Origin of the sequence: Mesorhizobium delmotii, from assembly GCF_900149755.1 — a bacterium.
GTDB classification, from domain to species: Bacteria; Pseudomonadota; Alphaproteobacteria; order Rhizobiales; family Rhizobiaceae; genus Mesorhizobium; species Mesorhizobium delmotii.
In genome coordinates this window covers 1-87,792 of the sequence record NZ_FUIG01000018.1, presented here as the reverse complement: position 1 = coordinate 87,792, position 87,792 = coordinate 1, and the positions used below count along the sequence as shown (strand labels likewise).

The 87,792-nt window shown below is 61.8% G+C and carries 85 protein-coding genes, 1 tRNA gene and 2 pseudogenes; 52 read left to right on the top strand and 36 right to left on the bottom strand.

The window, feature by feature from the left end; translation table 11 throughout:
• Positions 1-179: 179 nt before the first annotated feature.
• A pseudogene (locus tag BQ8482_RS10605) lies at positions 180-570 on the bottom strand (MFS transporter); the annotation flags it as partial.
• A gap of 844 nt (positions 571-1,414) precedes the next feature.
• On the opposite strand from BQ8482_RS10605, the gene guaB reads away from it, so the two are divergent.
• Both guaB and BQ8482_RS10590 read left to right on the top strand, forming a co-directional pair.
• On the top strand, positions 1,415-2,917 hold the full coding sequence (gene guaB / locus BQ8482_RS10595; RefSeq protein WP_123147581.1) for an IMP dehydrogenase: 1,503 nt from the start codon (positions 1,415-1,417) through the stop codon (positions 2,915-2,917).
• A gap of 25 nt (positions 2,918-2,942) precedes the next feature.
• Positions 2,943-3,485, top strand: coding sequence for a hypothetical protein (locus BQ8482_RS10590; RefSeq protein ID WP_165848506.1), 543 nt, complete (start codon positions 2,943-2,945; stop codon positions 3,483-3,485).
• Between the two features lie 41 nt (positions 3,486-3,526).
• Here the strand turns inward: BQ8482_RS10590 and rnd are convergent, their stop codons facing one another.
• The 7 genes from rnd to BQ8482_RS10555 all read right to left on the bottom strand — a co-directional run bounded on the left by rnd (position 3,527) and on the right by BQ8482_RS10555 (position 8,358).
• On the bottom strand, positions 3,527-4,678 hold the full coding sequence (rnd, locus tag BQ8482_RS10585) for a ribonuclease D (protein WP_123147579.1): 1,152 nt from the start codon (positions 4,676-4,678) through the stop codon (positions 3,527-3,529).
• A gap of 75 nt (positions 4,679-4,753) precedes the next feature.
• Positions 4,754-6,016, bottom strand: coding sequence for an MFS transporter (locus tag BQ8482_RS10580; protein ID WP_123147578.1), 1,263 nt, complete (start codon positions 6,014-6,016; stop codon positions 4,754-4,756).
• Between the two features lie 166 nt (positions 6,017-6,182).
• The gene (locus BQ8482_RS10575) at positions 6,183-6,686 is read right to left on the bottom strand and encodes a DUF3280 domain-containing protein (protein ID WP_123147633.1); all 504 of its coding nucleotides are present in this window, start codon (positions 6,684-6,686) and stop codon (positions 6,183-6,185) included.
• A gap of 87 nt (positions 6,687-6,773) precedes the next feature.
• The gene (locus BQ8482_RS10570) at positions 6,774-7,226 is read right to left on the bottom strand and encodes a hypothetical protein (protein ID WP_123147577.1); all 453 of its coding nucleotides are present in this window, start codon (positions 7,224-7,226) and stop codon (positions 6,774-6,776) included.
• On the bottom strand, positions 7,223-7,582 hold the full coding sequence (locus tag BQ8482_RS10565; protein ID WP_123147576.1) for a TfoX/Sxy family protein: 360 nt from the start codon (positions 7,580-7,582) through the stop codon (positions 7,223-7,225). Before BQ8482_RS10565 ends, BQ8482_RS10570 begins: the two co-directional genes overlap by 4 nt.
• The gene (locus BQ8482_RS10560) at positions 7,572-8,039 is read right to left on the bottom strand and encodes an SRPBCC family protein (protein ID WP_165848505.1); all 468 of its coding nucleotides are present in this window, start codon (positions 8,037-8,039) and stop codon (positions 7,572-7,574) included. The genes BQ8482_RS10565 and BQ8482_RS10560 overlap by 11 nt, the downstream gene beginning before the upstream one ends.
• A complete protein-coding gene (locus tag BQ8482_RS10555) occupies positions 8,026-8,358 on the bottom strand; it encodes an ArsR/SmtB family transcription factor (RefSeq protein WP_244602724.1) in 333 nt (110 codons plus the stop codon). The genes BQ8482_RS10560 and BQ8482_RS10555 overlap by 14 nt, the downstream gene beginning before the upstream one ends.
• Positions 8,359-8,872: 514 nt before the next feature.
• On the opposite strand from BQ8482_RS10555, the gene BQ8482_RS10550 reads away from it, so the two are divergent.
• Both BQ8482_RS10550 and aspS read left to right on the top strand, forming a co-directional pair.
• Complete coding sequence (locus BQ8482_RS10550) at positions 8,873-9,343, top strand: GNAT family N-acetyltransferase (protein WP_133254739.1); 471 nt, start codon at positions 8,873-8,875, stop codon at positions 9,341-9,343.
• Between the two features lie 199 nt (positions 9,344-9,542).
• Positions 9,543-11,333: an aspartate--tRNA ligase gene (gene aspS, locus BQ8482_RS10545; RefSeq protein ID WP_165848511.1), complete on the top strand. Its 1,791-nt coding sequence runs from the start codon at positions 9,543-9,545 to the stop codon at positions 11,331-11,333.
• Between the two features lie 236 nt (positions 11,334-11,569).
• Here aspS and BQ8482_RS10540 read toward each other — a convergent pair whose 3' ends face one another.
• Positions 11,570-12,760 carry a hypothetical protein gene (locus tag BQ8482_RS10540; protein ID WP_123147572.1) on the bottom strand — a complete coding sequence of 397 codons (1,191 nt, stop codon included), beginning with the start codon at positions 12,758-12,760 and terminating at the stop codon, positions 11,570-11,572.
• Positions 12,761-13,015: 255 nt separating this feature from the next.
• Between BQ8482_RS10540 and parC the strand changes: the two genes are divergently transcribed.
• Positions 13,016-15,268 carry a DNA topoisomerase IV subunit A gene (gene parC, locus BQ8482_RS10535; RefSeq protein ID WP_123147571.1) on the top strand — a complete coding sequence of 751 codons (2,253 nt, stop codon included), beginning with the start codon at positions 13,016-13,018 and terminating at the stop codon, positions 15,266-15,268.
• Positions 15,269-15,527: 259 nt separating this feature from the next.
• Positions 15,528-16,736, top strand: a complete 1,209-nt coding sequence (locus BQ8482_RS10530) for an AI-2E family transporter (RefSeq protein WP_123147570.1) — start codon at positions 15,528-15,530, stop codon at positions 16,734-16,736.
• Here the strand turns inward: BQ8482_RS10530 and BQ8482_RS10525 are convergent.
• The 3 genes from BQ8482_RS10525 to BQ8482_RS10515 all read right to left on the bottom strand — a co-directional run bounded on the left by BQ8482_RS10525 (position 16,724) and on the right by BQ8482_RS10515 (position 19,112).
• A complete protein-coding gene (locus BQ8482_RS10525; RefSeq protein WP_123147569.1) occupies positions 16,724-17,620 on the bottom strand; it encodes a DMT family transporter in 897 nt (298 codons plus the stop codon). The genes BQ8482_RS10530 and BQ8482_RS10525 overlap by 13 nt on opposite strands.
• 120 nt (positions 17,621-17,740) lie before the next feature.
• Positions 17,741-18,505 (bottom strand): arginyltransferase, encoded by a 765-nt coding sequence (locus tag BQ8482_RS10520; protein ID WP_095491336.1) that lies wholly within the window; start codon positions 18,503-18,505, stop codon positions 17,741-17,743.
• Between the two features lie 136 nt (positions 18,506-18,641).
• The gene (locus BQ8482_RS10515) at positions 18,642-19,112 is read right to left on the bottom strand and encodes an RDD family protein (RefSeq protein WP_123147568.1); all 471 of its coding nucleotides are present in this window, start codon (positions 19,110-19,112) and stop codon (positions 18,642-18,644) included.
• Between the two features lie 308 nt (positions 19,113-19,420).
• Here BQ8482_RS10515 and sthA point away from each other — a divergent pair, with 308 nt between their 5' ends.
• A complete protein-coding gene (sthA, locus tag BQ8482_RS10510) occupies positions 19,421-20,809 on the top strand; it encodes a Si-specific NAD(P)(+) transhydrogenase (RefSeq protein ID WP_123147631.1) in 1,389 nt (462 codons plus the stop codon).
• 13 nt (positions 20,810-20,822) lie between these two features.
• Here the strand turns inward: sthA and BQ8482_RS10505 are convergent, their stop codons facing one another.
• The gene (locus BQ8482_RS10505; RefSeq protein ID WP_123147630.1) at positions 20,823-21,494 is read right to left on the bottom strand and encodes an alpha/beta hydrolase; all 672 of its coding nucleotides are present in this window, start codon (positions 21,492-21,494) and stop codon (positions 20,823-20,825) included.
• Between the two features lie 203 nt (positions 21,495-21,697).
• Here BQ8482_RS10505 and BQ8482_RS10500 point away from each other — a divergent pair, with 203 nt between their 5' ends.
• On the top strand, positions 21,698-22,942 hold the full coding sequence (locus tag BQ8482_RS10500; protein ID WP_123147567.1) for an OpgC family protein: 1,245 nt from the start codon (positions 21,698-21,700) through the stop codon (positions 22,940-22,942).
• Positions 22,943-22,958: 16 nt separating this feature from the next.
• Here the strand turns inward: BQ8482_RS10500 and BQ8482_RS10495 are convergent, their stop codons facing one another.
• Entirely contained in the window at positions 22,959-24,041 is a 1,083-nt protein-coding gene (locus BQ8482_RS10495; RefSeq protein WP_123147566.1) for a LacI family DNA-binding transcriptional regulator, read from the bottom strand.
• Between the two features lie 147 nt (positions 24,042-24,188).
• Here BQ8482_RS10495 and BQ8482_RS38070 point away from each other — a divergent pair, with 147 nt between their 5' ends.
• Together BQ8482_RS38070 and BQ8482_RS38065 are read left to right on the top strand one after the other, a co-directional pair.
• Positions 24,189-24,332: a hypothetical protein gene (locus BQ8482_RS38070; RefSeq protein ID WP_165848504.1), complete on the top strand. Its 144-nt coding sequence runs from the start codon at positions 24,189-24,191 to the stop codon at positions 24,330-24,332.
• Positions 24,333-24,394: 62 nt separating this feature from the next.
• Complete coding sequence (locus BQ8482_RS38065; RefSeq protein WP_164783660.1) at positions 24,395-24,559, top strand: hypothetical protein; 165 nt, start codon at positions 24,395-24,397, stop codon at positions 24,557-24,559.
• A 108-nt stretch (positions 24,560-24,667) separates the two neighbouring features.
• Here BQ8482_RS38065 and BQ8482_RS10490 read toward each other — a convergent pair whose 3' ends face one another.
• Both BQ8482_RS10490 and BQ8482_RS10485 read right to left on the bottom strand, forming a co-directional pair.
• Positions 24,668-25,042 (bottom strand): DUF423 domain-containing protein, encoded by a 375-nt coding sequence (locus BQ8482_RS10490; RefSeq protein ID WP_123147565.1) that lies wholly within the window; start codon positions 25,040-25,042, stop codon positions 24,668-24,670.
• The gene (locus BQ8482_RS10485) at positions 25,039-26,343 is read right to left on the bottom strand and encodes a multidrug efflux MFS transporter (protein WP_123147564.1); all 1,305 of its coding nucleotides are present in this window, start codon (positions 26,341-26,343) and stop codon (positions 25,039-25,041) included. The genes BQ8482_RS10490 and BQ8482_RS10485 overlap by 4 nt, the downstream gene beginning before the upstream one ends.
• 180 nt (positions 26,344-26,523) lie before the next feature.
• Here BQ8482_RS10485 and BQ8482_RS10480 point away from each other — a divergent pair, with 180 nt between their 5' ends.
• Positions 26,524-27,189, top strand: a complete 666-nt coding sequence (locus BQ8482_RS10480; protein ID WP_123147563.1) for a GntR family transcriptional regulator — start codon at positions 26,524-26,526, stop codon at positions 27,187-27,189.
• Between the two features lie 58 nt (positions 27,190-27,247).
• On the top strand, positions 27,248-27,505 hold the full coding sequence (locus tag BQ8482_RS10475; RefSeq protein WP_123147562.1) for a DUF982 domain-containing protein: 258 nt from the start codon (positions 27,248-27,250) through the stop codon (positions 27,503-27,505).
• Between the two features lie 55 nt (positions 27,506-27,560).
• On the opposite strand, the gene BQ8482_RS10470 is transcribed toward BQ8482_RS10475, so the two are convergent.
• Entirely contained in the window at positions 27,561-27,719 is a 159-nt protein-coding gene (locus tag BQ8482_RS10470; protein WP_123147561.1) for a hypothetical protein, read from the bottom strand.
• 204 nt (positions 27,720-27,923) lie between these two features.
• Between BQ8482_RS10470 and BQ8482_RS10465 the strand changes: the two genes are divergently transcribed.
• Positions 27,924-28,895, top strand: coding sequence for a glycosyl transferase family 90 (locus tag BQ8482_RS10465; RefSeq protein ID WP_123147560.1), 972 nt, complete (start codon positions 27,924-27,926; stop codon positions 28,893-28,895).
• A 34-nt stretch (positions 28,896-28,929) separates the two neighbouring features.
• Here the strand turns inward: BQ8482_RS10465 and BQ8482_RS10460 are convergent, their stop codons facing one another.
• Positions 28,930-29,973 (bottom strand): aldo/keto reductase, encoded by a 1,044-nt coding sequence (locus BQ8482_RS10460; protein ID WP_123147559.1) that lies wholly within the window; start codon positions 29,971-29,973, stop codon positions 28,930-28,932.
• A gap of 259 nt (positions 29,974-30,232) precedes the next feature.
• On the opposite strand from BQ8482_RS10460, the gene ppk2 reads away from it, so the two are divergent.
• Positions 30,233-31,153: a polyphosphate kinase 2 gene (gene ppk2 / locus BQ8482_RS10450; protein WP_123147557.1), complete on the top strand. Its 921-nt coding sequence runs from the start codon at positions 30,233-30,235 to the stop codon at positions 31,151-31,153.
• A gap of 208 nt (positions 31,154-31,361) precedes the next feature.
• Here the strand turns inward: ppk2 and BQ8482_RS10445 are convergent, their stop codons facing one another.
• The 5 genes from BQ8482_RS10445 to BQ8482_RS10425 all read right to left on the bottom strand — a co-directional run bounded on the left by BQ8482_RS10445 (position 31,362) and on the right by BQ8482_RS10425 (position 34,942).
• Positions 31,362-32,006, bottom strand: coding sequence for a dihydrofolate reductase family protein (locus BQ8482_RS10445; RefSeq protein ID WP_123147556.1), 645 nt, complete (start codon positions 32,004-32,006; stop codon positions 31,362-31,364).
• 158 nt (positions 32,007-32,164) lie between these two features.
• A complete protein-coding gene (locus BQ8482_RS10440; RefSeq protein ID WP_244602722.1) occupies positions 32,165-32,467 on the bottom strand; it encodes a HepT-like ribonuclease domain-containing protein in 303 nt (100 codons plus the stop codon).
• Between the two features lie 37 nt (positions 32,468-32,504).
• Complete coding sequence (locus BQ8482_RS10435; RefSeq protein ID WP_123147554.1) at positions 32,505-32,801, bottom strand: nucleotidyltransferase family protein; 297 nt, start codon at positions 32,799-32,801, stop codon at positions 32,505-32,507.
• Between the two features lie 42 nt (positions 32,802-32,843).
• Positions 32,844-33,875, bottom strand: a complete 1,032-nt coding sequence (hemB, locus tag BQ8482_RS10430; protein WP_123147553.1) for a porphobilinogen synthase — start codon at positions 33,873-33,875, stop codon at positions 32,844-32,846.
• A 248-nt stretch (positions 33,876-34,123) separates the two neighbouring features.
• Positions 34,124-34,942 (bottom strand): DUF2066 domain-containing protein, encoded by an 819-nt coding sequence (locus BQ8482_RS10425; protein ID WP_123147552.1) that lies wholly within the window; start codon positions 34,940-34,942, stop codon positions 34,124-34,126.
• Between the two features lie 162 nt (positions 34,943-35,104).
• Here BQ8482_RS10425 and BQ8482_RS10420 point away from each other — a divergent pair, with 162 nt between their 5' ends.
• The 15 genes from BQ8482_RS10420 (at position 35,105) to BQ8482_RS10345 (ending at position 48,525) form a co-directional block, all read left to right on the top strand.
• Positions 35,105-36,148: an enoyl-CoA hydratase/isomerase family protein gene (locus BQ8482_RS10420; protein ID WP_123147551.1), complete on the top strand. Its 1,044-nt coding sequence runs from the start codon at positions 35,105-35,107 to the stop codon at positions 36,146-36,148.
• Positions 36,145-36,567 (top strand): DUF6163 family protein, encoded by a 423-nt coding sequence (locus BQ8482_RS10415; RefSeq protein WP_123147550.1) that lies wholly within the window; start codon positions 36,145-36,147, stop codon positions 36,565-36,567. Before BQ8482_RS10420 ends, BQ8482_RS10415 begins: the two co-directional genes overlap by 4 nt.
• Before the next feature lie 275 nt (positions 36,568-36,842).
• Entirely contained in the window at positions 36,843-37,358 is a 516-nt protein-coding gene (gene ldtR / locus BQ8482_RS10410; RefSeq protein ID WP_027154640.1) for a transcriptional regulator LdtR, read from the top strand.
• Positions 37,359-37,708: 350 nt separating this feature from the next.
• On the top strand, positions 37,709-38,962 hold the full coding sequence (locus BQ8482_RS10405; RefSeq protein ID WP_123147549.1) for a L,D-transpeptidase family protein: 1,254 nt from the start codon (positions 37,709-37,711) through the stop codon (positions 38,960-38,962).
• 108 nt (positions 38,963-39,070) lie between these two features.
• On the top strand, positions 39,071-40,717 hold the full coding sequence (locus BQ8482_RS10400) for a Na+/H+ antiporter (protein WP_123147548.1): 1,647 nt from the start codon (positions 39,071-39,073) through the stop codon (positions 40,715-40,717).
• A gap of 118 nt (positions 40,718-40,835) precedes the next feature.
• Entirely contained in the window at positions 40,836-42,149 is a 1,314-nt protein-coding gene (glyA, locus tag BQ8482_RS10395; RefSeq protein ID WP_123147547.1) for a serine hydroxymethyltransferase, read from the top strand.
• 85 nt (positions 42,150-42,234) lie between these two features.
• The gene (locus tag BQ8482_RS10390; RefSeq protein WP_425294090.1) at positions 42,235-42,822 is read left to right on the top strand and encodes a hypothetical protein; all 588 of its coding nucleotides are present in this window, start codon (positions 42,235-42,237) and stop codon (positions 42,820-42,822) included.
• A gap of 149 nt (positions 42,823-42,971) precedes the next feature.
• Positions 42,972-43,448, top strand: a complete 477-nt coding sequence (nrdR, locus tag BQ8482_RS10385) for a transcriptional regulator NrdR (protein WP_023798407.1) — start codon at positions 42,972-42,974, stop codon at positions 43,446-43,448.
• Between the two features lie 2 nt (positions 43,449-43,450).
• Positions 43,451-44,575, top strand: a complete 1,125-nt coding sequence (ribD, locus tag BQ8482_RS10380; protein ID WP_123147545.1) for a bifunctional diaminohydroxyphosphoribosylaminopyrimidine deaminase/5-amino-6-(5-phosphoribosylamino)uracil reductase RibD — start codon at positions 43,451-43,453, stop codon at positions 44,573-44,575.
• Positions 44,575-45,192 carry a riboflavin synthase gene (locus tag BQ8482_RS10375; protein ID WP_123147544.1) on the top strand — a complete coding sequence of 206 codons (618 nt, stop codon included), beginning with the start codon at positions 44,575-44,577 and terminating at the stop codon, positions 45,190-45,192. The genes ribD and BQ8482_RS10375 overlap by 1 nt, the downstream gene beginning before the upstream one ends.
• Before the next feature lie 51 nt (positions 45,193-45,243).
• Positions 45,244-45,549 carry a type II toxin-antitoxin system TacA family antitoxin gene (locus tag BQ8482_RS10370; RefSeq protein WP_374120279.1) on the top strand — a complete coding sequence of 102 codons (306 nt, stop codon included), beginning with the start codon at positions 45,244-45,246 and terminating at the stop codon, positions 45,547-45,549.
• A 3-nt stretch (positions 45,550-45,552) separates the two neighbouring features.
• Positions 45,553-46,065 (top strand): GNAT family N-acetyltransferase, encoded by a 513-nt coding sequence (locus BQ8482_RS10365; protein ID WP_123147543.1) that lies wholly within the window; start codon positions 45,553-45,555, stop codon positions 46,063-46,065.
• Between the two features lie 251 nt (positions 46,066-46,316).
• Positions 46,317-46,811, top strand: coding sequence for a 6,7-dimethyl-8-ribityllumazine synthase (gene ribH / locus BQ8482_RS10355; protein WP_123147542.1), 495 nt, complete (start codon positions 46,317-46,319; stop codon positions 46,809-46,811).
• A complete protein-coding gene (nusB, locus tag BQ8482_RS10350; protein ID WP_123147541.1) occupies positions 46,808-47,308 on the top strand; it encodes a transcription antitermination factor NusB in 501 nt (166 codons plus the stop codon). The genes ribH and nusB overlap by 4 nt, the downstream gene beginning before the upstream one ends.
• Positions 47,305-48,525, top strand: coding sequence for an MFS transporter (locus BQ8482_RS10345; protein WP_123147540.1), 1,221 nt, complete (start codon positions 47,305-47,307; stop codon positions 48,523-48,525). Before nusB ends, BQ8482_RS10345 begins: the two co-directional genes overlap by 4 nt.
• A gap of 217 nt (positions 48,526-48,742) precedes the next feature.
• Here the strand turns inward: BQ8482_RS10345 and BQ8482_RS10340 are convergent, their stop codons facing one another.
• The gene (locus tag BQ8482_RS10340) at positions 48,743-48,943 is read right to left on the bottom strand and encodes a type II toxin-antitoxin system HicB family antitoxin (RefSeq protein ID WP_123147539.1); all 201 of its coding nucleotides are present in this window, start codon (positions 48,941-48,943) and stop codon (positions 48,743-48,745) included.
• Between the two features lie 58 nt (positions 48,944-49,001).
• On the opposite strand from BQ8482_RS10340, the gene BQ8482_RS40040 reads away from it, so the two are divergent.
• Both BQ8482_RS40040 and BQ8482_RS10335 read left to right on the top strand, forming a co-directional pair.
• Positions 49,002-49,136: a hypothetical protein gene (locus BQ8482_RS40040; protein WP_280178810.1), complete on the top strand. Its 135-nt coding sequence runs from the start codon at positions 49,002-49,004 to the stop codon at positions 49,134-49,136.
• Between the two features lie 253 nt (positions 49,137-49,389).
• Positions 49,390-51,531 carry a sodium-translocating pyrophosphatase gene (locus BQ8482_RS10335; protein ID WP_123147538.1) on the top strand — a complete coding sequence of 714 codons (2,142 nt, stop codon included), beginning with the start codon at positions 49,390-49,392 and terminating at the stop codon, positions 51,529-51,531.
• 257 nt (positions 51,532-51,788) lie between these two features.
• On the opposite strand, the gene BQ8482_RS10330 is transcribed toward BQ8482_RS10335, so the two are convergent.
• Entirely contained in the window at positions 51,789-52,331 is a 543-nt protein-coding gene (locus tag BQ8482_RS10330; protein WP_123147537.1) for an outer membrane protein assembly factor BamE, read from the bottom strand.
• Between the two features lie 114 nt (positions 52,332-52,445).
• On the opposite strand from BQ8482_RS10330, the gene BQ8482_RS10325 reads away from it, so the two are divergent.
• The 7 genes from BQ8482_RS10325 to BQ8482_RS10295 all read left to right on the top strand — a co-directional run bounded on the left by BQ8482_RS10325 (position 52,446) and on the right by BQ8482_RS10295 (position 57,572).
• Positions 52,446-52,988 carry a ubiquinol-cytochrome C chaperone family protein gene (locus BQ8482_RS10325; RefSeq protein ID WP_123147536.1) on the top strand — a complete coding sequence of 181 codons (543 nt, stop codon included), beginning with the start codon at positions 52,446-52,448 and terminating at the stop codon, positions 52,986-52,988.
• Positions 52,989-53,015: 27 nt separating this feature from the next.
• Positions 53,016-53,564 carry a YceD family protein gene (locus BQ8482_RS10320; protein WP_123147535.1) on the top strand — a complete coding sequence of 183 codons (549 nt, stop codon included), beginning with the start codon at positions 53,016-53,018 and terminating at the stop codon, positions 53,562-53,564.
• A 131-nt stretch (positions 53,565-53,695) separates the two neighbouring features.
• Positions 53,696-54,766, top strand: coding sequence for a phosphate acyltransferase PlsX (plsX, locus tag BQ8482_RS10315; RefSeq protein WP_095491041.1), 1,071 nt, complete (start codon positions 53,696-53,698; stop codon positions 54,764-54,766).
• A gap of 9 nt (positions 54,767-54,775) precedes the next feature.
• Entirely contained in the window at positions 54,776-55,747 is a 972-nt protein-coding gene (locus BQ8482_RS10310; RefSeq protein ID WP_123147534.1) for a beta-ketoacyl-ACP synthase III, read from the top strand.
• A 104-nt stretch (positions 55,748-55,851) separates the two neighbouring features.
• Positions 55,852-56,175, top strand: coding sequence for an integration host factor subunit alpha (locus tag BQ8482_RS10305; RefSeq protein WP_095485783.1), 324 nt, complete (start codon positions 55,852-55,854; stop codon positions 56,173-56,175).
• 195 nt (positions 56,176-56,370) lie between these two features.
• Positions 56,371-56,913 carry a MerR family transcriptional regulator gene (locus tag BQ8482_RS10300; RefSeq protein ID WP_123147533.1) on the top strand — a complete coding sequence of 181 codons (543 nt, stop codon included), beginning with the start codon at positions 56,371-56,373 and terminating at the stop codon, positions 56,911-56,913.
• Between the two features lie 320 nt (positions 56,914-57,233).
• On the top strand, positions 57,234-57,572 hold the full coding sequence (locus tag BQ8482_RS10295; protein ID WP_123147532.1) for a hypothetical protein: 339 nt from the start codon (positions 57,234-57,236) through the stop codon (positions 57,570-57,572).
• A gap of 54 nt (positions 57,573-57,626) precedes the next feature.
• On the opposite strand, the gene BQ8482_RS10290 is transcribed toward BQ8482_RS10295, so the two are convergent.
• A complete protein-coding gene (locus BQ8482_RS10290) occupies positions 57,627-57,902 on the bottom strand; it encodes a hypothetical protein (protein ID WP_123147531.1) in 276 nt (91 codons plus the stop codon).
• Between the two features lie 456 nt (positions 57,903-58,358).
• On the opposite strand from BQ8482_RS10290, the gene BQ8482_RS10285 reads away from it, so the two are divergent.
• The 3 genes from BQ8482_RS10285 (at position 58,359) to BQ8482_RS10275 (ending at position 59,710) form a co-directional block, all read left to right on the top strand.
• A complete protein-coding gene (locus BQ8482_RS10285; protein ID WP_123147530.1) occupies positions 58,359-58,646 on the top strand; it encodes a helix-turn-helix domain-containing protein in 288 nt (95 codons plus the stop codon).
• A 177-nt stretch (positions 58,647-58,823) separates the two neighbouring features.
• A tRNA-Pro gene (locus BQ8482_RS10280) sits at positions 58,824-58,900 on the top strand.
• Between the two features lie 84 nt (positions 58,901-58,984).
• The gene (locus BQ8482_RS10275; protein WP_123147529.1) at positions 58,985-59,710 is read left to right on the top strand and encodes a phospholipase D-like domain-containing protein; all 726 of its coding nucleotides are present in this window, start codon (positions 58,985-58,987) and stop codon (positions 59,708-59,710) included.
• Between the two features lie 63 nt (positions 59,711-59,773).
• Here BQ8482_RS10275 and BQ8482_RS37655 read toward each other — a convergent pair whose 3' ends face one another.
• Positions 59,774-60,037 carry a hypothetical protein gene (locus BQ8482_RS37655; protein ID WP_133254738.1) on the bottom strand — a complete coding sequence of 88 codons (264 nt, stop codon included), beginning with the start codon at positions 60,035-60,037 and terminating at the stop codon, positions 59,774-59,776.
• 662 nt (positions 60,038-60,699) lie between these two features.
• On the opposite strand from BQ8482_RS37655, the gene BQ8482_RS10265 reads away from it, so the two are divergent.
• Positions 60,700-61,008, top strand: a complete 309-nt coding sequence (locus tag BQ8482_RS10265) for a hypothetical protein (protein WP_123147527.1) — start codon at positions 60,700-60,702, stop codon at positions 61,006-61,008.
• Here BQ8482_RS10265 and BQ8482_RS10260 read toward each other — a convergent pair.
• Together BQ8482_RS10260 and BQ8482_RS10255 are read right to left on the bottom strand one after the other, a co-directional pair.
• Complete coding sequence (locus tag BQ8482_RS10260) at positions 60,999-61,616, bottom strand: class I SAM-dependent methyltransferase (RefSeq protein ID WP_123147526.1); 618 nt, start codon at positions 61,614-61,616, stop codon at positions 60,999-61,001. The genes BQ8482_RS10265 and BQ8482_RS10260 overlap by 10 nt on opposite strands.
• Before the next feature lie 91 nt (positions 61,617-61,707).
• Entirely contained in the window at positions 61,708-63,288 is a 1,581-nt protein-coding gene (locus BQ8482_RS10255) for a hypothetical protein (RefSeq protein ID WP_123147525.1), read from the bottom strand.
• Positions 63,289-63,587: 299 nt separating this feature from the next.
• Between BQ8482_RS10255 and BQ8482_RS37650 the strand changes: the two genes are divergently transcribed.
• Entirely contained in the window at positions 63,588-63,809 is a 222-nt protein-coding gene (locus BQ8482_RS37650) for a hypothetical protein (RefSeq protein ID WP_133254737.1), read from the top strand.
• Between the two features lie 15 nt (positions 63,810-63,824).
• Here the strand turns inward: BQ8482_RS37650 and BQ8482_RS38060 are convergent, their stop codons facing one another.
• Positions 63,825-63,983 carry a hypothetical protein gene (locus BQ8482_RS38060; protein WP_165848503.1) on the bottom strand — a complete coding sequence of 53 codons (159 nt, stop codon included), beginning with the start codon at positions 63,981-63,983 and terminating at the stop codon, positions 63,825-63,827.
• Positions 63,984-64,095: 112 nt separating this feature from the next.
• Here BQ8482_RS38060 and BQ8482_RS10250 point away from each other — a divergent pair, with 112 nt between their 5' ends.
• Positions 64,096-64,275, top strand: coding sequence for a DUF3606 domain-containing protein (locus tag BQ8482_RS10250; RefSeq protein WP_123147628.1), 180 nt, complete (start codon positions 64,096-64,098; stop codon positions 64,273-64,275).
• 286 nt (positions 64,276-64,561) lie between these two features.
• Here BQ8482_RS10250 and BQ8482_RS10245 read toward each other — a convergent pair whose 3' ends face one another.
• A complete protein-coding gene (locus tag BQ8482_RS10245) occupies positions 64,562-65,146 on the bottom strand; it encodes a HEPN domain-containing protein (protein ID WP_123147524.1) in 585 nt (194 codons plus the stop codon).
• Between the two features lie 483 nt (positions 65,147-65,629).
• On the opposite strand from BQ8482_RS10245, the gene BQ8482_RS39095 reads away from it, so the two are divergent.
• Together BQ8482_RS39095 and BQ8482_RS40035 are read left to right on the top strand one after the other, a co-directional pair.
• A complete protein-coding gene (locus tag BQ8482_RS39095) occupies positions 65,630-65,875 on the top strand; it encodes a DNA ligase-like domain-containing protein (RefSeq protein ID WP_244602721.1) in 246 nt (81 codons plus the stop codon).
• Positions 65,876-65,885: 10 nt separating this feature from the next.
• A complete protein-coding gene (locus BQ8482_RS40035; RefSeq protein ID WP_280178809.1) occupies positions 65,886-66,008 on the top strand; it encodes a hypothetical protein in 123 nt (40 codons plus the stop codon).
• Positions 66,009-66,661: 653 nt separating this feature from the next.
• On the opposite strand, the gene BQ8482_RS10230 is transcribed toward BQ8482_RS40035, so the two are convergent.
• The 4 genes from BQ8482_RS10230 to BQ8482_RS10215 all read right to left on the bottom strand — a co-directional run bounded on the left by BQ8482_RS10230 (position 66,662) and on the right by BQ8482_RS10215 (position 71,261).
• Positions 66,662-67,921, bottom strand: coding sequence for an O-antigen ligase family protein (locus BQ8482_RS10230; protein WP_123147522.1), 1,260 nt, complete (start codon positions 67,919-67,921; stop codon positions 66,662-66,664).
• Positions 67,918-69,453, bottom strand: a complete 1,536-nt coding sequence (locus BQ8482_RS10225; protein ID WP_123147521.1) for an undecaprenyl-phosphate glucose phosphotransferase — start codon at positions 69,451-69,453, stop codon at positions 67,918-67,920. The genes BQ8482_RS10230 and BQ8482_RS10225 overlap by 4 nt, the downstream gene beginning before the upstream one ends.
• Before the next feature lie 108 nt (positions 69,454-69,561).
• Positions 69,562-70,692, bottom strand: a complete 1,131-nt coding sequence (locus tag BQ8482_RS10220) for a glycosyltransferase family 4 protein (protein WP_123147520.1) — start codon at positions 70,690-70,692, stop codon at positions 69,562-69,564.
• A 5-nt stretch (positions 70,693-70,697) separates the two neighbouring features.
• Positions 70,698-71,261: a polysaccharide biosynthesis/export family protein gene (locus BQ8482_RS10215; RefSeq protein ID WP_123147519.1), complete on the bottom strand. Its 564-nt coding sequence runs from the start codon at positions 71,259-71,261 to the stop codon at positions 70,698-70,700.
• Between the two features lie 360 nt (positions 71,262-71,621).
• Between BQ8482_RS10215 and BQ8482_RS10210 the strand changes: the two genes are divergently transcribed.
• Entirely contained in the window at positions 71,622-73,811 is a 2,190-nt protein-coding gene (locus BQ8482_RS10210) for a GumC family protein (RefSeq protein WP_123147518.1), read from the top strand.
• Positions 73,812-73,857: 46 nt separating this feature from the next.
• Here BQ8482_RS10210 and BQ8482_RS10205 read toward each other — a convergent pair whose 3' ends face one another.
• On the bottom strand, positions 73,858-75,087 hold the full coding sequence (locus BQ8482_RS10205) for a GNAT family N-acetyltransferase (protein WP_123147517.1): 1,230 nt from the start codon (positions 75,085-75,087) through the stop codon (positions 73,858-73,860).
• Between the two features lie 91 nt (positions 75,088-75,178).
• Here BQ8482_RS10205 and BQ8482_RS10200 point away from each other — a divergent pair, with 91 nt between their 5' ends.
• The 5 genes and pseudogenes from BQ8482_RS10200 (at position 75,179) to BQ8482_RS10165 (ending at position 87,628) form a co-directional block, all read left to right on the top strand.
• Positions 75,179-76,234 (top strand): polysaccharide deacetylase family protein, encoded by a 1,056-nt coding sequence (locus tag BQ8482_RS10200; RefSeq protein ID WP_123147516.1) that lies wholly within the window; start codon positions 75,179-75,181, stop codon positions 76,232-76,234.
• 867 nt (positions 76,235-77,101) lie between these two features.
• Positions 77,102-78,220, top strand: a complete 1,119-nt coding sequence (locus BQ8482_RS10185) for a branched-chain amino acid ABC transporter substrate-binding protein (RefSeq protein WP_374120276.1) — start codon at positions 77,102-77,104, stop codon at positions 78,218-78,220.
• Positions 78,221-78,279: 59 nt separating this feature from the next.
• Positions 78,280-80,769 carry an adenylate/guanylate cyclase domain-containing protein gene (locus BQ8482_RS10180; protein ID WP_244602720.1) on the top strand — a complete coding sequence of 830 codons (2,490 nt, stop codon included), beginning with the start codon at positions 78,280-78,282 and terminating at the stop codon, positions 80,767-80,769.
• Between the two features lie 112 nt (positions 80,770-80,881).
• A pseudogene (locus tag BQ8482_RS40305) lies at positions 80,882-81,063 on the top strand (GNAT family N-acetyltransferase); the annotation flags it as partial.
• A gap of 1,954 nt (positions 81,064-83,017) precedes the next feature.
• Positions 83,018-87,628: an nSTAND1 domain-containing NTPase gene (locus tag BQ8482_RS10165; RefSeq protein WP_123147513.1), complete on the top strand. Its 4,611-nt coding sequence runs from the start codon at positions 83,018-83,020 to the stop codon at positions 87,626-87,628.
• Positions 87,629-87,792: the final 164 nt, after the last annotated feature.

The following is an 87,792-nucleotide window of genomic DNA, read 5'->3' as shown; positions in this document are numbered from 1 at the left end:
AGGGGGAGATGGCCGGCAGGCCAGAGGGGGGTGCTGTCCCGCCAGCGCTGGACCGCCACTCCTCAACCGCCCTGCGGACCAGACACCTCCAGCGTCCTGGGCGTAGTCAGCCCGCCATATCCCGATACGGCGTTGCCGGCGTCCGGCGCCGGCCGCATGAATGACAGCGATGCGGCCGCCGACATGGCGGCGACAAGCTCGCTTTTCGGCGTGGCGCGCACCAGCACAAGCCGTCCCACCGGCGTCATCATGGCGCCGCCAATCCCTTGCAGGAAGCGCGACAGCACGAAAGCCGGCAGCGAATTGGACACCGCGCAAGCGACCGAACCGACGATGAACACGGCGATCGCCGCCCGAAACACGGTCTTGGCGCCGAAGCGGTTGACCATCCAGCCGCTGATCGGAATGAACACCGCCAGCGATACCAGATAGGCTCAGCGCCAGCTTGAGCGCGACCGGGCTGGTCTGGAGGTCGATGGCGATCGCCGGCAGCGACGTCGCGATAACGGTCGAATCCATGTTTTCCATGAAAACGGCGACCGCCAGGATGAGCGGAATGGTGCGGTTCATGGAGCGCGTCCGGATTCGATTGTTGACCGCCGATTGCCGGTCCAGGGGGCAAGCCGGCAGGCAGGGCGGTTACCACGGGTTGCGTTGGATGTCGCCTTAACTTGCTGTCATATTTGTGCGACCTTGGCAGCCGTGCCAGTTCGGAGCCGGCGAAGAATGGCGCCCAAATAAAAAACCCGCGTCGGCGGCGGGTCGCTGGCGCAAATCAGCACCATGAATAAATTCCTAGCATAGTTGCCGTCACAAAGCAAGAAGTTCGCGAGCCCGCGTCCGGGATGATCGCTTCGGGCTGCTCCTCGGGGGAGACAAGGACGGCTGATGTCTATGGACATCTCTTGCCCACGGGCGATGATGGCAGCGGCAGTGCGCGCGCTATCGAATCTAGGGAGCACCAGATGTGGAAAAGAAAGCCAACTGAGTTGAGCCCGCAAAAGAGAACTGAACTCGAATTCCAAGAGGACTTCCGCGTCGATCCACAGCAGGCGTACGAGAAATACGGGCTCACTCCAATTCTAAAACGTGGGGTAGCTGTTATGTTTGTTCTGATACTCGGGTCAATTATTTGGGAAGCCTTCCGTCACTGAGCGCGAAACGGGCGGCGCAATCCTGAAGCGATTGCCCTGAGCCCGCGTCTCTACCGCGCCGAGCAGCGGTAATGCCGGTCACCAGTCCGTCACCGCGAAAAGGCGTCAAGCTGAGTTCGTCGCCCTGTCGTGTGCACAAGCAATCGGCTTTTCATCGGCGACAGGACGTGTTACGAGCCAGCGCCAATCCTGAAAGGGAAGAAGACGAGTCGGCGCTGTCCATCCGGTCCAGCGCTTTTCATGCATTCCGAGGGCTGGCCATGGCAAAGATTATCGAAACGTCCACGGGCGCATTGGCGCTGACCTTTGACGACGTGCTGCTGCAGCCGGGTCATTCCGAGGTCATGCCCGGCGAGACCGATATCCGCACCCGCATCGCCGGCGACATCGACCTCAACGTGCCGATCCTGTCCGCCGCCATGGATACGGTCACCGAGGCGCGTCTGGCCATCGCCATGGCCCAGGCCGGCGGCATCGGCGTCATCCATCGCAATTTCTCGCCGGCCGAACAGGCCGAGCAGGTGCGGCAAGTCAAGAAATTCGAATCCGGCATGGTGGTCAACCCCGTCACCATCGGCCCCGACGCGACGCTCGCCGACGCCCTGGGGTTGATGCGCACCTACAGCATCTCGGGCATTCCCGTAGTCGAGAATGGCGGCGCCGGCGGGCACACGGTCGGCCGGCTGGTCGGCATCCTGACCAACCGCGACGTGCGCTTCGCCTCCGACCCGGCGCAGAAGGTCTACGAGCTGATGACCCGCGAGAACCTGATCACGGTCAAGGAGAACGTCGATCAGGACGAGGCCAAGCGGCTCCTGCATCAGCACCGCATCGAAAAGCTGGTCGTGGTCGATAGCGACGGCAATTGCGTCGGGCTGATCACCGTCAAGGACATCGAGAAGTCGCAGCTCAATCCGCACGCCACTAAGGACGTGCAGGGGCGCTTGCGCGCGGCGGCCGCCACCAGCGTCGGCGATGACGGTTTTGAGCGCGCCGAGCGGCTCATCGATGCCGGCGTCGACCTTCTGGTGATCGACACCGCGCATGGTCACTCGCAACGTGTGCTCGATGCGGTGACGCGGGCCAAGAAACTCTCCAATTCGGTCCGCATCCTGGCCGGCAACGTCGCCACATCAGAAGGCACGCTGGCGCTGATCGATGCCGGCGCCGACGCCGTCAAGGTCGGCATCGGACCGGGTTCCATCTGCACCACCCGCATCGTCGCCGGCGTCGGCATGCCGCAGCTTTCGGCGATCATGTCGGCGGTCGAGACGGCGCAGAAGTCGGGCGTCTCGGTCATTGCCGACGGCGGCATCAAATATTCCGGCGATCTCGCCAAGGCGCTCGCCGCCGGCGCCAGTGCCGCCATGATCGGCTCGCTGCTGGCCGGCACCGACGAAAGCCCGGGCGAAGTCTATCTGCACCAGGGCCGCTCGTTCAAAGCCTATCGCGGCATGGGCTCGGTCGGCGCCATGGCGCGCGGCTCCGCCGACCGTTATTTCCAGGCCGAGGTGCGCGACACGCTGAAACTGGTGCCGGAAGGCATCGAAGGACAGGTGCCCTACAAAGGACCTGTGTCCGGCGTGCTGCACCAGCTTGCCGGCGGCCTGAAAGCCGCTATGGGCTATGTCGGCGGGCGCGACCTTGCCGATTTCCGCGATCGCGCCACCTTTGTACGCATATCCAACGCCGGACTTCGTGAAAGCCACGCCCATGACGTCACGATCACCCGCGAAAGCCCGAATTACCCCGGCGGAGCCTAACCAGCTCGCACGAAGCCTGACAGCAATGATGCTGCGGCTGTCACGCCACGCTGCAGCACTTTGTTTTGTCTGCGTGGCGGTTTTCGTCGCCATGACGGCGATGGAGTTCCTCTATTTCCGCCAGCTGAGCGGCGGCTTGCCGTCGCTCGATTTGCGCTTGACCGGTTTCACCCCGGACGAGGGCATGGCCTGGCTGACGGCGCTCGGCCGGCGCGGCAGCGAGATCATCCTGGTCTGGCACTACCTGACCTTCGACCTGCTGTTCCCGGCGCTGCTGTCACTGACATTGGTCAGCCTGATCCTGGCCACCGGGCGGCGGCTGAAGACCTTCCGGGCTCTGTCCGCGCAGTTCCAGTCGCTGCTCGCGCTTGTCCTGGTGCTGCCCTACACGCTTGCCGATTATGCGCAGAACATCGCGGTGGCCCGCCTGCTCTCCGATTTCCTGTCGGCCAATCCGGATTCGCTGTCGTTTGCCTCGGCACTGATCGTCAACAAATTCGCGCTTCTGGCGATACCGGTGATCGTCATTGCGGTTTTCCACCTGGCCGGTCGGCCGCGCCAGCGTTGACTCCCTTCTTCACCAACAAGGGGAGAAGGAATGGGCGAACGCTACAAATCGAACAGAGCGATCTTGCGCTTGTCGAACTTGATCGCGATCTCGCCGCGCACCAGTTTGAGCGCGGCCTCGCCGAACACGGCGCGTCGCCAGCCTTGCAAAGCCGGCACGTCGGCGGCCTCGCCCTCCGAGGCGATGCGGTCGATGTCGTCGCTGGAGGCCAGCACCTTCGAAGCGACGCCCTCCTTTTCGGCAACGATCCGCAACAGCACTTTCAGCAATTCCGCGGCGGCATTGGAGCCTTCGGGCGGCTGAAAACTCTTCGGCAGCTTCGGCATCTCTTCCCTGGGCAAGGCAAGCGCGGTGTTGATCGCGCCCAGCAGCGCCGTTGCCGTCGCCGACCGTTCCCAGCCTTTCGGCGTGGTGCGCAGCTTGCCGAGTGCAGCCGCATCGCGCGGCGCCTGCTGCGCCACCTCGTAGATGGCGTCGTCCTTGAGCACCCGGCCGCGCGGCACGTCACGTTCGCGCGCCTCGCGCTCGCGCCATGCGGCCACCGCTTGCACGATCGCCAGCTCCTGCGGCTTGCGCAGCCGCATCTTCAGCCGCTTCCAGGCGTCCTCCGGATGCGGGTCGTAGGTTTCGCGCGCGGTCAGCACGTCCATCTCCTCGTTCAGCCAGTGCGCGCGGTTTTCCCGCACCAGCTCGGCGCTGAGGTGCTGGTAGACCTCGATCAGATGGGTGACGTCGGCAAGCGCGTAGTCGAGCTGCTTCTCGGAAAGCGGCCGGTGGCGCCAGTCGGTGAAACGTGAGGACTTGTCGAGCCGAGCGCCGGTGATCTTCTGGACGAGCTGGTCATAGGAGACACTGTCGCCGAAGCCGCAGACCATCGCCGCCACCTGGGTGTCGAACACCGGATGCGGAACCAGATCGCCGAGATGAACGATGATTTCGATATCCTGGCGCGCCGCATGGAAGACTTTGACGATGGCTTCGTTGGCCATCAGCCTGAAGAACGGCTTCAGGTCGATGTCGGGTGACAGCGGATCGATCAGCGCCGTCACCCCGGGCGCCGCCATCTGGATCAGGCAGAGGATTGGCCAAAAGGTCGTCTCGCGAATGAATTCGGTGTCGACGGTGACGAAATCCGACTTTTCGAACGCGGCGAGAGCGGTCTCAAGTTCTTCTTGGGTGGTGATGACGTGCATCAAATCGCTTTTGGCAAAGGGTAAGGTCTCCTTCAATTTCAGCCGCGCGGGCTTTCGTCAAGCCGCAGCCCCGGTTCAAGACATTATCGGGCCGTCATCATTCGCAGGCCCGTCGGTATCATCGTTGCGCTTGGCCAGCCGGGCGAACACCGTCGATGTGCGCAAAAGGCCGATGAAACGACTGCGATGGCCGGCCGGCACGCCGGATCGCACTTGCATCCGGTACAGGATGACCACGACGAAGACGGCGTAGACGGTGGCGGTGAACACGAACAGTGCGCTTGGCCCGAAATACTGCATCGCCGTCGACGCGGCGAACGGCCCTCCAATGGCGCCGAAGGAATAGAACAGCATCAGCGCCGCGTTGATCAGCACAAACTCGCCCTTGTCGGCGCGGTCGTTGGAGTGCGCCGCCGATAGCGAGTAGAGCGGCATGGCGAAGCAGCCGAAGATGAAGACGATCACGAAGTTCAGGGACGGGTCGCTGCGCGCCCAGAATACCAGCGCCAGCGATGCAAGCAGCGCGCAGCACGTCGTTATCAGCAGCACGGAACGCCGGTCCCAGCGGTCGGACAGGTAGCCGAGCGGATACTGAATGATGGCGCCGCCGAAGATGCCGACGCTGACGAAGGTGACGACGTCGGTGACCGACATGCCGATCTGTTCAGCGTAAACCGGCGACAATGTGCGGAAGGCGCTGTTGGTGACACCGACGGCAATGCAGCCGAAGCAGCCGAGCGGCGAAATCCGCCAGACGCGGGCCAGGTCGAGCTTGACGTCTTCCGGCGAGGTCGGGTTGGAGCGGTCGCCGAGCGACACCGGCACCAGCGACAGCGTGATCATGATCGACATGACGGCGAAGATGGCGAAACCGCCGGCGCCGACGATCGGGATCAGGAACTGTGCGCCCGTGACCGAACCGATGTCGACCATCCGGTAGATGGCCAGCACCCGGGCGCGGTCCTTGTTAGCGGCCCCGGAATTGAGCCAGGCTTCCATGATGGTGAACAGGCCAGCGAAGCAGAACCCGCCGGCGAGGCGCAACGCGCACCACATGACCGGGTCGACGACCAGCACCAAAAGCAATGTTCCCGCCGAAGCGATCGCCGCCAGCGCGGAAAAGGCGCGGACATGGCCGACGGCCTTCATGATGCGGGGGACGGCGAGGCAGCCGAGCAGGAAGCCGGCGAAATAGAACGTGCCCATCAGGCCGATGGTCGAGGCCGAAAACCCCTCCTGCGCGCCGCGCAGCGCGATCAGGGTGCTTTGCAGGCCGTTGCCGCCGAGCAGGATGCCGGCGGCGATAAGGAGCGGGATCAGCGGGCGCATGGAGGACATGAAGGAAGGCCTGTCGTTGACCCTTCTTGAACCATCGCCCGCGCCAATGCCAGCGGCAATTCCCGGCGGTTAGCAGGCCAGCACCGACAATCAGTTTCTCATTTTGATTTTTAGCTGAGGGGCGATCTTTCGCGCTGCCGATGGCGCACTCGGGTGGCTGTCCGCCCTACCGCAGAATTCTGTTTGTCATCAGCCATTTCACGGAGCGGGGCCACGCGTAATTCGCACCCATGCGAAGATCGGTAAAGCCTTGGGAAACAGGTTTCCTGGTTTCAGCGTCGAGGATGCGAATGAACATGGTATGCTCTGTTCGGTTGATGCGCGTTACGACGCCTAGCAAGGCAAGAGACGCGCCGTGCTCTTTGGCAATTTTGCCCTCACAACCCCCGCAGTTGCGCAACCCATGCGGAGCAGCCGCCTGCATATCACTCGCGGGCACTTCAACGACTGTAAAGCGCCCGGACTGGGAGAGCATGTCCTTCGCCATTTGTGCCGACTCGGACAGATAGCGCCTATCGTGTTCATCCGGCGGAATTATTCCGGCGCCAGCGCTCTTGTCTTCCAATTCGAAAGGAAACACCTCGATTGACATCGGCTTTGTCTGAGCGTGTGCAAATGCGCAGGTGCCAACAAGCAGCGTCATCAGGACAGTCAATGTGCGAACGCGCATGGTCATCCTCCCGTCAATGTGACAGCCATTGTACACGGCTTGACCAGCCTAATCACGATCAAGGCAGAAGATAGCAGTCGCGTTCCGTCAGTCGGTCAGGCCTTGAGCTTCCGACACCCCGACTTGCTCGTCCCGTGAGGAGGATCGACCGAGGGCATAGGCGGTCAGCGGCCCGACGAGCAACCACTGCACGACCGTGAATGCCGTCTCGATCGTGAGGTAGTCTGGGACCGACGCCATCACGTTCTTTGCGGCGACGGCGAGCGTGGTGAAGCTCCACGACAGAACGGCGCCGAAGGCTGCGTAGACCAGTCCGCGCGACAGAAATGTACCGCTCCGCCGCGCAAACGCCTGTTCGTAGACCCAGGCGAAAAGGACTGCCTGGATCAGCATCGACAAGAAACCAAACGGGATGATGATGTTGCTGCGATAGATCGCAAGCTCCGCGTAGGTGCGCTCGAAAAGGATCAGATGCCAGACAAATCCGAGCGCGAATGTCGGCACGACATAGGCAAGAACACCAAGGAAGAAGCGTGTCATTCCCGTTTTCCTTTCGTCCGAGGCGGCTTTTGGCCGGGCAGCTTTGGCGGCAGGGTCTGCACGAAGGCGATCGCCGGTCGGAGCCACCTGCCGACTGCTTCACCGGTCAGCGCCGGGGGGTCGACGTAGATGTAGCCTTCCATCACCCGGCCTCTCATCTCCATCGCTCCGGGCTCGGCTAGCGCTTCGTGCTGGCGGTCCTTGCCGACGCGAACCAGCAGACCGCGCCGGGACGCAGCCGCGATCATGTTGCCGTTCAGCATGAAACCTAGCCCGCCGAACATCTTGACTTCGCGAATATCACCGACGCCCGCGAGATCGGCACGCACGCTTGCGGCAAGCTCGTCAGCGGTCATGCTGCAAATCCTGTGCTTCGAGCAACGCGGTCAACTGATCCAGAGCACCACGCCAGCCGACGGCGTGACGCACGATCGCGTCGCTGCGCGTAAGCTTTTCATGGCGGATGACGAGTTCGCTGCCGGCGCCGTCCGGCGTGATGATCACCGTCACCTCGGACTCGATGCCTGCATGCTCGTCCGGCGGCTCGATTATCCACGAAAAGACGATCTTCGCAGGCTGCTCGATCGATAGAAAAGCGCCACCGACGATGACGATTTCTCCTTGCTGCCGCTGGTAGGCGAAGCGATAGGCGCCATTGACGTGGAACTCGAACTGCAGGACGGCGAGTGTGATCTCCGGTGCCGGCTTCAGCCATCTTCCGACCAGCTCGGCCTCGGCAAAGGCGGCAAAAACTTCCTCGGGCGCGGCGCTGAAACGTCTGCGCACTTCGGCGACGGTCTTATCGATGGTCATCGTTTGCGCCCTCCGACAAAAGGCGATCGAGCTGCTCGACCGCACCCGTCCAGAATGCCTGATGGCGCGCGATCCATGCCTGCGCATCCTGCAGAGGCTCTCGGCGCAACCGGAACTGATGAACACGCCCCTCAATGGCGCGTTCAATAAGCCCGGCCTGCTCCAGCACCTTCAGGTGCTTGGAGATCGTCGGCTGGGTAGAGCGAAATTGGCGGCCGAGTTCGCCGGCGCTTCTGGCCTCGCCTCGAGCGAGCGTATGAATCATTGAGCGACGGGTCCCGTCCGCCAAAGCGTGAAACGTTCGATCGAGACTGGCCACCCTTTGCATAGCCATATGGCTATACGTCATTCGAGCGGCAAATGCAAGGACGTGCAAGGCCGAAAATCCCCTCTGCGCGCTGCGTCATACCCTGAAGGGGGCCCGGCTGGTTCCAGCAGGAAGCAGCCTGGCTGTATATTCCACCGTGCTTGCTATACTCCACCGGGCACGTCACGCAGGGGGGCTTCCCATGTCAGGCTATTTCGGCACAGAGGTTCAGCAGCGTCTGCAAGCTCAAGCTGAGGCGAGTTTCGACTTCATCAATGCAACCCCCGGCGCGTGCCAGACCGGGCGCACTATGGGGGTGCGACGATCCCGACCGGTTCGGGTGGGAAATGATCGACAAGATACTCAATCGCGACGGCATCTGCGGCTTTCGTATGATACCTGCAAGCAAGGCGGATGAGCTCAAGTCGCGATTGGCCAAGGGGGCTTCCGTTTCGATTCCTGGGACGTATTCTCCGCCGACCAGGCAAGTGCCCTGGCGGCATCGGAGGCGATTATCGGCCGGGGATTGCCCGATGGACTTCTCGATCAAGACATGGCGGCCGAGCCGGATGGTGAGTATACGATCCGCATCCAGGCCTTCATGGCGGCGTTGGGCGTGGTTCCGTTTTCGGGGTCGCTGCTTGCCGGAACCCTGGGGCCGGCGACGACGGTAGTGGTGGGTGACGAGACGGGGACCGTCGTGGCAACCGCGCATGGCTACCTGGCTCACAATTCCCATAGCGCCTATCACCGATATGCATGGGGCGGGCTGGTTGCGGTCGCGCAATCGCAGAGGGGTCGAGGGCTTGGCAACTACATCAACGCTCGCATGATCGTCAGTGTGGTTCGCGATTTGCATGCGACGCACATTTATGAGCTCGTATCGGCCTCGAATCTACCGTCCCGACGAATGGTGGAATCATGTGGACTTCGTCGCGATCCCGCTGTTGTGTGCGGGGTTGCCACGCTTGGCGATGGTGCGCGCTTCACCCGCTAACCACCATTGGCGGTTGATGCTGGACCAGGGCTCATTCCGAGCGATGACCGCTTAGGCTCGAAGCCGAACTTCGAACCGAGATGCTGCCCGTGCGCCGCCTGCCTTGACAAAGGCGGCCTCTCATGTGCTTTTCGCGCAAATTTTCGGGCCGGGCTATCATGCCTTGGCCGCAATCAAACATCCGGACCTACCAATGACAATGCATCGTTACCGCAGCCATACCTGTGCCCAGTTGAGGAAGAGCGACGTCGGCTCTTCCGTTCGCCTGTCGGGCTGGGTGCATCGCGTACGCGACCATGGCGGCCTGCTGTTCATCGATTTGCGCGACCACTATGGCCTGACCCAGATCGTCGCCGATCCGGATTCGCCGGCCTTCAAGATTGCCGAGACCGTGCGCGGCGAATGGGTCATCCGGGTCGACGGCGAGGTCAAGGCGCGCCTGGCCGAGACCGCCAACGCCAACCTGCCGACCGGCGAGATCGAGGTTTTCGCGCGCGAGATCGAAGTGCTGTCGGCGGCCAAGGAATTGCCGCTGCCGGTCTTCGGCGAGCCGGACTATCCCGAGGATATCCGCCTCAAATACCGCTTCCTCGACCTGCGCCGCGACACGCTCCACAAGAACATCATGGCGCGCACGAAAATCATCGCCGAGATGCGCAAGCGCATGGGCGAGGTCGGCTTCACCGAATTCTCGACGCCGATCCTGACCGCGTCGTCGCCTGAGGGCGCGCGCGACTTCCTGGTGCCGTCGCGCATCCATCCTGGCACCTTCTACGCGCTGCCGCAGGCACCGCAGATATACAAGCAATTGATCATGGTTTCGGGCTTCGACCGTTACTTCCAGATCGCGCCTTGCTTCCGCGACGAGGACCCGCGCGCCGACCGATTGCCGGGCGAATTCTACCAGCTTGACGTGGAAATGAGCTTCGTCGAGCAGGACGACGTTCTGGCGACAATGGAGCCGGTGATGCGGGGCGTGTTCGAGACCTTTGCCGCCGGCAAGCCGGTGACGCAGGAGTTCCCGCGCATCGCCTATGACGTCGCCATGCGCAAATATGGCACCGACAAGCCGGACCTGCGCAACCCGATCGAGATGCAGGCGGTCTCCGATCATTTCCGCGATTCCGGCTTCAAGGTGTTCGCCAACATCCTTGCCAGCGACCCGAAGGCCGAAGTCTGGGCCATTCCGGCCAAGACCGGTGGTTCACGCGCCTTCTGCGACCGCATGAATTCGTGGGCGCAGGGCGAGGGCCAGCCGGGCCTCGGCTACATCTTCTGGCGCAAGGAAGGCGAAAAGCTCGAAGGCGCCGGTCCGCTCGCCAAGAACATCGGCGAGGAGCGCACCGAAGCGATTCGCCTCCAGCTTGGCCTTGCGGATGGCGACGCCGCCTTCTTCGTCGCCGGCGACCCGAAGAAATTCGTCTCGTTCGCGGGAGCGGCGCGCACCCGCGCCGGCGAGGAGCTGAACCTCGTCGACCGCGACCGTTTCGAATTGTGCTGGATCGTCGACTTCCCCTTCTACGAATGGAACGAGGACGAGAAGCTCGTTGATTTCGGCCACAACCCGTTCTCGATGCCGCAGGGTGGCATCGAGGCGCTCAACGGCGAGGATTTGCTTGGGATCAAGGCATTCCAGTACGACATGGTCTGCAATGGTTTCGAGATCGCCTCGGGCGGCATCCGCAACCATCTGCCCGAAACGATGGTCAAGGCATTCGAGATCGTCGGCCTGGATCGCGAGACGGTTGAGGCGCGCTACGGTGGCCTCTACCGCGCCTTCCAGTATGGCGCGCCGCCGCATGGCGGCATGGCGGCCGGCATCGACCGCGTCGTCATGCTGCTGGTCGGCGCCAGGAACCTGCGCGAAGTGACCATGTTCCCGATGAACCAGCAGGCCTACGACCTGCTGATGAGCGCGCCGTCGGAAGCGAGCCCACAGCAGCTTCGCGAATTGTCGCTGCGCGTCGCGGTGACCAAGAAAGAGGGTTAAAAACCTCCCGCAACCGACTCTAAACGCTGTCGGTTTGCGCTGCCCCTCATTGCCATGCCGGGCATTTCTCCCCGTATAGTGACGGGGAGAAAGACGCTGTCACGAATGATTTCGCCAGCTGCCAGCGTCGCAAAAATGGGCGCCAAGGTCGCGGCCATTTCCCTTCTCCCCGTCACTATACGGGGAGAAGGTGCCGGCAGGCGGATGAGGGGCGGCGCTGACGCCCCCCGCTCCGGTCAGTCCTCGTTCGCCTTGACCGTCACGCCAAGCGTCTTCGGCAGGTCGAGCGGGTTGGACATAGCGCCCGCCATGATCATGGCGAACGGCACCGCTGCCGGCGGCTCGGCCAGGATTTCGAGGCTTTGCGGATCGTCGAGAAATTTGCCGACCGCCGCCGACACCTGCGTCGTCAATTCGGGATTGTTGAGCTGCGCCATGCCGAAAGGCACGATCGCCTTGGCCTGGTTGGCGATGTCCTTGCCGGACATGCCTTGCTGCTTGCCGACATAGTCCAGCACCTTGTTGGTCAAGGAATCGTCGTCGAAGCGGATCGAAGCGCTGTTGAACGAAAGCTGCTGCAGGACACCGAGCATGGCCATGCCTTGCGCCGAATTGTCGGCGCCTTCGGGCTGAGCCGCCATTTTCTTCTGCATCTCCTGCAGCGACTTGATGACGTCAAGCGTGTAGCCGCCGAGTCCGAAGGTCATGCCGAGCGTTCCGGCATTGTCGACGGAGATGTCGTATTTCGACAGCTCCATCTTGCCGTCCGCAGGCTGCCAGGTGCCCTCCATTTTAAGGTTCCCGGTGATGTTCTGGTAACCGAGCGCGTTGATCACGTCCTTGGACTTCGGGTCCTCGACCAGCGTCAGGTCGGCGTTGAACTTTTCCGTGGTCCCGGAAAATTCCATCGCCTTGCCGTCGGCCGGTGGGGTGATTTCGATGGCGAGCCCGTCCATCGAGAATGCGGTCTTGTCGGCAACCTTGACCGTCATGTTGTCGAGTTCGGCCGATTTATACATCATCATTGAACCCAGCGGGCCTGTGGCGCCGTCGGCCGGAACCGTCATGTCGTGGATGACGAAGGGGCTGAGGTCGAGCGTGACGCCGTCTTCGCTGTGCTGGAATGCCGAAGTCGAGACGGTTTCGATTTCATAACCGCCATTGGCTTCGGTCACGCCTTCGAGTTTGATGTCGCCGATCTTGAACGCTTCCTTTTCGGCCGCCGGTTTGAACGCCACGCCTTGCAACACCATGCTGGAGGCATCGCCCGTCACCCCGGTCCAGGAGATGTCGACGCCCTGGGCGGCGAGAGCCGCCTTCAGCCGGTCGGCGACCGCCGCATCCTGCGCCAACGCCGCGTTCAGCGGCAGCGTCAGCAAAAACGTCGAAAAAGCAAGTTTGTTGAGTGTCGAGCGTCTGATCGTCATCGCGAGTCCCCTGAGCGTGTCCTGAAGATTGTCTTTTCAATTCGTTGCGCCGTCACCCTTCCGTGACGAACTGGACGGGAAAAAGGCGTTCTCCCGCACAATGGTCGAAAATCACTGCGAAAGGCAAATCCGATCCATTGCCTTAGAGCCGGGATGTAACCGATTGATGTTGGTCGGCATCCAGTTCGTGTTGCGGAAGGGGCGGCGCATTCAGCGCCTCTTGCCGCGAATCACCCGCTCGGCTAGTTCCAGCCCATGGGAAAAAGGCTTTTACCGCCTGGCGATGGCGGTGGCGACAACATCGAGCCGGTCGATCTGAAGAAAGCGCTGGAAGAGCGCTATCTCGCCTATGCGCTGTCGACCATCATGCACCGGGCGCTGCCGGATGTGCGCGACGGGCTGAAGCCGGTCCATCGCCGCATCATGCATGCCATGCGGCTGCTCAGGCTCAACCCCGACCAGGGGTTCGCCAAATGCGCCCGCATCGTCGGCGAAGTGATGGGCAAGTTCCATCCGCATGGCGACCAGTCGATCTACGACGCGCTGGTGCGGCTGGCGCAGGATTTTTCGATGCGCTACCCCCTGGTCGACGGGCAGGGCAATTTCGGCAATATCGACGGCGATAACGCCGCCGCCATGCGCTACACCGAAGCGCGCATGACCGACGTGGCGACCGAGCTGCTGTCCGGTATCACCGAGGATGCGGTCGACTACCGGCCGACCTACAATGAGGAGGACGAGGAGCCGGTCGTGCTGCCCGGCGCCTTCCCAAACCTGCTCGCTAACGGCTCGTCCGGCATTGCCGTCGGCATGGCGACCTCGATCCCGCCGCACAATGCCGCCGAGCTCTGCGACGCCGCCCTGCATCTGATCGAGCATCCGGATGCACCGGTGACGACATTGATGGACTTCGTCCAAGGTCCGGATTTCCCGACCGGCGGCATCATCGTCGATAGCCGTGCCTCGATCCTCGAAGCCTATGAAACCGGTCGCGGTGGTTTCCGCCTTCGGGCGAAATGGAGCCAGGAAGACCAGGGCAGGGGCACCTGGAGCATCGTCGTCACCGAAATCCCCTACGGCGTCCAGAAGGCGCGGCTGATCGAAAAGATCGCCGAGCTTCTGATGGCGCGCAAATTGCCGCTGCTCGAAGACATCCGCGACGAGAGCGCCGAAGACGTCCGCGTCGTGCTGGTGCCGAAGAGCCGTTCGGTCGATCCCGGCATCCTGATGGAATCGCTGTTCAAGCTGACTGAGCTTGAAAGCCGCTTTCCGCTCAACATGAACGTCCTGTCGCGCGGCAAGATACCCAACGTGCTGTCGCTTAAAGGCGTGCTCAAGGAATGGCTGGAGCACCGCCGCGAGGTGCTGATCCGCCGCTCCAGGCATCGCCTCGGCGAGATCGAAAGGCGGCTGGAGATCCTCGCCGGCTATCTGATCGCCTATCTCAACATCGACGAGGTGATCAGGATCATCCGCGAGGAGGACGAGCCCAAGCAAGTGATGATGGCGCGCTGGTCGCTCACCGACAACCAGGCCGAAGCCATCCTCAACATGCGGCTGAGGGCCCTGCGCAAGCTCGAGGAATTCGAGATCCGCAAGGAATTCGACGGCCTCACTATCGAGAAAAAGCAGATCGAGACGCTGCTTGCGTCCGACGCCAGGCAGTGGTCGACGATCAAGTGGGAAGTCTCCAGCATCCGCGAGAAATTCGGACCGGAGACAGCGCTCGGCAGGCGCCGGACCCAGTTCGCCGACGCGCCCGAACATGACCTGACCGACATCGCCCATGCCATGATCGAGCGCGAGCCGGTCACAGTGGTCGTTTCGGAAAAGGGCTGGCTCAGGGCGATGAAAGGTCACCTGACCGATCATTCGTTGCTGACCTTCAAGGAGGGCGACAGCCTCAAGCTCGCCTTCCACGCCCAGACCACCGACAAGGTGCTGGTCTTCACCACCGGCGGCAAGTTCTACACGATCGGCGCCGACCGGCTGCCGGGCGGACGCGGCCACGGCGAACCGATCCGCATCATCGTCGACATGGACAACGACCAGGACATCGTCACCGCCTTTGTCCATGATCCCAAGCGCAAGCTGCTGCTGGTGTCGCATGACGGCAATGGTTTCATCGTGCCGGAAGAAGAGGTCGTCGCCAACACCCGCAAGGGCAAGCAGGTGATGAACGTCAAGGCGCCCGATGAGGCCCAGCGCTGTGTGCCGGTCGCCGGCGACCATCTCGCCATCGTCGGCGAGAACCGCAAGATGCTGGTCTTCCCGCTCGCTGAGATCCCTGAGATGGGTCGCGGCAAGGGCGTTCGCCTGCAGAAATACAAGGATGGCGGCGTCCTCGATCTCAAGACCTTCACGCTCGCCAGCGGTCTGTCCTGGCAGGATTCGGCTGACCGCACCTTCATCAAATCACGTGAAGAGCTGGTCGAATGGATCGGTGCCCGAGCCTCGGCCGGACGCATGGTGCCGAAGGGATTCCCGAGGACGGGGAAATTCGGGTAGTTGCTAATCTCCCCCCTCGAGGGGGAGATGGCCGTAGGCCAGAGGGGGTCGCCGCGCGTAAGACGCCAGCCTCCCCTGTTCGCAATAAGAGGTCGCGTCTGAACGTCCCGACCCCCTCTGTCGCCTTCGGCGACATCTCCCCCTCAAGGGGGGAGATTAGCGCCTCCATGCAAACATTTGGAATGTCGTCACGATTGCTGCACTATGTCGGTGCATAAGCATCGCTACATAAGGCGACGCGTTTGGGAGAAATAGGCATTTGAAAGAAACTAGAGTTCGGAAACCGGAAGGGCAGCAGCGCCTGTTCGGCCTGTCGACGCCGGTCAGATCCGCCGTGATTCCGCCGCTGTCGGCGGCGCGCTGGCTCCTGGTGCTGATCGTTGCCGCCGGGGTCTATTTCTTTCATGGTTTCCTGGTCCCGGTGCTGGCCGCTCTGGTCATCGCCTTTGCCAGCTGGCCGCTCTATCGGCGGCTGCTCGCTGCTGTCGGCGGCAACCGCACGATCGCCGCGACATTGGCGATCCTGTTCATTCTCACCTTCCTGGTGGTGCCGATCGCGCTCGCCGGCGCCTACGCCAGCAACGAAGTCCGCGAATGGGTCGGCTGGGCGATCGAGACCAACCGCGAAGGCGCGGTGACGCCGCACTGGATCGCCACGCTGCCCGTGGTCGGCGACTGGCTGAACGAGCAGTGGACGCGCAATCTCGGCCATCCCGGCGGCATCGGCGAACTGATCCAGCTGATCAGCGGCGCCAACATCGGCAGCATCTATCGCGGCGTGCTGGCCGCCGGCGGCAGCGCCTTCGGCCTTCTGCTGGCGCTGCTGTTCATGATGATCGCGCTGTTCTTTGCCTATCGGGACGGCGAGCATTTCGCCGGGCAGGTCGATCGTCTCGGCGAACGCATCCTGCCGACCAGGTGGGAACGGATTTCACGCGTCGTGCCGGCGACGATTTCCTCGACAGTAACCGGCATGACCATTATTGCCATCGGCGAGGGGGTGGTGCTGGGCGTGGCCTACTGGCTGGCCGGCGTGCCGTCGCCTGTGACGCTCGGCGCCCTGACCGGCATCATGGCGCTGATCCCTGGCGGCGCACCGCTGTCCTTCACGCTTGTTTCGATCTATCTCGCCGCCAGCGGCTCGCCGATGGCCGGGTTGGCGCTGTTCATCTGGGGGGCTGTCGAACTGTTCATCGTCGACAAGACATTGCGCCCGAAACTGGTCGGCGGCCCGATAAAGCTGCCGTTCCTGCCGACCTTTTTTGGCCTGATCGGCGGCGTCAAGACGATGGGCTTTCTCGGCCTGTTCATCGGCCCGGTGCTGATGGCATTGCTGGTCGCGATATGGCGCGAATGGCTGCGCGAGGTGGAATTGGCCGACGAACTTGCCCCCGCAGCACCGGTGGAGCTGGAGGGGGCGCCGCCGCAAATCGAAATCGTTGCCGAGAAGAAGTCTCAGGCCGGGTGACGGACCGCAAGGGTTGCGCGGCGCTTGCGCCCCTCTTGCAGCTGCCACAGTGAATGGGCGACCAGCGTGACGATCAGGATCGCACCGCCGATCAGGCTGTTGCGTGACGGCGACTCGGCAAAGATCATCCACATCCAGACGGGCGCCAGCACGGTTTCGAGCAGATAGAACATCGCCACTTCCGGCCCCGAAATATATTTCGGTCCGTTGGCGAGGCAGAAGAACGAGATCGGCATGATGACGGCGCCGTTGAAGATGATCCACCACGGCGCGTTCACCTGAACGCCTTCGCCTGAGACCATGAACACCGCGACGGCCAGCGGCAGGATCACGCCGATCAGCGATGTGAACCCCATGTCCTTGCCGCTGGCACGCGAGATGGTGATGGCCAGCGCGATGAAGAAAGCCGAGCACAGCGCCATAAGATCGCCGAACAGGTGCCCGGTGCCGATCGAGTCGCCGACGATGATCGCGACGCCGAGGATCATGGCCAGCATCGCGACCACGGTGACCAGTCGCGGCCGCTCCTTCAGGAACAGCCAGGACAGCAGCGCCGCGAACACGGTGTTGAAGGCCAGGATGAAGACCAGATTGGCGGTCGTGGTGTAATAGATGCTGGTGATGAAGGTGACCGAGGTCAGCCCGTAGCATATGGCGACAACGAGCCCCGACCAGCCGGGGATGAGCTGCGGCGCGTTCCTGCTCAGCGAGCGCCAGACGGCCCAGATGATCAGCGCCGCGACCAAGGTGGTGCCGGTGCGCAGCAGGAGGATCGTCCATGCGCCGCCGTCGGCGAGCCGGATCAGTGGAATGTCGATGGTCAGCGTCAGCCCGCCGATGGCGGTGATGAGAAGGCCCTTCTGGTGATCGTTGTGGGACGACATGGCAGTTCTCGCAATGAATTTGGAGGCGGCCAGCCGCGCTATTGCACACTCTCCCGCCAAGCGGAAAGGCCAGCAGGCGCTCCCTGGAAACAGTTTAAGATCGGATTTTGGAGAAACTATTCAGCGCGAAACCGCTTCGTGGTCGTAGCGTTCCCAGCCTTTCGGGCCGAGATGCTCCTGCGGCATGAAGCGCATCTTATAGTTCATCTTGCGCGAGCCATTGACCCAGTAGCCGAGATAGACATGGGGCAGGCCCATCGCCCTGGCGCGGGCGATGTGGTCGAGGATCATGAAGGTGCCAAGCGAGCGGTCCTCGAAGTCCGGATTGAAGTAGGAATAGACCATCGACAGGCCGTCGGCCATCTTGTCGGTGAGCGCCACCGCGATCAGCTCGCCCTGGCCCTTGCCGGTGATGAAGCTGTCGGGGCCGCGGCGCCGGTACTCGATGACCTTGGTGTCGACATGCGTGTCCTCGACCATCATGGCGTAGTCGAGCACCGTCATGTCGGACATGCCGCCGCGGCGGTGGCGGGCATCGAGATAGCTGCGGAACAGCGAATACTGCTCGGTGGAAGGTTGCGCGTCGTGCATCGCGCCGATCAGGTCTGAATTGTGCTGTATCACCCGCCTCATGTTGCGGCTTGCGGTGAATTCCTGGGCCAGGATGCGCACCGAAACGCAGGCGCGGCAGGTCTCGCAGGCCGGCCGGTAGGCGATGTTCTGCGATCGCCGGAAGCCGCCTTGCGTCAACAGGTCGTTCATCTCCGGCGCCTTGTCGCCGACCAGATGCGTGAACACCTTGCGTTCGAACTGGCCCTCAAGATACGGGCACGGCGACGGCGCGGTCAGGAAGAACTGCGGCGACTGGGTAGGATGGTGCGTCATCGAACCTTGGAAACACTCCTGCGAATCATCATACCTTTGGCGCGCACGGCGAAAAATTCAACAGGATTGTGAAAGCGTGGGCATCGGAGCCTTCACTTTGCACACAAATGCTCGCGGGACTCGTGAAAAAGCTGTCTCAGCGGTCACTGCGGCTGACCACCGTGCCCAGCAGCAGGTCGTGCAGCGTGCGCTTGCGGTCGGCAAACAGCGACACCAGAAGCACCAGCGGCGTCAGGATGACGTTGCCCGCCCAAAACAGCACCGAGTGCACTACCGCCGTCAGCCCGTCGATACGGGTGCCGTCCAGACGGTCGAGCCGGATTCCCATCATCTTCATGCCCGTGGTGGCCTGGTCGGCGCTGCCGAGCGTGTTCCAGATGTAGAGGATGGCGACGGCCGGCACGAGAACGGAAAACAGCATCCAGCCGAGGCCGAGCGTCAAAATCCCGAGCAAGAACACCAGGATCGCGAACGGAATGGTAAGCAGCGCGACGATGCAGTAGTCGATGATGAAGGCGAGGACACGCCGCGTGCGCACGCCGTCATAGGCCCGGATATCGTCGAGCCTGGAGGTGATGATTTCGCCGTCGAGAACGCGCGCGTTCATGTCATTTCCTCGTAATCAGGCCCAGCATAGGTTGCGGGCCGCCTGATGTTGAAATGGTGAAGTCTTGCGGCGGAATCAAGATCGGGCGTTTCCGCGGCATGCGGGGGAAACAGCGCCGGGTACAGCCCGAATCGGTTGAATTTGCAGCGCCGATGGCGTTAGTTTGCTGCAGCGCAGCAAAGCGCGCCTAGAGCGCGACGCGTCCTTTTGGACGCGCAAAGGACGCTCTAGTACTTTGAATCGGCGCATGATCCCCTTTCCGAAAACCGAAACCGGTTTTCGGGGTCATGCGCCAGGGCGAGGGCGACATGGACTACGACATGCTGGTCATCGGCAGCGGGCCTTCCGGGCGCCGCGCCGCGGTGCAGTCGGCCAAGCTGGGCAAAACCGTGCTGGTGGTCGACAGGGGCCGGCGTCTTGGCGGCGTGTCCGTGCATACCGGCACCATCCCGTCGAAGACGCTGCGGGAAACCGTGCTCAACCTCTCCGGCTGGCGCGAGCGCGGCTTCTACGGACGCGGCTACCGGGTCAAGCAGGACATTTCGGTCGGCGATCTGATCGAACGCCTGCACAAGACGCTCGATCACGAGGTCGAGGTGCTGCAACACCAGTTCATGCGTAACACGGTCAAGAGCGCGCGCGCCGCGGTCAAGTTTCTCGGGCCCAACAGAGCGAGCCTGACGACCGACACCGGCGACTACAGCGAAGTCGGTTTTGCGCATGCGCTGATCGCGGTCGGCACCCGCCCGCACCGGCCGCGCGACGTGCCTTTCGACAAGGTCCGTGTCTTCGACAGCGACGAGATGCTGGAACTCGAGCGCCTGCCGCGGACATTGACGGTGATCGGCGCCGGCGTCATCGGCGTCGAGTACGCGACGATCTTTTCGGCGCTCGACGTGCCGGTGACGCTGGTCGAGCCGCGCAACACCATCCTCGATTTCGTCGACCGCGAGATCGTCGACGATTTCATCCATCAGATGCGCGATCGCGGCATGACGATCCGGCTCGGCAGTGCGACCAAGGAGATCGCCTCGAAACCCGACTACGCCGAGGTGACGCTTGCCGACGGCCGCACCATACGCTCGGAGATGGTGCTCTATGCCGCGGGGCGCACCGGCAATGTCGGCGCGCTCGGCCTGGACGCGGTCGGCATCGAGGCCGATTCCCGGGGCCGCATCAAGGTCGATTCGCAGACCTTCCGGACCAGCGCGCCGAACATCTATGCCGCCGGTGACGTCATCGGCTTTCCGAGCCTCGCCTCCACCTCGATGGAACAGGGCAGGGTGGCCGCCTGCCATGCCTTCGGCGTGCCCTTGCCGCCGCCGCCGGAAACCTTTCCCTACGGCATCTACGCCGTGCCGGAAATCTCGACCGTCGGCCAGTCCGAGGAGCAGGTGCGCGAGAGCGGCGGCGCCTATGAGGTCGGCGTGGCGCGCTTCCGCGAAACCTCGCGCGGCCATATCATGGGCGTCAACACCGGCTTCCTGAAGCTTCTGTTCTCGATCGAAACGCGCCGGCTGCTCGGCGCGCATATCGTCGGCGAGGGCGCGACCGAACTGATCCATATCGGCCAGGCGGTGATCAATCTCGGTGGCACCGTCGATTTCTTCGTCAACAACACCTTCAACTATCCGACGCTGGCCGAAGCCTACAAGATCGCCGGGCTGGATGCCTGGAACCGGATGGGGCAGGCATAGGGCGACGGGCTCGTCAATTCGCCTGCGCGATCGCCGTTGCCGGGCCCGCCAGCCATTGCCTGACGATTTCAGCATCCCGGTCGCCGATTTCATGGCCGGAGGCGATGGTGTGGGCGTCGACCGCGGCGCCATGTGATTCGAGCAATGTGACCAACGCCGGCGCGAAAGGCGCGTAGGTCAGGTCAGCGGCGCCGGCGATGATTAGCACGCGCGCCTTGGACAGATCGGCCGGGAGGACCTCGTCGAGCACCGGCATCGGGCGCAGCAATGCCGCCCGTTCGATGCGGCCGGAATGCAGCAGCATCACGCTCGAAACCAGGTTGGCACCGTTGGAATAGCCGAGAAAGATCGTTTGGGAGAGATCGAGCCCGTGGCGCTTCGCGGCCGCGGTGATGAAGCCGGCGAAAGCATCCGCCTCTTTGCGGATGCTACCCTGTTCGAAGCGTATGGGTGAGATCCGTCTGAACCAGCGGAAACCGTCCTCCTGGGCGATGCGGCCACGCACCGCCACCAGCACGGCGCGCGGTGCGATTTGCTGCCCCAGCGCCATCAGCGTCGACTCGTCGACACCGGATCCATGCAACAGAAAAAGGCATTCGCCGCTCGAATCCACGGGTCGATAGAGTCGGTAGAAAAACGGCAGGTCGCGCCGCAAAAAGCCGTCTTCCGGAGGTTTTTCGGCCATATTGCATCCTTTTGATTTCGTGTCGCTTTTATTCATTTGCCGGCTTCAAAACGGAATATTTTCGGGCTCCTTCAAAGTTGATTGAACCGGGCGCATTTCAGTCCGTTTGTTTGCCGATATGCTCCTGCGGGAGGAATCGAAGCGGTGCGCCGGGCGGTCGCATCGCTCGCGGCATGAACAACCAGCTTTGAGGCCTTTTATCGATGACCATGCCAATTTCATCGGATCGCGTCACGCGTATCCCGGATCGCGGAACGCGTATCCTGGATCGCGATGTGCGTATCCCGGATACGCGTATCCCGGAGCGCGATACGCGCATCGATGTGTTCCGCGCCCTCGCTCTGCTGATCATATTTGTCGACCATGTCCCGGGCACGGTTTTCGAAACCCTGACCTACAAGAATTTCGGCTTTTCGGATGCCGCCGAGGCCTTCGTGCTGATCTCCGGCATGTCCGTCGCGCTCGCCTACGGCTCAAAATTCCAGTCCGGAAACCGGCTCATGGCGACACTGAAATTGTGGCGCCGCGCCGGTGTGCTCTATGTCGCCCACATTGTAACGACGATGGTGGTGCTGGCCATCTTCTGCGCGGCAGCGGTGTTCGCGAAGCGGCCGGACATGCTGACGCTGATCAACATCGAGCCATTGATCAGGAACCCGCAGCAAGCGCTGATCGGCATCGTCACGCTTGGCCATCAGCTTGGCTACAACAACATCCTGCCGGTCTATGCGGTGCTGCTGCTGATGGCGCCAACCTTCCTGCTGTTAATCAGCCGCAGGCCTTTCACGGCACTCGCCCTATCCGGAGCTCTGTGGCTGGTTGCCGGGGTCTACCAGATCGCCCCGCCGAATTATCCTGAGCCCGGCTTCTGGTTTCTCAATCCGGTGTCGTGGCAATTCCTCTTCAACATCGGCCTGGCGAGCATGCTGCATATCAGGCGCGGCGGCACCATTCCGGTCAATCGCTGGCTGGTCGGCGCGTCGGCGGTCTATGTCGCGGCGGCGTTGGTCTGGGTGCACAGCCCGCTATGGGGGCACGTGTCGTGGCTGAACCTGCCCGTGGTGCTGACCGGCTTCGACAAGACGTTCCTGTCGCTGCCGAGGCTGCTGCACATCCTGGCGGTGAGCTACCTGATCGTGGCGTTTCCTTCTGTCTCGAACCTGTTCCGTACCAGCCGCGACCATCCGCTTGCCATATTGGGCAAACGATCGCTGCCGGTTTTCATCGCCGGCACGGTGATGGCCATGGCGGCGCAGGTGATGAAGCTGATCAACCCGGGTGGGTTTGCCTACGACAGCTTGCTGATCGCCGCCGGCATCGCCATGCAGTTCGCGCTCGCCTATTACCTCGAATGGCTGTCGGGTATTGGCGGCAACAGCAAGCCGGTCCGCAGCGAGCCGCCGCCGGTCAATGCATCCTTCGGCGTGGGCGGCATGGCGACAGGCTGAATCGATAGCGTCTGCCTCACGCTGTTTTGGGCGGAGGTCCGGAAGATGCCCTGACGACGAGCTCGACGCCAAGCGTCTCGCGTCGCACCGTGCCGTCGAAATCGAGGATCGTTCGCGCCGCCCGGCGTCCGATCTCGGCGATCGGCTGGGCAACCGTGGTCAGCGGAGGATCGCAAAGTGCGGCGTCCGGCACGCCGTCGAAACCGACGACGGAGACGTCGCCGGGAACCGCAATGCCACGCGCGGCCAACCATTCGATCGCGACCATGGCGATCCGGTCCGACATCGCCAGGATGGCGGTCGGCGGCTCTGTCGAGGCGAAGATCGTTTCGAGGCCGGCCGTTGTGCTGGCTTCGTCGTTTTCGGTTTCGTATACTGGTATCCCGGCGGTATCGACGCCGTACCGGGAAAACGCCTCGAAATAGCCGACGAGGCGATCGCGCGTGCCGGTGTAGACGGCCGCCCGGACTTGGCTCGGCGAGACAAGACCGGTGCTGTCGTCGGCGAAAGGCAGCGCCAGAACGGCGAAGCGCCGATGGCCAAGCTCGGCGAGATGGTGCGCCGCCAGGCGGGCGCCGGCGACATTGTCGACGCCGATCGCCGAGATGGTCTCATCGTGGAAGCCGAGCTCAAGCGCGACAAAAGGGAGCTTGCGTTCGCGCGTCAGTTCGACAAGGCGTGAGCCGCCCTCGATGCAGAACAGAATGAAGCCGTCGACCAGCGCGCTCTGGATGTTCCAGGCAAGTTTTTCCTGATTGCCGGCCGACACCAGCGCTATCCCGGCGCCGGTGGCGTCGCATGCCTCGGAAATCCCGGCCATCATCGCGCGGGCAAAGGGGTCGTCGAAGAAATAGGACAGCGGCTCGGTCGTGGCGACGCCGATCGCGTTGACCTTGCCGGCACGCAGCAGCCGGCCCTTCGGGTCGGGACCGGCATAGCCCATCGCCTCGGCCGCCGCCTTGACCCGTTCGCGGACTTCCTCGCGTACGATCTCGGGACGGCTGAACACGTTGGAGGCAGTGCCGTGCGAAACTCCGGCGGCCTTGGCGATGTCTGCCAGCCGGATGGGTTTCGTATTGCTTTCGGTGGATGACGCCATTTTCTGCTTCCGGACTCCTTATCCAGTATCTAGCACCTTTGTTGGATCGATTCAAATTTTGCTTGACATTGGTGCATTTGGGCGTATTTTTGAATCGATCCAAATTTCGCTAACTGTCGATGGGATCGATTCAGGAAGGAGAGAGCCATGCACCCCGTCAATTATCTGTTCGAAGACATCTATCGCAACGACTGGAGCATAACCTCGAACGCGGTGACCCGGACGCGTCGCGGCAGCGCCGGTCCGTGGATCCGCGATCTGCGTTTTCTCGTGGAGCGCAAGCCGAGCTGATCGGTACGGCATTTTCTGGCCTGTCAATTGGATCGATTCAAGTTTAAAAAAGGAGCCAAGCCATGCATCCGATCAATCATTTGTTCGAAGACATCTATCGCAACTATTGGGGCATCTCGCCGGCCATCGATAGGCCGGAGCGGCGCCGGCTGACCAAGCCGGCGGCACGCAATCGCGACCTGCCGGTCCGGCCCGAACGCCGGCAAGACTGGCCATCGTCTGACTGACCGTCGTTCGGCGAAAACGGGACCCGGCCGTCTTGTCCGCAAGCGACGCACTTTGAACTGGGGAGGGCTACCAGCCTAGCTCTCCCGCTGAGCTGCGGGAATGCCGTTTCAGGAGCGCGGGCGCACCAGTGCCGAGGCTGCAACCGCCAGCCAGCCGGCGATGAGCAAGGTGCCGCCGATCGGCGCCGACATCGGGAAAAGCCGCGAGCCGAGGAAGTCACGGGCAAGGAGATCGCCGCAGAACAATACAAGCCCGACGAGAAGAATAAGGCTTGCGGTTCGCAGGATCCGGTTTGCGCCGACGAGGCCGACGGCAAGAAAGACCGGCGCATGCATGAGCAGGAACGACGCGACCGTACCGACGAAAGCGCCGCCCAGATGTGCCGCCGCGGCAGAGAGCGCCACGCCGGCCGCGCCGCACAGGCCGCCGACGAGAACGAGGATGCGGCCGCTGCCGCTTGCTGGTTGCTCGGCCGTGCTCATGTCTCTGGTCTCCGTGAAGCAGTGATAGCCCGCAAACCGTGGCAGGATTTGCCCGCCTGCACCAGCATGTCGCGCGCGCGACGCGACTGGACCAGCCAGTTATACGCCGCACCGCCCGCCATCAGCACGGATGTGCCGAGAAACACCGCGCGCATGCCGAAATGACCGCCGACGAAGCCGCCGAGCAACGGCCCGGCGACCTGTCCGACATATTGCGCCGAGATCGACAAGCCCAGCACATTGCCGCCGACGCCGTCCGGAACATTGTGACGGATGACGCTGGTGATGCAGGGCAGGAGACCGCCAAGCGCCAGCCCCATCAGGAAACGCAGGCCGACAAGCTGCCAGCCCTGCGTCACAAAGGCCTGCGGGATCAGCAGCAGCGCCGAGACGGCAAGCGCCGCAATGATGACATTCCAGTGACCGACGCGGTCGGCGAGCTTGCCGAGACGCGAGGCCGACAGGATGGCGCCAAGTGCCGCCGCCGACATGACGACGCCGGAGGTCAGTGTTAGCAGGCTCTGGTCCTCGATGAGCTGCTGGACGTAGACCGTGATGATCGGCTCGATCGACATGGTGGCGAAACTCAGCAGCATGCCGGTCGCCAGCATGGCGACGACCGGGCGCTTGTCGGGGATTTGCGCCCAGCCGCCTTTCGGCTTCTCAGTCGGTGCTGATTTGTCGGCTGCCGGGCGAGGGTTCCCCTTGATGAGAAATGTCGTTGCCAGGAACGCCAGGAAAATGACGCCGCCGGCGAGCAGGAAGGTGGCGCGGATGCCGATCAAGGGCGGCAGCGCGCCGCCGAGCAGGGGACCGACGAGGGCGCCTGCGGTGATGCCGGCCGACAGCACGCCCAGCGCCCAGCCCGACCGGTCCTTCGGCGTTTGCATGGCGACGAGAATGGTCGAACCCGAGGAATAGCCGCCGGCGAAACCGATCAGCAGGCGCAGCAGCACCAATTGCCAGACAGTCTCCACCATGCCGGTCAGCGACATGCAGACGGCCATGCCGAAACTAGCGCGCACCAGCATCAGCTTGCGGCCGTAGCGGTCGCCCAGCCGTCCCCACAGTGGCGCCACCAGCGCGGCGGCGAAGAACGTCGCGCCATAGGCGATGCCGGACCACTGCACAACAGCCGCGTGCCCCTCGGCACCCAGCTGCTCGACGTAAAGCGGCAGGAAGGGTAACAGCAGCGTCATGGCGACAAGTGTGCTGAACGAGCCGGCAAAGCACACGGCGAGATTGCGGCGCCAGTGGATGTTGTGGGCGCCTTGCATGGCAGGGGTGGCTTCTTGCGGCATGTCCTGTCCTGTCCGGCAAGTCTCTCGGCGACTTGTTCCGGATACCATTTTGGGATACCAAGCTGGTATCCGTCATGGACGCAAGCTCGACGGCTGTCAATGCGGCGCTCTCAAACGTGATCGGCAAACGATGGTAGTCGAGCCGATCGCCAGCAAAACGGCCAGAAATCGGAAACCACAATGTCGCAGATGCAGAATGTCGAAAAGCAGCTTCGGGAGATGATCCTCGGCCTCGAGATCGGTCCCGGCGAGCGGCTGACGGAACGCTGGATCGAAAGCCGCTTCGGGGCGTCGCGCACGCCGGTCAGGGCCGCATTGCTGCGGCTCGAGACGGAAGGTCTGGTCTGCCGCGACGGGCGCGGCTGGACGGTATCCCCAATCAACCTCGCCGAGATCGAGCAGATCGCCGTCTACCGCGAGGCGGTCGAGGTCGCGGCGGTCAAGCTGACTTGTGCCTTGGAGGACAGGAGCGCCGTCGACGTCATCGAGGCGATGCTGGACTCCTGCGACGCCGGCACCCCGCGCGAGGAATGGCACCGCGTCGGCATGGACTTTCACATCGAGCTGGCACGCCTGTCCGGCAACGAGTTCCTGTTCAGGGCGGTTCGCGATGCCATGACGCGCCTGTCGCGGGCGCGTTGGCTGGAGGTGCGCGACGAGGCGGCACTCGGCCGTGCCTGGGCCGAACACCGTGCCATTCTGGCGGCGGTGCGGGCCGGCGATGCGGATGAGGCGGCACACCGGCTTTCGGCTCATATCGTCGGCGGCCGCGACCGGCTGGTGACATCATTGCACAATGACCGGCGCGGCCTGCGTGCCAGGGGATTTGCCGTCGTTGCGGTGTGATTGCGGAGGCAACCACTTTCGCCCTCGCTTCGCGAGCGCCGATGGCGTAAGAGCGGCGATGGAAAACAACCGATTTGAAACACCCGTGACCGTCAAGTCGGCGGACGGAACCACTCAGCTCTTGCGGACCGCGCGCGAGGCTTCCGACTACCTCCTCAACAATTGGCCCGGCAAGCGCAGTCCAAAGCATCGCGAAGCGCTGCAGGCCTGCCATGATGCGCTGGCCGGCGACAAACCGGCGATGACCGCAAGGCGCGCCTTCATCGCCGCCGCGCGCGAGGTGAACGTGTTCGTCAGCGACAAGGCGCCGGCCTGAAGACGCAGCGGGATTCCTAGGCCAAATCCGATCCGCCTCGCGGGCCGGATGCGTTTTACTCTGCCGTTTCCGTTTCGGTCTCGGACGTGGTCTCGTCTTCGGGCTTCGAACGTTCCTTGGCTGCCGCCTTGGCCGCCTGCTTTTCCGCCTTCTTGGCGGCCTTCTGCCGGTCGCGTTCCTTGCGTTCCTGGCCGTAATTCGGTGCTCGCGCCATATCTCTTCCTTTCACAATCCCAAAGGTTCTCAGCCCTGCCTAGGGGCATTGGGCTACAAACACAACACCGCAAAGGGCGATCGGCTCCATACACAGCCGGCAGGCCGGCTGAACACGGTTCCGTGGCTTGCAAGATAGCCGGCACAATGGTGTAGGAGGGGCCGGGAGGGCAAATCACAAGCCGACTTTTTCACCAAGTGACCGATGGCCACCCTTCAAAGAAACGCACAGAAGCTATTCTACTATGCGCGCAATGCCGTGCGCGATATCGCACCGCAGGCGCTGTTCCGCCGCAGGCTCGCCGGGCTGCTCAATCAGGCCAGGCTTTCGGACGGATCGGTCCGCGCGCGTCTCAACTATTACAACAGATTGCAGGACGCTTTCGCGCCGAGCGCCGGGGCCGTGCCGCTAAGCCGGCTGCCGAGAGGCCGGAGCATGTATTACTACGATCTGAAGGAATTTACCCGCTACTTCGATCCCGATTTGCGCATCGACCTCGAATTCGGCGACGTCGTCGAAGTGCCTGCGATGCCGTCGATCGTCAAGGATCGGCCGATCGCCGGCGACAACAGGAACGGGGTCCTGTTCAAGCTCAACAAGTTCCGCCACTTCCACATGCCCGCCGACGAAATTGCCTTTGCGGACAAGCTTCCGGTTGCGGTGTGGCGCGGCGAGCTCAACAACCCGATAAGGACCTTGCTTCTGGAGGCCGCGCGCGATCTGCCCTTTTGCGATGTCGGCACGCCCAAACCGACGGCAGCGCCGGAATATCGCAAGCCCTATCTGAGCATCGATCAGCAGCGGCGCTGTCGCTACATCATTTCGCTCGAAGGCAACGATGTGGCGACCAACCTAAAATGGATCATGAGTTCGAATTCGCTGTGCCTGATGCCGCCGCCGACATATGAGACATGGTTCGCCGAAAGCGAACTCGTGGCTGATGTTCACTATGTGCCGCTCGAACCTGATTTCACGGATCTTGCCGAGCGGGTGCAGTATCTCGAACGGCATCCGACTGAGGCCGATCGCATCGTCGCCGCCGCCAACGCCTATTGCCGCAAGTTCGCCGACGAACGGGCCGAGCAGGCGATCTGCTTGCTCGTGCTCTACAAGTATTTCGTGCTCAGCGGTCAGATCGAGCCTGATCCCGAGGTCTGGCGTTTTATCTCCGGCTAAGCCCGCAGCGGCCTTCGACCTGATCCGGATCCGTTCAAATACCCTCCCGGTCGAGAACCAGATCGGCCGGACCGAACCGGTCCTTTGCCGTGAACTGCTGGTGCCAATAGGGGTAGAGAACGGGCGGGCGGCTGACTGCGTCGAGGCGTGCGCGCTCATCGCTGGTCAGCACAAGGCTTGCAGCGGCGATATTGTCCTTGAACTGTGCTTCGGTCCGTCCGCCGATGACCAGCGAACTGATGGCCGGCCGGCCGAGCAGCCAGGCAAGCGCCACCTGCGCCGCCGACACGCCATGGTTGTTGCCGATATTGGCAAGCACGTCGACGATCCGCCATAGCCGCTCCTCATCACGGATCGGCGGTTCAGACCAGCCGCTGAGCTGGCGGGCGGTGGCCTGGTCGCGGTTGTATTTGCCGGACAGCAGTCCACCGGCGAGCGGGCTCCACACCAGCACGCCAAGCCCCTGGTCGACCGAGATCGGCAGCAGTTCATATTCGGCTTCGCGCGCTTCCAGCGTGTAGTGGATCTGCTGGGTGACGAAGCGCGGCTGGTGCTGGCGGTCGCTGATCCCCAGCGCCTTCATCACTTGCCAGCCGGAATAGTTGGAACAGCCGACATAGCGGACCTTGCCCTGGCTGACGAGCGTATCGAGCGCGGCGATGGTCTCCTCGAGCGGCGTCGTGCCGTCCCATTCGTGCAGGAAATAGATGTCGATGACGTCGGTCCTGAGGCGCTTCAGGCTCTTCTCGCACTCGCGGATCAGATGGTAGCGCGACAGCCCTTCGTCGTTGGGACCGTCGCCGATCCGCATGCGCGCCTTGGAGGCGATCAGTACATCGCGCTTGCGCTTGCCGCCGAGCGCTTCGCCGATGATCTCTTCCGAAAGCCCATTCGAATAGACATTGGCGGTGTCGATGAGATTGATGCCGGCATCGATGCAGAGGTCGATCATCCGGCGCGCCTCGTCGAGATCGGTCTTGCCGACCGCCGAAAATGCGCCGGCGCCACCGAAGGTCATGGTACCCATGGTAAGCGTCGAAACCTTCAGTCCGGAACGGCCGAGAGTGCGGTATTCCATATCAGATCCTCGCAATTGCGTTGAGAAGGGCTGCTTCGAAGGCTGCCCGAAGGAACGTGGCATTTGTAGGACAATTTGAGCCGCTTGTCGCCCATGCCAAGGGGGGCGGATTGATCGCATCTCACGGATTTGGGCGCACCGGCGCACAGGCCGGCTGAAATAAAACCGTCATTGCCGGCCTGTATGCAAGTCGGCTCAAGGTGTTCGATCTTGGCTGGCAGGCCGGACGCCGACAGGGCGTGCACGCGGAGCAGCATAAATGACCGAAGCAAAACAGAATTCTCCTGCCAAGGACTGGCTGGAAGCGGAGCTAGGCGACATGCTCGACGAGGACTACGAGTTGGAAATGTCGGAACCGGCGCTGTCGCTGGAAATCGCCAAAATCTACAAGAACGCGCATCCGCCCTCGATGGATCGCCTCCAATATTTTCGCGACCTGATCACGCTGCAATCCGAATTGATCAAGCTGCAGTCCTGGGTGGCTTACACCAGGAAGAAGCTGGTGGTGGTTTTCGAGGGCCGCGACTCGGCCGGCAAGGGCGGCGTCATCAAGCGCATCACCCAGCGGCTCAATCCGCGCATCTGCCGCGTCGTCGCCTTGCCGGCGCCGACCGAGCGCGAGAAGTCGCAATGGTATTTCCAGCGCTACGTCCCGCATCTGCCGGCAGGCGGCGAGATCGTGCTGTTCGACCGCTCCTGGTACAACCGCTCCGGTGTCGAGCGTGTAATGGGCTTCGCTGAGCGGGACCAGGTCGAGGAGTTCTTTCGCGACGTGCCGGAGTTCGAGCGCATGCTGGTCCGCTCCGGCATCACCCTGGTCAAATACTGGTTCTCCATCACCGACGAGGAGCAGCAGATGCGCTTTCAGATGCGCATCCATGATCCGATGAAGCAGTGGAAGCTGTCGCCGATGGACCTGCAGTCGCGCGTGCGCTGGGAGCAGTACACCAAGGCCAAGGAAGAGACCTTCGCCCGCACCAACATTCCCGAAGCCCCCTGGTTCATCGTCGAGGGCAACGACAAGAAGCGGGCACGGCTGAACTGCATCGATCATCTTCTCAAGCAGATGCCTTACGAGGAAGTCCCGCACGAGGAAATCATACTGCCGGAGCGCGTCTTCAATCCCGAATATGAGCGCCAGGTGCTGCCGCGCGAACTGTACGTGCCTGAGAAGTATTGAGGCCAGAGTTCTCGCCAGAAGCGCACTGCCGCGCCTGAGAACGCCCCCTCATCCGGCCCTTCGGGCCACCTTCTCCCCGCTGGGGAGAAGAGGCTGGCGCCAGCGCTGGCGATCTCCTCTCCCCCCGGGGAGAGGTCGGATTGCCCCGAATTGCTCTTCGCAATTCGGTTGGCAATCCGGGTGAGGGGGCTGCTTTATCATCACAGCACTACGCGCGCTCGATGATGACATGCGTGGCATTCGGCGTTGCGACCTGCTCGCTGCAGCGGTAGCCGAGGCGGGGGATGTCGATGCCGGCAAAAAGGTTCTCGCCTGAGCCGAGCAGCATCGGCGATATCGCCAGATGCATGTCGTCGACGAGCTTTTCCTGGAGATATTGCCGGATCGTGGCGACGCCACCGCCGAGCCGTACGTCCTTGCCATCAGCCGCTGCTTTCGCCTTTTCCAGCGCTGAGTGGATGCCGTCGGTCACGAAATGGAAGGTCGTGCCGCCCTCCATGACGATAGGATCCCGCGGATGGTGGGTGAGCACGAAGACCGGCACATGGTAGGGCGGATTGTCTCCCCACCAGCCTTTCCAGCTTTCGTCCTTCCACGGTCCCCGAATTGGCCCGAACATGTTGCGGCCCATTATCCACGCCCCGATATTTTCGAAGCTGCGCGTGACGAACGCGTCGTCCGTGTCCGTGGTCCCGTCATCTTCGCCAGACATGTTGCGGAAGGTTCGAGTGCCGAGCATCCATTTGTGCAGGGCTTCCCCGCCGACGCCCAGCGGCTCTTTCGGGTCCTGGTCGGGACCGGCGCCGAAGCCGTCGATCGACAGGGTGAAAGCGTCGACACGAAGCTTGGACATGAGTACCTCCCTCTAATCCAGTTGTGAAATGCAAGCAGTTGTTTTTAGCTAGACTGATTGCATTTTGCAAGCGGTACTTTGAATCGCCGCCGAGCGATGGGCGGCTCGTTGGGCCAGCCGCACCAGAACCACCGCCAAAAAGGCGGTTGCAGCTGCAGTTACTTGCGCCGCGTTGCCTCGAGGATGCGCTCGACAGCTAGGCGTAGCGGCGACAGACTGTCTGTCACTACGGTCCAGACGATAGCGTCGGAAGTTTTGTGGTATTCGTGACGCAAAACATTGCCAATTCCGCGGATCTGTTTCCAGGGAATTTCTGGAGCAAGAGCGAGCAAATCGTCCGGGATGTGCCGGGTGGCTTCGGAAATAATCTCGATGCCGCGCTCCACGCCATGGCGTAGCAGCCAGTCGTTACGAAAGTCATCCAGAGTCTTGCCGGCGGTGGCAGCGCTGATGCCATCCAAAGCCGCTATGATCTCGGCTAGGATCGGCGGACTGCCATCAGAATACGCGCACGGCCGATTGTTCGATCTCGGCCTTCAACATAGGATGAAGGCTGTCGCGTGTGGTGATGTCGATTTCCGCTGACATCTTCTCTTCCAAAAATTGCTTGATGCCGACCAGATCGATTAGAGAAAAGCGCCTCGCCGGACCATAGTCGATGAACAGATCAAGATCGCTGTCCGGCTGCGCATCGTCCCGCGCTGCCGACCCGAACAGATAAAGCGAAGTCGCGCCCATGCCCTTGATGGCATCTGCGTTCCTCTGCAACCGTTCGATGACGTCATTCCTGCTCATGGGTCCATTCTAGCGGATTGCAGCAAAATCCCAAAACGATGCTTACCCCTTAAGCATCGTCGCCACTTCAGGCGCGAAATACGTAAGAATGCCGTCGCAGCCGGCGCGCTTGAAGGCCAGCAGCGATTCCAGCATCGCCTTGTCGCCGTCGATCCAGCCATTGGCGGCGGCCGCCTTGATCATCGAGTATTCGCCCGACACCTGGTAGGCGAAGGTCGGCATCCGGAATTCGTCCTTCAGCCTGCGGATGATGTCGAGATAGGGCAGGCCGGGCTTGACCATCAGCATGTCGGCGCCCTCGGCGAGGTCCTGCTCGGCCTCGCGCACGGCCTCGTCGGAATTGGCGTGGTCGAGATAGTAGGTCTTCTTGTCGCCCTTGAGCAGGCCGGCGGTGCCGACCGCCTCGCGATAGGGTCCGTAGAAGGCGGAGGCGAATTTCGTCGCGTAGGACATGATCGCCACGTCCTGAAAACCATTGGCATCGAGCGCATCGCGGATGGCGCCGATGCGGCCATCCATCATGTCGGACGGGGCAATGATGTCGGCGCCGGCCGCCGCCTGGATGACGGCCGCCGCCGTCACCTGCTCCACGGTCTGGTCGTTGACGATGATGCCGTCGCGCAAGATGCCGTCGTGGCCGTGCGAGGTGAAGGGATCAAGTGCTGCGTCGGTGATGATGCCGATCTCGGGCACCGCGTGCTTGATGGCGCGCGTGGTGCGGTTGATGACGTTCTCCGGATCGAGGATGTGCGAGCCGGTCTGGTCGCGCAGGCCGAGCTCGACATTGGGGAAGGTGGCGATCGCCGGAATGCCGAGCCTTGCCGCGCGCTCGGCCTCCTTGACGGCAAGATCGAGCGACAGGCGGAAGACGCCGGGCATGGCGGCGATCGGTTCGCGGATATTTTTCCCATCGACGACGAAGATCGGCCAGATCAGATCATCGACGCTCAGCCGGTTCTCCTGGACGAGACGGCGCGACCAGTCGGCCTTGCGCATGCGGCGCAAACGGCGGCTGCCGGTGATCTCGTCGACGCTGCGCGCGCCGGCAGGCTTTGCTGGGGTAAATTTGTTCATCGCCAAAACTCCGGATCGGGTGGTTTTTACCACGAGCCCCCGCCGCTGACCAATGCGGCACGATTGTGCCAGCATCGTAAGGGAGGGGTATGCCGAGTTTCAGGTCAGGCCGAGCCGGAGTCGAAGACGGGCGCGAAGCGACCAAACAGGTGGATTCCGAGAACCGGAACGGAGCGTACGTTTAGGTACGCGAGTACTGGAAGCGCAGGAAACCGCCGTTTGCAGGCATCACCTGAAACTCGGCATACCTATGGCTGACCGTTGCCGGACAGGATCTGCGCCGCTCCCCGCATGGCGACGCGGAACGCCTCGTCGAAGCTGACGCCGCGCACCTGCCAGCTGTAGGTCCTGCCGCCCGTGGCCAGCCGCCAGTCGGCGATCCAGCCCAATTCCTTGTCGCTCCAGACGATCCTGCCGGCAAGCGCCTGGTCGGCGCCGGCCTGTTTGGCGTCCTTGTCCAGAGCCGCGATATCCACCTCGTGCAGCGCCTTGTCGTCCAGCCCGGATTCGGAGAGCAGCGACGCCTTGAGGAATGCGATCCGCATCGCCAGCGGGTCGGCAGCATTCACGAACGATTCGCGCATCGATGCGCCGCGCTCATCGTCGGCGGCCAGCGCGAAATGCCTGGCGCCTCGCTCCGTTGCGAGAAAGATCGCCAGCCGCGGCCGCTCGGCGAGCCACGGCTTGCTGCCGAGCGAGGCCAGTACCGGGTCGATCACACCAGGCCTGTAGAGGCAGGTAAGATCGTGCGGCCGGTCATGCGTGCCTTGCTCGTCGTGGATCGGAATGCCTTCCATCCGGTCGCGATAGCGGAATTCGGCAACGAAGCTGCCAGCCTTGTCGCGCAGCGCCGCCATTTCAGGCTTTTTCGGCAGCCGCTGATCGCCGGAGACCCTGACCAGAACCGCATCCAGACAGGACTTGAAGCCGATCCGGCGGTTTTCTTCGCCCTGGCCGGTGACGATGGTCTTCGCGCGATAGAGGTCGTCCCCGGCCAATGCGGGACGAGCGGTCGCGCATACCATCAGGCCGATCGCCAATAGGGCAAGACGCGAAAATCCAAGCATGGCTCAACGTCCGGTTTGAAAGCCCGTCATCAAGATGGTCCCGTTCTAGCATCGGCTGCCGGCGGTGGCCAAGGCGGCAGGATTGCGCCCCGCCATTGACGCGCCCATGCGCCGCGTTTTAGCACTTCAGTCCCGGCGGCGCGGGGGAGGGATTCTTAGGCGATGGATTTTGGCGGCGGCAACGAGATCCGCTTCGAACGATCGGGCAGGGCCGGCGTTGTCACGCTGACGCGGCCGCAGGCGCTCAATGCCGTCACCCATCGCATGGTCAAAGCGCTCGACAAGGCGCTGCGCGCCTGGGAGCGCGACGACGGCGTCAATGTCGTCGTCGTCAAAGCCGAGGGCAGGGCGTTTTCGGCCGGCGGCGATATCCTCCACATTTATGAGGCCGGCCGGGCCGGAAAGCCGCCGGTCGATTTCTTCGCCGACGAATACCGGCTGAACGCCCGCATCGCGCGGTTCGAAAAACCCTATGTCGCGCTGATCGACGGCATCGTCATGGGCGGCGGCGTCGGCATCTCGTTCCACGGCTCGCATCGGGTACTGACCGAGAACGCCCAGTTCGCGATGCCGGAAGTCGGCATCGGCTTTTTCCCGGATGTCGGCGCCAGCCATCTCCTGCCGAACCTTGGCGGCAGCTTCGGCATGTATCTGGCCCTGACCGGAAACCGCATCCGCTATGGCGATGCTTTGTGGTCTGGCCTGGCAACGCATACGATCAAGGCGCAGGACCAGGCCGGTTTTCTCGATAGGCTGGTCGCGACCGGCGACCCGGAACCGGCGCTGCGCGGCTTTTCCGTCCCGGCCCGGCGCGAGACGGACAGTCCGACGCTGGAAGCGATCGCCCGCCATTTCGCGCAACCGTCGCTGGGTGACGTCATCGGCAGCCTGGAGCGCGCCGCACCCGCCGATGCGTTCGCGGCAAAGACGCTGGCGACGATCCGCACCCGCTCGCCGACCAGCCTGCACGTCGCCTGGCGCGAGATCAGCGCCGGACTGACGCTGTCGATGGACGAGTGCATGCGGATGGAGTTCCGCATCCTCAACCGCATGCTTGCCGGCCACGATTTCTACGAAGGCATCCGCGCCGCCATCATCGACAAGGGCTCGACGCCGCAATGGCGGCCGGCAGGCATCGACGACGTCAGCGCTGCCGACGTCGATGCCTATTTCGCTCCGCTCGGCGAACGGGAAATCGAACTGTGAGCGACGTCACGTCGAGACGCTTCGTGCTCCAGCCCTCGACGGCCGAGGTCATCTTCGCCTGGTTCCAGCGCGTCATCGCGGGCTACTGCCTGTTATTCGGGATTTTGTACTGGATCCGGCTGATCGGCTTCTATCCCGGTTCGTTGTGGCGCTTCGACCTGATGCCGGTGCATTGGCAGGTGGCGGCGGTGACGCTCGCCGTCTTCTTTCCCTTCGCCGCCGCCGGTCTGTGGATGCTGGCCTCCTGGGGGCCGGTGATCTGGTTCATCTGCGCGGCGACCGAGACCGTCATGTATGCCGGCTTTCCCGAACTCTTCGGCCACCGGCCGCTGATCCTAGCCTCGCATGCGGCGGTGGCGCTGCTCTACATCGTCTTTCGCGTGATGATCTGGATGCAGAAGCGCCAGAGCCGGCGATAGAGCATAGGAGCGATGCTCAACAAGAATAGCCGCGCGTCCGGTTGGACGAGCAAAGGACGCTCTAACTTGTGTCGGCTTCCGCCCGGAATCATTGGCTAAATCTTTAGGTTAATCATCCTTGTTCGGGTGACCCTTCGTTAAGCCTCTTTCGAAACCTATTACCGGTAAGCTCTTGTTAGCCCTAGCGTTTAAGTCGAATTTTATGAGTATTCGATAGTGTCGCGATCAAGGTGAAAAACAAAAAATCACCAGGCGACAAACGAGAGGCAAAGACAATGATCAATTCCCGTCCGGCGGCGAAGACCGCCAACGTATCCGACGACCGCCGCGAGGCAATCCGTTCGCTGTACATGGAGTCGCTGCAGCTGGTGGAGCGGCTGCACCGCCGTTTGCTTGACGTGATCAAGGACGAATTCGACCGCAACGGCCGTTCCGACATCAACGCCATCCAGGCGCTGCTGCTCTTCAACATCGGCAATTCGGAGCTGACCGCCGGCGAACTGCGCTCGCGCGGCTACTATCTCGGCTCGAACGTCTCCTACAATCTGAAGAAGCTGGTCGATCTCGGCTTCATCAACCACCAGCGCTCGCGCATCGACCGTCGTTCGGTGCGGGTCTCGCTGACGCCGAAGGGCAGTGAGGTGGCGGAAGTCGTCGCCGGCCTCTATGAGCGCCATGTCGGCTCGATCGAGCAGGTCGGCGGCATCAACACGGAAGAATTCAAGCAGATGAACCGCGCCCTGCAGCGCCTCGACCGCTTCTGGAACGACACCATCGCTTACCGGATGTAAGCAAATCCCCGACATGAAGGGGAACCGCGCCACGGAAGCGTGGCCGGGGAGCGATCTAAAGACCGGTGCCGAAAAGCACCGGTCTTTCCGTTTCGTCACGCCAGCCGATCCAAATCGCAGTTAGGGTCACGTTGCCGCCATATTCCCGGTGAAAGCGAGAATGCGGGTGATGTTGCGGCGAGAGCCAACCGTCTCCCTGCCAACGTCTCTGAGAACGCGCGTCGCGCCCGGCGCGTTTCTCGCACAGCAGCAATGGGGGCCATGGTTGGCTAATTGTTAAGGACGCCAACCCTAGAGTGCGGGCGGGATCGCCCGGTGAAAAAATTGTTACAGGAATATCTGGAGCGTACATGAGAACCAGTCGCCGTTTCTTCCTTTCCGGAGCCTCCGCGTTGGCCGCGACGATGATTGCTGGTGGCGCCAGCGCGCAGGACGTGATCGCGGATATCCTGAAATCCTCGGGCCGCGGCAACTGGGACGACCAGTTCGACGCCCGCGCCAGCCAGGGCGGCAAGGTGGCCTCGACGCTGCCGATCGTCAGCCTGCAGACCGTTGCGTACACCGAGCAGGCGATCGCGCAGTATCAGAATATTGTCGCGCAGGGCGGCTGGGAGCCGGTCCCGGACACCAAGAAGTTGCAGCTCGGCGTCATCGATCCCGACGTGGTGCCATTGCGCAGGCGCTTGATGATTTCGGGCGACCTGGCGCAGAGCGCCGGCCTGTCGGAGGCCTTCGATTCCTACGTCGATGCGGCGGTCAAGCGCTTCCAGGCGCGCCACGGCCTGCCTTCCGACGGGACCCTGGGCCAATATTCGTATGCGGCGATGAATGTTTCGGCGCAGGTCCGGCTTGGCCAGCTGCAGACCAATCTGCAGCGGCTGAACGAACGCGCCGGCACGCTGGGCAACCGTTATGTATTGGTAGACATCCCGGGCGCCCAGATCGAGGCGGTCGAGAACGACCGCGTCGTGCTGCGCCACACCGCCGTTGTCGGCAAGATCGACCGCCAGACGCCGATCGTCGATTCCAAGATCAACGAGATCATCGTCAATCCCTACTGGAATGCGCCGGTCTCGATCGTGCGCAAGGACATCATTCCGCTGATGCGGAAGGACCCCAACTATCTCAAGGACAGCAACATCCGTCTGTTCGCACCCGACGGCAGCGAGGTCGATCCGCTGACCGTCGACTGGTCGACCGACGACGCGGAGAAATACCGCTTCCGCCAGGATCCGGGCGCCGGCAATGCGATGGCCTCGGTCAAGATCAATTTCCCGAGCCCGGACGGCGTCTACATGCACGACACGCCGCAGCAGAGCCTGTTCGGCAAGATGATGCGCTTCGATTCCTCGGGCTGCGTGCGCGTCCAGAACGTACGCGACCTCGTCACCTGGATCCTGCGCGACACGCCGGGCTGGAGCCGCCAGTATTTCGAGGCAGCGATCAAGAGCGGCGAGAACATCCCGGTGCAGGTCACCAACCCGGTGCCGGTCTTTTTCCTCTACATCTCGGCCTGGTCGACGGGGCCTGGCGTCGTGCAGTTCCGCGACGACATCTACGGGCTCGACGGAGCCAACGAGCTGCAGATCACCTCCGCGCTCTAAGCGACTGATTTTTTTACTGAAAGGGCCGCCGGTGAGGGCGGCCTTTTTGCATCCGGCTGGGGGGCGCGCTTTGCGCCGGGTCCGGAAAGCGCCGTTCGGTACAGGCCCATGCAAGTCGCCATCTTCATCCTGATCGTGCTCGTCTTCGTCGCCGTTTCCGGCGCGCTGGTCCGGCTGGTGCGGGTGCCGTTGCCGGTGCTGCAGATTGCCATAGGTGCCGCACTCGCCTGGCCGATGCGCGGCATCCATGTCGAGATCGACCCCGAGCTTTTCCTGCTGGTGTTCATTCCGCCGCTGCTGTTCAGCGATGCCTATGGCGCGCCGAAGCGCGAACTGGTGGCGCTGCGCGGGCCGATACTGGACCTTGCCATCGGGCTGGTCTTCTTCACCATCGTCGGCTTCGGCTACGCCTTGCACTGGCTGGTGCCGAGCGTTCCGCTCGTCGTCGCTTTCGCGCTCGCCGCGGTGCTGTCGCCGACCGACGCAGTGGCCGTGTCCTCGATCGTCGACAAGAATGTGGTTCCGGCACGGCTGATGCACATTCTGGAAGGCGAGTCGCTGCTCAACGATGCGTCGGGACTGGTCATGTTCCGTTTCGCGGTGGCGGCGGTGTTGACCGGCAGTTTTTCCTTCGCCGCGGTATCTCTGACTTTCCTCTACGCCGTGGCAGTCGGCATCCTGGCCGGCGTGGTGGCATTGTTCGTTGCCGCCAAGGCGCTGCAATTGCTGAACCGCATCGGCGGCGTGCCAGCCGAGGCGCAGGTGCTGATCATGATCCTGCTGCCCTTCGTCGCCTATCTCGGCGCCGAGCATGTCGGGGCTTCGGGTATCCTGGCTGCGGTCACTGCCGGCGTGCTGACCGGCGGTTCCGGAATATTCCGCTTCCTCGGCGTTTCGGCGCGTATCCAGACGATGTCGCTGTGGACGACGCTGTCTTTCGTTTTCAACGGCGCGCTCTTCATCCTGCTCGGCCTGCAGTTCCCCGACATCATTGGCAACGTGCCGCCCGAGCTCAGCGGCCGCTATCCGGTCATCCAGCCGATCCTGACGGTGTTGGCGCTGACGCTGTGCCTGATCGCGCTGCGCTTTGTCTGGATCTGGATTGGCGACACTACGGCCCGCGTCGTGGCGCGATTGCGCAAGCGCAAGGCCGAGCCGTTCGGACTGCGTATTCTCCTCGCCGGCTCGGTGGCCGGCGTGCGTGGCGCGATAACGCTGGCCGGCATCCTGTCGCTGCCGCTCGCCATGCCGGACGGCTCGCCCTTTCCGGCGCGAGACGTGGCGATCTTCCTGGCCGCCGGCGTCATCATCTGCTCACTGGCCATCGCCAGCCTCACGCTGCCCTGGATTGCGCGCGGGCTGGTTGACCCGGGCGAGGATGCCGGCGCTGCCGAGGAACGCCTGGCGCGTGTCGGCGCGGCCAAGGCCGCCATCGACCGCATCGAGAGCATCGCCGGTGCGGAAGACGGGGACGAAGGTGAGGTGCCCGGCGCCCGGCTCGCCGCGGCCGACAGCATTGTCGCCGGTTACCGCCGCCGCATCGCCGCCTCCGACGAGGCTGATGAAGCGCGCACTGAAGCCCGTGAAGCCGGACGGCTGGAGCTCGAAATGAGGCTCGCCGGCATCGAGGCCGAGCGCAAGGCGGTGCGCGCCATGTTTCGCAGCCGTGAGATCAACGATCACACCATGCAGGCGCTGCTTACTGAGATTACGCTTACGGAAGCTTTGCTGAAGGGCCGTCAGGCGAGGAAATAGCCAGCTCTTCGCCTTGCTGCCGCAATCCGGCCAGCAAATTTCGCGCTGCAAACGTGGCGGGGCGAAAGCAACTGTGTTAATGGCGCGGCAGGCCCCCCGGACGACAAGGATCTCAAGCATGGCAACAGCAGCGGCAGTGTCGAACAAATTCGAATCCTTCTTCGAAACCACGCTTGCCGATGCGGATCCGGAGATTTTCGGCGCGATCCGCAACGAACTCGGCCGCCAGCGCCACGAGATCGAGCTTATCGCATCGGAAAACATCGTCTCCCGCGCCGTTCTGGAAGCGCAAGGGTCGATCATGACCAACAAATATGCCGAGGGCTATCCAGGCAAGCGCTACTATGGCGGCTGCCAGTTCGTCGACGTGGCCGAGGACCTGGCCATCGAGCGTGCGAAAAAGCTGTTCAGCTGTAACTTCGCCAACGTTCAGCCGAATTCCGGCAGCCAGATGAACCAGGCGGTGTTCCTGGCGCTGCTGCAGCCCGGCGACACCTTCATGGGTCTCGACCTCAATTCCGGTGGCCACCTGACGCACGGTTCGCCGGTCAATATGAGCGGCAAATGGTTCAAGGTCGTTTCCTACGGCGTGCGCAGGGACGATCATCTGCTCGACATGGATGCGATCGAGAAGACCGCCCAAGAGACCAGGCCGAAGCTGATCCTGGCCGGCGGCACCGCCTATTCGCGCGTCTGGGACTGGAAGCGTTTTCGCGAGATCGCCGACTCGATCGGCGCCTATTTGATGGTCGACATGGCCCATATCGCCGGCCTGGTCGCCGGTGGCGTGCATCCGTCGCCGCTGCCATATGCCCATGTGGTTACCACCACCACGCACAAGTCGCTGCGCGGCCCGCGTGGCGGCATGATCCTGTGCAACGACGAGGAGATCGCCAAGAAGATGAACTCGGCGGTGTTTCCGGGCCTGCAGGGCGGGCCGCTGATGCATGTCATCGCCGCCAAGGCGGTGGCCTTCGGCGAAGCGCTGAAGCCGAGCTTCAAGGTCTATGCCGAGGGCGTTGCCGCCAATGCCAAGGCGCTGGCCTCCAGCCTGCAGGAAACCGGTCTCGACATCGTCTCCGGCGGCACCGACAACCATCTGATGCTGGTCGACCTGCGCCCCAAGAACGCCACCGGCAAGCGCGCCGAGGCAGCGCTTGGCCGCGCCAACATCACCTGCAACAAGAACGGCATTCCTTTCGATCCCGAAAAGCCGTTCGTCACCTCGGGTGTGCGGCTCGGCACGCCGGCCGGCACCACGCGCGGCTTCGGCCAGGCCGAGTTCCGCGAGATCGGCAAGCTGATCGCCGAGGTGCTGGACGGGCTCAAGGCCGCGAATTCCGACGAAGGCAATGCAGCCGTCGAGGCCGCGGTGAAGGCGAAGGTGGCGGCGTTGACGGATCGTTTTCCGCTCTATCCCTATCTCGGTTGAGCTTACGCAAAGTGTCATCCGTTATCGGCCGCACGAGAAGCACTGTTGCAGTGGGGACCGAGTCCGGACAGGAGGCTTGACGATGATGCAGATTTTCCGTGTCGCTGGGTTTTGCGCGCTTGGCGTAGTGGCGACATTGACCGCCTTGCCGCTGTCCGCCGCCTTGGCACAGTCTGCGCCCACCCCAGCCGCACCGAAGACCGAAACCTTCGGCATGTGGTCCACCACTGTGGACGAGATCGATACCGGCGAGGATCTGCGCAAGACCTGCGTCGCCTCGACCGCCTTTCTCGACGCGAGCGGTACCAGCGGCACTCTCACGCTCGCCATCTCGAACGGCGATGCACTGCCGCCCAGTGGCTATCCGACGCTTGTCATCGCCATGAAGAACAAGGACTTGCCGACTGGCGAGAATATTTCGGCGGTGTTCGGCGACAGCAACGGCAAGGTCAAGGCGACGGTCAATGCCATGGCCGGTGCCGGCGGAAAATGGATGTTGAACAACAAGCCCGAGATCAGCCTGGCGCTGCTGCGTGCCATGCGCCGCGCCAGCGCACTCGATGTCACGTTCGCCGACACAGCGGTCGCGACCGTATCGATGGACGGCTTCACCAAGGCCTATCGCAGCCTCGGCGTGTCATGTGGGTTCCCGACTGGTGACGTCGCTCCGTAATCGGCCGGTGTTGCCGTCTCGTATGATGCTGGCAATTTTTCTCGCGCCTCGCTATCTCTGAGGCGCGAGAGACCACCCCGGTGCTTTGCCATCCCGGCAAAAACCTCTAAGCCTTTCGCTCCACGAGAATCGCGAACATAAGGCTGTCCATGCGCTGTCCCTACTGCCAGTCCGAAGATACGCAGGTGAAGGATTCGCGCCCCGCCGAAGATGGCGCGGCGATCCGCAGGCGGCGCGTCTGCCCCGATTGCGGCGGCCGCTTCACCACTTTCGAACGCGTGCAGTTGCGCGACCTCGTGGTGGTGAAGAAGTCCGGGCGCAAGGTGCCGTTCGACCGCGACAAGCTGCTGCGCTCGGTCGAGATCGCCGTGCGCAAGCGCAATGTCGATCCCGAGCGTATCGACCGCGCGGTGACCGGCATCGTGCGCCAGCTCGAAAGCTCGGGCGAGACCGAAGTCGCCTCGGGCGAGGTCGGCCGCCTGGTGATGGAGGCGCTGAAATCGCTCGACGACGTCGCTTATGTCCGCTTCGCCTCGGTCTATCGCAATTTCCGCGAGGCCAAGGATTTCCACGACGTGCTGGGCGAACTGAAGGGTGACGAGCTCAAGGAAGAGGACGCCGGCTGAGCATGGCAAGGCGCAGCCAAGCCGAACAAGAAGTTCTTGATCGCCGCTTCATGGCGGCAGCACTCAGGCTGTCGCGGAAAAATGCCGGGCGGACCTCGACCAACCCGTCCGTCGGCACACTGATCGTGCGCGACGACGGCACCGGGCCGATGATCGTCGGCACCGGTGTCACCGCTGTCGGCGGCCGGCCGCATGCCGAGACCGAGGCGCTGGCCGAGGCCGGCGAGCTCGCACGCGGCGCCACCGCCTATGTCACACTGGAGCCCTGCGCCCACCATGGCCGCACGCCACCTTGCGCCACTGCACTGCTCAATGCCGGCGTCGCGCGGGTAGTTGGGGCTGCGAGCGACCCCGATCCACGCGTGTCCGGCAACGGCTATGCGATCCTGCATGCCGCCGGTGTCGAAGTGGTCGAAAAGGTGCTGCTGGCAGAAGCCGCCGAGCAGATGGCCGGCTATCTCATTCGATCTCTGAAAAAGCGTCCGGAAGTGATCCTGAAACTTGCACTTTCCAGCGATGGCAAGATCGGCATGGAAGGCGAGGGGCAGGTCTCGATCACCGGCGACGTCGCCCGGCGCGAAGTCTATATGATGCGGGCCGAAGCCGACGGCATATTGATCGGCATCGGCACGGCGCTGGAGGACGATCCGGCGCTGACGGTGCGGTTGCCGGGGCTGGAAAACCGTTCGCCGGCGCGCATCGTGCTCGACCGCCAGATCAGGCTGCCGGAAACGTCGAAACTGGTCGCCGGCGTCGAGCGGGTTCCGCTCTATGTCGCCGCCTGCGCCGAAGCCGACCCGTACCGGCGGGCCGCGCTCGAACGCGCCGGCGTGCGCTTCATCGGCACCGAGACGTATGAGGGCGATATTGCGCTGCCGGAACTGCTCGAGGATCTGGCGGCGCTCGGCATGGCCAGCGTGCTGGTCGAGGGTGGCGCCAAGGTGGCCAAAGCCTTCCTCGCCGAAGGGCTGGTCGACCGCATCGTGCTATTCCAGGGGCAGAAGCCGATCGGCAAGAGCGGCATTGCATCGCCCATCGACGCCGACCATATCCCGGCAGGATTTCGCAAATTGCGCGACATGCGTTTCGGCGAAGACAGCTACGCCGAGTGGATAAGGGACATCTGATGTTTACCGGGATTGTCACCGATGTCGGCACCGTCGCTGCCGTGAAGCCGCTGAGAGAGGGCGTCGGCCTGCGCATCGACACCGCCTATGACCCGCAGACCATCGCCATCGGTGCTTCGATTTCTTGTGGCGGCGTCTGCCTGACGGTCACGGCGCTGCCGGAAAGCGGCGCCAATGCGCGCTGGTTCGAAGTCGAGGCCTGGGAAGAAGCGCTTAGGCTGACCACAGCGATGGGCTGGAAATCCGGCACGAGGATCAATCTGGAGCGGGCGCTGAAGATCGGCGACGAACTCGGTGGGCACATCGTTTCAGGCCATGTCGACGGCATGGCCGAGATCGTGTGGCGCAAGGAGGAAGGCGACGCTGTGCGCTTCACGCTGGATGCGCCGCGTGATCTGGCCAAATTCATCGCACCCAAGGGCTCGGTCGCGCTCGACGGCACTTCGCTCACCGTCAACAAGGTCGAAGGCACCCGCTTCGACGTGCTGCTGATCCATCACTCGCTGACGGTGACCACCTGGGGCGAACGCCAGGTCGGCGACCGGGTCAATCTCGAGATCGACACCATGGCTCGCTATGCGGCGCGCTTGGCCGAGGCCGCGAAAGAGGGGCTTTGAGGCAACAGCCTTGAAGTTTCCGGCCATTGGCCGTACATTGTCGGCTGGAGAATGACGATGACAGCACATGCACACCCACCTCGCGGCCGTGTCCGTGGCGAGCGTTTGGAGACGCGCGTTACGGCCGACCAGAAAAGCCTAATTGAACATGCTGCGGCCCTGCAGGGCCGGACGGTGACGGATTTCGTGCTGACCAGTGTGCAAGAAGCCGCCCGCAGGACCATCGAGGAGCATCAGCGTCTCGATTTGTCTGTCCGCGACAGCCGGGCCTTCGTCGATGCCCTAATCAATCCGCAGCCGGTAAACGATCGTTTGCGCGATACCGTGCGTCGGTATCGTCAGGCCACCGGCACCTGACGAGTGAGCGCCTCCAACGAGGATTCTCTTCGGGTTGAGGTGCTTGGCCCACATCACGAAAGGACTTCGTTCGAGAGCGACGTAGAGCCGCTCGATCGATATTTCCGAATGCAGGCTGGACAGGACGCGCGCAAGAACATCGCGGCACCGTTTGTTCTTGTCCTGCCGGACGGAGCCATCGCCGGCTACTACACGTTGTCGGCGACTGCCGTGGATATTGGCGAGTGGCCCGCCCAGACCATCCGCAAGCTTCCTCGCTACCCCCTCATTCCAGCGACGCTGCTTGGTCGTCTCGCCGTTGATCGGCGATATCGGGGGCAAGGCCATGGTCGCTATCTCTTGGCCGATGCACTGTCCCGGTGCGTCAGAAGCGAGATTGCCTCGTTCGCTGTTATAGTCGATGCCAAAGGCGAAGACGCACGCCGCTTCTATCAACGCGAGAGCTTTCTGCCGTTCCCAGATCAGCCAATGAAGCTGTTCCGGCCGATGGCTGATATCGCTGAGCTGTTCAAATGAGGAAGGGACTTTGATGGAAAGCAGGGATTCCAAAGAGGAAGAGCGGCTGACGCGCCAAGCCTTGGCCGACGTGGATGACGGCCGTGTGGTGGATCACGAGGCCGTTCTTGTGTGGGCTGAAAGCATCGGTGCTGGCTGCCCCCACTCCGCACCTCGCCCAAAGATGCGATAAGCCTGGCTCGTCTCCACCAATCTTCTGCTTGCGATCAAACCGGCTTCGGCCTAAGTCACCGGCGATCCCGGAGACATCTATGGCTGGCACATCCCAACACGGCAAAGCGTTCATTCGCCCGAAGAAGAAGGCCCACCTTCTTGTCATCGAGGCACGCTTCCATGACGACCTTGCCGACGCGCTGCTCGAAGGTGCGACAAGCGCGCTCGACGAAGCGGGCGCGACATACGATGTCGTCACCGTTCCGGGCTCACTCGAAATTCCCGCGGTGATTTCCTTCGCGCTCGACGGCGCCGCCGAAGGCGGGCCGAGCTATGATGGTTTTGTCGCCCTCGGCACCGTCGTGCGCGGTGACACCTATCATTTCGACATCGTCGCCAATGAATCCAGCCGTGCCCTGATGGACCTGTCCGTGCAGGAAGCGGTCTGCATCGGCAACGGCATCCTGACCACCGAAAATGACGAGCAGGCCTGGACGCGGGCCAGGCGTTCGGAAGGCGACAAGGGCGGCTTTGCCGCGCGTGCGGCGCTGACCATGATTGCCCTCAAGCAACAGTTGGGGGAGCGATCGTGAGCGAACCCGCATCACCCGGCCAGCCCGCGGTACGCCACGCCAACAAGCGCGGTGCTGCCCGTCTGGCCGCCGTGCAGGCGCTCTACCAGATGGATGTGGCCGGCAGCGGCGTCTTCGAGATCACCGCCGAATACGAGGCGTTCAGGCTCGGCAAGGAAGTCGACGGCGCGCTCTATCGCGAGGCCGACGCACAATGGTTCCGCGCCATCCTGGCCGGCGTCGTCGAGAACCAGAAAACCATTGATCCGATCATCCGCCAGGCGCTGACCGAGGACTGGCCGCTGTCCAGGCTCGATTCGACGCTGCGCGCCATATTGCGCGCCGGCGTCTACGAACTGATGAAGCGAGAGGACGTGCCGGTGGCTGTCATCGTTTCGGAATATATCGACATCGCCAAGGCGTTTTACGAAGAAGACGAGCCGAAGCTGGTCAACGCGGTGCTCGATCGCGTGTCGCGCCGGGTGCGCGGCGAGGGGCGTGGCAAGGACGCTTCATGACGGCCGTCGCTATCGCCGACGCTGGCAGGGAAGCGCGCCGCACGGCGCTCATCCTTGCCGCTTCGCAGGCCATCATCGGCTCGGCCGCACCCATCGCCATTTCCGTGGGTGGGTTGGCCGGGCACTATCTGCTCGACTCCGACAAGTCGCTGGCGACGGCGCCGATCACCGGCTTCAACGTCGGCGTGGCGCTCGGCGCCCTGCCGGCCGCAGCCATCATCCGCCGGCTCGGCCAACGCGACGGCTTCATGACCGGCACGATCGTCACCGCGCTCGGTGGTCTGGTCGCCACGCTGGCGCTGTTTTACGCCAGCTTCTGGCTGTTTGCCTTCGGCCTGCTGGTGATCGGCATCGGCGGTGCCTTCGTCCAGCAATTCCGCTTCGCGGCCGCCGACAACGCGCCGTCTGAATTCAAGGCCCGCGCCATCTCCTTTGTGCTGGCCGGCGGCATCGTCACCGCCGTCCTTGGGCCGCAGATCGTCATCTTCACCCGCGAATTGTTTGCGCCGGTGATGTTTGCCGGCTCGTTCGCGTCAATCCTGGTGCTGGCGGCGGTCGGCGCCGCCATCCTGTCGTTCCTGCGCATCCCGGCGAAGGCGACGGGCAAAGCAGAAATCGCCGACAGCGACGCGCGGCCGCTCGCCGAGATCGTCACCAGACCGCGTTTCGTTGCGGCGCTGTTCTGTGCCGTCGGCAGCTATGCGCTGATGAGCTTCGTCATGACCGGCGCGCCGCTCGCCATGGTCGGCTGCGGCCTGTCGACGGACGACGCCACTCTCGGCATTTCCTGGCATGTCATGGCGATGTTCGCGCCGAGCTTCTTCACCGGCTCGCTGATTTATCGCTTCGGCGCCGAACGGATCGTCGCAACCGGCCTTGTGCTGCTGATCGGCTGCGCCGTGGTGGCGCTGTCGGGCCTGGCACTGTGGCAGTTCTGGACGGCGCTGATCCTGCTCGGCCTTGGCTGGAATTTCGGCTTCATCGGCGCCACCGCCATGGTCGCCGACAGCTACCGGCCATCCGAAAAGGGCAAGGTCCAGGGTTTTCACGACTTCGTCCTGTTCGGCTCCGTCGCCTTCGCTTCGCTGATGTCGGGCGCCGTCTACAATGCCTGGGGCTGGGAGATGCTGAACTGGATCATCTTCCCGGTGACGGTGCTGTGCTTCGTGGCGCTGGGCGTGCTGAAGATGACGGGCGCCCGGCCGACCAGCGCATGACCCCGAACCGAAGGTTCGGAAAGGATCATGCGCAAAATCAAAGTGCTACAGCGTCCTTTGCGCGTCCAAACGGACGCGCGGCGCTGTAATGCATGTCGCGCAAAAGTGTGCAGCGGTTTTGCGATAACGACATGCATAAAAACAACAACCTAAAGCGCGTCGCATGAGGCCGGTCAAACGCGACGCGCGATTGCACGCTCCTTGCCGGAAATGGACTTCAAACAGCGATTTCCATGACCCGGCCGGGTTCTGAAGTGAAAGATAGCGGCTCTACCGAGAAGCAGCCTTCGATCGCTTCACGCAAGTTCTCGACAAGTTCGTCCAAGGTTTCACCCTGGGTCGCGCAGCCGGGAATTGCCGGCACTTCGGCCCAGTAGCCACCTTCTTCGGCTTCGTGAATGATCGCCTTGAACTTCATGAGTCATCTCCCAGTTCGACCTGGAAGATAGGCTGCCCGCCGGTATTTGCAAAACTGCATGAGCGCTGATCTGCAAGTTCTTCCTGCCTGGCAGCCCAACATCTGCAACGGCCAGCAGAAGGCTTTCATGTTCTACATGCTGGCGGTGCGGATCTTCGTCGTCAAGCTGGACTGCGACCTGCGCAACGGCTGACGACCGCCAGCCGATTTCATTCGATCTAATTGGGTGGCGGCGCTGGCGAGCGTGTTGCCGCCCATTGCTTTTGGGCGAAAGGCGGGGCCTTTGGGCGAAAGCCGGGCAAAAACCGAACAATATCTTGACGTTCGCAACCCTGTTTCGCATAAGCCGATGCGAAGGGAGCGGATTCCGCGCGCGGAATCCGCTCCCCTGTCTCAACGGCCCAGGGAGGGGTTCTTTTGGGTCATCAAGCGAGGAAAATCCGGCAATGACCATAATTTCAGCCGTCATCGCCTGCGGTCTGCTTTCAGTCCTTTACGCCATCTGGGCGACACGTTCGGTCCTCGCGGCCGATCAGGGCAATGCACGCATGCAGGAAATTTCCGCGGCCATCCGCGAAGGCGCGCAGGCCTATCTGGCGCGCCAGTACACCACCATCGCCATCGTCGGCGTCGTGGTCCTGCTGCTCGCCTGGTGGCTGCTTTCGATCACCGCCGCCATCGGCTTCCTGATCGGCGCCGTTCTGTCGGGCACCGCCGGCTTCATCGGCATGCACGTCTCGGTGCGCGCCAATGTCCGCACCGCGCAGGCGGCTTCCAACAGCCTCGCTGCCGGCCTCGAGATCGCCTTCAAGTCGGGCGCCATCACCGGCATGCTGGTCGCTGGCCTGGCCCTGCTCGGTGTCTCGATCTACTACCTGATCCTCACCCAATTCATGGGCCTTCAGCCAAACGACCGTGTCGTCATCGACTCGCTGGTTTCGCTCGGCTTCGGCGCCTCGCTGATCTCGATCTTCGCCCGTCTCGGCGGCGGCATCTTCACCAAGGGCGCCGACGTCGGCGGCGATCTCGTCGGCAAGGTCGAAGCCGGCATTCCCGAAGACGATCCACGCAATCCGGCCACCATCGCCGACAATGTCGGCGACAATGTCGGCGACTGCGCCGGCATGGCTGCCGACCTGTTCGAGACCTATGCGGTGACCGTGGTCGCCACCATGGTCCTCGCCGCCATCTTCTTCGGCGGCACCGCCGTTCTCAGCGCCACGATGCTCTATCCGCTGGCCATCTGCGGCGCCTGCATCCTGACGTCCATCGTCGGCACTTTCTTCGTCAAGCTCGGCTCCAACGGCTCGATCATGGGCGCGCTCTACAAGGGCCTGATCGTCACCGGCCTGCTGTCGATCGTCGGCCTCGGCATCGCCACCTCGGCAACGCTGGGCTGGGGCGAGATCGGAACGGTCGCCGGCATGGCCGTCACCGGCACGAACCTGTTCATCTGCGGCCTGATCGGTCTCGCGGTGACCGGCCTCATCGTGGTGATCACCGAATACTATACCGGCACCGGCAAGCGCCCGGTGAACTCCATCGCCCAGGCTTCGGTCACCGGTCACGGCACCAACGTCATCCAGGGTCTTGCGGTCTCGTTGGAATCGACGGCACTTCCGGCGATCGTCATCGTCGGCGGCATCATTTCGACCTACCAGCTCGCCGGCCTCTACGGCACCGCGATCGCAGTCACCACGATGCTCGGCCTTGCCGGCATGATCGTTGCGCTCGACGCCTTCGGCCCGGTCACCGACAATGCCGGCGGCATTGCCGAAATGGCCGGCTTGCCCAAGGAAGTGCGCCAGTCCACCGATGCGCTCGACGCCGTCGGCAACACCACCAAGGCGGTGACAAAGGGTTACGCCATCGGTTCGGCCGGTCTCGGCGCGCTGGTGCTGTTTGCGGCCTACTCCAACGACCTGAAGTTCTTTGCCGCCAATAGCGACAAATATCCTTACTTCCAGGGTATGGGCGAAGTCTCTTTCGACCTCTCCAACCCCTACGTCGTCGCCGGTCTGATCTTTGGTGGCCTGATTCCGTATCTGTTCGGCGGCATCGCCATGACGGCCGTCGGCCGCGCGGCGGGCGCCATCGTCCAAGAGGTGCGCAAGCAGTTCCGCGAGGATCCGGGCATCATGGCCGGCACGTCGAAGCCGAACTATGCGCGTGCGGTCGATCTTCTGACCAAGGCGGCGATCCGGGAAATGATCATTCCGTCGCTGCTGCCGGTGCTGGCGCCGTTGGTCGTCTATTTCGGCGTGCTGCTGCTCTCGGGCTCGAAGGCGTCCGCCTTTGCAGCACTTGGTGCCTCGCTGCTCGGCGTCATCGTCAACGGCCTGTTCGTCGCCATCTCGATGACCTCTGGCGGCGGCGCCTGGGACAACGCGAAAAAATCGTTCGAGGACGGCTTCACCGACAAGGACGGCATCAAGCACCTCAAGGGTTCCGAGGCGCACAAGGCCTCGGTGACCGGCGACACGGTCGGCGATCCCTACAAGGACACCGCCGGTCCGGCTGTCAACCCGGCGATCAAGATCACCAACATCGTCGCCCTGCTGCTGTTGGCCGTGCTCGCGCACGGCTGAGGCCGCTCGGCCCTTCCGGGCCCGAAATCCAGAACCGAACCCGCGGGAGCGATCCCGCGGGTTCTTCTATTTTGGACGTCCCGCATCAAGGCATTGACGCCCTTCAAGTCGTCTGCGGCCCGCAGCCCGCGACGCTGGCTTGCTGTCTCAAAACAAAAACCCGCAGGATCGCTCCCGCGGGTTTTCGGTCGCCTGAGATGTTGCTGCTTCCAGGGAAGCAAAAGGAAAGGATGAGAAGCAGATTCTGCCGGGATGGATCAGGTGCCGGGCGAGCCGCCGCCGCCGCCGGGGAGGCCGGGCGCCAACTTGCTGGCGCCGCCGATGATCTGGCTGAGGAAGTTCTGGTCCTTGCCGCCGGTCGGCGTGGTCCGCGAGATAAAGTCGAACACCTTGCCGTCCTTCAGGCCGTAATTGGCGATCTGGGTAACGCGCCCGTCCTCGCCGAAATAGACGGCCAGCACCTTCTGGTCGACCAGCCGCGGCTTGTCGAAGGCGACGTAACGCTTGCGCGTCTGTGAGATGTAGTAGAACGCCTCGTTGTCGAAAGTCGCCTTGGTCGACGGGGTGCCGAGCGCCAGAAGCACCTGTTCGCGGCTCGAGCCGACCGGCACCAGGTCGATTGCCTGCTGGTCGATGACGTAGCCCTGCGTCAGCGTCTCGCTCGGATTGAGATCACCGATCATCTTCGAAGAGTTGCAGGCGGACAGCGCCGATGCAACCACCAGCAGCGAGACCGCGCCGGTGGACCTGGACAAAGCGGACCTGGACAGAAAAGTCGACTTGAATTTCAGCGCGCGCAACTACAACTCCATTAGCTGGCCGCAACTTGCGCTGGGCCGCAAAACCGGTAAACCAGCTTGCTCGCCGATGCAACAAGGCCAATTCAACATACGGTCCCCGGGAGACCACCCTCAATGTTCCAGCGCCTTTTTGGTCGCGAACGTCACGCCAACCGCGCTATCACCGAGGCGCTTTACTCACAAATCGTGGCAGCGGCGCGGCAAACCGTGTTTTATTCCGACTGGAATGTACCGGACACGCCGCTTGGCCGCTTCGAGATGCTGTCGCTGCACATGTTCCTGTTTCAGCACCGGCTGCGCGGCGAGGGCGGCGTTGCCGGGGAGGTCGCGCAGGTGCTGATCGACGAGTTCTTCATGGATGTCGAGCATTCGCTGCGGGAACTGGGCATCGGCGACGTCGGCGTGCCGAAGCGCATGAAGAAACTGGCGAAGATGTTCTATGGCCGCACCGCCGCCTATGACGATGCGCTGGAACGAAACGACCAGGATGCACTCGTCGCCGCCCTTGCCCGCAATGTCAGGCCCGATGCCGCCACCTGGCCGCAAGCAACGCAACTGGCCGGCTATGTCGCCGATGTCTCGAGGCGACTCGCGGAACAGCCGACCGAATCGATTGTTTCCGGCACGGTGGCATTCCCCGTGGCCCAGACTATTTAAGAGAAACAAAGACTATCTAAGGAAAAGATGAAACACGCCGATTCCCAGAGCCCTGTGTCATTCGTGGCCAATGTCGCCAGGCTGCCGCAAAAGGGACTGCCGGTGGTGATCGAGGCCGACGCCGCGCAGCGCGCCGCGCTGGCGGGCGAGCACGATTTGCTCTCGGTCGAGAACTACCGTGCCGAACTGCTGGTGACGCCATGGAAGCGCAACGGCGTCAAGGTCAGCGGCCGCGTCGAGGCCGATATCACCCAGGCCTGCATCGTCACCCTCGACCCGGTCGAGGCGCATATAGACGAGGCGGTCGACGGACTGTTCCTGCCGGAGCAGTCCAAGCTCGGGCGGCAGGGTTTCGAGGGCGGCGGCGAGATAATGCTCGATGCCGAAGGGCCGGACAGCCCGGAAACATTTTCCGGCAATACGATCGATGTCGGGGCGCTCGCCGAACAGTTCTTTGGGTTGGCGATCGATCCCTATCCGCGCAAGCAAGGCGTTTCAATGGAGGCTGCCGACGATGCCGGGACTGCGGAAAGCGAATTCCAGCAAAAGCTGCGTTCCCTGCTGGGAAAATCCTGAAAACCCGACCCAATCGGAGAAAGCCGGTTGTGCGGCAGCCCAAAAACGCTATTTTCGCCGAACCTTCGCGAGCCCCAAAACCGTTGCCAGCGCCAGGCGCTCGCTCAAGCAAACTGTGAGATGAACACCGCGTGATCAGGATTTCCATCGATGCCATGGGTGGCGATCACGGACCAAGCGTGGTCATCCCGGCGCTCATGACGGTCGCGACGCGGCGTCCCGACATCCGCTTCGTCATCTATGGTCGCGAGGAGGCAGTGCGCCCCGAACTCGCAAAACTCCCCAAGCTGGCGGAAGTGTGCGAGTTCATTCACTGCGAGATAGCAGTCAGGATGGACGACAAGCCGAGCCAGGCGCTGCGCCATGGCCGCTGGAAGTCGTCGATGTGGAAAGCGGTCGAGGCGGTCAAGGCAGGTACTGCCGACGCCTGCATCTCGGCCGGCAACACCGGCGCGCTGATGGCGATGTCGAGGTTCTGCCTTCGCACCATGGCGACCATCGACCGTCCGGCGATCGCGGCGCTCTGGCCGACATTGCGCGGCGAAAGCGTGGTGCTGGACGTCGGCGCCACCATCGGCGCGGATGCGCATCAACTGGTTGATTTTGCCATTCTGGGCACCGGCATGGCGCGCTCGGTTTTCGGCATCGAACGGCCGAGCGTCGGCCTGCTCAATGTCGGCGTCGAGGAGATCAAGGGCCAGGAAGAGGTCAAGGAGGCGGGCCGCATGTTGCGCGAGGCCAACATGGCCTCGATGAACTACCATGGTTTCGTCGAGGGCGACGACATCGGCAAGGGCACGGTCGACGTGGTCGTCACCGAAGGATTTGCCGGCAACATCGCGCTGAAGACGGCGGAAGGCACGGTAAGACAGATCGCCGGTTATCTGCGTGCCGCGATGGACCGGACGCTGATGGCCAGGATCGGTTATATATTCGCGAAAGGCGCCTTCGATCGCCTGCGCGAAAAGATGGATGTCGGCCGCTCCAACGGCGGTGTTTTCCTGGGTCTGAACGGCATCGTGGTGAAAAGCCATGGCGGGGCTGATTCGGACGGCTTCGCGGCGGCGATCGAGCTTGGCTACGACATGGTGCGCAACAATCTGCTCGATCGCATCGAAGCCGATCTCGACCTGTTCCATGCGCGCAATCCGCATGCCCAGACATCCAGGAAATCCGACGTCGTTGCCGACGCAGAGGAATAGGAAAGAGCCTTGATCAGATCAGTCGTGCGCGGCACAGGCGCCGCGCTGCCCCGCCGCATCATGAAGAATGCCGATTTCGAAGGCATGGTCGAGACATCAGACGAATGGATCGCCCAGCGCACCGGCATCCGCCAGCGCCATATCGCGGCCGACGACGAGACGACGGCTTCGCTCGGCGAGGCTGCGGCGCGCGCAGCCCTCGACAATGCCGGCCTGACGCCTGCCGATATCGACCTGATCGTGCTGGCGACCTCGACGCCCAACAACACCTTTCCAGCGACCGCCGTCGACATCCAGAAAAGGCTCGGCATGCATCACGGCTTCGCCTTCGACATGCAGGCGGTGTGCTCGGGCTTTGTCTACGCGGTGACGACAGCCGACCTCTATATCCGCGGCGGCCTGGCCAAACGCGTGCTGGTGATCGGCTCCGAAACCTTCTCGCGCATCCTCGACTGGAGCGACCGCTCGACCTGCGTCCTGTTCGGCGACGGCGCCGGCGCGATGGTGCTGGAAGCGGGAGAGGGGGCGGGCAGCATTGCCGACCACGGGGTGCTGGCGGCCAGCCTGCGCTCCGACGGGGCCCACAAGGACAAGTTGTTCGTCGACGGTGGACCGTCGACCACTGGAACGGTGGGCCATCTCAGGATGGAAGGCCGCGAAGTGTTCAAGCACGCGGTCGGCATGATCACCGACGTCATCGAGACGACGTTCTCAGCTGCCGGCATCACCGCTGAGGATCTCGACTGGTTTGTGCCGCATCAGGCCAATAAACGGATTATCGACGCTTCCGCCAAAAAGCTCGGGATAGCAGAACAAAAGGTGGTGGTTACGGTCGATTTGCACGGCAACACCTCGGCTGCTTCCGTGCCGCTGGCTCTGTCGGTGGCAGTCGCCGACGGCCGCATCAAGAAGGGTGACCTGGTGCTGATCGAGGCGATGGGCGGGGGCTTCACCTGGGGCGCGGTTTTGGTTCGCTGGTAAGTGCCGAACTGACAGGTTCGGTCCTTGACCTTGCCGGATCAATTACTTAGGCTCTGTCTTTGCTTGTATAGAGTTATGTTTTTGAGCTGATGGGGACGGTTCGCATGGGGGGAAAGACACTTACGCGCGCCGATCTTGCTGAAGCCGTTTATCGCAAGGTTGGCTTGTCGCGCACTGAATCGGCCGAGCTCGTCGAAGCGGTTCTGGACGAGATTTGCGAAGCGATCGTTCGCGGCGAGACGGTGAAATTGTCGTCGTTCGCAACGTTCCATGTCCGCTCCAAGAACGAGCGCATCGGGCGCAATCCGAAGACCGGCGAGGAAGTGCCGATCCTGCCGCGCCGGGTGATGACCTTCAAATCGTCGAATGTGTTGAAGAACCGCATTCTGCGCGCCCACCAGAACAGCAAGGCCAAGGGCAGCAAATAGCGGCTGCGCATCAAAGCCCGGTTGAAAACGGTCGCCCCCTTTGACGCCGGGCTTGAATATTGTTTCATAAACCGCTGAAATAAGGCCCGATTCGGCAGAACCAGCCGGATCGGAATGACTCTTTGTTGAGCATGATCTTGGCCGAAAACCGATTCCCACTTTTCGGGATCATGCTCCAGCGTGAGGATTTCGCCCATGGACAAGAGCCCCGATGCTTTCCGCACCATCAGTGAGGTCGCAGAAGATCTCGACCTGCCGCAGCATGTGCTGCGTTTTTGGGAAACGCGTTTCAACCAGATCAAACCGATGAAGCGCGGCGGCGGCCGCCGCTACTACCGGCCGCAGGATGTCGAACTGATCAAGGGCATCCGCCACATGCTCTACGACCAGGGCTATACGATCAAGGGCGTGCAGAAGCTGCTGCGCGAGAACGGCAACCATTTCCTCGTCGCCATCGGCAGTGGCGACATGGCGGCCGTCGAGGCGATCTCGCAACGCCGGCAGGCCGATGCGGTGCCGCTGACGCCGGCGGCCCAGCCGCGCGGCGCCGATGACGAGATGCTGGTCGGCGAGCCCAAGGTGAAACCCAGCCGGCGCTTTTTCGGCCTGGGCAAGACCGACGACGACGGGCCGGTGCAGCCGGGCACGTCGAAACTCTCGCGCGACAACCGTGCTTTGCTGCAGGAGGCGCTGTTCGACCTTCTGGAATGCAAGCGCCTGCTCGATCAGGTGCGCTAGCGCATGACCCCGAAAATCGGAATCGATTTTCGAAAAAGGATCATGCGCAAAATTAAGTTGCTACAGCGTCCCTTGCGCGTCCAATAGGACGCGTGGCGCTGTAGTGCATGTCGCCCAAAAGCCTGCCCTCGGGCCTGACCCTGGGCTTGAGCCGAGGGTGTGCAGCCGTTTTGGAATAACGATACGCATAAAAGGAACTTAAAGCGGGTCGCATGAATCCCTTCAGACCCAGCGCGCTTTAAGGCCCGATCGATCGCCGGCAAAAACCGGAACTGCTTCCGAAATCATGCGTTCTTTTTCGCAAAGGAAGGAAGCATATCATGGTATCTTTTTCGACCCTCTCCGACATCGACCTTGAAAAGCAGGTCGCATCCCTCTCCAGGGAGCTGGCGGCGCTGAGAAAAGCCGTGTCCAGGCGCGGCAGCGCCTATTACGAGGACGGGCGTGACACCGCGTCGGACTATTACTCGGACCTTGCCGAGCGCATCAGTGACGCTCTGCCTGCGATCAGGAGGCATAGCAGAGTGATAGAGAAGACAGCCCGCGATCATCCCGCGACAGCGGCCGCTGTCGGGCTGGTTGTGGTCGGGCTCGTCGCCAGCCTGTTGCTCAGCCGACAGCAGAAGACGTCGCGACCGACATCCAGATCGGCACGTTGAGACAAAGAAAATGGCGGCGCGGACGGCCGCCATTTTCGTTGAAAACAAAGTCGATCAGCGCGCGAGCTTGAGCTGGTTCTTCGGGCTGACCTGCGCGGTCTGGCTGCATTTGCCATAGACGGTGCCGTTGGAGTCGGTGGCATCCGTGTATGTACCCTTGCAGTCGAGCTGCAGCACCAGGCAGTGACCCGCGCCCTTACAAACCGCGCCGCCGCCGCTCGGATGCGTGCCGTCGGCGAAGGCCGAGCTCGGAACGGAAATCGAGCCGAAGGCCGAGACGACGATGGCAGCGGCGAGCGACAGGCGCTTGAAGTTCGAAATATCAGTCATTTGAGCATTTCCTTCTCTGGATCGAGGATCGCCGTCAGGGCGTCCTTCTGGTTGGGGACCGCCTTTGTGGCGTCCATACGGTCTTGGTGCGGCCCGGAGAGGAAAGGTTCACGCGTCGGTTCAAAATATTCGCAGCCCCCTGACGCGTTCTGCCTGCATCAGGCTCCCGCCGCTGATTCGATCCGTTCAAAACGGCTGACGGGCCAGCGACTGCCGCTTAACAAGGGAGCGGCTCAGAACCGTGGAACAATTCGGCGATCGGCCAGTCAAAGAACCCGATCGGGATGACGGTCCGTGCCGGTGTGCCGAGGCCTGTGCCGGGCTGCGCCGATCGGAATCACGATGCCGTGACGGCATTTTTGGCGCTTGGCAAATCACCATTGAGAGGGCATTCTCTGCGCCGTCTCAGGCAACTTCTTGATTTGATCAAACTCTTTAAATCCACGGAGTTGCCAAATGCCCCAAATAGCAACAAGCGAAGCTTTTTCCGAACTGTCGGCGACCGAAGCTGCCCCCGACCACAGCGCCCTCAAGGCCATCCGAGAAACCAGGGGATACAGCATGGAAGAGCTGTCTCTGACGTGCGGCCTGGCGGTCGATGAAATCGCGGACATCGAGAACGGCAAGAATGCAGATTTGTCGAAGCTTCGGCGAATAGCCTCCGCGCTCCGGCTTCCGGAAAACGCGCTGATCAATACGGGCGTGCTGACACAACCTGTGGAAAATCGACGGCCCGTCTCATAACAGCGACGCCAGAGGATCAAGCCAGACAAACGAGTGTGATTCTGGATTTGAAGTTCCTGAATGCTGACGACGTCCAACGGAGCAGGAACTTCAAATCCACCATGCTGGGGCATTGGCGCAACGGCCGCCGAATTCGGTTGACCCGAACCGGGTTATCACGATACATCGCGACCGGTCCGGAGTGTAGCGCAGCCCGGTAGCGCACTTGACTGGGGGTCAAGGGGTCGTCGGTTCGAATCCGGCCACTCCGACCAAAATAAAAACAAGGACTTGCCCCCAAAAGTCCACCTTCAATTCCCGCAGATTTTTCAGCCAGGGTAACGCTAGGGGTAACTCAGATGCTTTCTCGGCCGATCGACGCGCACGAACTCTATGTGCGCATCGGGCACCATTTAGCGGCGATGCCTGCCGACATGAGCCAATACACGGCAGAGAAAGAGGTCTGGGTCAGCAAAGCGGTTGCGTTGGTAGAGGCCGTTGGCGACCTTACGGACATGGCCCAGATCAAAGACGCTGCGGACCACTATCGCAGCCATACAGCGATTTATGGTCCGAGCTTGTGGTCCATTTTGCAGAGAGCACTGGCGCGGGCCGAACTCGCCGCTCCTGCGTCGTCTTCAGGAGCCTTCCTACCGGTCGGCAGCGCGATGGACGCCATGACGGCGATCGGGAAGGTCTTCAAGGAGCCGCGCAGTAGAATCTTGATCGTAGACCCATATCTCGATGAGACAATTCTCACTGATTTTGCCCCTATGATCCCGGAAGGGGTGAAAATCGATCTGCTTTCCGACTCCGCTACCGCAAAGGCCACCTTGGCTCCGGCGGTGAAGCGATGGACGTCACAGTACGGCGCTGTACGCGCCATAGAGGCGCGGAATACGGGCCCACGCCTGCTGCATGACCGATTGATTGTCATTGATGACAATAGGGTTTGGAACGTGAGCCAGTCGTTCAAAGACTTCGCGGCGAGGTCGCCGGCTTCCCTGGTGGTCGTGACCGCAGACGTAGCTGCGCTTAAGATCCCTGCTTATGCAGCCTTGTGGACTGCCTCGATCCCGCTCTAGAAGCCCCCGTGAGGCAGCGGGCCGTGCTCCGGGTCTGGGGACTTGCTCCCGTTTGTCTCTGCCTCAGAGATCGGTGTCTTTGCTGACGAAGGCCCAGCCGTATCCGCCGACGATCTTGCGCTTGCGCGTGCAGAGACAGGCCGCTCGAATATCACTGTAAGAAGTTCCCACGTCCTCGGCCGCAGCAACGATCGTTCCGTAGGTCTTGCCATCCGAGCGGCGCACAGCGCGGTTGCTGCGCCTGTTGCGACATTGCTCTGATTTTGTCGACCAGCGACAATTCTCGGGACTATAAGGACCGTCATTATCGATCCGGTCGATGGACAAGCGCTCGTTTTTCGGAAGGTGCGAGCGATCCTCCCAACCATTGGCAAGTGCCCAATCGCGGAAAACGACAAGGTCATGCCATTCGGCGCAGACCTTGATCCCGCGCCCGCCATAGTGACGAAAGTCTGAGTTGGTCGGGCTCTCGCACCTTTTTCGTATGCCACGCCAGATGCGCCAAAGAGGCGTGCCCTTGCCACCATGACGATACTGTGTCGCCGCCGCCCGTTCTCGTGCGAGACAGCCGCATGAGCGACTGTTGCCGGTCTTCAGACTGTTGTTGAGGACAAGGCGCTCATTGCCGCATTCGCAACGACAAAGTTGCTGAGGCCTGTTGCGACGATCGTTCTCGACCTGTCTGATCACTGTTAACCGCCCAAATACGTCGCCTGGTTTTATGGTTGTCGGCCTTCGCATCCTCCACCCTTAGCTTGTCCTGCGACCTGTGAGGCGGTCCGTCATCCCCTGAACCGCTCGGTATGCCAATGGATCTTGCCATTGATCTTCATAGGCATGTGTATCATCAACCGCTTCGGCAGATGCTCCGGATGCATCTCAAGCAGCGATCATGCAGATCTGGACTTCTCAGATTTCAAGGGAGACACGGGCGAGTTTGACACAAGCACGGGGATGCACGACAGTCAGCGGCTCTTTGGGAGGGTAAAATGGCACTGACGAAAAACGATGCTCGATTGATTGTCGGAATGGCGGCCCGAGGCGATAAGCACCACGACATGGCCGCCTATTTCGGTGAGAATCAGGCGCGCATTGCGGAAGTTCTTTCTGGCGAGATGTTCGGTCATGTTGAGGCCGCGCCGGCGGCAGAGTTACCGCCGAAAGGCGCGCCAGGCATCAAAGGGCGTAGGGTCTATGCCCACCTCGAAAAGGCCCTCGCCGCCTTGGATGCTGGGAATATAGACGAGGCGAAGGAAACGCTGGCGGCAGGCGCCAAGCGGTGGAACCTTCACGAATAGTCACTGTTGCGTTCCAGCGACTTCCGACACGGTGGCACCCACATAAGGCGTGGCTCTGCGGTGCCGGCCTTTTCCCACACGAACCAAGCATAGCCAGTAGCCGTTGATGCCTTGCGGTCCAGCCTACCTTTGACCATGGGTACGCGCTCGACAAATTGCGCGAACTTTGTCGGCGGGCGATGCTGAAAAATGTCCTCAAAGCGCCCGACACTCTCAAGAAACACGGTTCTCGCAAGAATAGCGACACCGACGCGCGCAACGGTCAGCGCCCGATCGACGAATTGCTCAGCCAAGCGAAAAGGCGGATTCGTGATCACCCAGTCGTGAGATCCTGCCTCGAATGGATACTCTAGGAAGTCGCGGATTGGGCCGAAGCCGTAGTGGAAGGCGTCTGACGATTCGACCTCGGCAAAATATTCGGCCAGCGGTCTCGACATATGGCCCTGGCCGCATGCCGGCTCCAAGCACGTCATGCCGCGGACCTTCGCCAGATTTCCAATTACATGCTCGACCAGAGCCCGCGTGGCCCATGGCGGCGTTGGGAAATTGTCAGTGCTGTCCTTCGCTTCGAAGCGCTGAGACATGACCGCGTGCGAGGTGTTTTGCATATGCCGGCTCCGATTGCGGATTGAACATACGCTGGTTTCGCTAAAAAAGATTCCCCCTCTGACTAACTTTTCTGCCATGTGAATGAAGCTGTCAGGGTCGAGCCAAAGGCGTCCACCAGGACATGCCCGATGGCCTTGGCAAGCGGTCAAACATTGGGCCATGGTCGACCTCTTTTCGACCCGGTGCCTCGGCATGAACTGTTCGGAGGCTCCATCCATCGTATTTGGAATCACCAAGCCACCGCTCAGCAGCCGCGATCAATGACTCAGGGGTAGCCGTCGACAATATACCCTCGAAATCCTCTATGTGCAGGAAACCAATCCGGATCATGTCCTCCTCGGCTATGTCAGGTGCTTTTGACTGCCGGATTTCCCGAGCTAAACGGAAAATCTCTTCGCGTGTCGGCCGTGACATGTCCGCCCACGTATCGAGCGTCAGCAATACTCCTATCGGTGACGCCGAAAGGATCATGTCTTTACCCACCAGTCTTCGACGATGGTGGGAGACATGCCGCCAGATCTGAAAAATCCCATGAGCGAGATCGGAGAGCCCTTCGGCTTCGGAAGGGCTCTCGGCGAACTTCGCGCTATGCGATGCCCTCTTTGCCTTGCATTCCACGATGAACGGTGCAACGCCGTTGATGGTTAGGACCAAGTCAGATGAACGGTAATTCTCACCTTTGCGGATCGAATATTCCGTTTCGCGTCGAACTCCGATGTCAGGCAAAAAGGTATCGAGCAACAAGGCGACGTAGTCTTCGAAGCGCTTTCCCATGCGTTCATTGATCGCGCCGTCACCGACGATGTCGTAGTAGATCCCGCTCGAAATCCGCAATGCGATTAGATCAGGAAGAGGTGCAATAAGCTGCCTGCCATCCGGTAGAATTAGGCAAGGGCTCTGCCTTAACACGCTCTTCTTGTAGCCCGTCAAACCAGCCTCTGCCCGCAAGTTCGTCGCCTGCCTTCGTGCGGCAAGGAGCGGCAGAGAAACCTTCCGAATCGCCACGTCTCTTTCGTGAGGCGATATCCCGATCTCCTGCAAATCTATGTCCATTGCAGCAAAGGGGGTTGTGCCCAGATGCGCGCGCAAAGCGAAGCCGCAAAGCGCAAATTGGCTGATTGAAATTCCAACTCGCCCTTCGAACCTAGCTTCCGCCTCTGGAAAATCAAACACGAACAGCGGGCGGTAAAACTGCAAGAAATATGCAAACCCTCGCTGCCAGGGAAACTGCCTTTGACTGAGGTGACCTATCAAATGGAAAATGTTGCCTGTCTTAAGCCAGACCCCGTCCTCTGCATTCTCTAGTGCACTGAGCGCGCCGACCAGACCGTTGGCAGAGCCCGGGTGTTTCAAATCAAGAACCTGACGACCTGGATTGAAAGAGGTTGTCAGGTATTCATTGACCAAAGTCTCGAGCCACCAGGGAGCGAAGCGAAATCGCTCTCTCGCTTGCTCCATTTCGATTCTGGAGAAATTGGGACCGAAACGCTTGGCGAGATCGAATTGGCCGTTCTGCAGGGCATTGAGAGACCAAATCAGTTGCAGAAAATCGGTAGCTTCCGATTTGCCCAAAAGTTCGGTCAGACCCTTTCTGAATTTGTCGCGCCTTCGCTTTAGTGCGAAGAGGGACGTCCGGCTGGGATCAACTTCGTCCGCCCGATCATCTTCCACAATGAGCTATCCATTCGATTCAAGGGGTACATGTGAGGTTCGACGTACCGGATTCCAAACGAGACGCAAAACACTAGCCACCTTTTCTCTGCTGTTTCAAAAAAGATAAAAAGCCGCCGCCCGAAGGCAGCGGCTTGCACGGTCATTTGGCTTGGGAGCGCTCGTAAGACCCTTGATTCCGGCATTCTGCGCAACAGTAGGGAGCCGCTGGACTGCCGGGCTGGAACATGCCGCCGCACTGATCGCACTTTCGGGGCGTATCCGAATCTAGCCTGCGTAACTCCTCTAAGGAACCCGAAATGCGTATCCTTTCTATTGTGCTCGCCACCAACCCTGGCGACGCGCGTTTTCCGTGCGTCGCCAAGTTCGATGCAGAGATCACGGCAGCCTCGAGCGCCATCCACGAAGCCCCCTATGACCACTTCCCACACCGTCACCATCGGCGACGGCACCGTTCAAGCTCGCCGCATCAGTTGGAACGAATTCTGGAAGATCAGGCCAGACTTGAAGCCCGCGAATGACGATGAGCAAGCGCCCTATGGCGGCTCGCCGAACTCTGCCTCGTCGCTTGCCGTCGGGCGATGCTCGTCATCGACAGGCGGCGATAGCAACGCTTCGGCTTCGGCGCGGCCGTATTCTCTACCAATTTGGAATGCCGCGTAGAGGGCGCCTGCAGCGAGCAACAGTCTAAGCATAGTTGTCTCCCTTAGGCGGTAGAAACCATGCGGCCGGCAGATAGTTCCACATGGGTGGAACCTCAACGTTCGACACTCGTTGCTACTGACCGTGGAGCAAGGAGGCGCAGAGGTGGCCCGAAAGAAATCGACCGATGCGAGCCGGGTCAAGAAAGGTGCAGAGCTTGAGGTTGAGCACTTGACGGAGGTCACAGACGTGACGCCGAAACAAGCGCGAGCCCTGCTTCGCAAGCACGGGGCCGACTGGCAAAAGCTAAGGGAAGAAGCCGAAATCCAGAAGGAAGACGACTAGAGGCCTTCCGATCCTTGGCTGGCGCGTTTGATTTTTCTACCGTCCCGCACTTTGCGGAAACGGACTGCCCGGCCTGGCCGGTTCACCACCATCCTGGCGGATGGCTTCATGGGGAAAATCCAATGTCTTTCAAACAGCTCGATCAACTTGCGCTCGAGGCCGGTATCGCCGTTAACGACAATCGTAGAAAGCCCGAGACCGATGAGATCGAATGGTCGCCATGCCGCGTCAAACGGCCCTAGGAACGCCTATCACTCGCTCGGGAGACGGCCCTTACCGGAGCAATTCATCGCGTCGGGTTTGGTATGCCGGCGAGCCACGCGAAGCAGCCAATGACAACTGGCCGCTCGCGAAGGTGCTGCGCCGGAACGGCCTGGATCACGGCCTTACATTGGCCGAACGATATCTTGAAGAGTTTTAGATCGCCCATCGTTATGAACTCTGGGTCTGCTGCCTCGACAGCGCGGCCGACCGGCCTGTTCGAGCATCCTGACCGCATGCTGCATTTGTTGCATGGGGGAGGCTGTCGCGTTGGATCCTCCGGATCATCCAGCTTAAAATCGTACCTTATGCGTGTGTAGTCATTTGAAAGACGTCGCGAGTGGATGAACTTCTCCACGGCCTTTGGCACCACAAGCCCGAGGCGCTTGCTCTCATCAAGCATTTTGCCGAAACGGTGCTGGTACTCGCGGACTTCATCCGGCGTTTTGCCCAGGAGCAGAAGGAAGCACCGGAGATAGTTTTCTAGCGCCTGGAAGTAGAGAAACCTTCTCGGGTGATCGGACAGGCTTGGCCCGATCTGTGGGACCACTAGGACATCGGCGTTCAACCTGTAGGTTTTGGCGAAGATGAACACGCCATAGGGCGTCATATCGGCGCGTAGACCGTCTTTGGCTTTTTCGCTGCAACATCCCCATGGCTAGGAAGATGCCGGTTTCGAGCCGCGAGGGCAAGACGGGCTTCCGCCCGGACGAGGCGAGGCCCTGTTCCATCAAAGTCTAACGACTGTGAAAGCGCACTGTAAAGCACGTGCGGTAACAGTTGATTCAACCGTTGCTGGTATTTTGGAGGAATGTGGTAGCGGCTCCGACAGTGGCGCGGGAAGGCGAATTGCCGGAGCCGCCAGCGCGGCCCGTTTGGGGGTTTGACCGCGCCGTCCTATTCTGGGACAGCGCGGTCAACGATTCGTTAAAATTTTCCGGAACTAATTAAGAGCATGCTAATTGAATCGCGGTTTTGCGAGTCAAATGCATGCGTTTGAAGTTTGTCCCGCCACTACTGCCGACCTTGGTTGAGAAGCCTCCCGAGGGTGGCGTGTGGCTTCATGAGGTCAAATTCGACGGCAAGAGCGCAAATGATCGTTGACGAAATCGGCACGCGCATTTTCACCCGCCGTGGCTTGGACTGGACGGCGATACCGCGACCTGGCCGCCGCATCGAAGTCACTCGCTTGGACAGCGCCATCATCGACGGTGAGATCATCGTGCTCAATGATGCCGGCCTGTCGGATTTCGCGGCTTTGCGCAAGGCCATCACGCGGCGCCAGCACGATCTCTACTTTGTTGCCTTCGATCTGCTGCACCTCAACGGCCACGACTGACCTGCGCGACATGGCGCTTCAAGAGCGCCGCGACATCCTGACCGGCATCATCCCGCCTGACATCCGCATCCAGTTCAGCCAAGCGCTCCCGGGCGACGCCAATGCGATCTATCACCTGATCGATCAACTGTGAAGTCGCCTTGGAAGTCGCATTTGCAGCCTTGGTGACCGCCTCGGAAGCGAAGGGGTGGACGCCGCGCGAAACGGCTGCAGCCCTACTGAAACTCGCAACGGAGCATGCCCAGCGGTTCAGGCTTGTGCCGGCTGAGCCGCCAAGGTGGCGAACGCGAAGAGGTATGTTGATCGCGGGTGCCGCGTTCGTGTTTTTGCTGTGTGCGGCCATCGTTTGGTGGATGCTTAGATGACGATCAACGTTTCGCCCCCGGATACGGCCGTTGCCGCGGTCGTAGTGATGGCGTTGCCGCCTATACCTTGGATTGCGCAACGCTCGCCTAAGTTCATCCGGCCAGCGCCATGCCGACGGCTATGCCTATGCCCATCACCAGCCCTGTAGCGAGTTCCCGCCATCTTCGACGGCAATGGCTAAGACCAACACTCGCTACGCCCACGTGCTGGACGAAGAGGTGGCCGCAGCAATGGAGTTGCTACAAAACGCTGCCGCGAAGGCCCGAAAAAAGTCCCGAACTAGGAAGGGGAAAACGGCATAACGCGATGACTTTAAATAGAAATCCGCTTTGCGCCCAATTTCCTCGGGGTCAAGGGGTCGTCGGTTCGAATCCGGCCACTCCGACCATTTCAAAACTTAGACTTGCCCCCAGAAATCCATCATGCCTTAGCCGCCGGCGCAGGCAGCGCCAGCGGCCGCAACTGCCGCTGATGGCGGTATTCCAATGCGATGGCGCCCCAGATCAGGCCGAGCAGCAGATAGACGTGGCGCCAGTGATCGATGTCGATGAAGGTGCCCAACGCGATATTGCCGATGAAGGCGACATAGGCGCACAGAAGGTAAGGCTGCCACGGCCTGTCACGCAGGAGAATGCGGAAGCCGGCTGACATCGTCCAGCAGGTCAGCGTCAGAAACGACACGAAGCCGAGCCAGCCATAGTCCATCAGCATCTTCAGCCAGATGTCGTGCGTGTCCTCGCCGAAAATCGTGCCGAAGACGAGCGGGCCGATACCGAGCGGATGCTCCAGCGCCATCTGGAAACCGATCGTGTAGCGGGCGAAGCGGCCGAGGCGGGCGGTGTCGTAGCTCTGTTCCAGCTGGGCGCGGCTGGAAAACATCTCCGAGACGCCCGGCAGCTGCAGGATGACGAGCATCGCGATGACCAGCAGCGAGATGGCGGCGATGGTCATGACGACGACACGCAGCCGGAATTTTCCGCTGGCGCTCTGCAGGAACAGGGCGCCGGTGAGCAGGATCGCCGAAACGCCGAACATGCCCCAGGCGCCGCGCGAGAAGGAGAAGAAAATGCCGGCCGTGATGATCAGCAGCGGCACTGCCAGCAACGGCATGCGTGAGATCGGCCCTGTCAGCAGGAGATAGAGCATGTAGATGCCGGGCAGCACCAGGAACGGCCCGAACACATTCGGATCCTGGAAGGCGCCGGTGGCGCGGTCGTATTTGGTGAAGATCTCCGCCTCCGGGAAGGCATGGAAATAGCCTGCTATGCCGAGCAGCGAAGTCAGCACCGCCGACATCACATAGGCCAGGAAGATCACCCGGTAGAGACTGGGCTGGACTGATGTCACCGAGGCAAAGAACACCGCGGTGAAGGCAAGGAACAGCGACACGGAGAGATAGAGCGGGGTGCCGGCAATATCCGACATCTGGGTCATCGAGATCATGCCGCCGATGTTCATGACCACCAGCAGCACCAGCAGCGGCGCCGCCGCGCGCGATATGCGCAGGCCGAACAAGGCCCACACCACGATCAGCCCGGCCATATAGAGGTCGTATGGGGCAGGCTCGGCAATGACGAAGCCGGACAGGGAGACGCCGAGGAAAACCGCGCCCGACGCAATCAGCGCGATCAGCTTGGCGTTGACTGCGGCCGGCGGCAGTTCACGCGTGACGGCGCTCAATAGGCATTTTCCGTATTGAGCAGCCGGATCGGTGTCAGGAACAGGATCCTCAGATCGAACAGCAGCGACCAGTTTTCGATATAATAGAGGTCGTATTCCGTTCGCATGCGGATCTTCTCGTTGGTATCCATCTCGCCGCGCCAGCCATTGATCTGCGCCCAGCCGGTGACGCCTGGCTTGACTTTGTGGCGTGCGAAATAGCCGTCGACCACCTCATTGTAGAGAAGGTTGTGCGACTGGGCGGCAATGGCATGCGGGCGCGGCCCGACCAGCGACAGCGAACCGAAAAGCGAATTGAAGAACTGCGGCAACTCGTCGATCGAGGTCTTGCGGATGAAGCGGCCGACGCGGGTGACGCGCGGGTCGTTCCTGGTCACCGTCTGCTTGGCCGTCGGGTCCGCCTTGTCCGTGTACATCGAACGGAACTTGTAGACCTCGATGATCTCGTTGTTGAAGCCATGCCGCTTCTGGTGGAACAGCACCGGTCCCTTGCTGTCGAGCTTGATGGCGATCGCGGTCACCAGCATGACCGGCGAGAACACGATGATGCCGATGATCGAGAAGACGATGTCGAAGGCGCGCTTGGCGACCGAATCCCAGTCGTTGATCGGCTTGTCGAAGATATCGAGCATCGGCACCGAGCCGATATAGGAATAGGCGCGCGGCCGAAATTGCAGCGCGTTCGAATGCGCCGAGAGCCGGATATCGACCGGCAGCACCCACAGCTTCTTCAAAAGCTGCAGGACACGCGTTTCGGCGGTCAGCGGCAGCGACACGATCAGCATGTCGATGCGGGCGATGCGGGCGAACTCGATGAGCTCGGAAACGGTGCCGAGCTTCGGATATCCGGCGACGATGGGTGGCGAGCGCTTGTCGCCGCGGTCGTCGAAGATGCCGCAGATGCGGATGTCGTTGTAGGGCTGCTTTTCGACGGAGCGGATCAGGACTTCCGCCGCCGTGCCGCCGCCGACGATGACGGCCCGGCGCTCCATGCGCCCGTTGCGCGCCCAGCGCCGGATCAGCTTGGACATCATTTGCCTGAGACCGAAGATCAGCATGAAGCCGACAACGAACCAGGTGCCGAAAAACAGGCGCGAATAGTCTTCCGACATCTTCATGGCGAATGCCGTAAGCGCCATCAAGGCGAAGGTGCCGGCCCAGACCAGCAGCAGACGGCCGAAACTGGCGAGCGGCCGCATCAACGAGACGACCTGGTAGCAGTCGGTGACGTCGAACAGCACCACGGCGAGGAACGAGGCGGCGGCGATCGTCAGCGGGTATTGCCAGGCGAGATGGCTGAAGAAGCCGACATGGTAGAAATAGACGCAGAGGCCCGACAGGAAAAGCAGCGCGAATTCGACCATGCGCAGGACGCCGCTGACCATGATCGGCGACATGGTATCGCGCCGGTATTGCGACGCGACCTGACGGGCGACGTCGTTCATCCCGCCAAGCTTATCGCCGCTGGCCGGGCCGTCGAATTTGCGCACCGCGTCTATCGAAAAGCGGCGTGCGGGATCGATCTCGTTCATGGGTGCATCCGCAAAGCTTCCCTCAGGTGAATAGCAAATGAGAGCTAAGAAACCCTTGAAACAACAGGTGGCTTTGGAGAAGCTTTTGGGGTTAGGCGCCCTTTGGGGCTAACGCTTGATCGCGGCGAAATAGGCCGTCTCGATCGCGGCGGCCATCACGTCGGCGCCGAATCGCGCCTCGAGGTCGGCGGTGTCGGGCATCAGGCTGCTATAGGCCTTAGGGTCGGCCAGCGCCGCGCTCATCTTGTCGGCGAGTTGGCGCGGGTCGGGCCGGATCAGGGCAGGGGAACCGGCGCCGAAGATTTCCGGGATGCCGCCGACGGCGGTGGCGATCATCGATTTGCCGGCGGCGAGCGTTTCCAGCACGACGTAGGGCATGGCTTCCGCGCGCGAGGGAACGACAACCAGTTCGGCCAGCGCGAAGGCGTTTCGCGCCGGCATCGGCGGCAGGAAGCGCATATGGCCTTCGAGCCCGAGCCGCTTCACTTGCGCATGGTAGCGCGGCAGGTCGTCGCCGTCGCCGACCATCACCGCTTTGACTGGGCGGCCGAGCCGCGTTCCGGCAAGGACCAGCGCATCGATGAAGATGTCCGGTCCCTTGAGGTCGCGCATCATGCCGATATAGAGGACGTCGGCCGCATTCTGCTCGGTCCGCACCGGCTCGAACTCGGCGGCGCTCAGGCCGTTGTAGACAAGGTCGTTCGGGATGGGCGGTTCGCCGACCTTCCTGCGATATGTCTGCCTTTCATAATCGGAGACAAACAGAAGATAGTCGGTGAAGCGCGCCATGAACCGTTCGAGCGCGAAGAACAGCTTCCCCGTGGCGGTGGTCTCGTCATAATGAAGAGAGCCGCCGTGAGGCGAATAAAGGCGGGCTACGCGAGACCTTGATACCCGCAACAATGAGCCGAACAGGCGGGCATAGACGCCACCCTTGGCGCCGTGCCCGTGGAGCACGTCCGGCCGCAATTCCTTGATAACCCCGAAGGTGCGCCAGGCCGAGGCCAGATCGCCCGGTCCGACATGCCGCTGCATCGGCGTACGATGGATGCCGAGCGCCATTGTGCCCTTCATCTGTTCGAACAAATGTTCCTCGAAGTCGCCGCCCGTCGTCGAATCGCAGACGATGCCGACGGCATGCCCGGCGGCGACCTGCGCCTCGGTCAAGTCGCGCACGTGACGAAAAATCCCTCCGACAGGTGAGCGAAAGCAGTGAACGATCCTGAGTATGTCCGCCACGTGGACTAGAACAGGCGTTCGCGAACATAGACCGTGTCGCCGGGCAGGAGCGGGTCGGAGGTGGCCACGCGACCGGTCATGACTTTGCCGTTGATGTCGCGGGTGATATCGACGCTTTCCTGGTTGGCGCGGGGACTGAAACCGCCGGCGATGGCAATCGCCTTTTGCACGGTCAGGCCGGGAACATAGGAGTACTGGCCCGCGGCACCGACTTCGCCCATGATGAAGATCGGCCGGTAGCGGTCGATCTCGACCGAAACGTCCGGATCGCGCAGATAACCCTGGCGTAATTTGTCGGCGATCTCGCCTTCGAGTTGCTGTGCGGTGTGGCCGCGCGCCGGTACGGCGCCGACGAGCGGGATCGACAGGTAACCGGATTGGTCGACACTGTAGACGTTGGTTAGCCCTTCCTGCTCGAACACGGTGAGGCGGACCCGGTCGCCGGCACCGAGGCGATAAGGCTGATCGAGCATTTTATGAAAGGCGGCCGGCGCCGGCCGGTAGCTGGAGCAGCCGGCAAGCAACGACACGGTGAGCAGCGCACGGAAGAGGGAAGCAGTGCTTTTCATGACCGGACACGTACCTTCGACTGGCCGCCGTTACACCGCGGCAAACTCTGGAGATCGAGGCCCGTTATCATCCCGTTAGGGTTAATGGCCGGTAAAGGCGCGCGGCCGAAGCGGCGGCAACCGACAGAAGACGGCCGGTTCCGATGCTTTTACCTGCCGCTTGCGAGTAAAAACCTAACAGATGCTTACCGCGATATTAACGGCTGAGTTACCATAGTTGTTTACGGTGCATCCTGACCAATGCATGTCGCCCAAAAGTGCGCAGCGGTTTTGGGGCAACGACATGCATGAAAACAAGAGCTTAAGCGCGTCGCATGAACCTGTTCAACGCGACGTGCTTTAGGTACCGGAGCAGGATGCATGTCCGTTCAATCCGCGGCCGCAGATGTCGACGTCGATCTCAGGCAGCTCTTCGCAAGCCTTGCGAGGAATTGGCTGCGCATTCTAGTCGTCGCGCTGGTCATAACCGGCCTGGCGTTCGCGCTCACCTGGCTCGCCACGCCGCATTACAGGGCCGAAACACGGCTTTTGATCGAAACGCGTGAATCGGTCTATACGCGCCCCGACGGCACCAATGACAACGACAAGCCGATTCTCGACGAGGAAGGCGTGACCAGCCAGGTCGAGGTCATTTCCTCGACCGACATCCTCAAGCAGGTGGCGCAGAAGCTCAATTTGTCGCGGCTTGCCGAATTCGACGAGACTGCGGACATGCCGGTACTGAGCCGTCTGCTCGTCATCGCCGGCCTGAAAAGCGACCCCAACGAGATTCCGCCGGAAGAACGCGTGCTGACGAAGATGCGCGAGAAGCTCAACGTCTATCGCGTTGAAAAATCTCGCGTTATCGTCATCGAATTCTCTTCGGAAAATCCCCGGCTCGCTGCTGAAATTCCGAACGCCATAGCCGACGCTTACATCTCCGTCCAGGGCAATGCCAATATCGAATCGAATTCCGCCGCGACCGACTGGCTGGCGCCCGAGATCGCCGACCTGTCGAAGCGGGTGAAGGATGCCGAGGCCAAGGTAGCAAGCTACCGCGCCCAGTCCGATCTTTTGATGGGCGGCAACAATTCGGTGCTCGCCACGCAACAGCTTTCCGAACTGTCCAGCGAACTGTCGCGGGTGCGGGCCAGTCGCGCCTCGGCGGAAGCGACTGCCGACAGCGTGCGCAGGGCGCTGCAGAATGGCGGCTCGCTGGATGCGGTACCGGAGGTGCTGTCTTCCGAACTCATCCAGCGGCTGCGCGAGCGGCAGGTCGAGCTCAAGACCAACATAGCCGACCTTTCCACCTCATTGCTCGATAATCATCCACGCATCCGGGCGCTGAAGTCGCAGCTTGCCGATCTCGACCGCCAGATCCGCAACGAGGCGGAAAAGATCATGAAAGGGCTGATGACGCAGGCGCAGACCGCCCAGGCCCGCGAAAACCAGCTTGTCGCCGACGTCAACACGCTGAAGGCGGCATCGGCGCGCGCCGGCGATCAGCAGGTCGAACTGGACGCGCTGCAGCGCGAAGCGACCGCCCAGCGGCAACTGCTCGAATCCTATCTCACCCGTTACCGCGAGGCGTCCTCGCGCAAGGACAGCAACTATCTGCCGGTCGACGCCCGCGTCTTTTCCCGCGCGGTGGCGCCGTCCGAGCCCTATTTCCCAAAAATCCTGCCGATCACCGGTGCGGCCTTCGTCGGCTCGTTGCTGGTCATGGCGATCGTTTCGCTTCTGCAAGAGCTGTTTTCGGGTCGCGCCATGCGGCCGGCCGCCGGCGCCCGCTTCGAGCGGATCGAACAGGTCGCGATGCCGGTTGCCCGCGAACCGTCCAACTGCGAACCGGCCGATATCGAGGACGTCGAGGATCGGGCGGCGGAAGCGCAGGCAGAGCCGGAAGCGGCTGCCGCGGCGCAAGCAACTGCCCCGGCAACTGGCGAGGACGTCGAGCCGGCGCGCCCCACCCTTGGCGAGGTCGAAATCGACAGGGCGGTGGAAAAACTGATCACAAGCGCTGCGGCACGCGCCATATTCGTGTCGCCGGAAGGCGACGAGGCGGCCGCCTCGGCGGTGCTGGTGGCGCGTGAGGTTTCCGACGCCGGCCTGCGTGTGCTCCTGCTCGATCTCACCGCTTCGGGCGCCGCCTCGCGGCCAATGCTGGACAGCGGACTTTTCCCGGGCATCACCAATCTGCTCGCCTCCGAAGCGCAGTTCAGCGACGTGATCCACCCCGATCTCTATTCGGACTGCCACGTCATTCCCGTCGGCACCGCCGATCCGGTCCGCGCCATGCGCGCCGCCGACCGCCTGCCGATCATCATGCAGTCGCTGACCACCGCCTACGATCTGGTCGTGGTCGAATGCGGACCCGCAGACGCGCAAGGCATCAGCCGCCTTGTCAGCGAGGACACCGAGGTCTTCCTGTCGCTGCTGGAGCCGGACGACGAGGTGGCTCAGGCCGCAGTCGAGCTGATCGAGAGCGGCTATCCCGACCTGACGCTGGTGACGCCGGTCGGCCACGAGACGCCAGGGACGCCGGTACCCGGACGGCGCTCCGCCGCCTGAGACGGTTCGATAACTCTCTTGAACATCCCGGAAATCTCGGCAGCGATCAGCTGTCGTCTTCGCCCGCGGCAGGTGCTGCCTGTCCGGCGGTCCTGCGGCGCAGCATCTTGGTCAGCTTCCAGATCGTCGGACTGTTCTTGACGAAGGCTTTCAGGCGCGCGCTTTGCCGCAGGACAAACACCAGCGCGCGGCCCTTCATCGTCAGCGGAATCAGGACCTCGAAATGCTGGGTCTCGATATCGCACCACAGCCGCTTGTAGGGTTCGTCGCCGACCGAGAAATCATAGACATCGAACCCCCTCTCGCAGGCTTCCTCGATGTTGTCGAAGAACAGGAAGTCGCCGGGGCTGGCATGGGCGACGTCGTCGTCGGCGATCGCTCCGAACTCGCAGATCAGGCGCTTTCCCGAGCGGCTCGATCCGGTGACGGCGCGAAGCTTGCCCGCGACTTCGAGCCCGTGCAGCACGAAGGACGGCTTGTCGTCGGAAAGCGCTTCGACGAACAACGCGCGGAAGAAAGCACGAACCTTCGGCTCGCCGAAGACGTTAGCGACGCCCATCTTGCGGAAGCGGAACTCCTTCATCTCGAAAAATGCATCGAGCAGTCTGTTCACCTCGTCCACTGTCTGCGCCTCGATGCGGCGGTGGCTGCCGACGGCTTCTAACTTGCGCGCCTGCGAGCGGTGCCTCTTGCGCCTGCGCTTGCCGCTCGCGCGGGAGAGCAGTGCATCAAAACCTCCCGCCAAGTCGACGGCCAGCGACAGGTTGGGGCTGGGAAAATGCGGGACGGATAGAAGCGGATTGGCAATGCCGTCGAGATCGGGCAGCAGCCGTTCCAGTGCGACGAGGTCGATGTCCGGCCGCGCCCTGGCGATCGCCGCCAGCATCGAGCGGACTGCCGCGCCATCCGCCTTGGTCAGCCAAGACAGGTCGGCGGCGGCGAAATTGCCGTTGGCATGGCGGCCGCCCATGAAACGGGCGACGCGGAACGGACCGCGGCTGGTGACTTCCAGCGCCAACGAAAAAGCCGGCCTGCCTTCAGCGTTCAGCGTCGCCAAAACGGTGTCCGCTTCGGCATATCTGGCCCAGTTCAGAATCCAGGCCGGGCTCTGCGCCGGCGCGAACAGCGCCGAACCGCAGAACTCGGCATAGGCCGCAAGTGCCGCACCGTCGGCGACCGAGACCGATAGGCCGGCATGATCCGCAGGCAACGCGCGCGGCGCCGCCTCCATGGCTTCGAGCCGATTGCCGTCAAATGACGCGGTGGCGTCAACCATACCTCAATCCTTTAGGGCGTATTCACCGCGATTGGGGGCTCGCATAGGCGCATTCCGTGCTTGGATGAGCCTAGGCGCAAAAGGTGAATGAATGATCGACGGGGGCGAGGCGGTCCGGAAGCTGGCGCTCAACATCGTCCGCTATACCGGTCTTGCCCCGCTGGCCAAGCCGTTTGTCGGCGGCATCGGCGCCATCCTGATGCTGCATCGGGTTACTGCCACGCCGGAAAAGCCTGATAGTGTCAACCGGCATCTCAATATCGCGCCTGAGTTCCTCGACGCCGTGATCGCCGACATGAAGGCGCACGGCTATACATTCGTCACGCTGGACGAGGCAATCGAGCGCATCAAGGCCGGCGGCAAGGGTGGCCAGTTCGCGGCGATCACCGCCGACGACGCTTACCGCGACAACATGACCGAGGCGCTGCCGGTGCTGGAAAAGCACGGCGCGCCGGTCACCATCTACGTTGCGCCGGGGCTGATAAACGGCGCCGCCGATCTATGGTGGGAGGTGGTCGAGGACATCGTCAGCGCGCGCGACCGCTTGATTCTGACGACACCCAACGGTCCGGTGACGATCGACTGCTCGACCCCGGGCAAGAAACTCCAGGCCTTTGCGCGCCTGCACGACTATCTGACGCTGGAGGTCCGCGAGGAGGACCAGCGCGCGGTGCTGCGCGAATTGGCGCGGTCGAACGGCATCGAGTTGGACGCGCGCCAGAGCATGTTGATGAACTGGGACGAGATCCGCGCCATGGCAGGGCATCCGCTGGTGACGATCGGCGCACACACCGTCAATCATCGCAATCTGAAGCGGCTTCCCGAAGCCGATGCGCGGCACGAGGTCGACGACGTCAGGCGCATATTGCAGGCCGAACTCGGCGAGGCGCCGCGCCATTTCGCCTATCCCTATGGCTATGCCAGCGCCGTTGGCGACCGCGAAGTCGGCTTTGCCCGCGACGCCGGCTATGCCTCGGCGGTGACGACGCGTCACGGCGTGCTGCGCGCCGAACATGCCGGCTTCCTGCAAGCGCTGCCGCGCATTTCGGTCAACGGCCGCTATCAGAGCGTTGCCCATATCCGCACGATGCTGTCGGGCGTGACGACGCCGCTGGCCAATGCCGGCAAGATGCTTGTCACCATCTAGTGGTGAAAGTCTGACACTCCGGTGGACGGCAAGAACCGACCCCTTGCGGACCATCCCTGATGGGAGGTCAAGGGAACGTCGTGACCCGAAGGCGACAACCAAATTGCTCGACCAGATGTCTGCTTGCGCCGACAGCGGACGCCCAGTCTTAGTTCGAATCTCGTACGGCGCGCCAAACTTTCGAACGTATAGATTTGAATGCCTGTTTGAAAATGCCGCCGAACAAAAGAGAGAACCTTTTGGGGAGCCGCCTTTGGGCCGCCGCACGGCAACCCAAGTTGACAGGATCGCGTTCGGTCAGCGATCCGGGCACCTCATGCATGACGCCGTCCTTGGTCGATGCATAGGACAGCCCGGTCTTCTCGATGACCGGCAAGGCGTCGAGCTCGGCCGTAAGCCCGATCGTGCGGCCACGCCCGCTGCGAAGGACGCCGACGACTCCGGGTCCACCGATGCCTATGAGCCTCCAGGCCGAGCGACTTGAGCTGATCGGCGACGAAGCGCGCCGTCTCCTTCTCCTGGAAGCCGAGTTCGGGATTGGGGTGGATGCGGTGACGCCAGGCGATGACTCTGGCGTAATGGGGGCGATGGGATCATTATGAAGCATGGTTCTCTCCTGCGTTGCCGCGTGGATAGGAGAGTTGGCCGGCACTCGTCTTGAACCAGATTGACCAGCTCGAGGATTGATGCGTGCAGGAGAGGAAGGAGTTCTCGCGCTACGCACGCTTCCGCGAACCTTGGCTTGCTCAAGGCACGCTTCAGGCAGCATAGCTTTGAGCTTCACACCCATCCGACCTACGTCATCGCGCTGATCACCGAGAGCTGCGAACGGGTTGGGGACTGTGCGGGACCACTGGAGTACCGACTATGAAGGCATTGACCATGGCCAGATTGCTAATCCGGTTATTTGGAGTTGTTGCCCTAATGACACTCAACTCAGTGGCCGCTCGGGCGGAGATCGCGATAGCGGTCGCCGGCCCGATGACTGGGCAAAACATCTTTAGGGGCGAGCAGATACAGCAGGGCGCCCAATTGGCCGTGGCGGATCTCAACGCCAAGGGTGGCGTACTCGGCCAGCGTGTCCAACTGTTGGTCGGTGATGACGCCTGCGATCCCGAGCAGGCTGTGGCAGTGGCGCGAAAGCTTGCGACTGACGGCGTTGTCTTCGTCGCGGGGCACGTTTGCTCTCATTCCTCAATCCCGGCGTCGAAAGTATACGAGGAAGAGGGCATTCTCATGATCTCGCCGGCCTCGACCAATCCGAAACTGACGGACGAGGGTGGTGCCAATGTTTTTCGAGTGTGCGGCCGCGATGATCAGCAAGGACTTGTGGCCGGCAATTACCTGGCGGATGTGTGGGCAGACAAGAGCATCGCCATCCTGCACGACAACTCAGTCTACGGTAAGGGCCTTGCTGACGAAACCCGGAAGCAATTGCACAAGCGCGGTGTCAAAGAGGCCATGTACGCAAGCTATATGCCGGGCAAAAGCGACTACGCGGAGCTGGTGTCCGGCATGCGAGCGGTGGCCATCGACGTCATGTATTTCGGCGGTTATGGCGCCGATGCGGGACTAATACTGCGTGAGGCCAACAATCAAGATTTCGAGGTTCAGCTTGTTGGAGGGGATAGTTTGACCACCGAAGAGTTCTGGATGGTTGCGGGTCCAGCGGGCGAAGGCACGCTGATGACATTTGGCGCTGATCCCCGAATGAATCCAGAAGCAGCTGAGGTCGTCGATCAGTTTCGTGCGCAGAATTTCGAACCCGGGGGATACACGCTTCACACATATGCGGCGGTACAAGCTTGGACGCAAGCTGCCGAAATAGCCGGTTCACTCGACCTCATGGCAGTAATCAAGGCTTTGCGAACCCATCGATTCCACACAGTTTTGGGGGAGATCAGCTTTGATCAAAATGGTGACGTAACGGCTCCCGGCTACGTCTGGTATCGCTGGACGAAGGGGGAGTACGTGCCAGCAAAGTAAGCCGTCAGAAGTCACGGAACCGCGAACACCGCCGGTCAAACCAAGGGAGGCGGCAACTATTGCAACAGCTTGGGGTTCGTGGTCGTTTATTCTTGGCCTTCTTGGGCATCAGCGCCTTTGCCGTATTCGCCGCGGCGGCCGCCATGTATGCATTTCTCCAGGTCGGTGAAGTCCTCGACCAAATCACTCAGAAACGCGTCCCGGCCGCCTTAGCGTCTCAGCAATTGTCTCGTCAGGCCGAGCGTGTCGTCTCGATGGCCCCGGCCTATCTTTCTGTCGCAACATCTATAGAACATGAGCAATTGTCGAGTAGGATCGCTGTAGAGGTCGAGCGACTCAAGGATCTACTGTCCGACGTCAAGCTCGGCGGCGTTAGTGCTAAATATCTCAATCTAATAGAGCCATCTGTAGAGCACCTAGTTATTAATCTAGATTCGTTAGGCACCGAGATTTCTCGGCAACTTGAGGCCCGCGACCGCAAAGCTGAGCTGCTTCGCCAGCTGTCCAATACGCATATTGCTACCCTGCGTTTACTCGCACCCGGCCTCCGGGTGATGGAGGCAGACCTGTCGCGCTTGCGTAAGTCGATTGACGATGGCGACATCACGTCTGACCAAAAATCGCGGACGATCGCTAAGGTGGCCCAATCAATTGCCACTTTACAGCCACTGCAGAAGGCGCAGTTCGAGGAATCAACTATCTACGACACATTGCTTCGTGCCTCGGTTTCTCAATTGGCGGATCTACCGATTCTGAGCTTTCCGCTGGAGCGTTCGGTAAGTTCGTTGGAGCGCGTCGCTGCCGACATGGATCAAATGCTGCGATCACGCATATCGGATCGAACTAAGGAATTTCGAAGCTTGATAGACGGTCCGAATAGTATCCTTCGTGCCCGCGAGCACGAGCTCGAAATAATGAACAACGCGAGACTGCGGCTGGATGGAAACGTCGACCTTTCTCGCCAATTGACTGACGTGGTGGATCGATTGGTCGCAGCGACAAATGAAGACATAAACATGGCGAACCGTAGCGCAATTTCCGTGCAGCAATGGAGCACTGGGGTTTTGCTCGCAGTGGTCGGGTTGAGCCTAATAAGTTCAATTCTCATCGTCTGGCTCTACGTCGGACGCCATCTGATTGCCCGACTGACCGCGCTCAGCGACAGCATGCTGGCGATCGCCGATGGTAATCTGGAAGCGACTATTCCGGGCGGCGGCGATGACGAGATCAGCGGCATGGCTAAGGCACTCGTTGTGTTCAGGGACACTGCGGTCGAGGTCAGAGAGAGCAACTTAAGGGAAATCAATGAGGCACGCCGACGCTTGATTGACGCCATCGAGAGCATTTTCGAAGGTTTTTCGCTCTACGACGCCGAAGACCGGCTGGTGGTCTGCAACAGCAGGTACAGGAAGCTTTTATATCCGTGGATAGAGGATGTCGTGAGGCCGGGAACATCCTTCGAATCGATCATTCGCGCAGCTGCTGAGCGCGGGCTTATCCGTGATGCTGAGGGGCGCATCGAAGCCTGGGTTGCCGAACGTCTAGCGCTTCATCGCAACCCTGGTCAGCCTCACCTTCAGCGAAGAAGCGAAGATCAATGGATTCTGATCAGCGAGCGAAAGACTGAAGATGGCGGCACCGTCGCGGTATACGCGGACATCACTGAGCTCAAGCACCGAGAGCAGGAACTTTCCGAAAAGTCTGAAGCGTTGGAGCAAAAATCTAAGACCTTAGAGCAGCTGTCCAGCCAGCTAGCGAAATATCTTTCCCCTCAGCTCTATGATTCGATTTTCAGCGGCAAGCAAGAGGTCAAGGTTGCCAGCAGCCGCAAGAAGTTGACGGTCTTCTTTTCGGACATCGCCGGCTTTACGGAAACCGCGGACCGAATGGAATCCGAAGAGCTCACTCAGCTGATCAACCACTATCTCACGGAGATGTCCCGAATCGGTGTGAATTATGGCGCGACCATCGACAAATACATTGGCGATGCCATGCTGATTTTCTTCGGTGATCCCGAATCCAAAGGTGTCAAAGAAGATGCTCTCGCGTGTGTGAACATGGCTATCGCCATGCAGAAGAAATTGCATGATCTGACCGACCTGTGGCGAGACTCGGGCATTGAGAAGCCGTTGCGGGTCAGGATGGGCATTCATACCGGCTATTGTACCGTGGGAAACTTCGGTAGCGCGGACCGGATGGACTACACCATTATCGGGGGGGCCGTGAACACCGCGTCTCGCCTGCAATCACTGGCCACGCCAGGGGAAATCCTTATCTCGTACGAGACTTTCGCGCACGTTAAGGATCAGATCCGCAGTGAGGAACATGGCGAGATAGAGGTGAAGGGCATCTCGTATCCAGTCGCCACCTATCGGGTTGTCGACACTTTCGAGAACCTCGGGAGAGAACGGCGACATTTCCGGGAAGAGCATTCCAACGTGAGGATCGATATTGATCTTGAAGCGATGACGAAAGACGACCGAGAACCCGCAGCAGATATTCTGCGGCGGGCATTGAGACTGCTTACTGAAAGTGACAAACTCGAGTAACCGCAACGTGTGGTCCAAAAGAGACCGTAGGCTGTCCCCAATCCGTCTATCGCGCAAGCCTGCCGTTGCGACCGATCACGCCCTTCGTGCCCTGCACCTTTGTGCGCGGGGTCTGGGGCACGCGGCTGCGCGAGGCTTCCGGCCATGCAGTTCAACTGCGTGGTGAGTACCAACGAACGCGCGGTCAAGCTTTGGCGTCATCTTGGATTCGACGTTGTCGGAACGATTCCGCAAGGTTTCGAGCATCCGGTTCTGGGGCTTGTAGACACGCTGGTAATGCGCCGAGCGCTCTGACTGCCTTGCCCAGGCGCGCATAGCCCGCATGTCCGGATGTGGCGGCGCGTCCGTGTACTTGCCTGAGTGGAAGGAAATCGGCCCAGCGAATCCTTCCTTTCGCCGCGGCCATGGCCGGGCGATACCGCAGAGGATCGACGACGAGCAAGAAGGCCGCAGATGGCTGGCGGCGGACTGGCATGGACTCTATTCACCCTCAAGGTATCGAGCGTTGCTTTAGCCTCTTTGAGGTCCGGTGTCGCAAAGCCTTCGGTGAACCCAGCATAAACCGGCGCGAGCAGATCGCAGGCGTCGGCATGCTTGCCCTCGTCGCGCCAGAGTCGGGCGAGACTGGTGGCAGCGCGTAGCTCCCAGGACTTCGCGGATTGACTTCGGGCGATCTGGATCGCGCGCTGCAACGCGGCGCTTGCTTCGGCTGGTCTTGCGCCGTTCGGCAGAGCTGTCAGAAATTGCCCCTGCAATCGATGCAGTTCGGCGGCCGGCCAGCACTGCCCTGTACGCTCGACCGCTGTCAGAGCCTCTCCCACTAAGTCGAGTGCCCGTCGCACGTCACCGGAGAGTGCGCAGGCGTCGGCAAGCAGGCTCAAAAAGAGAGGGCGCATCCATTCCGCGCCACTGCTCGTCCACTCCGCGAGACCGCGCTCGATCGCCGCAATGCCGGCTTCCCCGCGCCCTTGGCGAGCAATGGCCCAACCTTTGACCACCGTCGCGCCAGCTCTCCACAGATCAAATTTTTGCTCGCGAGCCAATTCCAGCAACGATGCCGAGTGCTCCGCGGCCAATCCGGCGTTGTTGCCATAAGCACCCGCCATCGCGCTGTACATTAGGGCAAACCGTAGCGTGTTCTTGTGGCCAACACGGCGCGCCAACGCCAATGCTTCGGCTTGCCGGCGAGATGCCTGATCGGGGTAGCCCAGCAGCCACAGGACCCAAACCAGATGCGACAGCACGGCAACCCCAAGATCTTGTCCGAACGTAAAGGCCGTGGAACCGTGCCGCTCCGGGTCGTACAGCGCAATGGCTTGCTCGAGGTGCTCCCGGGCGGCGGGCAACTCGCCCATCATTTCGTTAGTCGCCCCGCAAATCCGGTGCGCTACGCACAGTCGCTCCGGGTCGGGGTGCTGCTCGGCCAAGGCGAGAATATGTCCGGCGAGGTTCTGCTGCTCTCGAACCGCCATCCGGACGTATTGGACAGCCCAGAACCCATACAACACGGGGAATTGTTGTGGCACGTCGCCTACGGCCTCGACCAGATCCCGGGCGCGGGCGAAAGCGGCGGCGGTTTCGGACGCGGCGTAGCCGTGGCGAGCGATGCACGCCTGCCCGAGCATCGTCTGGAGATGCAGCTCGCGCTTTGCTTGAGCGCGGCCCTTCCTGCAAGCGCTGCCGCGCATTTCGGTCAACGGTCGCTATCAGCGCGTTGACCATATCCGCGCGATGCTGTCGGGGGTGACGACGCCGCTGGCCAATGCCGGCAAGATGCTTGTCACCATCTAGTGGTGAAAGTCTGACACTTGGTACCGGTGGACGGCAAGAACCGACCCCTTGCGGACCATCCCTGATGGGAGGTCAAGGGAACGTCGTGACCCCTAGCTGCCGTTCCGTGGAACCACCTTTGGAAGTCCGGGTCAGGTCAAACCCCGGTCGTTTGCGAATGGCAATTTTGAAGCCGTGTGCGAAAACGCGATCTTCGGTCGGTAGGCGGGACTTATGCCGGTGTCCCGTTGTCGCAAGTGCGCCACGGGATGGAGGTCCAATGGACGATCATTAAAACTAGAATTATGCTGGTAGTGGCAGAACCGACTGGGATTGGATTTCGCCGCTACAAAGGCGGAAACTGTGCGTTGAGGTCAAAAGGAATAATTGCCAACGCCGTCCTTCGGGTAAGCTTGGTGCCTCCCTCCTCATCGGCCGCCATTTCCTTTAGGATGCTTCAGGATTGCGGGAGCTGGCTATGGCCGCGGATCGCGTTCAGCGCAGAATGGCTGCCATCCTTGCAGCCGATGTGGTCGGCTACAGCCGGCTGATAGGCAGGGATGAGGAAGGTACTCTTGCGACCCTGAGAGCCTATCGCCAGATCATTGACCGGCTGATTGTGCACCATGAGGGACGGGTGTTCGGCAGCGCCGGAGACAGTGTCATCGCGGAGTTCGCAAGCCCTGTCGAGGCGCTGCGGTGTGCCACCGAAATCCAGTTGGAGATCGATAGACAGAACGCCGACCTCCCCGAGCCAGGCCGCCTGCGATTTCGCATCGGCATCAACCTCGGCGATGTCGTCGTAGAGGGTGACAACCTCATGGGCGACGGCGTCAACGTCGCCGCGCGTTTGGAACCGTTATCACGGCCGGGCGGAATATGTGTCTCCGAGGCGATCTATGCGCAGGCTCGCGATCGGCTTTCGCTCGATTTCATCGATCTTGGCGAGCACAAGGTGAAGAATATCGCCCGGCCTGTGCACGTCTATCGTGTACCCCTCGCTTCGGAGGAACAGGTCAGGTCGCCTTTTCGCGGTCTCGACGTCTTCGAATTTGAAAACGCCGACCTCTTTTTCGGCAGAGCGCGGGCGATCACTGCTTGCACCGAAAGGCTGGAGCAGCTGGCAGCCAACGGCAAAGCATTTTTGCTCATCTACGGGATGAGCGGCTCCGGCAAGTCTTCTCTTCTGCGCGCGGGGCTGATGCCTTCAATCACCCGACCCGGCGCAGTGGTAGGCATCAGTTTGTGGCGCCGTTGCCTGATCCGCCCGTCCGAAGGGCCTGATGCTGTCGCCTCGTTGACCGCGGGACTGCTTCGCGAAGGTGCTTTGCCCGAGTTGGCTCTCGAACTGACAGCGGCAGAGTTGACTCAACTCTGTCGAAGCGCTCCCGATCGCGCGCTGACTCTGATCCGCCAGGCACTCGGCAAAGCGGCCACCGCCGCTGGCTCGGTCCCTTCGCAAATACGATTGCTGATCGCCATCGATCAGACAGAGGAGCTGTTCACGACGGAGAAGGAACCGGCGTCGCGCGAAGGGCTTGTGCGGCTCTTGGCGGCGTTCGCCGGCAGCGGACTGGTCTGGGTGATTGCGACGATCCGGTCGGATTTCTTTCACCGCTGCGGCGAAGTCCGAGGCTTCTCGACACTGAAGGACGGCCTCGGCAGCTATGAGCTCTTGCCGCCGACGAGCCCTGAGATCGCCCAGATCATTCGCGAGCCGGCTCGTGCTGCCGCACTCCGCTTCGAGGAGCGCGCCGATCTGGGGCGGCTCGATGATGTGCTGCAGGACGCGGCAGCCGCCGATCCCGGATCGTTGCCGCTTCTCGAATTCGTTCTCGATGCGCTGTACGAGGTAGGCCGGGAGCGCCGGATCCTCACCTTTGCTGCGTATCGTGCGCTTGGCGGCCTCGAAGGGGCGATCGCGCGCCGCGCCGATGAAGTCGTCGACGCGCTCCCGCCCGACATCCAGGAGGCATTGCCGGCGGTGCTGCGCGCTCTCACCACGGTGCGTCCGGGCGATGAAACTGTTACGGCAAGTCCAGTCCTGCTCAGCGAAGTGGCTGGAAAGCCGGCACGATTGGCTCTCGTCGACGCGCTGATCGCCGCCCGGCTCCTCGTCAGTGATGAAGATGCCGCGGGCCATGTCTTCGTCCGCGTGGCCCATGAAGCGCTGCTCAGCCGCTGGCCGCGCGCCAGCGACATTGTCAACGCGAATAGGAGCTTCCTCGAGACGCGGGCTCGGCTCAAGGCTGACGCCCATCGATGGCACTCGGACAACAGGAACCGCGATCTTTTGCTGCCGTCCGGCAAGCGTCTCGCCGAGGGCGAGGAATTGCTGCTGTCGAGACGCCAGGAAGTCGACGATCAAGTCGTTGAATACATCGAGGCGTCCTCACGTGCCCAGAAGGAGAGAGAGGAGAAGGACCGGCAAGCAGAGCGGGCACTGATCGAGGCTGCTGAAGTAGCAAGACGCGAACGCTTGGAGCGCGAGGCCGACCGGCTCGCGGGAGAAGCTGAGCGTCGGGATCTGGCAGCAACTGCTGCGATACAGCTGGCACGACGTACGCGCTATGCGGCCAGTGTCGCGACGGTGTTGGCTCTCTTGGCTGGAGCAGGCGCATTCATTGGGTTCAGAGGACAGCAGGAAGCAATGCGGCAGGCGGTGCTGGCGCAAATGAGCGCGGACAAGGCCAGGTCGGCCGAGAGGAAGGCCCTTGAGGCGCGCGACCAGGCGCTGCGCAACCAGTCTCTTTCGCTTGCGTTTCTTTCGCAGCAAACCGCAACGAGCGGTAATACTGAGGCCGCGGTTTTGCTGGCGCTCGAAGCGCTGCCGACGGGCACATCTGAACACAGACGCCCGTACATCGTTGATGCGGAGGCCGCGCTTTACAAGGCTTTGTTAGCGCATCGTCAAACGAGGATCTTCCACCAAGACGCCAGTGTGACACATGCAGCTTTCAATCGGACCGGCGACCGCATTGTCACCTCATCGCATGACGCAACGGCACGCATTTGGGACGCCCTGAATGGTACCGAGACTGCGGTTCTGAAGGGCCACCAAGGCGCCGTTGAGAGAGCCGAGTTCAGCCCGGACGGAAGCCGCGTCGTTACAGTTGCTAGAGATGGCACCGCGCGCATCTGGAACGCCACCTCAGGGGAGCAGCTCTTTTTACTTCAGCCGGTCGGCAATTTTCCTACGGCGATTTTCAGCCCAAACGGCACCCGGGTGCTGACAGCGGGGGAGAACAGCGATGCATCACTCTGGGACGCTCAAACCGGAAGGAAAATCCTAAGTGTAGAGAGACGTGGAAGCTCCCTGGCTAGCTTTAGTCCCGATGGCCAGAGCTTCGCAATCGCACAAGGCGATCGACGCTCCGTTCTTATCTGGAATGCGGAAGATGGCAAACTGAACCGGACTCTGCGGGTTAACGCTTGGCCGTACAGCGTCGCATTCAGCCCGGACGGAAGCCGGATCCTGATAAGCTCGTGGGGCCCAATTTCATACCCTTTCCGTTCGCATCTTTGGGACGTGTCGAAAGGCATGGAAATTGCGACATTGGCCGGCCACAAGAGCGACACACAATTACAAGGCGTAATGTTCAGTCACGACGGCCGTCGAATTGCGACGGTATCACTCGATGGTAGCGCACGACTCTGGGACGGAATCTCGGGTAATTTGCTTGGCGTGCTCGGCCAGGAGTCCTCGGGGCTCAAACTAAGTTACATGGGCCCGGATGAGCGCGATCAGGAGATGAACAGCGTCTTCAGCCAAGACGATCGGTTCTTGGCTGCCGCTTCCCTCAACGGCACGGTTCGTATTTGGGATGTCGAGCGCACGTCGCTGCTCACCACCATCATCGGCCATGACGCCTTGGTCGAGCATGTGGAATTCAGCCCAGTTAACAACAGCATTCTTCTCACTGCATCTCACGATCGCACCGCTCGGCTCTGGGATATCGACGGGGTTCTGACAACTGCGCTGTCCCATGAATATCCGCCGACCTTTGCGGTCTTTAGTCCCGATAATGTGCACCTTTTGACTGGAGGTGGGGATAGCGCAGCGCACCTGTGGGAGGTTGTAAGCGGACGTCAGATAGCCGAGCTTGACACACACGAAACTGTCCAAAGTGCGACGTTCAGCCCTGATGGAAGTCGCGTTGCAACCGCATCTCTTGGGGGCCGAGTTCTTGTTTGGGACGTTGCAAGCAGACGCGAGGTCGCGCAGCTCAAATCTCGTGACGGGCTACTTCAAGTTCAATTTAGTCCCAAGGGAGACCTGTTAGCGACGGGTTCGGCTCACGGTACCGCACAGTTGTGGGACGCGGCAAGCGGCGCCGAACTGGCCACCATCAAGACAAGCGGGAAGTTGCCACAGGCGATTTTCCGCCGGGACGGGGATCTCGTCCTTACCGCGACGGACGACAACGCTGCCCACCTTTTGAAGACGGACGGAACTGAATTCAAGGTTCTCATCGGGCATCAGAACCGAATCACCGCGGCCGCTTTCAGTCCAGACGGCCAACTGGTTGTCACGGGTTCACTCGACCGCACCGCGCGGATCTGGTCGATCAAGGACGGAAACAGTGTCGCGACGATGAAGGGCCACAGCGACGAGCTGACAGCAGTCGCGTTCAGCCAGGACGGTCAGTCTCTCCTAACTGCCTCACGCGATGGGACCGTTCGAATCTGGAGCGTTCCGGTAGGAACAGAAAAGGTCGTTCTCAGGGGTCACAGCGGCGCAGTGGACAGCGCGCAAATCAGTCCTAACGGTTTGTATGTCGTGACGACGTCGTCTCAGGATCGCACGGTCAGGCTCTGGGCGGCGCAGTCGGGGCGCGAGATCGCAGTGCTTGCCAGCCGGGAGGACGAGGCCAACCGACCGGCGCTGATGCGCGCGGCTTTCAATTCCGATGGAACGAGGATCGCAATCGTGTCCGGTGATGATAGCGTCCGAATAATTCGCGCGTTCCAAACACCTCTGGACCTCATTGACTACGCACGTGGGATTGTTCCACGCGAACTGACCGCCTGCGAACGACGACGTTTCTTCCTTCCTGTCGAAGGTGAAGTTGGCGACTGTCCAAGCTGATATCGCTCCAATGCGCTGTCACCTCACCACGCGATGGTCGGCGTCAGCCGTTCCGAGCTAAGAGCGAATGGCAGTTCTGGCATTCAAAAATTCTGCCTTGCTGAACCGCAATTTTGAAACCGGGTGCAAAAAAGTGATCTTCGGATAGTGTCCTGAAGGTTCTG

Coding starts and splice junctions, on each gene's coding strand:
- BQ8482_RS10210 (WP_123147518.1), top strand. CDS start 71,622: ATGTCCGTTCAATCCGCGGCCGCAGATGTCGACGTCGATCTCAGGCAG.
- BQ8482_RS10575 (WP_123147633.1), bottom strand. CDS start 6,686: ATGCGCGTTCGCACATTGACTGTCCTGATGACGCTGCTTGTTGGCACC.
- BQ8482_RS10245 (WP_123147524.1), bottom strand. CDS start 65,146: ATGACGCCCTATGGCGTGTTCATCTTCGCCAAAACCTACAGGTTGAAC.
- BQ8482_RS10505 (WP_123147630.1), bottom strand. CDS start 21,494: ATGGCCGAAAAACCTCCGGAAGACGGCTTTTTGCGGCGCGACCTGCCG.
- BQ8482_RS10345 (WP_123147540.1), top strand. CDS start 47,305: ATGACGGCCGTCGCTATCGCCGACGCTGGCAGGGAAGCGCGCCGCACG.
- BQ8482_RS38060 (WP_165848503.1), bottom strand. CDS start 63,983: ATGCTTAGACTGTTGCTCGCTGCAGGCGCCCTCTACGCGGCATTCCAA.
- ppk2 (WP_123147557.1), top strand. CDS start 30,233: ATGACCGAAGCAAAACAGAATTCTCCTGCCAAGGACTGGCTGGAAGCG.
- BQ8482_RS10285 (WP_123147530.1), top strand. CDS start 58,359: ATGCCCCAAATAGCAACAAGCGAAGCTTTTTCCGAACTGTCGGCGACC.
- sthA (WP_123147631.1), top strand. CDS start 19,421: ATGGACTACGACATGCTGGTCATCGGCAGCGGGCCTTCCGGGCGCCGC.
- BQ8482_RS10225 (WP_123147521.1), bottom strand. CDS start 69,453: ATGAACGAGATCGATCCCGCACGCCGCTTTTCGATAGACGCGGTGCGC.
- BQ8482_RS10470 (WP_123147561.1), bottom strand. CDS start 27,719: ATGGCGCGAGCACCGAATTACGGCCAGGAACGCAAGGAACGCGACCGG.
- BQ8482_RS10565 (WP_123147576.1), bottom strand. CDS start 7,582: ATGACCGCTGACGAGCTTGCCGCAAGCGTGCGTGCCGATCTCGCGGGC.
- BQ8482_RS10540 (WP_123147572.1), bottom strand. CDS start 12,760: ATGACGATCAGACGCTCGACACTCAACAAACTTGCTTTTTCGACGTTT.
- BQ8482_RS10490 (WP_123147565.1), bottom strand. CDS start 25,042: ATGAGCACGGCCGAGCAACCAGCAAGCGGCAGCGGCCGCATCCTCGTT.
- BQ8482_RS10320 (WP_123147535.1), top strand. CDS start 53,016: ATGAAACACGCCGATTCCCAGAGCCCTGTGTCATTCGTGGCCAATGTC.
- BQ8482_RS10525 (WP_123147569.1), bottom strand. CDS start 17,620: ATGTCGTCCCACAACGATCACCAGAAGGGCCTTCTCATCACCGCCATC.
- BQ8482_RS10520 (WP_095491336.1), bottom strand. CDS start 18,505: ATGACGCACCATCCTACCCAGTCGCCGCAGTTCTTCCTGACCGCGCCG.
- BQ8482_RS10185 (WP_374120276.1), top strand. CDS start 77,102: ATGAAGGCATTGACCATGGCCAGATTGCTAATCCGGTTATTTGGAGTT.
- BQ8482_RS10215 (WP_123147519.1), bottom strand. CDS start 71,261: ATGAAAAGCACTGCTTCCCTCTTCCGTGCGCTGCTCACCGTGTCGTTG.
- ribH (WP_123147542.1), top strand. CDS start 46,317: ATGGCTGGCACATCCCAACACGGCAAAGCGTTCATTCGCCCGAAGAAG.
- BQ8482_RS10435 (WP_123147554.1), bottom strand. CDS start 32,801: ATGAGCAGGAATGACGTCATCGAACGGTTGCAGAGGAACGCAGATGCC.
- BQ8482_RS10570 (WP_123147577.1), bottom strand. CDS start 7,226: ATGACACGCTTCTTCCTTGGTGTTCTTGCCTATGTCGTGCCGACATTC.
- BQ8482_RS10475 (WP_123147562.1), top strand. CDS start 27,248: ATGGAAAACAACCGATTTGAAACACCCGTGACCGTCAAGTCGGCGGAC.
- BQ8482_RS38070 (WP_165848504.1), top strand. CDS start 24,189: ATGCACCCCGTCAATTATCTGTTCGAAGACATCTATCGCAACGACTGG.
- BQ8482_RS10165 (WP_123147513.1), top strand. CDS start 83,018: ATGGCCGCGGATCGCGTTCAGCGCAGAATGGCTGCCATCCTTGCAGCC.
- BQ8482_RS10495 (WP_123147566.1), bottom strand. CDS start 24,041: ATGGCGTCATCCACCGAAAGCAATACGAAACCCATCCGGCTGGCAGAC.
- BQ8482_RS10460 (WP_123147559.1), bottom strand. CDS start 29,973: ATGGAATACCGCACTCTCGGCCGTTCCGGACTGAAGGTTTCGACGCTT.
- BQ8482_RS10295 (WP_123147532.1), top strand. CDS start 57,234: ATGGTATCTTTTTCGACCCTCTCCGACATCGACCTTGAAAAGCAGGTC.
- glyA (WP_123147547.1), top strand. CDS start 40,836: ATGGCAACAGCAGCGGCAGTGTCGAACAAATTCGAATCCTTCTTCGAA.
- rnd (WP_123147579.1), bottom strand. CDS start 4,678: ATGCACGTCATCACCACCCAAGAAGAACTTGAGACCGCTCTCGCCGCG.
- BQ8482_RS10370 (WP_374120279.1), top strand. CDS start 45,244: ATGACGATGACAGCACATGCACACCCACCTCGCGGCCGTGTCCGTGGC.
- BQ8482_RS10500 (WP_123147567.1), top strand. CDS start 21,698: ATGACCATGCCAATTTCATCGGATCGCGTCACGCGTATCCCGGATCGC.
- BQ8482_RS10205 (WP_123147517.1), bottom strand. CDS start 75,087: ATGGTTGACGCCACCGCGTCATTTGACGGCAATCGGCTCGAAGCCATG.
- BQ8482_RS10580 (WP_123147578.1), bottom strand. CDS start 6,016: ATGTCCTCCATGCGCCCGCTGATCCCGCTCCTTATCGCCGCCGGCATC.
- BQ8482_RS10325 (WP_123147536.1), top strand. CDS start 52,446: ATGTTCCAGCGCCTTTTTGGTCGCGAACGTCACGCCAACCGCGCTATC.
- BQ8482_RS37650 (WP_133254737.1), top strand. CDS start 63,588: ATGCGTATCCTTTCTATTGTGCTCGCCACCAACCCTGGCGACGCGCGT.
- guaB (WP_123147581.1), top strand. CDS start 1,415: ATGGCAAAGATTATCGAAACGTCCACGGGCGCATTGGCGCTGACCTTT.
- BQ8482_RS10445 (WP_123147556.1), bottom strand. CDS start 32,006: ATGTCCAAGCTTCGTGTCGACGCTTTCACCCTGTCGATCGACGGCTTC.
- BQ8482_RS39095 (WP_244602721.1), top strand. CDS start 65,630: ATGATCGTTGACGAAATCGGCACGCGCATTTTCACCCGCCGTGGCTTG.
- aspS (WP_165848511.1), top strand. CDS start 9,543: ATGCATCGTTACCGCAGCCATACCTGTGCCCAGTTGAGGAAGAGCGAC.
- BQ8482_RS10290 (WP_123147531.1), bottom strand. CDS start 57,902: ATGACTGATATTTCGAACTTCAAGCGCCTGTCGCTCGCCGCTGCCATC.
- BQ8482_RS10425 (WP_123147552.1), bottom strand. CDS start 34,942: ATGCTTGGATTTTCGCGTCTTGCCCTATTGGCGATCGGCCTGATGGTA.
- BQ8482_RS10260 (WP_123147526.1), bottom strand. CDS start 61,616: ATGCAAAACACCTCGCACGCGGTCATGTCTCAGCGCTTCGAAGCGAAG.
- BQ8482_RS10560 (WP_165848505.1), bottom strand. CDS start 8,039: ATGACCATCGATAAGACCGTCGCCGAAGTGCGCAGACGTTTCAGCGCC.
- BQ8482_RS10465 (WP_123147560.1), top strand. CDS start 27,924: ATGGCCACCCTTCAAAGAAACGCACAGAAGCTATTCTACTATGCGCGC.
- BQ8482_RS10420 (WP_123147551.1), top strand. CDS start 35,105: ATGGATTTTGGCGGCGGCAACGAGATCCGCTTCGAACGATCGGGCAGG.
- nrdR (WP_023798407.1), top strand. CDS start 42,972: ATGCGCTGTCCCTACTGCCAGTCCGAAGATACGCAGGTGAAGGATTCG.
- BQ8482_RS10305 (WP_095485783.1), top strand. CDS start 55,852: ATGGGGGGAAAGACACTTACGCGCGCCGATCTTGCTGAAGCCGTTTAT.
- BQ8482_RS10405 (WP_123147549.1), top strand. CDS start 37,709: ATGAGAACCAGTCGCCGTTTCTTCCTTTCCGGAGCCTCCGCGTTGGCC.
- ribD (WP_123147545.1), top strand. CDS start 43,451: ATGGCAAGGCGCAGCCAAGCCGAACAAGAAGTTCTTGATCGCCGCTTC.
- BQ8482_RS10590 (WP_165848506.1), top strand. CDS start 2,943: ATGATGCTGCGGCTGTCACGCCACGCTGCAGCACTTTGTTTTGTCTGC.
- BQ8482_RS10485 (WP_123147564.1), bottom strand. CDS start 26,343: ATGCCGCAAGAAGCCACCCCTGCCATGCAAGGCGCCCACAACATCCAC.
- BQ8482_RS10335 (WP_123147538.1), top strand. CDS start 49,390: ATGACCATAATTTCAGCCGTCATCGCCTGCGGTCTGCTTTCAGTCCTT.
- BQ8482_RS10340 (WP_123147539.1), bottom strand. CDS start 48,943: ATGAAGTTCAAGGCGATCATTCACGAAGCCGAAGAAGGTGGCTACTGG.
- ldtR (WP_027154640.1), top strand. CDS start 36,843: ATGATCAATTCCCGTCCGGCGGCGAAGACCGCCAACGTATCCGACGAC.
- hemB (WP_123147553.1), bottom strand. CDS start 33,875: ATGAACAAATTTACCCCAGCAAAGCCTGCCGGCGCGCGCAGCGTCGAC.
- BQ8482_RS10200 (WP_123147516.1), top strand. CDS start 75,179: ATGATCGACGGGGGCGAGGCGGTCCGGAAGCTGGCGCTCAACATCGTC.
- BQ8482_RS10400 (WP_123147548.1), top strand. CDS start 39,071: ATGCAAGTCGCCATCTTCATCCTGATCGTGCTCGTCTTCGTCGCCGTT.
- BQ8482_RS10275 (WP_123147529.1), top strand. CDS start 58,985: ATGCTTTCTCGGCCGATCGACGCGCACGAACTCTATGTGCGCATCGGG.
- BQ8482_RS10300 (WP_123147533.1), top strand. CDS start 56,371: ATGGACAAGAGCCCCGATGCTTTCCGCACCATCAGTGAGGTCGCAGAA.
- BQ8482_RS10390 (WP_425294090.1), top strand. CDS start 42,235: ATGCAGATTTTCCGTGTCGCTGGGTTTTGCGCGCTTGGCGTAGTGGCG.
- parC (WP_123147571.1), top strand. CDS start 13,016: ATGGGAAAAAGGCTTTTACCGCCTGGCGATGGCGGTGGCGACAACATC.
- BQ8482_RS10375 (WP_123147544.1), top strand. CDS start 44,575: ATGTTTACCGGGATTGTCACCGATGTCGGCACCGTCGCTGCCGTGAAG.
- BQ8482_RS10515 (WP_123147568.1), bottom strand. CDS start 19,112: ATGAACGCGCGCGTTCTCGACGGCGAAATCATCACCTCCAGGCTCGAC.
- BQ8482_RS40040 (WP_280178810.1), top strand. CDS start 49,002: ATGAGCGCTGATCTGCAAGTTCTTCCTGCCTGGCAGCCCAACATCTGC.
- BQ8482_RS10480 (WP_123147563.1), top strand. CDS start 26,524: ATGTCGCAGATGCAGAATGTCGAAAAGCAGCTTCGGGAGATGATCCTC.
- BQ8482_RS10265 (WP_123147527.1), top strand. CDS start 60,700: ATGGCACTGACGAAAAACGATGCTCGATTGATTGTCGGAATGGCGGCC.
- BQ8482_RS38065 (WP_164783660.1), top strand. CDS start 24,395: ATGCATCCGATCAATCATTTGTTCGAAGACATCTATCGCAACTATTGG.
- BQ8482_RS40035 (WP_280178809.1), top strand. CDS start 65,886: ATGGCGCTTCAAGAGCGCCGCGACATCCTGACCGGCATCATCCCGCCT.